The sequence below is a fragment of the Rhizobium sp. C1 genome, from assembly GCF_021026335.1.
GTDB lineage: Bacteria > Pseudomonadota > Alphaproteobacteria > Rhizobiales > Rhizobiaceae > Ensifer_A.
This window is the reverse complement of the sequence record NZ_JAJNCY010000007.1, coordinates 56,400-171,110: the sequence shown is the minus strand read 5'-3', so window position 1 is coordinate 171,110 and position 114,711 is coordinate 56,400. Positions and strand designations below refer to the sequence as shown.

101 protein-coding genes and 1 pseudogene (2 of these 102 running past the window's edge) are annotated in these 114,711 nt (G+C 61.6%); 58 read left to right on the top strand and 44 right to left on the bottom strand.

Annotated elements, in window-relative coordinates; genetic code table 11:
* The 3 genes in view from LQK83_RS16005 to LQK83_RS15995 are tightly spaced (each overlapping or abutting the next) and all read left to right on the top strand, a layout consistent with a single transcriptional unit that may run on beyond the window.
* On the top strand, positions 1-80 hold the final stretch of the coding sequence (locus LQK83_RS16005; protein WP_230830180.1) for an ABC transporter substrate-binding protein. It extends 1,114 nt beyond the left edge of the window; the window shows 80 of its 1,194 coding nt (coding positions 1,115-1,194); its start codon lies off the left edge, out of view; its stop codon occupies positions 78-80.
* On the top strand, positions 77-1,786 hold the full coding sequence (locus tag LQK83_RS16000) for an ABC transporter permease (RefSeq protein ID WP_230838392.1): 1,710 nt from the start codon (positions 77-79) through the stop codon (positions 1,784-1,786). The genes LQK83_RS16005 and LQK83_RS16000 overlap by 4 nt, the downstream gene beginning before the upstream one ends.
* The gene (locus LQK83_RS15995; protein ID WP_230830178.1) at positions 1,783-2,439 is read left to right on the top strand and encodes an ATP-binding cassette domain-containing protein; all 657 of its coding nucleotides are present in this window, start codon (positions 1,783-1,785) and stop codon (positions 2,437-2,439) included. The genes LQK83_RS16000 and LQK83_RS15995 overlap by 4 nt, the downstream gene beginning before the upstream one ends.
* A 434-nt stretch (positions 2,440-2,873) precedes the next feature.
* Here the strand turns inward: LQK83_RS15995 and LQK83_RS15990 are convergent.
* The 7 genes and pseudogenes from LQK83_RS15990 to LQK83_RS15960 form a co-directional block, all read right to left on the bottom strand.
* A pseudogene (locus LQK83_RS15990) lies at positions 2,874-3,031 on the bottom strand (transposase); the annotation flags it as partial.
* 73 nt (positions 3,032-3,104) lie between these two features.
* On the bottom strand, positions 3,105-3,245 hold the full coding sequence (locus tag LQK83_RS15985; RefSeq protein ID WP_230838391.1) for a hypothetical protein: 141 nt from the start codon (positions 3,243-3,245) through the stop codon (positions 3,105-3,107).
* A gap of 80 nt (positions 3,246-3,325) precedes the next feature.
* Positions 3,326-4,960: an FGGY-family carbohydrate kinase gene (locus tag LQK83_RS15980; RefSeq protein WP_230838390.1), complete on the bottom strand. Its 1,635-nt coding sequence runs from the start codon at positions 4,958-4,960 to the stop codon at positions 3,326-3,328.
* A gap of 36 nt (positions 4,961-4,996) precedes the next feature.
* A complete protein-coding gene (locus LQK83_RS15975) occupies positions 4,997-5,725 on the bottom strand; it encodes an SDR family oxidoreductase (protein ID WP_230838389.1) in 729 nt (242 codons plus the stop codon).
* A 22-nt stretch (positions 5,726-5,747) separates the two neighbouring features.
* Entirely contained in the window at positions 5,748-6,989 is a 1,242-nt protein-coding gene (locus tag LQK83_RS15970) for a sugar ABC transporter permease (RefSeq protein ID WP_442966778.1), read from the bottom strand.
* 8 nt (positions 6,990-6,997) lie between these two features.
* Positions 6,998-7,819 carry an ATP-binding cassette domain-containing protein gene (locus LQK83_RS15965; protein WP_230838387.1) on the bottom strand — a complete coding sequence of 274 codons (822 nt, stop codon included), beginning with the start codon at positions 7,817-7,819 and terminating at the stop codon, positions 6,998-7,000.
* 69 nt (positions 7,820-7,888) lie between these two features.
* On the bottom strand, positions 7,889-8,935 hold the full coding sequence (locus tag LQK83_RS15960; protein ID WP_442966777.1) for an ABC transporter substrate-binding protein: 1,047 nt from the start codon (positions 8,933-8,935) through the stop codon (positions 7,889-7,891).
* A gap of 255 nt (positions 8,936-9,190) precedes the next feature.
* Between LQK83_RS15960 and LQK83_RS15955 the strand changes: the two genes are divergently transcribed.
* Complete coding sequence (locus LQK83_RS15955) at positions 9,191-10,204, top strand: LacI family DNA-binding transcriptional regulator (protein ID WP_230838386.1); 1,014 nt, start codon at positions 9,191-9,193, stop codon at positions 10,202-10,204.
* Between the two features lie 511 nt (positions 10,205-10,715).
* Here LQK83_RS15955 and qhpR read toward each other — a convergent pair.
* Positions 10,716-11,789, bottom strand: coding sequence for an AraC-like transcriptional regulator QhpR (qhpR, locus tag LQK83_RS15950; RefSeq protein WP_230838385.1), 1,074 nt, complete (start codon positions 11,787-11,789; stop codon positions 10,716-10,718).
* Positions 11,790-11,995: 206 nt separating this feature from the next.
* Between qhpR and LQK83_RS15945 the strand changes: the two genes are divergently transcribed.
* The 4 genes from LQK83_RS15945 to LQK83_RS15930 all read left to right on the top strand — a co-directional run bounded on the left by LQK83_RS15945 (position 11,996) and on the right by LQK83_RS15930 (position 18,189).
* On the top strand, positions 11,996-13,390 hold the full coding sequence (locus LQK83_RS15945; protein WP_230838384.1) for an ethanolamine ammonia-lyase subunit EutB: 1,395 nt from the start codon (positions 11,996-11,998) through the stop codon (positions 13,388-13,390).
* On the top strand, positions 13,387-14,190 hold the full coding sequence (gene eutC, locus LQK83_RS15940; protein ID WP_230838383.1) for an ethanolamine ammonia-lyase subunit EutC: 804 nt from the start codon (positions 13,387-13,389) through the stop codon (positions 14,188-14,190). The genes LQK83_RS15945 and eutC overlap by 4 nt, the downstream gene beginning before the upstream one ends.
* Before the next feature lie 46 nt (positions 14,191-14,236).
* Positions 14,237-15,598 carry an ethanolamine permease gene (gene eat / locus LQK83_RS15935; RefSeq protein WP_230838382.1) on the top strand — a complete coding sequence of 454 codons (1,362 nt, stop codon included), beginning with the start codon at positions 14,237-14,239 and terminating at the stop codon, positions 15,596-15,598.
* 251 nt (positions 15,599-15,849) lie between these two features.
* A complete protein-coding gene (locus tag LQK83_RS15930; RefSeq protein WP_442966775.1) occupies positions 15,850-18,189 on the top strand; it encodes a methyl-accepting chemotaxis protein in 2,340 nt (779 codons plus the stop codon).
* Between the two features lie 110 nt (positions 18,190-18,299).
* Here LQK83_RS15930 and LQK83_RS15925 read toward each other — a convergent pair whose 3' ends face one another.
* From LQK83_RS15925 to LQK83_RS15905, 5 genes are all read right to left on the bottom strand, one after another.
* Complete coding sequence (locus LQK83_RS15925; protein WP_230838381.1) at positions 18,300-18,950, bottom strand: hypothetical protein; 651 nt, start codon at positions 18,948-18,950, stop codon at positions 18,300-18,302.
* Positions 18,951-18,954: 4 nt separating this feature from the next.
* Positions 18,955-20,418 carry an aspartate aminotransferase family protein gene (locus LQK83_RS15920; protein WP_230838380.1) on the bottom strand — a complete coding sequence of 488 codons (1,464 nt, stop codon included), beginning with the start codon at positions 20,416-20,418 and terminating at the stop codon, positions 18,955-18,957.
* Between the two features lie 3 nt (positions 20,419-20,421).
* On the bottom strand, positions 20,422-21,075 hold the full coding sequence (locus tag LQK83_RS15915) for a class II aldolase/adducin family protein (protein ID WP_230838379.1): 654 nt from the start codon (positions 21,073-21,075) through the stop codon (positions 20,422-20,424).
* 4 nt (positions 21,076-21,079) lie between these two features.
* Positions 21,080-22,666 carry a xylulokinase gene (locus tag LQK83_RS15910; protein ID WP_230838378.1) on the bottom strand — a complete coding sequence of 529 codons (1,587 nt, stop codon included), beginning with the start codon at positions 22,664-22,666 and terminating at the stop codon, positions 21,080-21,082.
* Positions 22,667-22,773: 107 nt separating this feature from the next.
* Positions 22,774-23,814 (bottom strand): AraC family transcriptional regulator, encoded by a 1,041-nt coding sequence (locus tag LQK83_RS15905; protein ID WP_230838377.1) that lies wholly within the window; start codon positions 23,812-23,814, stop codon positions 22,774-22,776.
* A gap of 221 nt (positions 23,815-24,035) precedes the next feature.
* On the opposite strand from LQK83_RS15905, the gene LQK83_RS15900 reads away from it, so the two are divergent.
* A complete protein-coding gene (locus tag LQK83_RS15900; protein WP_230838452.1) occupies positions 24,036-25,433 on the top strand; it encodes a coniferyl aldehyde dehydrogenase in 1,398 nt (465 codons plus the stop codon).
* 15 nt (positions 25,434-25,448) lie between these two features.
* Here the strand turns inward: LQK83_RS15900 and LQK83_RS15895 are convergent, their stop codons facing one another.
* From LQK83_RS15895 to LQK83_RS15885, 3 genes are all read right to left on the bottom strand, one after another.
* A complete protein-coding gene (locus tag LQK83_RS15895; RefSeq protein ID WP_230838376.1) occupies positions 25,449-26,108 on the bottom strand; it encodes a TetR/AcrR family transcriptional regulator in 660 nt (219 codons plus the stop codon).
* Positions 26,109-26,222: 114 nt separating this feature from the next.
* Positions 26,223-27,206 carry an alpha/beta hydrolase gene (locus LQK83_RS15890; RefSeq protein WP_230838375.1) on the bottom strand — a complete coding sequence of 328 codons (984 nt, stop codon included), beginning with the start codon at positions 27,204-27,206 and terminating at the stop codon, positions 26,223-26,225.
* Between the two features lie 85 nt (positions 27,207-27,291).
* Positions 27,292-28,311 carry an alpha/beta hydrolase gene (locus LQK83_RS15885; RefSeq protein WP_230838374.1) on the bottom strand — a complete coding sequence of 340 codons (1,020 nt, stop codon included), beginning with the start codon at positions 28,309-28,311 and terminating at the stop codon, positions 27,292-27,294.
* Between the two features lie 264 nt (positions 28,312-28,575).
* Here LQK83_RS15885 and LQK83_RS15880 point away from each other — a divergent pair, with 264 nt between their 5' ends.
* Both LQK83_RS15880 and LQK83_RS15875 read left to right on the top strand, forming a co-directional pair.
* A complete protein-coding gene (locus LQK83_RS15880; RefSeq protein WP_230838373.1) occupies positions 28,576-31,098 on the top strand; it encodes an alpha/beta hydrolase fold domain-containing protein in 2,523 nt (840 codons plus the stop codon).
* A gap of 91 nt (positions 31,099-31,189) precedes the next feature.
* Positions 31,190-32,818: a GMC family oxidoreductase gene (locus tag LQK83_RS15875; RefSeq protein ID WP_230838372.1), complete on the top strand. Its 1,629-nt coding sequence runs from the start codon at positions 31,190-31,192 to the stop codon at positions 32,816-32,818.
* Here the strand turns inward: LQK83_RS15875 and LQK83_RS15870 are convergent.
* Positions 32,807-33,019: a helix-turn-helix domain-containing protein gene (locus LQK83_RS15870; RefSeq protein WP_230838371.1), complete on the bottom strand. Its 213-nt coding sequence runs from the start codon at positions 33,017-33,019 to the stop codon at positions 32,807-32,809. The genes LQK83_RS15875 and LQK83_RS15870 overlap by 12 nt on opposite strands.
* Before the next feature lie 195 nt (positions 33,020-33,214).
* Here LQK83_RS15870 and LQK83_RS15865 point away from each other — a divergent pair, with 195 nt between their 5' ends.
* Complete coding sequence (locus LQK83_RS15865) at positions 33,215-35,560, top strand: heavy metal translocating P-type ATPase (RefSeq protein WP_230838370.1); 2,346 nt, start codon at positions 33,215-33,217, stop codon at positions 35,558-35,560.
* Between the two features lie 15 nt (positions 35,561-35,575).
* Here the strand turns inward: LQK83_RS15865 and LQK83_RS15860 are convergent, their stop codons facing one another.
* The 3 genes from LQK83_RS15860 to LQK83_RS15850 form a co-directional block, all read right to left on the bottom strand.
* On the bottom strand, positions 35,576-36,943 hold the full coding sequence (locus tag LQK83_RS15860; protein WP_230838369.1) for a sensor histidine kinase: 1,368 nt from the start codon (positions 36,941-36,943) through the stop codon (positions 35,576-35,578).
* Entirely contained in the window at positions 36,930-37,613 is a 684-nt protein-coding gene (locus tag LQK83_RS15855) for a winged helix-turn-helix domain-containing protein (RefSeq protein ID WP_230838368.1), read from the bottom strand. Before LQK83_RS15855 ends, LQK83_RS15860 begins: the two co-directional genes overlap by 14 nt.
* Before the next feature lie 215 nt (positions 37,614-37,828).
* Positions 37,829-38,164: a hypothetical protein gene (locus tag LQK83_RS15850; RefSeq protein WP_230838367.1), complete on the bottom strand. Its 336-nt coding sequence runs from the start codon at positions 38,162-38,164 to the stop codon at positions 37,829-37,831.
* Positions 38,165-38,602: 438 nt separating this feature from the next.
* Between LQK83_RS15850 and LQK83_RS15845 the strand changes: the two genes are divergently transcribed.
* Complete coding sequence (locus LQK83_RS15845; RefSeq protein ID WP_230838366.1) at positions 38,603-39,109, top strand: GNAT family N-acetyltransferase; 507 nt, start codon at positions 38,603-38,605, stop codon at positions 39,107-39,109.
* Here LQK83_RS15845 and LQK83_RS15840 read toward each other — a convergent pair whose 3' ends face one another.
* The gene (locus LQK83_RS15840) at positions 39,110-39,724 is read right to left on the bottom strand and encodes a hypothetical protein (RefSeq protein ID WP_230838365.1); all 615 of its coding nucleotides are present in this window, start codon (positions 39,722-39,724) and stop codon (positions 39,110-39,112) included.
* Positions 39,725-39,894: 170 nt separating this feature from the next.
* Between LQK83_RS15840 and ppa the strand changes: the two genes are divergently transcribed.
* Positions 39,895-40,428 (top strand): inorganic diphosphatase, encoded by a 534-nt coding sequence (gene ppa / locus LQK83_RS15835; RefSeq protein ID WP_230838364.1) that lies wholly within the window; start codon positions 39,895-39,897, stop codon positions 40,426-40,428.
* Positions 40,429-40,433: 5 nt separating this feature from the next.
* Here ppa and LQK83_RS15830 read toward each other — a convergent pair whose 3' ends face one another.
* Entirely contained in the window at positions 40,434-40,757 is a 324-nt protein-coding gene (locus LQK83_RS15830; protein WP_230838363.1) for a DUF167 domain-containing protein, read from the bottom strand.
* Complete coding sequence (locus tag LQK83_RS15825) at positions 40,757-41,053, bottom strand: YggT family protein (RefSeq protein WP_109856580.1); 297 nt, start codon at positions 41,051-41,053, stop codon at positions 40,757-40,759. The genes LQK83_RS15830 and LQK83_RS15825 overlap by 1 nt, the downstream gene beginning before the upstream one ends.
* Positions 41,054-41,177: 124 nt before the next feature.
* Between LQK83_RS15825 and LQK83_RS15820 the strand changes: the two genes are divergently transcribed.
* Positions 41,178-42,422: an MFS transporter gene (locus LQK83_RS15820; protein ID WP_230838362.1), complete on the top strand. Its 1,245-nt coding sequence runs from the start codon at positions 41,178-41,180 to the stop codon at positions 42,420-42,422.
* Positions 42,423-42,465: 43 nt separating this feature from the next.
* On the opposite strand, the gene LQK83_RS15815 is transcribed toward LQK83_RS15820, so the two are convergent.
* The 5 genes from LQK83_RS15815 to hemC form a co-directional block, all read right to left on the bottom strand.
* A complete protein-coding gene (locus LQK83_RS15815; RefSeq protein ID WP_230838361.1) occupies positions 42,466-42,942 on the bottom strand; it encodes a tellurite resistance TerB family protein in 477 nt (158 codons plus the stop codon).
* A 15-nt stretch (positions 42,943-42,957) separates the two neighbouring features.
* Positions 42,958-44,613 (bottom strand): heme biosynthesis protein HemY, encoded by a 1,656-nt coding sequence (locus LQK83_RS15810; protein WP_230838360.1) that lies wholly within the window; start codon positions 44,611-44,613, stop codon positions 42,958-42,960.
* Between the two features lie 9 nt (positions 44,614-44,622).
* The gene (locus LQK83_RS15805; protein WP_230838359.1) at positions 44,623-45,798 is read right to left on the bottom strand and encodes a COG4223 family protein; all 1,176 of its coding nucleotides are present in this window, start codon (positions 45,796-45,798) and stop codon (positions 44,623-44,625) included.
* A gap of 89 nt (positions 45,799-45,887) precedes the next feature.
* Positions 45,888-46,589, bottom strand: coding sequence for a uroporphyrinogen-III synthase (locus LQK83_RS15800; protein WP_230838358.1), 702 nt, complete (start codon positions 46,587-46,589; stop codon positions 45,888-45,890).
* A 1-nt stretch (position 46,590) separates the two neighbouring features.
* Entirely contained in the window at positions 46,591-47,520 is a 930-nt protein-coding gene (gene hemC / locus LQK83_RS15795) for a hydroxymethylbilane synthase (RefSeq protein ID WP_230838357.1), read from the bottom strand.
* Between the two features lie 174 nt (positions 47,521-47,694).
* On the opposite strand from hemC, the gene tsaD reads away from it, so the two are divergent.
* From tsaD to LQK83_RS15770, 5 genes are all read left to right on the top strand, one after another.
* Positions 47,695-48,789: a tRNA (adenosine(37)-N6)-threonylcarbamoyltransferase complex transferase subunit TsaD gene (gene tsaD / locus LQK83_RS15790; RefSeq protein WP_230838356.1), complete on the top strand. Its 1,095-nt coding sequence runs from the start codon at positions 47,695-47,697 to the stop codon at positions 48,787-48,789.
* The gene (locus tag LQK83_RS15785) at positions 48,786-49,769 is read left to right on the top strand and encodes an NAD(P)H-dependent glycerol-3-phosphate dehydrogenase (protein WP_230838355.1); all 984 of its coding nucleotides are present in this window, start codon (positions 48,786-48,788) and stop codon (positions 49,767-49,769) included. The genes tsaD and LQK83_RS15785 overlap by 4 nt, the downstream gene beginning before the upstream one ends.
* 12 nt (positions 49,770-49,781) lie before the next feature.
* Positions 49,782-50,075 (top strand): YciI-like protein, encoded by a 294-nt coding sequence (locus LQK83_RS15780; RefSeq protein ID WP_230838354.1) that lies wholly within the window; start codon positions 49,782-49,784, stop codon positions 50,073-50,075.
* Between the two features lie 5 nt (positions 50,076-50,080).
* A complete protein-coding gene (locus LQK83_RS15775; protein WP_230838353.1) occupies positions 50,081-50,509 on the top strand; it encodes an EVE domain-containing protein in 429 nt (142 codons plus the stop codon).
* Positions 50,510-50,613: 104 nt separating this feature from the next.
* The gene (locus LQK83_RS15770) at positions 50,614-51,261 is read left to right on the top strand and encodes a class I SAM-dependent methyltransferase (RefSeq protein WP_230838352.1); all 648 of its coding nucleotides are present in this window, start codon (positions 50,614-50,616) and stop codon (positions 51,259-51,261) included.
* Positions 51,262-51,273: 12 nt separating this feature from the next.
* On the opposite strand, the gene LQK83_RS15765 is transcribed toward LQK83_RS15770, so the two are convergent.
* A complete protein-coding gene (locus LQK83_RS15765; RefSeq protein WP_230838351.1) occupies positions 51,274-51,624 on the bottom strand; it encodes a hypothetical protein in 351 nt (116 codons plus the stop codon).
* 328 nt (positions 51,625-51,952) lie between these two features.
* Between LQK83_RS15765 and sdhC the strand changes: the two genes are divergently transcribed.
* From sdhC to LQK83_RS15675, 18 genes are all read left to right on the top strand, one after another.
* Positions 51,953-52,345, top strand: coding sequence for a succinate dehydrogenase, cytochrome b556 subunit (gene sdhC / locus LQK83_RS15760; RefSeq protein WP_230838350.1), 393 nt, complete (start codon positions 51,953-51,955; stop codon positions 52,343-52,345).
* A 12-nt stretch (positions 52,346-52,357) separates the two neighbouring features.
* Entirely contained in the window at positions 52,358-52,738 is a 381-nt protein-coding gene (sdhD, locus tag LQK83_RS15755) for a succinate dehydrogenase, hydrophobic membrane anchor protein (protein WP_230838349.1), read from the top strand.
* A 6-nt stretch (positions 52,739-52,744) separates the two neighbouring features.
* Positions 52,745-54,589 (top strand): succinate dehydrogenase flavoprotein subunit, encoded by a 1,845-nt coding sequence (sdhA, locus tag LQK83_RS15750; RefSeq protein ID WP_230838348.1) that lies wholly within the window; start codon positions 52,745-52,747, stop codon positions 54,587-54,589.
* Positions 54,590-54,601: 12 nt separating this feature from the next.
* Entirely contained in the window at positions 54,602-55,381 is a 780-nt protein-coding gene (locus tag LQK83_RS15745; RefSeq protein ID WP_230830731.1) for a succinate dehydrogenase iron-sulfur subunit, read from the top strand.
* Positions 55,382-55,533: 152 nt separating this feature from the next.
* Entirely contained in the window at positions 55,534-56,091 is a 558-nt protein-coding gene (locus LQK83_RS15740) for a protease inhibitor Inh/omp19 family protein (protein WP_230838347.1), read from the top strand.
* A 45-nt stretch (positions 56,092-56,136) separates the two neighbouring features.
* A complete protein-coding gene (gene zapE / locus LQK83_RS15735; RefSeq protein WP_230838346.1) occupies positions 56,137-57,294 on the top strand; it encodes a cell division protein ZapE in 1,158 nt (385 codons plus the stop codon).
* Positions 57,295-57,481: 187 nt separating this feature from the next.
* Positions 57,482-58,444 carry a malate dehydrogenase gene (gene mdh, locus LQK83_RS15730; RefSeq protein WP_230838345.1) on the top strand — a complete coding sequence of 321 codons (963 nt, stop codon included), beginning with the start codon at positions 57,482-57,484 and terminating at the stop codon, positions 58,442-58,444.
* A 33-nt stretch (positions 58,445-58,477) separates the two neighbouring features.
* Positions 58,478-59,671 (top strand): ADP-forming succinate--CoA ligase subunit beta, encoded by a 1,194-nt coding sequence (gene sucC / locus LQK83_RS15725; RefSeq protein WP_230838344.1) that lies wholly within the window; start codon positions 58,478-58,480, stop codon positions 59,669-59,671.
* 16 nt (positions 59,672-59,687) lie between these two features.
* Complete coding sequence (sucD, locus tag LQK83_RS15720) at positions 59,688-60,590, top strand: succinate--CoA ligase subunit alpha (protein WP_230838343.1); 903 nt, start codon at positions 59,688-59,690, stop codon at positions 60,588-60,590.
* Positions 60,591-60,743: 153 nt separating this feature from the next.
* On the top strand, positions 60,744-63,728 hold the full coding sequence (locus LQK83_RS15715; RefSeq protein ID WP_230838342.1) for a 2-oxoglutarate dehydrogenase E1 component: 2,985 nt from the start codon (positions 60,744-60,746) through the stop codon (positions 63,726-63,728).
* A 52-nt stretch (positions 63,729-63,780) separates the two neighbouring features.
* The gene (odhB, locus tag LQK83_RS15710; RefSeq protein ID WP_230838341.1) at positions 63,781-65,010 is read left to right on the top strand and encodes a 2-oxoglutarate dehydrogenase complex dihydrolipoyllysine-residue succinyltransferase; all 1,230 of its coding nucleotides are present in this window, start codon (positions 63,781-63,783) and stop codon (positions 65,008-65,010) included.
* Between the two features lie 63 nt (positions 65,011-65,073).
* On the top strand, positions 65,074-65,460 hold the full coding sequence (locus LQK83_RS15705) for an MAPEG family protein (RefSeq protein WP_230838340.1): 387 nt from the start codon (positions 65,074-65,076) through the stop codon (positions 65,458-65,460).
* Between the two features lie 12 nt (positions 65,461-65,472).
* Complete coding sequence (locus tag LQK83_RS15700) at positions 65,473-66,117, top strand: LysE family transporter (protein WP_230838339.1); 645 nt, start codon at positions 65,473-65,475, stop codon at positions 66,115-66,117.
* 4 nt (positions 66,118-66,121) lie between these two features.
* Entirely contained in the window at positions 66,122-66,622 is a 501-nt protein-coding gene (locus tag LQK83_RS15695) for a hypothetical protein (protein WP_230838338.1), read from the top strand.
* Positions 66,619-67,371: a glucose 1-dehydrogenase gene (locus tag LQK83_RS15690; RefSeq protein ID WP_230838337.1), complete on the top strand. Its 753-nt coding sequence runs from the start codon at positions 66,619-66,621 to the stop codon at positions 67,369-67,371. The genes LQK83_RS15695 and LQK83_RS15690 overlap by 4 nt, the downstream gene beginning before the upstream one ends.
* 28 nt (positions 67,372-67,399) lie before the next feature.
* Positions 67,400-68,806, top strand: a complete 1,407-nt coding sequence (gene lpdA, locus LQK83_RS15685) for a dihydrolipoyl dehydrogenase (protein ID WP_230838336.1) — start codon at positions 67,400-67,402, stop codon at positions 68,804-68,806.
* Positions 68,807-68,998: 192 nt separating this feature from the next.
* Positions 68,999-69,499: a cytochrome b gene (locus LQK83_RS15680; RefSeq protein WP_230838335.1), complete on the top strand. Its 501-nt coding sequence runs from the start codon at positions 68,999-69,001 to the stop codon at positions 69,497-69,499.
* Positions 69,496-69,978, top strand: coding sequence for a DUF2867 domain-containing protein (locus LQK83_RS15675; RefSeq protein ID WP_230838334.1), 483 nt, complete (start codon positions 69,496-69,498; stop codon positions 69,976-69,978). The genes LQK83_RS15680 and LQK83_RS15675 overlap by 4 nt, the downstream gene beginning before the upstream one ends.
* Here LQK83_RS15675 and LQK83_RS15670 read toward each other — a convergent pair.
* Positions 69,971-71,056 carry a TraB/GumN family protein gene (locus tag LQK83_RS15670; protein WP_230838333.1) on the bottom strand — a complete coding sequence of 362 codons (1,086 nt, stop codon included), beginning with the start codon at positions 71,054-71,056 and terminating at the stop codon, positions 69,971-69,973. The two genes, LQK83_RS15675 and LQK83_RS15670, sit on opposite strands and share 8 nt — an antisense overlap.
* An 85-nt stretch (positions 71,057-71,141) precedes the next feature.
* The gene (locus tag LQK83_RS15665) at positions 71,142-72,077 is read right to left on the bottom strand and encodes a tyrosine recombinase XerC (RefSeq protein ID WP_230838332.1); all 936 of its coding nucleotides are present in this window, start codon (positions 72,075-72,077) and stop codon (positions 71,142-71,144) included.
* A 99-nt stretch (positions 72,078-72,176) separates the two neighbouring features.
* Between LQK83_RS15665 and LQK83_RS15660 the strand changes: the two genes are divergently transcribed.
* Positions 72,177-73,322 carry an AAA family ATPase gene (locus LQK83_RS15660; protein ID WP_230838331.1) on the top strand — a complete coding sequence of 382 codons (1,146 nt, stop codon included), beginning with the start codon at positions 72,177-72,179 and terminating at the stop codon, positions 73,320-73,322.
* Here LQK83_RS15660 and LQK83_RS15655 read toward each other — a convergent pair whose 3' ends face one another.
* Positions 73,323-74,186, bottom strand: coding sequence for a DMT family transporter (locus LQK83_RS15655; protein ID WP_230838330.1), 864 nt, complete (start codon positions 74,184-74,186; stop codon positions 73,323-73,325).
* Positions 74,187-74,326: 140 nt separating this feature from the next.
* Between LQK83_RS15655 and LQK83_RS15650 the strand changes: the two genes are divergently transcribed.
* The 12 genes from LQK83_RS15650 to LQK83_RS15595 all read left to right on the top strand — a co-directional run bounded on the left by LQK83_RS15650 (position 74,327) and on the right by LQK83_RS15595 (position 92,297).
* Positions 74,327-76,564, top strand: coding sequence for a primosomal protein N' (locus tag LQK83_RS15650; protein ID WP_230838329.1), 2,238 nt, complete (start codon positions 74,327-74,329; stop codon positions 76,562-76,564).
* A gap of 126 nt (positions 76,565-76,690) precedes the next feature.
* On the top strand, positions 76,691-77,497 hold the full coding sequence (locus LQK83_RS15645; protein WP_230838328.1) for a hypothetical protein: 807 nt from the start codon (positions 76,691-76,693) through the stop codon (positions 77,495-77,497).
* Between the two features lie 234 nt (positions 77,498-77,731).
* Entirely contained in the window at positions 77,732-78,298 is a 567-nt protein-coding gene (locus tag LQK83_RS15640) for a F0F1 ATP synthase subunit delta (protein WP_230838451.1), read from the top strand.
* A complete protein-coding gene (gene atpA / locus LQK83_RS15635) occupies positions 78,298-79,827 on the top strand; it encodes a F0F1 ATP synthase subunit alpha (RefSeq protein WP_230838327.1) in 1,530 nt (509 codons plus the stop codon). Before LQK83_RS15640 ends, atpA begins: the two co-directional genes overlap by 1 nt.
* 32 nt (positions 79,828-79,859) lie before the next feature.
* On the top strand, positions 79,860-80,732 hold the full coding sequence (locus LQK83_RS15630; RefSeq protein ID WP_230838326.1) for a F0F1 ATP synthase subunit gamma: 873 nt from the start codon (positions 79,860-79,862) through the stop codon (positions 80,730-80,732).
* Positions 80,733-80,756: 24 nt separating this feature from the next.
* Positions 80,757-82,181 (top strand): F0F1 ATP synthase subunit beta, encoded by a 1,425-nt coding sequence (gene atpD / locus LQK83_RS15625; protein WP_230838325.1) that lies wholly within the window; start codon positions 80,757-80,759, stop codon positions 82,179-82,181.
* Between the two features lie 75 nt (positions 82,182-82,256).
* Positions 82,257-82,661: a F0F1 ATP synthase subunit epsilon gene (locus LQK83_RS15620; RefSeq protein ID WP_230838324.1), complete on the top strand. Its 405-nt coding sequence runs from the start codon at positions 82,257-82,259 to the stop codon at positions 82,659-82,661.
* A gap of 286 nt (positions 82,662-82,947) precedes the next feature.
* Complete coding sequence (locus tag LQK83_RS15615; protein WP_230838323.1) at positions 82,948-83,301, top strand: ArsR/SmtB family transcription factor; 354 nt, start codon at positions 82,948-82,950, stop codon at positions 83,299-83,301.
* A gap of 291 nt (positions 83,302-83,592) precedes the next feature.
* A complete protein-coding gene (locus tag LQK83_RS15610) occupies positions 83,593-85,494 on the top strand; it encodes an autotransporter assembly complex protein TamA (RefSeq protein ID WP_442966774.1) in 1,902 nt (633 codons plus the stop codon).
* A gap of 144 nt (positions 85,495-85,638) precedes the next feature.
* Positions 85,639-89,799 carry a translocation/assembly module TamB domain-containing protein gene (locus tag LQK83_RS15605; protein WP_230838321.1) on the top strand — a complete coding sequence of 1,387 codons (4,161 nt, stop codon included), beginning with the start codon at positions 85,639-85,641 and terminating at the stop codon, positions 89,797-89,799.
* A gap of 228 nt (positions 89,800-90,027) precedes the next feature.
* A complete protein-coding gene (locus LQK83_RS15600) occupies positions 90,028-91,710 on the top strand; it encodes a methyl-accepting chemotaxis protein (RefSeq protein ID WP_230838320.1) in 1,683 nt (560 codons plus the stop codon).
* A 107-nt stretch (positions 91,711-91,817) separates the two neighbouring features.
* A complete protein-coding gene (locus LQK83_RS15595; RefSeq protein WP_109856621.1) occupies positions 91,818-92,297 on the top strand; it encodes a chemotaxis protein CheW in 480 nt (159 codons plus the stop codon).
* A 64-nt stretch (positions 92,298-92,361) separates the two neighbouring features.
* Here the strand turns inward: LQK83_RS15595 and LQK83_RS15590 are convergent, their stop codons facing one another.
* Positions 92,362-93,411, bottom strand: coding sequence for a YeiH family protein (locus LQK83_RS15590; RefSeq protein ID WP_230838319.1), 1,050 nt, complete (start codon positions 93,409-93,411; stop codon positions 92,362-92,364).
* Between the two features lie 92 nt (positions 93,412-93,503).
* Between LQK83_RS15590 and LQK83_RS15585 the strand changes: the two genes are divergently transcribed.
* Positions 93,504-94,388, top strand: a complete 885-nt coding sequence (locus tag LQK83_RS15585) for a LysR family transcriptional regulator (protein ID WP_230838318.1) — start codon at positions 93,504-93,506, stop codon at positions 94,386-94,388.
* On the opposite strand, the gene LQK83_RS15580 is transcribed toward LQK83_RS15585, so the two are convergent.
* The 9 genes from LQK83_RS15580 to LQK83_RS15540 all read right to left on the bottom strand — a co-directional run bounded on the left by LQK83_RS15580 (position 94,379) and on the right by LQK83_RS15540 (position 105,658).
* Positions 94,379-94,606: a formate dehydrogenase subunit delta gene (locus tag LQK83_RS15580; protein ID WP_230838317.1), complete on the bottom strand. Its 228-nt coding sequence runs from the start codon at positions 94,604-94,606 to the stop codon at positions 94,379-94,381. The genes LQK83_RS15585 and LQK83_RS15580 overlap by 10 nt on opposite strands.
* Positions 94,596-95,423 carry a formate dehydrogenase accessory sulfurtransferase FdhD gene (fdhD, locus tag LQK83_RS15575; RefSeq protein WP_230838316.1) on the bottom strand — a complete coding sequence of 276 codons (828 nt, stop codon included), beginning with the start codon at positions 95,421-95,423 and terminating at the stop codon, positions 94,596-94,598. Before fdhD ends, LQK83_RS15580 begins: the two co-directional genes overlap by 11 nt.
* A gap of 202 nt (positions 95,424-95,625) precedes the next feature.
* On the bottom strand, positions 95,626-98,508 hold the full coding sequence (gene fdhF, locus LQK83_RS15570) for a formate dehydrogenase subunit alpha (protein ID WP_230838315.1): 2,883 nt from the start codon (positions 98,506-98,508) through the stop codon (positions 95,626-95,628).
* Positions 98,509-98,569: 61 nt separating this feature from the next.
* Positions 98,570-100,129: a formate dehydrogenase beta subunit gene (locus tag LQK83_RS15565; RefSeq protein WP_230838314.1), complete on the bottom strand. Its 1,560-nt coding sequence runs from the start codon at positions 100,127-100,129 to the stop codon at positions 98,570-98,572.
* A complete protein-coding gene (locus LQK83_RS15560; protein ID WP_230838313.1) occupies positions 100,126-100,605 on the bottom strand; it encodes a formate dehydrogenase subunit gamma in 480 nt (159 codons plus the stop codon). The genes LQK83_RS15565 and LQK83_RS15560 overlap by 4 nt, the downstream gene beginning before the upstream one ends.
* Before the next feature lie 109 nt (positions 100,606-100,714).
* Positions 100,715-101,617 (bottom strand): LysR family transcriptional regulator, encoded by a 903-nt coding sequence (locus LQK83_RS15555; RefSeq protein WP_230838312.1) that lies wholly within the window; start codon positions 101,615-101,617, stop codon positions 100,715-100,717.
* Between the two features lie 259 nt (positions 101,618-101,876).
* The gene (locus LQK83_RS15550) at positions 101,877-102,674 is read right to left on the bottom strand and encodes an FAD binding domain-containing protein (protein WP_230838311.1); all 798 of its coding nucleotides are present in this window, start codon (positions 102,672-102,674) and stop codon (positions 101,877-101,879) included.
* 13 nt (positions 102,675-102,687) lie between these two features.
* Positions 102,688-105,033 (bottom strand): xanthine dehydrogenase family protein molybdopterin-binding subunit, encoded by a 2,346-nt coding sequence (locus LQK83_RS15545; protein WP_230838310.1) that lies wholly within the window; start codon positions 105,031-105,033, stop codon positions 102,688-102,690.
* Positions 105,034-105,169: 136 nt separating this feature from the next.
* Positions 105,170-105,658 carry a (2Fe-2S)-binding protein gene (locus LQK83_RS15540; protein ID WP_230838309.1) on the bottom strand — a complete coding sequence of 163 codons (489 nt, stop codon included), beginning with the start codon at positions 105,656-105,658 and terminating at the stop codon, positions 105,170-105,172.
* A gap of 293 nt (positions 105,659-105,951) precedes the next feature.
* Between LQK83_RS15540 and LQK83_RS15535 the strand changes: the two genes are divergently transcribed.
* The 6 genes from LQK83_RS15535 (at position 105,952) to LQK83_RS15510 (ending at position 113,357) form a co-directional block, all read left to right on the top strand.
* The gene (locus LQK83_RS15535; protein WP_230838308.1) at positions 105,952-106,215 is read left to right on the top strand and encodes a glycine zipper domain-containing protein; all 264 of its coding nucleotides are present in this window, start codon (positions 105,952-105,954) and stop codon (positions 106,213-106,215) included.
* A 120-nt stretch (positions 106,216-106,335) separates the two neighbouring features.
* Positions 106,336-108,675: a heavy metal translocating P-type ATPase gene (locus LQK83_RS15530; protein WP_230838307.1), complete on the top strand. Its 2,340-nt coding sequence runs from the start codon at positions 106,336-106,338 to the stop codon at positions 108,673-108,675.
* Positions 108,676-108,913: 238 nt separating this feature from the next.
* Complete coding sequence (cueR, locus tag LQK83_RS15525) at positions 108,914-109,327, top strand: Cu(I)-responsive transcriptional regulator (RefSeq protein ID WP_230838306.1); 414 nt, start codon at positions 108,914-108,916, stop codon at positions 109,325-109,327.
* Between the two features lie 31 nt (positions 109,328-109,358).
* Positions 109,359-110,549 carry a 1-deoxy-D-xylulose-5-phosphate reductoisomerase gene (dxr, locus tag LQK83_RS15520; protein WP_230838450.1) on the top strand — a complete coding sequence of 397 codons (1,191 nt, stop codon included), beginning with the start codon at positions 109,359-109,361 and terminating at the stop codon, positions 110,547-110,549.
* A gap of 177 nt (positions 110,550-110,726) precedes the next feature.
* Positions 110,727-112,697, top strand: coding sequence for an ATP-dependent nuclease (locus LQK83_RS15515; RefSeq protein ID WP_230838305.1), 1,971 nt, complete (start codon positions 110,727-110,729; stop codon positions 112,695-112,697).
* 96 nt (positions 112,698-112,793) lie between these two features.
* On the top strand, positions 112,794-113,357 hold the full coding sequence (locus LQK83_RS15510) for a DedA family protein (protein WP_230838304.1): 564 nt from the start codon (positions 112,794-112,796) through the stop codon (positions 113,355-113,357).
* A gap of 47 nt (positions 113,358-113,404) precedes the next feature.
* Here LQK83_RS15510 and LQK83_RS15505 read toward each other — a convergent pair whose 3' ends face one another.
* Positions 113,405-114,523 (bottom strand): serine hydrolase domain-containing protein, encoded by a 1,119-nt coding sequence (locus LQK83_RS15505; RefSeq protein ID WP_230838303.1) that lies wholly within the window; start codon positions 114,521-114,523, stop codon positions 113,405-113,407.
* Positions 114,524-114,665: 142 nt separating this feature from the next.
* A protein-coding gene (hemA, locus tag LQK83_RS15500) for a 5-aminolevulinate synthase (protein ID WP_230838302.1) crosses the window boundary here: on the bottom strand, positions 114,666-114,711 show its 3' portion. Its footprint extends 1,169 nt past the window's final position; 46 of the gene's 1,215 nt are visible here — the last part of the coding sequence; its start codon lies off the right edge, out of view — the gene reads right to left on this strand; it ends in the stop codon at positions 114,666-114,668.

Below are 114,711 nucleotides of genomic sequence, written 5' to 3'. Positions count from 1 at the left end.
TCGGGAAGACCCTGCTGGAGCCACATCCGTCCTGGATGACAAGGCTGACGGAAGCGTGGGCCAAGCGCTATGTGAAATGAAGCGGAGGGGTACTCAAAAGCAGGCCATCGTCGTTGCGGCGCTGCTGTGCGGCGGCTTCCTGTTGCCGATCCTCGCCGGGCTCTGGCAGACAGTGCTGCCGGCGTTCGGATATCTTCCGGCGATCGGCGCGACGAATGTCAATCTCGATGCCTGGCGCAATCTCTTCTCGACGCCAGGCTTCGGGACGAGCGTCGGCGTGACCGTTTTCGTCGGCTTTTCGGCCACTTTTCTTGCGCTGGTCGCGGCCATTGCGTTTCATGCGCATCCGCGAGTGCGGAGTTGGACGCGTTTCGACAGTCTATTTGCGACGCCTTTGCTTGCAAGTCCGCATGCAGCCATCGCGATCGGCCTTGCTTTCCTGATTGCCCCTTCGGGCTGGCTGTTTCGCCTGGTCAGCCCTGAACTGAGTGGCCTCTCCGTCCCGCCCGATGTAACGATAGTCAACGATGCAGCGGGGCTGGCCCTCATTTTCGGCCTTGTGGTGAAGGAAACGCCCTTTCTCATTCTTGTGATCGGCGCGGCACTCAACCAGTTGCCGCACCAATTCTATCGCGCGAGCGCTCGCTCGCTCGGCTACGGTCCTGGAGCAGCCTGGGTCTTGGTGGTGTTCCCGCAGATCTACCCGCAGATTCGGCTCGCCGTTTATGCCGTTCTTGCCTTTTCGCTTTCGGTCGTCGATGTCTCCGTGATCCTTGGGCCGGGAACGCCGCCGACCATCGCGGTTCAGACGCTCCGGTGGTATTCTGCGGCAGACAGCGAAATGCTTCTGACCGCTTCAGCCTCTGCCGTCTTCCTGACGGCGCTGGTGATCGGAGCAATCCTTCTGTGGTGGCTGGCGGAACGTGTGATCGTCTTTTCTTCGACCTGGCTGCTCGCGTGCGGAGCCCGCCATCATTGGCTGAATTTCGTCGCCAAAGCACATTCGGCTTTCGGGTCGGTTATGCTGCTCACAGGCGGTTTGTCGTTGGTGGGCCTTCTCGTCTGGTCCATGACCTGGCGGTGGAATTTCCCCTTCGCTCTACCCGAAAGCTGGTCGCTCGCCATCTGGTCTCGATCCATGGGCGACTGGAGTTCGGCCTTCATGGCGACACTATGGATTGCCGTATCTTCAAGCCTTGCTTCCCTCGTCGCAGCGATTGCCGTTCTGGAAACGCTTGATCGTTCAGGTCGCAAAGGCATGCGTGCCCTGACAATTTTCATCTATCTACCGCTCATTCTGCCTCAGGCGGCTTTCATCTTCGGCCTGCATGTGGCGTTCCTGCAGTCCGATTTAGCGGGTACAATGCCGGCTGTCGCCTGGTCGCACATGCTCTTCGTCTTTCCCTATATCATGCTCGCGCTCACAGACCCCTGGCTGGCGCTCGATCCCAGATTCGCGAGGGCTGCGGCGTCGCTTGGCCATACACCGAAGCAGATATTGCTGCATGTGAAACTGCCTATCATGATGAGACCCGTGCTCACCGCCTTTGCCATAGGCTTCGCCGTCAGTGTCGCGCAATATTTGCCGACGCTGGTGATCGGCGAGGGACGGATTGATACTTTGACGACGGAAGCCGTTGCGTTGTCGAGCGGCGGAGACAGACGGGTCATCGGGGTGTTCGGCACGCTGCAGGCACTCTTACCGCTTGTCGTCTACATCATTGCCCGGACCGTGCCGGCGTTCGTCTTCGCAAAAAAGAAGGGCATGGCAGGAGCCCGCGCATGACCGCACTTGAACTCAAGGACGTCTCGATCTCGATTGCAGACACCGGCCGCAGGCTCGTCGCTGACTTGAACCTGAAAGTCGAAGCAGGCTCCGTCACCACGATCATGGGACCGAGTGGTTCTGGAAAATCATCCCTCCTTGCATTCATTGCCGGGCATCTCGAACCACCATTGCGTGGCTCCGGAACTGCGATATGCGGCGAGACCGAGATATCCGGCCTGCCGCCAGAACTGCGGAAAATCGGCATTCTCTTTCAGGACGATATGCTGTTTCCGCACTTGACCGTCGGCGGCAATCTCAACTTCGGCCTGAGCGCCACCGTCAGAGGAAGGCGCGAAAGAATGCAGAGAATAGAAGCCGCCCTCTCGAGGTCAGGACTGGACGGTTTCGCCGGCCGGGATCCTGCAAGTCTCTCCGGCGGTCAGCGCGCCCGTGTGGCACTGTTACGGACACTGCTTTCCGAACCCAGGGCTCTCCTCCTTGATGAGCCGTTCTCAAAACTCGATGCCACCATGCGCGACGACATTCGCGATTTCGTCTTCATGCAAGCGGCGGAGCAGCATATTCCTGTGCTCCTGGTGACGCATGACGAAGAGGACGCCAGGATCGCGATGGGTCCTGTTTTCGACATTTCGGAATATGCACGGCCGTAAAGGCCGACATCTGGCTCGCAGGTAATTCACGTTGGATGTTCTGCCAGAAGTCATGATGCGGCGAAGTTGCGCGTCCTCGAAGATTAGGAGCTCCCGCCCATCCACCTCTCTGGGCCGTCTTTCCGACGGACGACTGGCGAGCGCCAAGGCGCGAGCATCCACGCAGTTCGCGGAGCAGGTTCTTACGCGAAATGCCAAACTTGACCAATAGCAACAAATTGAACGTCAGCTTTCAGCGCAACTTCTCGCCGCCCCCTACGTCTGGAATGAGGGCGCATTCCCGCCGTTCAAATTCGTCGAGAATCGTCTCCACTTTGCTGGACGATGTGTTACGTCTCGAACTCCGTCTCGACATCACGAAGGCGCGCCAAATTGACAAGTCTCTGCGCGATCAGGCCCCCGCAACCAACCTCTCAACCACCAAAAAAAGCCCGCCATGGAGAAATCCAGCGGGCTTTTTGGCCGGTCCACAACCGCCAGAATGTGCCATTCAATACCCGCCGGTCATCAACCCGTGCTTGCCGCGAACCTTCGTGGGAAGAAGCGGCTCGATCACCGACCATTCGAAATCCGTCAAATCAAAGCGCGCCATCTCTGCCTCCAAATCAACAGAGGCAGTGAATCACAATCCATTCAAATCAAAAATTAGTTTATGGGTATGTGACCTAGACGAACGGTGCAGGATCATCATGTTTCGACGAAGCGGGCGAAACACGGAAATGCCGCGCCGCTTCCCGATTGCTGTTTCCTTCGTTCACAAACGCAACGACACGCTCACGCAACTCTATCGGATGCGGCTTGTCCATGGTGGTTCTCCTTGCATAGCCAAAGAGAAACACAAATCAGATCAAACAGGAACAACCAATCCGGTTAACCGCGACACGCTTTAGCAGTCACGCAACGTGCGTCCGTCGCCCTGAAGCTTTTTGTAGGCGGCGAAGCGGTTGTTGTGCAGCTCTCGTCTTGCGGGCTCGGGAACCACTGTTTGCTTTGCGGCGCTCATCCGCTGCATGGCATCCATGACCGACGACACCACGCCCGCCGCGACGGCTCCGAGCATTGCCGATCCCAGAATGACAGGCTCTTCGGCGACCGGTGTCACCACGGATATTCCGCAGGCATCGGCAAGCAGCTGACGCGTGAGCGGGTGCTGCCCGGCCCCGCCGCTGATCACGATCGTCTCGACAGGCGCGCCCGCATCCGCCTGCGCCTCAATGATCTGGCGCAGCCCGTAGCCGATCCCGCAGAGGCCTGCGACGTAAAGCGCGACAAGACTATCGAGATCGCGTTCCATGCCAAGCCCCGCGACAATGGCGCGGGCATGCGGATCTGCGAAGGGGGCGCGGTTGCCCAAGAATTCCGGGACGACATGAAGTCCGTGCGCAAGCGCCACAGCCTCCGAAGCAGAGCCGGCTTTTTCGATCGCCATTCCGGCCAGCATAACCGGGAGCGGCACGTTTCTCGATTTCGCCAATGCCTGCGCTTCCAAGGCGGCTGGATGGAAAAGGAGCAGCTGGTCGATGGCCGCACCCGCGGCACTCTGGCCACCCTCGTTGAGCCACATCCCCGGCACCATGGCTGAATAATAAGGCCCCCAGACGCCGGGTACAAAAACAGGTTCCCGGGTGGTGGTCATCGTGCAGGACGAAGTGCCGAACACATAGGCGAGGTTGCTCGTTGCACCCTTGCCCACACCAACTGTGCCGATGCCGCCTGCATGGGCGTCGATCATGCCGGCGGCAACCGGAACGCCTGCAGGCAAGCCGAATGCGGCGGCCGCATCCACCGTCAAGCCGCTTCCGCAGGGTGTGCCCGGTTCGACAATGCGCTGACCGATGCGCGCGAAATCTTCGTCGGCAAGCGCGCCGAGGCCGATCTTGCGGAAGTAGTCTGCGTCCCAGCGTTTTTGATGGGCCAGATAGGTCCATTTGCAGGTCAGTGTGCAGGTCGAGCGGGCAAGGTCGCCCGTCGCGCGCCAGCTCAAATAATCCGCAAGATCGAAGAACTGCCAGGCAGATGCAAAGGTCTCGGGGCGGTTTTCCTTCAGCCACAGCAGTTTCGGCGTTTCCATCTCGGGAGAGATGCGACCGCCGACATATTTAAGCACATCATGACCGAGCTCATTGATACGCTCTGCTTGCCCGATCGCGCGATGATCCATCCAGACGATAATGTTGCGGTCTTGGTCTTCTGAAGGGCCAACCGCAAGTGGCGTCCCCTCCTCGCCGACGACGACGAGCGAGCATGTGGCATCGAAGCCGATGCCAGCTGCCATGGACGCGGGGCGTCCGCTCTTGGCAACGGCCTCGCGCACCGTTTCACAAACCGCGGACCAGATGTCCCGGCTCGACTGCTCGACGATATGGCCGGTGTCCCTGAAGATGGCGATATCGCGCTTGGCGACGGACAGCATCTCGCCGGACAGATCGAAGATTCCGGCGCGAACGCTTCCCGTGCCGACATCGACTCCAATCAGAAAACGTGGATCGTTCGCGATTGCGGCGGGGGTCTGGGCATTCATGGGGCTATCCTGGTCTGTTTCTGCAGATCGACGCGGTCAGAGATCGACACTGTTGGGCAGGATCACGAGATCGCGGATCGTGACATTGCGCGGGCGCGACAGCATGAAAAGTACGGCCTCGGCCACTTCCTTCGGCTGCATCAGGCTGCCGTTCGCAAGCGCCTCATCCATCTTGGCCTTCGGCCAGTCATCCAGAAGTGCGGTCACCACGGGACCCGGCAGGACCGCCCCGACACGAACGCCATACTGGGCGACCTGGCGACGCGTTGAATGCACGAAAGCCTGAACGGCAAATTTGGAGGCCGTGTAGATCGGCTCCCACACGACCGGAACAACGCCGGCAATCGAGCTGGTGAAGAGGATGTCGCCAGACTTTTGCGCGATCAGATGCGGCAGAACCGCATGAACCGTGCGGAAGGCCGCATTGATGTTGAGGTTCAGCATCCGGTCCCAGGCGTCCGGATCGCCTTCCGCGACCGGGCCGCCGATATAGGCGCCGGCATTGGCATGGAAGATGTCGAGACGGCCGGCGGATTTCAGGATGCCGTCGAGCATGCCGGACACCTCGGCAGGCTTCAGAAGATCAACGACGACAGGATAAGCGCCTTCGCCGATCTCGTGGCAAAGCTGTTCCAGCTTATCCTTGGCGCGATCGACGAGAACGACCTTCGCGCCGGCGGCGTGCAATGTGCGGGCACATTCGAGGCCGATGCCGGAGGCGGCTCCGGTGATAGCGGCGACTTTTCCTTCCATGGAAACGGACATGTGTTTTCTCCGGATTTCGGTTTCAGGCGCGGCCGTTGCTAGCGCGCGATTGACGGGCAAGCGAGTCGACGATCACGGCAATGGCGAGAACCCCGCCGGTGATCATGTAGCGCAACGAAGACGAGAGGTTCAGCAGCGTCAGGCCATTGGAAATCGACTGGATGACAATGATGCCGAGCAGTGCCGAATAGGCGCTGCCGCGTCCGCCGAAGAGGCTCGTTCCGCCGATGACGGCGGCGGCAATCGCGTTGAGGTTCACGTCGCCTGTACCAGCCTGCTGGCTGGAAGAGGCAAGACGTGCGGCAGACAGGATGCCGCCGAGCGCTGCAAGGCCAGAGCAAAGCATAAAGCAGCTCGTGTAGATCGCCCGCACGTTGATGCCCGAGCGGCGCGCGGCTTCCTTGTTGCCGCCGACGGCGAAGACGGAGCGGCCCCATTTGGTGCGCGTCAGCGCATAGTTCAAGATGATGACGAGCGCGACGAGGAGGCCGAACATCCATGGAACGCCACGGCCCTTGTTGAGGTAGAAGGCGGCAAATTCCAGTGCCAGCGTCAGCACGGCGGCGCGCGTGATAAGCGTCGATAGCGGGCTCGACGAAAGATTGACGGCAAGACGGCGGCTGCGCATACGCAGGCCCATCACGATCATCACGAGCCCCGGCAGCAGGGCCAGACCATGCGACAGCCAGGCCGGCATGACGAGGATCTGGCCGAAGCGCACGAGCGGCGAAGCGTAAGGCAGGTTGATGCTGCCGGTCGGGCCTAGAATGTAGAGCTGGAGGCCGAGAAGGGCGAGAAGACCGGCGAGTGTCGCGATAAAGCTCGGCATACCAAGGCGATTGTAAAGCTGCGCGTAAACCGCGCCGATCATCGCCCCGAAGACGACGGCAATGGCAATCGCTCCATAGACAGGAAAACCCTGGTTGACCCAGAGCACACCGATCATGGCGGACGCCAGCCCGCTCATCGAGCCGACGGAGAGGTCGATTTCACCAAGCAGCAGAACGCAGACGATACCGAGCGAGATGATACCGACTGTGGCGCAGTCGAACAGCATGTTCACGAGGTTGTTGGGCGCGAGATAGACCGGGTTCAGGATACTGAAGACGGTCGAAATGATGATGAGGCCGAGCGCCACGGGCAGCATGCCGAGATCGCCCGAGCGGATGCGGTCGATGGAGGCTTTCGCTGCGCCCAGCAGCGTGTCGTTGTGGCGGACGCGCTCATCGCTGCGGTCGAGAGCGGCATTCTGTGCCTTGTTCATGTCTGCGCTCATGCGGACAACCCGCCTTTCTCATGACTTTCGGTCGCCTTGCGCTCCTGGCGGCGCGAGACGGCGTTTTCGGTCGCCCCTGTAATGGCGGCGACGAGTTCCTGGTTGGAGGCATCCGGCGTGAAGATGCCGTTGTTGCGGCCGAGGCGCAGCACGACGATCCGGTCGGCGACGGCGCGGACGTCTTCCATATTGTGGCTGATGATGATGACGCCGAGGCCGCGATCGCGCACGCGCTCGATGAGGTTCAGGACCTCGGCCGTCTGCGCGACGCCGAGTGCTGCCGTCGGCTCGTCCAGCATGATGATCTTGGGATTGAGCAGGAGCGAGCGGGCAATCGCGACCGTCTGGCGCTGGCCGCCGGAGAGAGAGGCGATCGGTTCGCGCACGGAGGGGATACGGGCGGCGAGCTCCTTCAGAAGCGTCCAGGCCCGGACTTCCATGCCGACCTCGTCGAGACCCCAGGGCGACATTTCATGGCCGAGGAAGAGATTGGCCACGACATCAAGATTTTCGCAGAGCGCGAGATCCTGGAAGACGGTAGCAATACCAAGCTCGAGTGCGGTGCCCGGGCTGTCGATGGCGACTTCGCGGCCGCAGAATTCGACCGTGCCGGAGGATGGCAGATGCACGCCGGCGAGAATCTTGACGAGCGTTGATTTGCCCGCACCGTTATCGCCGACAAGCGCTACGACCTCGCCGGCCTTGACCTCCATGTCGATGTCGGTCAGCGCCGAGACCGCGCCGAAATTCTTCGAAACTTTGGTCAGCTTGAGGATCGTCTCGCCCTTGGGGGGCAGACCGCTTCGTTCTTGCGTCATGAATAGTCCCTCGGAAAACGGGTGAAGTGGCCGGCCGGTAATACCGGCCGGCCACTTCCTTGGGAGGAATTACTTGATAATTCCGAGCTTCTTGCAATCGGCTGCATATTCGCCGGTGCAGACTTCTTCGGGCGTCTGGATCTTCTTGTCGAAGATTTCGGCCTTGATGTTTTCCTGCGTTACGACGGCGGGGATGAAGAGCTGCGATGGCGTGTTGTAAAGCGTCGTCTTGGCTTCCGGCTTTTCGCCCTTGATCAGCTGTACCGCGACCTTCGCAGCGGCGGCAGCGACGATTTCCGAAGGTTTGGAGATCGTGTTGTACTGGTCGCCCGAGATGATCAACTGCAGGGCGGCAATCGTCGCGTCATTGCCGGTGACCGGCGGAACCGGCTTCACGCCGGCTGCCTTGAAGGCCGCGATCGCACCGCCGCCGGTGCCGTCATTTGCAGCCACGACACCCTTGATCTGATTGCCGAAGCGGGTGATCTGGCCGGCCGCCCATTCCTGCGCCTTCGGCGGAGCCCATTCGGGCGTGTCGTACTCAGCCAGCGTCTTGTAGCCGGAATCCTTCAGGCCACGATGGATACCGTCACGGATGAGACCGGCGGCAGCATCGGTCGGCGAGCCGTTGATTTCGAGCAGGCCCGAACCTTCCGGAACGCCGGTCTTCTTCAGGTGGTCGACCAGCGACTTGGTGATGGCGTAGCCGATGCCTTCATTGTCGAAGGAGATGTAGAAATCGGCCGGCTGACTCGGGATTGGGCGGTCATAGGCAACGACCTTCACGCCCTGCGAATGAGCGATCTCGACGAGGCCGGCGGCAGCCGCGGAATCAACAGGGTCGAGCACGATGACCTTGGCGCCCTGGGTGATCACGGAGTTGAACTGCTGCTGCTGGAGCGAGGCGTCCGCATTGGCGTTCTGGTAGATGACGGTGCACTTGGCGCAGAGCTTGGCCATCTCGGCCTTGAAGCCGGGGAAGTCGTGCTGTTCGTAGCGGGTGGATGCCTGGTCGGGCATGAGGAAGGCAACGGTTGCCGCGTCGTCCGCGCGGGCAACACCGGCAAACGCGAGGCCAAACGCCACCGAAGCCATCATAAGATTACGATATTTCATGTTCTCCTCCTTCGAAGCCGGTAAGGGACCCGGCCGTGATAATTCCGTGGGCCGCCGAATATGTCCGAAGGGGATGAGCCGGCCGAAGGCAATGCTGCCTTCCTGCGCGCTTCAAATTCGAATGCTCCTCCCGCGTCGACCTTATTCAGTCGATCTGCTTCATCGATGTTGCGCAATTGCTCAATCGATGAAGCAAGAATTGCCAGTTTCGTGGATTGATGTCAAGTTGGACAAAACGAGGGAGGAAAAAATTTCGTGACTCGCATAAAGCCTACCAAACGAACCACGATCTACGATCTGGCGCATCTTGCCGGAACATCGGCGAGCGCCGTCAGCGCGGTTCTGAATGGAAACTGGAAGAAGCGGCGCATCAGCAGCCAGTTGGCCGAGAAGATCACCCGCATTGCCGAGGAACAGGGCTATGCGCTGAACATGCAGGCAAGCCTGCTCAGGCGCGAAAAATCCAAGATTATCGGCATGATCGTACCGAAATACGACAACCGCTATTTCGGCTCCATCGTGGAAATGTTCGAGGCGATGGCGCGCGAGCGCGGCCTCTTCCCCATTATCACCTGCACCCGCCGCGATCCCGATCTCGAGATTGAGGCCGCGCGCACGATGCTCTCCTACCAATGCGACTGGATGGTGGCGACCGGCGCCACCGACCCGGATCGGATCACCGAAATCTGCGCTGCCGCAGGTGTCGGCAGTCTCAATCTCGATCTGCCAGGCAGCCGCGCGCCCTCGGTCATCTCCGACAACTACGCGGGCGCCCGCGAACTGACCCTTCGCGTCCTGAAGAAATGCGAGACCCGGTTCGGCGGCAAGGAACCTCTGCTCTTTGTCGGGGGGCGCGGAACCGATCACAATACCAGCGAACGCCTTCGCGGCTTCCGCGATGCGCATGAAGCGTTTGGGGTACCGGTCGATGAACATCATCTGCTCGCCTGCGGCTATGCGCCGGACAAGGCGGCCGGCGCGCTACGCGACCTGCAGGCGCGGGGTGAAGATCTGCCCCACGGCCTCTTCGTCAACTCGACCATCTCTCTGGAAGGCGTGATGCGCTGGATGAGCGAGACGGGGCATTATGGCGACAGGCAACCGGTGATGGGCTGCTTCGACTGGGACCCGTTCGTCGCTCTTCTCGGTCACGACATCGAGATGGTGCGCCAGGATGTTCCGGCCATGTTGAAGGAAGTGTTCGATATCATCGACACTGGAACGGCAAAACTGCCACTGGTCGAGATACCGCCTATTTTCATCGGATAATCGACATTGGCTGGGATCCATAAAGCCAGGCGATCGACAACTCATCGCATGGCGATCGTTGAGACCCGCATGTCATTCAACCTCTGCCTCTTGGGACATTCCGAGGCTCTATTGCCGATATGTGCGCGCAGTTCTACGCTTCCCGCCAGACCGCCAGACCGCCTGCAGTTTGGCAGACTGGTCACTCAAAGCGTCGTCCAACTGACATAAACAGTGTCGGATTGACAAGTCTCTGCGCAATCAGGCGCTGGCAACCAAATTCTCAACAGTCAAATAAGTTCGAAACGTCAAAACTACCGGGCGTGCCTGCGTTTACAGACATCCTCCCGCCCAAGCGGAGTGACCCGAGAGCATGCACTTCCATTTCGGGCATTCGCTCCATGTCACGGTGCTCGAAATCCACATACAATTCCACGGCAGCCGGAATCGTGTTGATGGAACCGGGCGACACGGACAGAGAGGCGGTGGGGCGTCAGTCGTGCATCCCGGCGAGACCCGCGGCCCAAGAAAGCTAGAATTGCTTGTCGCCGGGGGTGATGGAGCTTTGTCCTCGAATGAGATCAAGTCTCTGTTTTCGGTACTGCGCGGGAGATATGTTGTGCCAGCGTTTGAAGGCGCGGGTGAATGCGCTGATCTCTGCGTAACCCAGTATCTCTGAGAGCTGCCCGATCTGCAGGTCCGGCCCGGACAGACAGTGTTCGGCGACCTCACGGCGCACATGATCGACCAGATCGGAGAAGCTGGTGTTTTCTTCTGCAAGCCTGCGGCGCAGAGTCCACGAGGGAAGGGACAGCTTCTGGCTGACCGATTGCAGGTCCAGGGGCCCGCTTCCCAGATTGTCGCGAATGGTCGCACGGATCCGGTCAATCATGGATTCTGTGGCACAATGCAGGCCCAGAGCGGTCAGGTTCGAACAGAGCAGGGCCAGAAGCCGCGCGTCGGCCGTCGGCATTTTCATCATGGCGCTTTCTGGCCGGAACAGAATGGCGTTTACCGGCTTGCCAAAAGACACGGGTGCACCGAAACAGGCCTCTATGTCGCGCCAGTTCTCGCTGCGCTCATGCTCGAAATACACGGCATCGGGTGCCCAGCTGTCTCCCGCGCAGGCGCGGAAAACGTTGCAGAACATGCCCATCGTCACGAGTGCATCCTGCGTGCGTCCCACGATCCGTTCGCTGGAGATCCGGTAGGTCAACTGCCAGAAAGGCTCCTTGTAGACGAGCGTGGTGACGGTCTGCTGTTGATGAAAACCGAAATAGCGGGCCAGATTGGCCGCCGCATCAAGCAGCGTTTCCGAAGACAGGGCTATGTAACCGATCAGGCCGAGCATGTCCGGCTTGAACTGCTGGCCATAGTCCAGACCGAGGTTCGGATCGTCCGCCCTTCGTGCAGCCTGCTCGAGGACGGCGCAATATTGATCGAGACCGATTGTCGCCGTCGGCGTGTCAAGCGTGCGCGGATCGAGCATCACCGAACCAAAAAGGCTGTCGGGACACAATCTCCGCGCTTCGAAAAATCCGGCGAGGCCGGTGCCTGCCGCCGCCAGCACCTGCGCGGCTCCGCGTATGGACGTATTGGCAGCCATTCCACAGCTCCGATCGATGTATCAGGAACGTAAACGATTACGCATGTCACTTCAACATAACAAATCTCAATTCCGACATCCCCACTGTCGCCAATGCGCTCCAGCGTCAAAACTTTGTGCCGATCCGCCAAGCGCCATGGGCGCTTGTCATACTATCCCTATGAGATGGTTCAGGCTTGATCCACTGATCGTGAGGAAAGGGCTCCATGGCTGTCTATGCAACCATCCTGGGAAACGAACACTACGCGTTTTCTGATTTGAAACATGTGCTGGCGGTCGCATCGCACCGCCGCTCCGGCGATGACCTTGCAGGGCTCTCTGCCCAGAGCGATGCCGAGAGGGTTGCTGCCCGCTATGTTCTGGCGGATCTGCCGCTCAAGCTCTTCCTCAACGAGGTTGTTGTTCCCTACGAAGAAGACGAGGTCACGCGCCTCATCATAGACTCGCATGACAAGATTGCGTTCGCACCCGTCGCCCATCTGACGGTGGGCGAGCTGCGCGACTGGCTGCTCGCCGCGGACGCGAAGGCGCTTTCCGCCGTGTCGCGGGGCCTTACACCGGAGATGGTCGCAGCGGTTTCGAAGCTCATGCGCAATCAGGATCTGATATCGGTCGCGCGCAAATGTCGGGTGACGACAGCCTTCCGCAACACGCTCGGTCTTCAGGGCCGGCTGGGTACGCGTCTGCAGCCCAACCATCCGACCGACGATGTCCGTGGCATCGCAGCCTCCGTTCTGGACGGGCTTCTCTTTGGTGTCGGCGATGCCGTCATCGGCATCAATCCGGCGACCGACAATATTCCGAACGCAATCGCGCTGATGGAGATGCTGGACGAGGTGCGCCAGCAATATGACATCCCGGCGCAGACCTGCGTGCTGACCCATGTCACCAATGCTATCGAGATCATGAATCGCGGCGCGCCGCTCGATCTGGTCTTCCAGTCGATTGCGGGCTCGCAGGCCGCCAACCGCTCCTTCGGTATCGATCTTGCGGTGCTGAGGGAATCCTACGAGGCCGGCCTTGCGCTGAAGCGTGGCACGGTTGGCAATAACTTCATGTATTTCGAAACGGGGCAGGGGGCAGCGCTCTCGGCCAACGCCCATCACGGTGTCGATCAGCAGACGATGGAAACGCGCGCCTATGCGGTCGCCCGCGCTTTTGATCCGCTGCTGGTCAACACTGTCGTCGGCTTTATCGGGCCGGAATATCTCTATGACGGCAAGCAGATCATTCGCGCCGGGCTCGAAGATCACTTCTGCGCCAAGTTGCTTGGCCTGCCGATGGGCTGTGACGTCTGTTACACCAACCATGCCGAGGCCGATCAGGACGACATGGACGACCTGATGACCCTGCTGACGGTGGCCGGCGCAACCTTCCTCATCGCCGTGCCCGGCTCCGACGACATCATGCTGAACTACCAGAGCCTGTCGTTCCACGACGTGCTGTATCTGCGCGAGACGCTGGGCGTGAAGGCCGCACCGGAATTCGAGACCTGGCTCGACCGCATGGGCATTGCTGGACCGGACGGCCGGATCCGCGAGCTGGAGCTGAACGATCCGCGCATGTCCCGCCTTCTCTCCAATGCGAGCCTCGTGGCATGAAAAAGGACCAGGGCAACATCATCACGTCGCATCTCGATCCGTGGTCGCGGCTCCGGTCGGCGACAACGGCGCGCATCGGCCTCGGCCGCAGCGGCAACGCCATTCCGCTCAAGGCGGTGCTGGAGTTTCAACACGCCCATGCCAGCGCCCGCGATGCCGTCCACAAGCCTCTGGATGTCGACGCATTGGCCTCCGAACTCGCACCGCTGGAACTCCTGCGGGTCAGAAGCGAGGCGCCCGATCGCCGTACCTATCTCACCCGCCCGGATCTCGGGCGGAAGCTGAGCGACGAAACCGCCGGCGAATTGGATAAGGCCGGGCGGCAATACGATATCGCCTTCGTGATCGGCGACGGCCTTTCGGCGACTGCGGTTCAGATGCATGCCTCGCCGCTGGTTCACGCCTGTCTGAAGCGTCTGTCCAGTTTCAAGGTCGCTCCAGTCGTGGTGGCGACACAGGCCCGCGTCGCGCTGGGAGACGATGTCGGCGAACGGCTCGATGCCCGCCTGGTGGCGATGCTGATTGGCGAGCGGCCTGGTCTCAGCGTTGCCGAGAGCCTCGGCGTATATCTCACCTTCGGCCCTCGCCGCGGCCGCCGCGACCACGAGCGCAACTGCATTTCCAACATCCATGGCAAGGGCGGACTGTCCTACGACCAAGCGGCGTCCAAGCTCGTCTGGCTGGCAAATGCCGCGCTTCGTCTGGGCCTGACCGGCGTCAACCTCAAGGACGACATGGGGTCGGGAGACGCAATCGACAACGACGCCACCTCGCAACTGGAGGTCGCTGCCGGGAGATAACTGTACTTCACGAAAAGCTCATCAAACAAAAGGGGAATAGCCTAAAATGAGCCAGACACACGACGTAACACTGAAGAAAACACTGAACACGTTTCACCTGTGGGGCATTGCCGTTGGCCTTGTCATCTCGGGTGAGTATTTCGGCTGGAGCTATGGCTGGGCAACCGCCGGCACGCTCGGCTTCCTGGTGACGACGACGGTCATCGCGGCGATGTATGTCGCCTTCATCTTTTCCTTCACGGAACTCACCACGGCAATTCCGCAGGCCGGCGGCCCGTTTGCCTATTCGCTGCGCGCCTTCGGCCCGACGGGTGGCGCGATCGCGGGCTTTGCCACGCTTTTCGAATTCGTCTTTGCCCCGCCTGCCATCGCGCTGGCCATCGGTGCCTATCTGAACGTCCAGTTCCCGAGTCTTGATCCCAAGATCGCAGCGCTCGGCGCCTATATTGTCTTCATCGCGCTGAACATCGTCGGTGTACAGATTGCAGCGACCTTTGAACTCTTCGTGACGATCCTTGCGGTCGGAGAATTGCTGGTCTTCATGGGCGTTGTTTCGCCGGCCTTCAGTGTCGCGAATTTCGCGGCGGGTGGCTGGAGCGGCCAGGATCATTTCAGCGTGGCGGCCATTGGCGGCATCTTCGCAGCCATTCCCTTCGCCATCTGGTTTTTCCTCGCGATCGAGGGCGTCGCCATGGCGGCCGAAGAAGCCAAGAACCCGAAGCGCACGATCCCGATCGCCTATATCACTGGCGTTCTCACGCTCGTCGCTCTCGCCTTTGGCGTCATGCTGTTTGCCGGCGGTTCGGGCGACTGGAAGGCCCTGTCGAACCTGAACGACCCGCTGCCGCAGGCCATGAAGCTCGTCGTCGGCACATCGAGCGGCTGGCTGCACATGCTTGTCTGGCTCGGTCTTTTCGGCCTTGTTGCGTCCTTCCACGGGATCATCATGGGCTATGCGCGCCAGATTTTCGCCATGTCCCGCGCCGGCTTCCTGCCGGAGTTCTTCAGCCGTCTGCATCCACGCTTCCGCACCCCGCATGTCGCCACGATTGCCGGCGGCGTCATCGGTGTCGCGGCGATTTTCAGCGACAATCTGGTGTCGATCGCCGGCCAGTCGCTGACCGCAAGCATCGTGACCATGTCGGTCTTCGGGGCGCTGACCATGTATATCATGAGCATGCTGAGTCTGTTCAAACTGCGCAGAGCCGAACCGGGCCTTGATCGGCCGTTTCGCGCACCGCTCTACCCGATAGCCCCCGCCTTTGCGCTGGGCATGGCGACGATCGCCTTCGCCGCGGTGATTTACTTCAACGTGCAGATCTTCGCGATCTATGCCGTGACGATGACGGGCTTCGTCTTGCTGACACGCTTCACGCGCCGCAAGATCGGGCCCGCAGTCCCGGCCTGACCCGCACAAGCCTGCCCGGTGGACCCTGGTTCCGGGCAGGTTCCCGCCCATCTGGCGGCCCCTCTTACGCGGCTACCTCCTAATCTTCGCGATATCGCTCGTATGCGGGATTCAAAAAATCTAATGCGTTATGAATTTCTCAACCAAGAAGTAGCAGACTCCCCAGCCAAAGCATTCAGACACGCGGGCCCGATTTCCCGGTGTTTATGGATAAAATACGCCGCTTGCCTTGGAGGCTAGGAGAGAAGCCAATGTTGATCCCGAAGACCGCGATTGGTCGGAACATGCTTGCCATTGTGGCGACCGGTGTTGCAACCACTGTAGCAACGGCCGGCATCCTGCTTTGGATGTCATATCACGCTGTCGAGGAAAGATCGGTTTCGGAAATGGTCGCGACAGCGCATTCCAGCGCCGGCAAGGTCGAGACGCATTTCGCCGGAATCAAGGAACTCGCCTGGAACATGCGCTCAGCGCTCCAGGCGATGAAATCGGCAGGCACACCGAATCGCGAGGGCATGACGGGCTATATGCAGCGTCTGCTTGCCGACAATCCTTCCGCATTCGGTCTTAGCACCGGCTGGGAGCCGAACGCCTTTGACGGCAAGGACGCGGATTTCGTCAACAAGCCCGGTCACGATGCGACCGGCCGATACATTCCCTATGTGGCCCGTGTCGACGGCAAGGTCGAACTTATGCCGCTTGTCGACTATGAAAAGCCCGGTGACGGCGACTATTATCTGGTGCCGAAAGCAACCGGCAAGGACATGCTGACCGAGCCCTATGACTACAAGGTCGGCGACAAGGTCGTAAACATGACGTCCTTCATGACGCCGGTGATGATCGACGGCAAGTTCGTCGGCGTCGTTGGTGTCGATAGTGCGCTGGATGCCCTCTCCACAGAGATGGCAAAGCTGAAGCCCCTCGGTGTGGGCTATGTCGCGCTGCTGAGCCATAATGGCAATGTTGTCAGCCATCCCGACAAAGCCGCGCTCGGCAAGCCGTTGAAGGATTCCGGGCTTGATGTGACGGCTTGGCAGACCATGATCAAGAACCCCGAAAAGCCGTTCGAGATCGCCGACAAGGATGGAACGCCCTATCTGTCTGTTGCCGTGCCGGTTCCGCTCGCCGCAGACGCGACGTGGTTTACCGTCGTCAGCGTTCCCAAAGCCGTCGTCTTTGCCAAGGTGACGTCGCTGGCCGTCACCTCCATCATCATCATCGCGATTGCCGCCGGCCTCATGGTTGCCATCGGCTTGTTTCTCGCCAACCGCATGCGCAAGCGCCTTGACACGGTCATCGTCGCCACCAGCGAGATCGCCCGCGGCAAGACTGATGTTGACCTGTCGCAGTCGGTCCACAAGGACGAAATCGGCGAGATGGCCCGTTCGCTCGCCGTGCTGCGCGATGCCACCATTGCCAAGACCCGTCTGGAGACCGAGGCGGAGCGCGACCGCGCGCTGACCGAAGCCGAACGCCGCGAACGTGCGGAAGAGGCCGCTGAGCGCGAGCGCCAGACACAGGCCGCCGTGGAGGCACTGGCTGAAGGCCTGAACAAGCTTGCCGAAGGCGACATGACGCATCGCATCGACACAGCCTTTGCCGGCTCGCTCGATCGGTTGCGCCATGACTTCAATATCTCGGTCGAGAAGCTGCAGGGCGCGCTGCGCTCCGTCGGCGAGAATGCCAATGCGATCCGCGCAGGTTCCTCCGAAATCCGCTCGGCCTCCGACGACCTCGCCAAGCGCACCGAACAGCAGGCTGCCTCGGTCGAGGAGACGGCTGCCGCTCTTGAGGAGATCTCCACGACTCTGCGCGACTCGACCAAGCGGGCCGAAGATGCCGGTGCCCTTGTCGAGCAAACGCGACGCGGCGCGGAAAAGTCTGGCGAAGTGGTACAGCGCGCGGTCGATGCCATGTCGGGCATCGAAGCCTCCTCGCGCGAGATCTCCAACATCATCGGCGTCATCGACGAGATTGCCTTCCAGACGAACCTGCTGGCGCTGAATGCCGGCGTCGAAGCCGCGCGTGCTGGCGAAGCCGGCAAGGGCTTTGCGGTCGTCGCCCAGGAAGTGCGCGAGCTGGCCCAGCGTTCGGCCAATGCCGCCAAGGAGATCAAGGCGCTGATCACCAAGTCGGGCAGCCAGGTGACGATTGGCGTGGAACTGGTCGGCGAGACCGGCAAGTCGCTGCTGGAAATCATCAATCAGGTTCAGGAAATCGACCAGAACGTGACCGCCATTGTGCGCTCCTCGCGCGAACAGTCGACGGGGCTGAAGGAAATCAGCGAAGCCGTCAACAATATCGACCAGGCGACGCAGCAGAATGCGGCGATGGTGGAGGAGCAGACGGCGGCCAGCCATTCGCTCGCCAATGAGGCCGACGAGTTGAACCGCCTGATCGCACAGTTCCGCATCGGTGGCACGGGCATGGCGGCGTCCGCCGCTTCGCGCCCCGTAGCCGCTTCAAGCACCGAGCATCGCCCGATCGCCTCTGCCGCCCGCGCACTCGGCAATCGCCTGGCCAGCGCATTCGGTAGCGGCAGGCAGGCCGCTGCCTCCAACGCGGCGGCAAAGGATTGGGAAGAGTTCTGAAATTCTTCCATTACACAAGAGAAGCAGAAGGGGCGATGCAACTCGCCCCTTTTTTCTTATAGAGGTCTCGTCTGATGGGGGGCGTCGAGGTTGGTTCCGGCGGCCTTTCTTTAATATCCTGCTTTCAGGATGGACCGTTCACCGCGCAGATGGCGGGCAGCGGCATCCTGCTGGTCCTTCTTGAGCCGACCGTTGGCGATATATTTGATCAGCCAGGGAATACGGCGGACCTTGAGGCCCGAGCTGGCGGCAAGCACGAAGCTTTGGGCGGATTTTTCCAGGATTTCGATGTTCAGCAGTAGGCGCTCAAGGCCCATGCCCAGGCAGATCGAGAGGTCGTCGAGGCAATAGCCATTCGCGCCGTTTTGCAGAGCCGGAAATGCGCCCAGCTCGTTCGAGCGACGGGCCACGCGGCGGCCCTCGACGCCGAGTTGACGGATCTGTTCGTCGAAGATCGGCGGCAGTGACAGGTCGAGGCGCGCGAGCCTGTTTGTCCAGGTGAACTGGCCTGCGGCGATCGCCCCGACATCGGGCCTTGCGCCGTAGATGACCTGATGAAAATTGGATACCGGACCAGTGAGGCTCAACCAGGTGAACTCCTCGGGTACGTCCTGCCCGGCCGTGATACGGGTCAGGATGATGGCGTTTTGTTCCGGGATACGCTGGGAGAGCGTATCACCGGGTTTCAAAAGACCCTTGCCCGCGAGCCTTGCTGCGGCAAGTCCAAGGGTGTCCTTGATGGCGGTGCGGTTGGCGTTCATCGCGTTACACCAGCTTGAAGACGTCTTCGAAGCGGTTCAACGCATCGTCAATAACGTCATCCGTGTCGGCCATGCTCGTATAGATGCGGCTGCCGGCAAGCGTCAGGATCCCGCGTGAGAGATAGGCCGCGCCCATTTCCTCCATCAGGTGCTTGCGGGCGTCAGCCTCGCGCATCAGCTTGATCGGGTTGCGCATGCTCATCAAGAGCACAGCGGAGGTCTGCAGATGAACGATGGAGCCCATGTTATAGACGACGTAAGGCAGACCGAGGCGGTTCATGATCTCCTTGAGGCCCGCTGCCAACCGATCGCCGGCGCGGCCGGCGAGAACCGGGGCGCCCGTGCGGGCCATTTCCTCAATAGCGTAATAGCCCGCCACGCAGGAGAGCGGATTGGCCGAGAGCGTGCCGCCAACAAAAGCGCGCTTGCCGCCCTTGCCGCCGATGCCGCCGGCGAGCGTCATCATGATCTCCTTGGGTCCCCCGATGCCGCCGGCCATCGGATAGCCGCCGGTGATCGCCTTGCCGAAGACGGTGAGGTCGGGCTTGACCTTGAAGTATCCCTGACCGCCGCCCATGCCGACGCGGAAGCCGGTGACGACTTCGTCGAAGATCAGCAGTGCACCGAATTCGTCGCAAAGCTTGCGAACCTCGCGGTTGTATTCCGGCGTCACCGGCCGTGTGCCGCTTTCGGGGCCCAGCGGCTCGACGATGATAGCGGCGGTCCCGCCGCGGATCTTGTTGAGCATCAGCTTGCGGCGAAGCGACCCGAGTTCGTTCGGGAAGACTTCCTGGGTGTAGGCCGTGGAGCCCTTCGGAATGCCGACAGCCTCGCGGCGGCCGGTGCCGGGAACGCGCATGCCGTAGACCATCTGGTCAGACCAGCCGTGGTAGTCGCCACCGACCTTGATCACCCATTTCTTGCCCGTATGGGCGCGGGCAAGGCGGATTGCACCCATGACCGCCTCAGTACCCGAACCCAGCATGCGGAACATTTCGATGCCGGGCATGTACTTGCGGATGATCTCGGCGAGCTTGATCTCGTATTCGTGCAGCAGGCCGGTCACCGGGCCGCAGTTTTCGACGATCTCGTGAACCTTCTGCCGAACCGGCTGATAGTTCGAACCCAGAATGGTCGGGCCGCCGGCCTGGAGAAAGTCGATATAGCGGTTGCCGTCCTCGTCCCACATGTAGGCGCCGTCCACCTTGGCCGCGGCGATGGCGAAGGGATAGTTGAAGGCGAGATTATGCTGGACGCCGCCGGGAATGACTTCCTTGGCGCGCTCGGCCAGAGCCTTGGAGGTCTTGCACTTCTGTTCGAAGTAATCGAGCACCTGCGGCATGTTCTGTCGTGCGATGCCGCGCACCGGTTGCTTGAGGAGCGCGTTGAGACGGTCCATCAGGTCCGGATAATCCGGCCAGGCGCTGATCGAATAGGCGTTGGTGGAGATGTCTGCGCTCATGTTCATGTCTCAAGCTCCCATCATTTCAATCTTGTTCAGGGTCTTCAGGAGGCTCGCCTGAAGCTGTTTGTCGAGGTTGGCGCGGCGCTCCAGGCGCGCGCGCAGGAAAGCGGCTGCCGCCGCATCGATCTTGCGAATGACGCCAAGCCCCGCCTGAAAATCCGGCGCCGAGCAGATCGCGCCATGGCTGGCCATCAGATAGGCGTTGATGTTGGAGCGCAGGGTCTTGCGGAAGACCTTTGCCAGCATGCCGGTGCCCGAGGGTCGATAGGGGATGACGGCGATATGGGGGCCGAGTCCGGTTCGATCCATGCCGTCAGGCCATGGCAGAACCTCGTGAGACAGCGCAACCGCGCTCGCCACCGGCTGGTGGGTGTGGATGCTGACGCCATGGTCAGGGTGTGCTTTCAGCATTGCGGCATGCAGCGCCTTTTCGACCGTCGGGGTTCGTTCGCCCTCCACGACTGTGAGCGTGTTGATATCGAGGACGACGACGTCCTCGGCCTGGATGAGGTAGTAATCGAGCGCGGACGGTGTCACGGCCATCAACTTTTCATTGAGGCGCAAACCGAGATTGCCGCCCGTGCCGGCGAAATAGCCGTGATCGGCCAGCACACGGCACATGTCGGCGACATCCTGTCTTTCTCTGGCGAAACTGATCATCACATCATCCTTTTGCGCCATTCAGGCGGCGGTAGAGCGGGGCAAGGCGCTTGTGCAGCTCCGTGAAAATCCCGAAACGCTCGTCATAGAGCTGACGATGGGCAGCCTGCGGTTCATAGACTCGCTCGATGACGACGGATTTCGTTGCGTCCTGCATGTCCATGATGTTCAACCCGTGAAGCGCGATGAAGGTCGCGCCGCGCGCGTTTGCCTTCATCGGGTCGCGTGGCTGGCGAATTTGGACATTGAGGACATCGGCGAAGATCTGGCACCAGGAATTGGACATGGCGCCGCCGCCGATGATGGTCAGTTCCTCGATCTTGCGGCCGAGGAACTTGTTGACCGGGCGCATCATCCAGCGGGTATTCAGCGCCACGCCCTCGAAAACGGCGCGCACCAGCGTCTCGCGATTGTGCTCGATGCTCATGTTGAAGATGCCGGCGCGGAGCGAGGCATCGTCCACCGGGCTGCGCTCGCCGAAGAGCCATGGCAGATAGACCATGCCTTGCGCACCGGCCGGCGTGCGGGCGGAAATCTCGTCGAGCACCGCATAGACATCCGGGGTCGGTTCGCCCTTGTAGAGGCCGTCATCGTGATAGACCATGCGGTCCTTGAGGAAGGCGATGTTGGCCGCGCCGCTCGATTGCATCGCCATCATCAGATATTTCGACGGGGCGGGGCAGGGCACGGCGGCGATCTGGTCGAAGACGCTCGTCTTCTTGAAGGGCACATGCGCCCCGACCCAGGAGGAGGAGCCCATGTAGAGATGGGCCTCATAATCTTCATAGGCTCCGGCGCCGATAGCTGCGGCCGAGTTATCGATCGCGCCAGCGACGACGGGGGTTTCAGGAGACAGGCCGAGCTGGTTGGCGACCTCGGGCAGCAACGTGCCGATGACATCGGTGCAGCGCACGAGATCAGGGAATTTCGACTTTTCGATGCCGCTTGCGGCGATCAGGCCGTCGTCATAGCGGATTGCGTTCACGTCGCGATTGTCCGTGACCCAGGAGGTCAGGATGGAATCCTGCGTCGCGCAGAAGCGGCCGGTGAGGCGCAGGTTGAAGAAATCGAGGACGTTCAGGAACTTGTAGGTCTTCTCATAGACGCCGGGCAGCTCGTCGCGGACAAAGAGCATGTGGCCGGCGGGGTCCTTCCCAGACAGGGCAGGCGCGCCGCCGCAGAGGCGAAGCCACTTCTGCAGCTTGACCGCGTTGTAGCCGGCGACCTTCAGCGCACCGCGCATCGATTTCTTCAGATGCTGCGCGCCGCGCATGTCGAGCCAGGTGATCCCGTTGGTGAGCGGCTGGCCGTTGCGGTCCACTGCGATCGTGCCTTCGCCCTGCGTAGAAGCGCAGATGCCTGCCACCTGCCCAGCAGGCACAGCGCGCTGCGAAAGGACATCCCGGCTTGCCTCCAGAAAGGCATTCCACCAGTCTTCCGGGCGCTGTTCCGCGCCGATGCCGTCGACCACCAGCAGTTCGACCGGGCGAAACGCCCAGGCGACAATCGCTCCGCGGCTTGACACCAGGCCCACCTTGCAGCCGCTGGTGCCCAGATCGATGGCCAGGATATATTGGTCGGACGTCTTCATCGCTCGTTCCCGGAAGGGCGGCGCTTGACGGCGCTCTTCACCCATTTGTCACAATGCTATCGTGAAACCGGGCGGCCCAAAAGCAGCTGATGTGTCCGATCAGGGGTCTATTTCGGCCAATCCGCAGCCACATCGGCGCGCATGGCGCTGGGCGTAGCGCCCGTCCAGCGGCGGAAGGCACGGCGAAAATTGTGCGGGTCCGTAAAGCCCACGGCATGGGCAATCTGTTCGACCGGCATGGCCGGATTGGCCAGAAGCTCCAGCGCGCGGCCCTTGCGCAGTCCGTCCAGCAGGGCCTGGAACGACATGCCGCTTTCGGCCAGCCGGCGGCGAAGTGACCTTTCGCTCATGCCCAGTTCCTTCGCCACATCGGCAATCGTATTCCGCCCGGCGAGATCTTGCCGGAGCGCGCGCTCCACCTGCTCGATGATCTCGACCGCCTCGCGGCTTTTGAGCCGGCTATAGGCGAGGAATTCGAGCAATTGCCGGTGGCTGAACGGATCGGCGCTGGCAATGGGCATCTGGTACCAGCGCGTTTCGCAGACGAAGGCATTTTGCAGTTGGCCGAAACGGATCGGGCAGCCGAAGATGCGACCGTATTCCTCCGCGTGAGGTGGCGGCGGATAGGCGAGATCGACGCGCAGCGGCCGGAAGCCCTCGCCCGCCAGTTCGCGGCCGATGCCCATAAAGCTGGCAAAGGCTTCCTCGACCAGAAAGGCATAGATGTCCGGGTCGGGAAACCGGCTCGCCGCCGTATAGCCGACGCCCTCGGCCAAGTCCTTGGTGTCGAACTCGAGCATGCTGCCCGTGTCCTTCTGGAGCGCGAGACCGATATTGACGGCCTCGCCCACAGTGGCTGCCGTCAGCATGGCATAACCAACGAGGCCTACGGAGGTTATCTTTTCCCGGATGCCGGTCTCCAGTCCGAGCGCGTGCCCTTGCGCCATCCGCAGCGCGCGCAGCACGATTTCGCGGCCCTGCCGGAAGGAGATGCGGCAGGCGGGATCGGCGAGATCCTCAAGGCTCACGCCCAACCCGACCGTCAGCCGCGACGTTGCGTAACCGAGATCGTTGAGCGTCGCGATGAGGCTGCGGATCAGGAAGGCCGGAATATTGGCCGTCACATAGCGCGTATCCACCGTTTTCATGTGACCCCTCCTCGCGAAATGTATCAAGCGCCTGCGGCTTATCGCATGTTCCGCTGGAACGGGTAAGGCGGGTGTTGCATCAATCTGGCCGAATATGATCCCTTGCTGTCCTCGTCCATCCCTTGTGGCTGCCGCCGATCCTTCTATCTTTGTCAGACTGCGAATTGCCGTCTTCGGTAGCTCGCGGTCTGGCGGACCAATCTCGGGAGCGGCGTGTGGATATGCAAACGGAACATCTGAACGTTGCTCTCGAGCGTCAACGCCTGGCGTTTCGTGCACAGCCCTATCCATCGCTTGCGATGCGACGCGACAGGCTCGACCGCTTGCGGCGGCTGGTCAAGGAACATGGCGAGGCCTTTTGCGACGCGGTGGCGACGGATTTCGGGACGCGCTCAAGCCATGAGACGACGCTTCTGGAAATCGCGCCGCTGCTTGCCGAGTTGCGCCATGCCCGCGCCCATGTCGGGCGCTGGATGCGGCCGCAGCGACGCGGTAGTTCGCTGGAATTCCTGCAGGTGTCGAACCGGGTCGAGTATCAGCCGCTTGGCGTCATCGGCATCATGGTGCCGTGGAACTATCCTCTGCTTCTGGCGCTCGGTCCGCTCGTCGATGTGCTGGCGGCCGGTAACCGGGCGATGATCAAGCCCTCCGAACTGGTGCCGAAAACCTCCGCGCTGCTCGCGAAAGTCATTCCGAACTATTTCAGCCCGGCGGAGGTGACGGTGGTCGAGGGCGGTGTCGAGGTCGCGCAGGCCTTTTCCGCGCTGCAGTTCGATCACCTCGTCTTCACCGGTTCGACGGCCATCGGCAAGCGCGTGATGGCGGCCGCGGCCGAACATCTCACTCCCTTGACGCTGGAGCTTGGCGGCAAGTCGCCAGCGGTGATTGCGCCCGACTATCCGGTCGGGCGCGCCGCCCGCGACATCGCCTTCGGCAAGATGATGAATGCCGGCCAGACCTGCATCGCGCCGGACTACGTGCTTGTGCCCCGAGAGATGATGCCGCAACTTGTCGCGGCGCTGGTAGAGCACATCGAGAGCTTCTATCCGAACGCAACGCCAGCCGGCCACTTTGCCAGCCTGATCGCTGAACGCTTTCGTGCGCGGCTCGGCGCTGGCATTGATGAAGTGCGGGCGCGGGGCGCGAAGGTGGTGACTTGCGACATCGACCTCTCCGGTGCCGGATCTCGTTTTGCGCCCACGCTGGTCATCGATCCGCCAGTCGATTGCCTGCTGATGGAGGAGGAAATCTTCGGGCCCATCCTGCCCATCGTCCCCTATGACAGCCTCGATGACGCCATCGCCTTCATCGGCAGAAAAGCGCGGCCGCTGGCGCTCTACATCTTCACGCATGACCGCAAGACGGAAAAGCGGCTGCTGCGACACACCATTTCCGGCAATGTGACGATCAATGGCACGTTGCTCCATATCGCCCAGACCGATCTCCCCTTCGGCGGCGTCGGGCCGTCGGGGCAGGGGGCCTATCACGGCTTCGATGGATTCGTGCGGTTTTCCCACGCCCGCGGCATTGCGAAGATCAGGCTCTTCAATCCCTCGGTTCTCGCCTCGCCACCCTTCGGCGCGATGGCGAAGTGGTTGGCGCGTTTCATGACACGGTAAGTCAGGCCGAATGCTTCATGTTTCGGGGAGAACAACCTTTTCGAGGATGCCACCGAACATCAGGCCGACCTGCCGAAACAGTGTCTCCTGCGGAATACGATCTTCCTCAATCGCCAGTTCGCCGACGATATAGGCGAATTCGACGACGATGCGGACACGGGTCCACAGAGTTTCTGGCGACACATCGGGTGCCAGCTGCCGGGCGGCCTCCATGATCTGGTCGGTATAGACCCGCTGCCACTTGAGCCTCACATGCGCGAGGTTGGGAAGCGCACGCAAGGCGCGGATTGTCCACATCCCGCTGGGCTCCTGCGCCGGAATGCGAACCGCCGCCTCGAACAGCTTTTCGAGCGCCTCGGCGGAAGGAAGGCGGCCGCCGTTTTCGGAGAACTCTGCAAACCAGGCCGAAAAGCTTTCATGTTGCTTGCGCACCAGCCGGTCGGCCAGCTCTTCGAGGACTTCATACTTGTTGTTGAAATAGTGATAGAAGGCCGGCGGCGTAAGTCCAGCGCGCGCGCAGATCTCATTCGACGTCAGCCGTTCGAAGCCGACATCCGCGAGCACGTCTGCCGCCGCCTGCAACAGTTTCTCAAAATTCGCCGTTGCCCGCGCATGAGTTGGCCGCCGCGCCTTCGCTGCACGCTGCCGCGTCTTCGGTTCAGTGTCCTTGGTCATCAACAGATTCCAGTAGCCGGCTAATCAACGGACAGATTGGAGGTCCATGCACTGTAGCCGGTGTGTTCTCCCCAGGTCGGAACACTCATCCCATAACGACTTGCGGTCATGCGGTCAAAGCCCCGGCTTTAGCCGCGCCCGTGTGATGTCCAGCATGAAGGCTGAAGCCTGATCCAGTGCCCGTTCCGCTTCCGGAATGGGGGCGGCCATCCAGACATGGAACATCTCAGGATATGTTTCCAGCCGTGCCTGGCTGGCTTTTGCAGCAAACCGCCGGGCGTCGGAATAGAGGACGTCGCGGGTGCCTCCAAAGACCAGCATGGGCGGCAGGCCCTGCGGATCGCCGAAGAGCGGGCTCAGATAGGGGGTGGCCCGGTCTGTGTCGCGCGCCCAGAGTTCACCGGCCCGCCTGAGCATCGGGATGTTCAGGAATGGGTCACGCTTTTCCAGTTCCGGCTGGTCGGAGCCGGATACCGTTATATCAAGCCAGGGCGAAAACAACACGAGGCCGGCTGGCAGCGACTTGCCTTCGTCGCGCCGTTTGAGGGCGAGCGCCAAAGTCAGTCCGCCGCCGGCGGAGTCCCCGGCAACAACGATATTGGACGCGCCGACCTTTTCCGCCAGTTCGTCGAAAGCTGTGTCTGCGGCTGCAAGTCCCTGCCGCCAGTCATGCTCAGGCGCCAATGGGTAAAGCGCAACCGTCGCGGTGCCGCCTGTGCGTCCAACGAGCCCGCCGATGATCGACCATTGTGGGGCAATGAGCTGCATCACATAGGCCCCGCCATGGAAATAGAGGATGTGTGGACCCTGTGTTCGACCGGTCGTTGCCGACAGTTCAAACCGGTGCCCGCTGCGACCTGCCGTGTCGCGGATATGCCATTTCTTTTGCAGGCCGCGGGGTGGGAGCGCCAGGCCGCGCCGCCGGTCCTTTTCGATTTCGGACAGCAAGACGGATGGATCGTTGCTCGCGCCATAGAGGATCGGCAGCAGCTTTATGACGGCCCAGGCCCGCATGCTGATCCCGCTGCGACGGCTTGCCCAGGCGATGCTCGCAAGGACGAACACTAGCAGGGCGACCGAAATGCTGAAAAAGATCATGTCTCGTGACTCTAGGATCATGGATGACGAAGATAGCGCCCGCCCGGGGCTTGTTCCCGGGCGGGCTCTTGTCGAGTGGCCGGGGTCACAGCCGCTCTCTGAGAAGTCGCATGGCTTCAGTGAAAGCGGCATTGGCCGCCGGCACGAAACCTGCCACGTTGATAAAGGGATGAACGAGACCCTCGAAAACTTTCACATGCGTCGGGATGCCGGCTGACTTCAGCTTCGCGCCATAGGCGAGGCCCTCGTCGCGCAGCGGATCGAAGCCAGCGATCAGCAGCACGGCCGGGCAGACGCCTTGCACATCGCCGAGAAGCGGTGAGGCCAGCGGGTCGAGGGCGTCTTCCGGTTTGCTGAGATAGAGGTCGGTGTACCATTCCATCTTTGCCTTTTCGAGGAAGAAACCTTCCGCGAAAAGCTGGTAGGAGCGCGACTGCTTGCTCATATCGAGCCACGGAACCCAGAGCATCTGGACCCGGGGCGGGAAAGGAGCATTGCTGCGTTGCTGGGCCACGACGGCCGCCGCGTTGCCCCCGGCACTGTCGCCTCCCACCGCGACCCGTCGACGGTCGAAGCCGAGCGTATCGGCTTCGACAACCACCGCATCGAAGGCCGCGAGGCAGTCCCTGATGCCGACCGGAAAGCGATGTTCCGGGGCAAGCCGGTAATCGACGGCGACGACAGCGCATTGGCCCTCATGCGCCAGTTGTCGGCAGACTTCGCGGTGAGACTCGAGTGAGCCTGCCACATGGCCTCCGCCGTGATAGAAGACGAGCACCGGCGCATTCGCGCGGGGCAGGGCAGCCGGGCGATGGATTTCGCAGCGGATCGGGCCGGCAGGCCCCTGAACCAGCCAGGGCTCGATCCTGACGCCAGGTGCGGGCGGATGGGTCAGCCAGTCGCCTTGCAGGTCGAAACCGGCACGGGTCTTTTCGACTGAATCGAGTGTGCCCGGCGGATCGGCGAAGTGCCGCACCATGAACTGCACCACGGGATCGAGGCGTTTGCCCTCGATTTCATGCGGCTTGCCGCTCAGAAGCTTCATGACCGGGACCGGCAGCCGGCATGTCGCGCGCGCAACCCATTTCAGGGGTGATGAACTCATGATCTTGGTTCCCTCTATTTTATCGAATGATTATATAGCTTTTACTATGGTTGTAAAGAATATGGCCCGCGACAAATTTCGTGGGAACAGAGAAGCCGTGATTGGTCCGTTCGCCGCGTCGGGCGCACGACAATGGTGGCCGTCGGACCGCCAGGATCACTTTGGCCCAGAAAATAAAATCATGACCTGCTGAAATCTTCCGCATCGGCAGGAAGTCCGACAGTCTCGACTGATGGGTCCGGCACCGCCGGAGTGGAGGAGACTATGGCGACGACTAACATTGGTCGCGAATCCGAGCTGCATTCGCGGCTGGGTGCGCGTGTGCATGCAGATATGCTTGAGGCGATCATCATTGGCGCCGGTTTTGGCGGACTCGGCATGGCGCACAGTCTGAAACGCCGTGGCATCAATCGTTTCGTAATTCTGGAAAAAGCCCGGACTGTTGGCGGCGTATGGCGCGACAATGTCTATCCTGGCGCGGCATGCGATGTCCCATCGCATCTCTATTCCTTCTCCTTCGCTCCCAATCCCAACTGGTCACGCACCTTTGCGGTGCAGTCGGAAATTCATGCCTATCTGGAGCAGTGCGCGGATGTGCTCGGCATCCGGGATCATGTTCGCTTTGGTATGGAGGTTCGCAGCGCCAGCTATGACGAGCGCGCGGATTGCTGGATGGTCAGGCTCGCCGATGGGCAGTCGCTGTCGGCGCGGTTGCTGATCAGCGCCGTGGGGCAATTGAGCCGCCCGGCCTTTCCGCGCATTCAGGGCAGCGAAAACGTGCAGATCCCCGTTTTCCATTCCGCCACTTGGGATCATTCGATCCCGCTGGAGGGCAAACGGGTCGGTGTGATCGGGACGGGTGCGTCGGCGATCCAGTTCGTGCCGGCGATTGCCGACACTGTCGGAGAGATGACGGTGTTCCAGCGTTCGGCGGCCTATATCCTGCCAAAGCCGGATCGCGCCTACTCGGCGCGCGAAAGGCAGCGCTTCGCCAAAAGCCCGTTCGCGATGAAACTGCATCGCCTGCAGATTTATCTCCGCTACGAGGCGCGGGCGCTCGCATTCACGCGGGTCAAGCAGTTAATGGAAGTCGCTGCCGGCTGGCCTTTCCGCAGGATGCTAAAGCGCACGGTCAAAGATCCGGCGCTTCGGGCAAAGCTGACGCCCGATTATCCGATCGGCTGCAAGCGTCTGCTCCTTTCCAACGATTATCTGCCGACAATGGCCAGGCCCAATGTCGCTCTGGTGACGGAAGGCATTCACCGCCTGACGCCGCGCGGCGTCGAGACCGCTGACGGAAAGCAACGTGAATTCGATGTCCTGATCTATGGCACGGGCTTTGCCGCGACCGAATTCCTGAGCCCGATGGAGATCACCGGGCGTGATGGTGTCGATCTCAACGATGCCTGGGGTGCGGGCGCGTCCGCCTATCTCGGGATGTCGGTGCCGGGCTTCCCGAATTTCTTCATGCTTTATGGTCCGAACACCAATCTCGGCCACAACTCCATCGTCTACATGCTGGAGTCTCAGATCGCGCACATCATGCGCTGCATCGACCGTATGACTGCGGCCGGAGCGAGCCGGATCGAGATCGGCAACGACGTATTCGAAAAGCAGGACGCGCGCATACAGATGCGGTTGGCGCAGACGGTCTGGAACGGCTGTAAGAGCTGGTATGTCAACGAACAGGGCCGCAACACGACCAACTGGCCGGGCTTTACCCTGTCGTATGGCTGGCTGACCCGCCGCCTCAGCCTCGACGCTTATCGCTTCAGCCGGTCGTCGGACAGCGTGGACGGCGCGCAAGTCATCCTGCCGCCGCAAGACCTTGCCGAGCGCATCAACGCGGTTGCTCTGCGCGGCTTTCTTCGCAGCGTCTTCCGGACATTGATCGGGCCGCCGTTTCCGGCCAGTTTCCAGCGCGTCGTCGTCTCCGTGCTGGCAACCTCCATGCCCGGGGTGGCTGGTGTTGCAGAGAGGCGCGCTGATATCGGCACGCTGCGGGTCGATGTTCTAACGCCGCGCGAGGCTGATGGCGCAACGGCGCAGGGCGCGATGCTTTACCTGCATGGCGGTGCTTTTTGCCTGGGCAATGCGAGATCGCATCGTTCGGTCACGACACGGCTCGCCGAGGCCGCCGGCATGGCCGTATGGGTGCCGGATTATCGACTGGCGCCTGAACATCCCTATCCGGCCGGGCTTGAAGACGCACTCTCCACCTGGCAGGCCATGCGCCGTGCCGGGCACCGCGCGGAGGATATCGTCATTGCCGGAGATTCTGCAGGCGGAAGCCTCGCGCTCGCGCTCGCCATCATGCTGCGCGACGAGGGCAAGGAACGCGCGGGCGGGCTTGTGCTTTTCTCGCCGGTTACCGATCCCGCGCTCGGTGGCGGTGCAGCCAAGGTGGACGATCCGATGATCCGGCGCGGCTGGCTCGCGCAGGCGCTCAAATGGTATCGACTGCCCGCCGAGGTTCTGGTGCAGAGGCCGCTTCAGGCCGCGCTGGACGGCTTGCCACCGATGCTGATCCAAGTCGGCGATCAGGAAATCCTGCTGAGCGATGCCACACGTCTCGCCGAACAAGCCCGTCGTCAGGGCGTCGATTGCCGGCTCGAAATCCATGCGCAACGCTGGCACGTCTTCCATCTTCAGGCCACCTACCTGTCTTCGGCGCGCCGTACGCTGGCTGCAGCCGGTGCGTTTGCCCGCTGCTGCGTGAAGACGGGATCGCGGCGGGCGACATTGTCCGGTTCGGAAGATCGGGCGCGCAAGAGCGTCGACGCCTGAAACAGGTCCGGCGTCGTAGAGAGTCGCCGAGGCATGAAGGAGCAGCACCGCAAGACAGTGCTCGCCTCAAATCAACGATAAAGGAGGGATCATGATTGAGTCAGCGGATTATATCGTCGTGGGGGCCGGACCGGGTGGTTGCGCGGTCGCTTCAAGGCTTGCCGAAGCGCGGGCTGATTGCACCATCGCCATTCTTGAGACCGGGCCTGCCAATGCCTCCCTCCTGTCCGATATCCCGCTGGGTATCGCCGCTCTGGTCGCCTTTCGCGGTCGGCACAATTATGCCTATCAGACCGTGCCGCAGCCGGGCCTGAATGGCCGGCGCGGTTTTCAGCCACGTGGACGCGGTGTTGGCGGGTCGAGCCTCATCAACGCGATGATCTACATTCGCGGCCAACGCGAGGACTATGACGGCTGGGCCGATGCGGGCTGCACCGGCTGGTCCTGGTCTGAGGTACTGCCCTATTTCAGGCGCGCCGAAGACAATGGGCGTGGCGCGGATGCGCTGCATGGCACCGGCGGCCCGCTTCGCGTCGAAGACCTGCGCGAAGACAATCCCGTCACGCAAGCCTTCGTGAAGGCGGCGCAACAATGCGGCTATGCCTACAATCCCGATTTCAACGGTCCCCTTCAGGAAGGGGTCGGCGAATATCAGGTCTTCCAGAAGGCAGGCCGTCGGTTCAGCGCGGCCCGCGCCTATCTCGAAGGCGCGCGCAAGCGGAGCAATATCGTCATCATCGCCGACGCTCAGTGCTCGGGCGTCGTGTTCGAAGGCAAGCGCGCGGTCGGTGTGCGCTACCGTCAGGGTGGCGCCGAGCGCAGTTTGACCGTGAGGCAGGAGGTCATTCTCGCGGGCGGCTCTTTCGGCACTCCTCAATTGCTGATGGCCTCTGGTGTCGGGCCGGCGCAACATCTGGCGAGCCTCGGCATTCCGGTCATCCACGACCTGCGCGAAGTCGGGGCCAATCTGCAGGATCACCTCGATTACACCATCAGCGCGCGGGCTAATGCAAAGGGCCTGTTTGGCGTGAGCCTTGGCGTGGTTGGCCAGGGCATCGGTGCATTCGGGCCCTGGAAGCGCGATGGGCGCGGAATGCTGACGACGAATGTGGCCGAGGCCGGCGGCTTCGTGAAAAGCAATCCGGCGTTCCACCGTCCCGATCTGCAACTGCATTTCTGCCTTGGCATCGTAGACGATCATAATCGCAAGCTGCATCTGGGCCGTGGTTATTCGCTCCACGTCTGTGCGCTTCGGCCTCATAGCCGCGGCGAGGTCAGGCTGGCGAGCGCGGATATGCGCGCAGCACCCCTGATTGATCCGAAATTCCTCAGTGACGAGCGCGATCTCGAGACATTGGTCGCCGGGGCGAAAATCTCTCAGCGCATTCTCGCGGCCCCCGCCATGGCCTCGATGCGGGCGAAGCTGGTTTACGGGACAGGCCGCGACGAAGATGCGCAACTGCGGGAACTCATCCGCGCGCATGCCGACACCATCTACCATCCGGTCGGCACCTGCCGCATGGGCGGTGATGCGGGTTCGGTCGTTGATCCGCAATTGCGTGTCCGCGGTTTTGCGGGGCTGCGGGTGGCCGACGCTTCGATCATGCCGAGCCTCGTCAGCGGAAACACGCAGGCGCCCACGGCGATGATCGGTGAGAAGGCGGCCGATCTGATCCTCGGCGTCAATGCGCGGGAGGAAAGCGAGCGGCTAATCACCTGAAACGGTCGCGCGTGCGCGGCTGCGATAGCGACTGGGCGAGATGCCGGTCCATCGCTTGAAGGACTGGGAGAAGCTGGAGAGGTCGCTGAAGCCGAGCTGTCCGGCGATCGTCAGGGCATCCTCCGCCGGGAGGGCTTCAGCCTGCGGCCCTCGGCCGAGCGCGCGGAGGGTCGTCCCCTCGGCCTGAAGCCGGCGTTTCACGGTCCACCCGCAAAGCTGGGCGTTCATCTACGACCTGCCCAATGCATGGGCACGCCGGGCCATCGTGGCCATCGGCGGTATGGATGCGGTTTTTGAAAAGGTCCGTATCCATCTCCGAACAATCTCCGAGCGAAGGCTTGACCCTCTAGTCGCTAGAGGGTGTAGCCGAAGAAAAAGAGATTCAAGGAGGCCATCATGGCGACGACATCCGGCAAAATGCGCTACAGCGTGGAGGGCATGGACTGCGCAAGCTGCGCATCCAAGATCGGTACGGCCGTGCGGAAGCTGCCCGGCGTCGTCGATGTTTCCGTTTCGGCAACGGCAGGTACGATGACCGTGAACTTCGCCGGCGAAGAAAATCTCCCTGCCGTGGAAAAGACGGTCCGCAAACTTGGCTACGGCCTGGCGGTGAAGGCGGGTGCGGATGCAGCCGAGCGCAAGGTGCAGGTCCCGCTCGCCCCCACCGATCACGGTCCCTCATGCAGCGATCACGATCATGCCGGGGATGAACATCATCACGGCTCCGACGGATGTTGCGGCTATGAGGCCCATGATCACGCAGCGCATCATGAAGGCGAACATGATCATGGGCATAGTGTTCACGATCATGGCGCGCCTGCCAGCGAACTTGGCCTTCATGGTCATGATCACGGTCCCACGAACGGGCCGTGGTGGAGGTCGCGAAAGGCTCTCCTGACGCTGGCGAGCGGCGTGGCGCTGGTCGTTGCCTATCTGGTCGGATATCTCGTGCCCTCTATTGCGGCCTACGCGTTTGTCGCGGCCATGCTGGTCGGGCTTGTCCCGATCGCTTTGCGTGCGTTCGCCGCAGCGCGCGCCGGGATACTTTTCACCATAGAAACACTGATGACGATCGCCGCGGTTGGAGCGGTGATCATCGACGCGAGCGAGGAAGCCGCTGCTGTGGTGTTCCTTTTCCTCGTTGGGGAATTGCTGGAAGGGATTGCCGCCGGACGCGCCCGCGCCAGTATCCAGTCCCTGACGAAACTTGTTCCCAAGACGGCCCTCCTCGAGGAGAGCGGCAAGACGCACGAGGTACAGGCCGATACGCTCGAGATCGGTTCGATCATCGTTGTCAGACCCGGCGATCGTATCGCGGCGGACGGTGTTATCGTCGAGGGGGTAAGCGCCATCAATGAAGCGCCGGTGACGGGGGAAAGCGTTCCCGTCCGCAAGGAGAAGGATGAGAGCGTTTTTGCCGGCACGATCAATGGCGAAGCCGTTCTGAAGATCCGCGTCACGGCAGCGGCGGCTGACAACACGATTGCACGGGTCGTGAAACTGGTCGAGGAGGCGCAAGAATCGAAGAGCCCGACCGAGAGGTTCATCGATCGCTTCTCGCGCTATTACACGCCGGGCGTTCTGGCTGCCGGTGCGCTGATCGCGGTGGTTCCGCCGCTCGGTTTCGGTGCGTCCTGGTCCGAGTGGGTCTACAAGGGGCTTGCCGTGCTGCTGATCGGTTGCCCCTGCGCGCTTGTCATCTCGACCCCGGCTGCGATTGCCGCTTCGCTCTCCGCAGGGGCAAGGCGTGGCCTGCTTCTGAAGGGCGGAGCCGTTCTGGAAGGCCTTGGCAAGCTGACAGTCGTAGCGCTCGACAAGACGGGCACACTCACAGAAGGTAAGCCGAAGGTGACGGACCTGATTGCTGTGGACGGATCGGAAAACGACGTTCTCGGGCTCGCCGCAGCGCTTGAGGCCGGGTCCAGCCATCCGCTTGCCGTAGCGATCCTGAACAAGGCGGCTGAGGTGGGTGTGGCCTTTCCTTCGGCCTTGAGCGCAAAGGCTCTCGGAGGGAAGGGCGTGACTGCCCGTATCGGCGAAGAGGATGTGTTCTTAGGCTCACCCCAGGCCGCCGAGGAAATGACGCCGCTCTCTGCGGAGCTGAAAGAGCGGATCCGGTCGCTGAACGACGATGGCAAGACGGTGTCTGTTCTGCTTGTCGGTTCGCGGATTGCCGGTGTGCTGGCCATGCGTGATGAACCCCGGGCCGATGCGCGGGATGGCCTTCGGAGCCTCATGGACCTGGGCATCCGAACGGTGATGTTGACCGGTGACAACAGCCGCACCGCCAAGGCCATTGGCGCCCAACTGGGCATGGATGACGTGCGCGCCGAACTTCTGCCTGAGGACAAGCAGAGGATCGTCGGCGAATTGAAGTCGAAGGGCCTTGTCGTGGGCAAGGTCGGAGATGGGATCAACGACGCGCCAGCGCTTGCTGCTGCCGACATTGGCATTGCGATGGGCGGCGGTACGGATGTCGCGCTGGAGACCGCCGATGCGGCGGTGCTTCATGGTCGGGTCAGCGACATTGCCCGGATGGTCAAGCTTTCCCGTATCACGATGGCGAACATCGCGCAGAACATCACCATCGCGCTCGGGCTGAAGGCGGTTTTTCTCGTGACGACGGTCATGGGGGTCACGGGCCTGTGGCCCGCCATCCTGGCGGATACGGGCGCGACGGTGCTGGTGACGATGAACGCGCTGCGGCTTCTTTCGCCCTCGCTCGAGGGCGACGAGAAGTAACAGGGCCGGACGCGTTCAGGTGGCGGTCTGGTCGGCCCAGGTGAGCACGAAGCGCGCGCCGGGTCGATTGTCTTCGATCTTGATGGTCAGACGGTGGAGGTCCGCGATGGCCTTGACCATGCTCAGCCCCAATCCATGGCCGGGCGAATTGCGGCTTTTGTCGAGGCGATAGAGCCGCCGGAAAACCTTTTCGCGTTCGCCTTCCTCGATGCCGTACCCGTTGTCGGCAACAATGGCGGCGAAAGCGCGGCCCTGCCGCTCCAGCGACAGGGTAATTCGTGTACCTTCCGGGCAGTGATTGATGGCGTTTTCGACAAGGTTGACCGTCATCTGTGTCAGCAACTCCTTGTCGCCCTCGATCGGAAATGCGCCGACCGGTGTCGCTATGAGATGGATCGTCTGCCCATTGTCCTCGGCAACGCCTGAAAAGATCTCCGCGACATTTTCGAATATCTGTTTCATGTCGAGCTGTGTGAAGCGCGATTTGCGGGTGCCGGCCTCAATCTGCGAAATACGCAGCAGCGCCTGGAACGTGCCATTGATCCGGTCGCTTTCGACAAGCGCTTCCTGGAGCTGATCGCCGACTGCCTGACCACTCTCCTGTCGGATCGCGGCTTCCTCGAGGATCAGCTTCAGCCGGTTCAGCGGCGTTTTCAGGTCATGGGCAATGTCGGCGCTGACCTGTTTCATGCCCGCCATCAGATCGGACAGACGGTCCAAGGCGGCATTGATCTGGCCGGAAATGAGGTCGATATCGTCGCCGCGGCCAGCCAGCTGTACCCGTTTGGAGAACTGCCCGTCCGAAATCTCATTCATCGTTTGCGCAATTGCAGCGATGCGATCCTGGGCGCGGCGGGCGAGAAATATACCCACGGCAATGGCCAGCAGCGACGTTGCAACCGTCATCCAGGCGAAGCTGGAGAAGATGATGTGAGCCAGTTCGTCGGTGGCGCCCAGGCTCTGTCCGACCAGAAGCCGGTTGCCGTCGATCGCGCCGGTAAAGATCCGGAAGCGGCCGCCGGTTGTAAGACCGAGTTCCGCACCGGTGGCCGTCTGGACCCCGTTCACATTCTTGAAAATCGTCACATTGCCGGCAAGGCGCTTGCCGTCCGGCGCTTCCAGATAGAAGACGCTCAGGTAGCCTTTCTCCAGCTTGCTGAAAGCCTCCATCACCTTCTGCAAATCGTCGATCCGTCCGGACGAGTAGGTGGACTGGATGACGGAGTAGGTCTCCGCGACAGATGCGTCGAGCGTGGCGTAAAGTTCGCGCCGCAGGAGTTCGTAGGTCAGGAAATAGACCAGAAGCGACGACGTCACGAAGAGCAGCGCATAAGCGACGGCCAGGCGGAAGGGCGTACTGCGCCAGAACTTAGCCGGGTGCATGGATGCTGTATCCGGTATTACGCACGGTGTGCAGAAGCTGGATGTCGAAGGGCTTGTCGATCTTGGTTCTCAGCCGGCTGATATGGGTTTCGACGACGCTGGTCTGCGGATCGAAATGGATATCCCAGACCTTTTCGAGCAGCATGGTGCGCGTCAGCACGCGGCCTTCGGCGCGCATCAGCGTTTCCAGAAGAAGGAATTCACGCGGCTGGAGTTCGATAGGCTGGCCGGCGCGGTGTGCCTTGCGGCGCACGAGGTCGAGCTCCAGATCAGCGACCTTGAGAACTGTCCGCTGTTCCTGCACGGGCGGACGGCGGGCAAGCGCGTTTAGCCGGGCGAGCAGTTCGGAAAAGGCGAAGGGCTTGACCAGATAGTCATCCGCACCGGCTTCCAACCCCTCCACACGGTCATCGACGCCGCCCATGGCAGTCAGGAAAAGCACCGGCGTCTTGACGAGCGCCGCGCGTGCTGCCCTGACCAGCGAAAGGCCGTCGAGACCGGGCAACATGCGATCGACAATCAGCACATCATAGTGATCCCGGTCCTGCGTCGCCTGAAAGAGTCCGTCCCTGCCGTCGCGGAACGCATCGCAGACATGACCGGCCTCCGTCAGCCCCTTGGCAACAAAGGCGGACATTTTCTCATCGTCCTCGATGACCAGTATGCGCATTTCGATCCGTTCCGGCATTATGCTTGCACAGGCACGATGCCATGTTTTTCTTGAGCGAAGCTTCCTACCTGCGGGCAGACGGCTCAACCGCCTTTGCCGGCGATGCTTGTCCGGATTTCTGCATCCGGCCTGTCATTCAACACTCGATTTTTCCAAGGCGTCAACCGCCCGGCTGTCAAAGCCGAGCGGTTTGCCGAGGTCAAGCGGGCGCCGGTTCAACGAAGAACGACGGTGAAGCTGCCGTCGTTTGCCTGCACGATGCCGGCGACGTTGTTGAGCTGAACATTCATGCTGCGCAGCTTGGAGGCGAGCGCCTTGTTCTTGCCGAGGATCGACTTCGCTTCCGCAGCGTAGATCTCGGGCTGGTTCAGCATGTACTTGTAGTCCTTGTTCATCCTGTTATGGCCGTCAATGAGGACAACCTCAACATCCGAGGTGCTGGCGACAGGGAATGAGGGAAAGTATTCGTTCATCGGGGCGGCCTGGGCGAAGCTGCCGCCGAGGCCGAACACGAGGGCCGAAGCGAGGATGATCTTGTGAGCGCGGGTCATGGGGGTCTCCTTTTTTATTGCGCCAGCGTCTGTGGGAGGAGCTCGTTTCGAGCTTTCTGGCTGACGGGAAGGAGATTGCGCCCCGCATTTCACGCTCGCCTTTCCGAAACCTTACAAATTTGTGAGGTTTCAGGCGGGGGGGTGGTCTTGCAGGACAGGGGCGGCCGCTGTCGTGCCGAATTGCGTTTCGGCAATGGTGCAGGCCTGAATGCCGCTGGCTGTCATCTTCGCGTGTTTTTTGCCGAGACTCTCCGGTCGCGCGCTTGCGGGGGTGGTTAAAATGTCGTTAACTCCCTGGCATACCTGATCCTGGGGGAGCAGCTTTCGCATCTTTTGTGGGTAAGGTGGGCGATGGCCATGAGGGCCATGGCGCTCGATGGTGGCGGGCCGCTAGTATGGCTTCTCACCTGTCAAGTTTTGCGTAGGACGAGTGGCGTTATGAAGACGTTGACGATCGATATCAGGCGGGCCGATCCCGAGGATGCGCCTGCAATTTCCAAGGCGCACCGGCTGTCCTGGCAGCATACCTATGCGGGTCTCATCCCTCACAGGCCGCTGATCAAGATGATCGAGCGCCGTGGCGAACGCTGGTGGCGGATCGCCTCGCGCGGGCCGGCCACGCTGCTGGTCGCTGATGTCGCCGGGGAGATCGCCGGTTATGCCACGGTCGGTCACAACCGCGCGCGCGGCCTTTCGCAGGAAGGTGAGATCTACGAGATCTACCTGAAGCCCGAATATCAGGGCATCGGGCTCGGTTCGCGGCTGTTTTCAGAGGGACGGGCGGTGCTGTCTTCGCTCGGCTATCGCGGGCTCGTCGCCTGGTGCCTGGAGGATTGCGATCTGACGATCCGTTTCCTGCGCAACCATGGCGGCCTGGACGCCGTCGAGGGTGCCGAAGATTTCGGCGGCGCCACACTCAAGAAGATCGGCTTTCTCTGGAACTGATCATTCGGCCTTCAGGCGATCCGGCAGGTGGCTGGTGGGCGTTCCGGCTTTCGGTCCCTTCGTTCCGGCCCAGGCGGCCTCCGTGCGGCCACACGCGAATTCCGCTGCATTTTCGTCCGCGATCCGACGGGCCATGTCGTTGGCGGATGGGTTGGCCAGGGCATCGACATAGCCGATGACACAGGATAGCCCGTCACCCGGCTGTGCGACGCGGGAGATGACAAGGACCTGCCCGGCATTTTTCGGCGAGGATACGCCCGTTTTCGGATCCGGATTGTCGGTGAACCAGCGCTGGATCGCCGCGATCGGCTTTCCGGAATTGTCCAGCCGCCATTCGATGGTCAGGTTCACGTTGTTGAACTGGGAGAAGGACTCGAAGCTGTCTTCGATCAGGTCTCTGGCCGCCGGCCCATAACGCAGGCTCTGGCGCAGGTCGCCTTCTTCGAAATAGACGGGATAGGATTTGTAGCCGGCACATTTCATGCGCCCGCCCATGTCGTCGCTTGAGAGTTTCTGGCAACGGTCCAGATCGAGTTTGGTATAGGTGCTCGAATTGGCCGCAGCCGGACCGGCCGCCAGAATGGCCAGCACGAAGAGCGCATGGTTCGCACGCATCTTGGTTTCCCCTTATAATCCCCAGCGACAGCTTATCGAAGACCGCGTCCCTTCGCCAGCCGGTCCTATTGCGCGCCCGCGTTAAACATAGCCCATCGGCCATGTTGCGTTGCAGCGCTTTTCGCTTTATCGACACTGCCGGAAATATCACCGCCAAAAGGGATGGATGAATGCGTATCGATGCAATTTCTATCGGCAAGAACCCGCCGGAAGATGTCAACGTGATCGTGGAAGTGCCGGTTGGCGGCCACCCGATCAAGTATGAAATGGACAAGGAAGCCGGCGCGCTGATCGTCGACCGCTTCCTCTATACGCCGATGACCTATCCGGGCAATTACGGTTTCGTTCCGCACACGCTGTCGGAAGACGGCGACCCGGTCGACGTTCTGATCTGCAACACCCGTCCGCTGGTTCCCGGCTGCGTGATCAATGTCCGCCCGATCGGCGTCATGGTCATGGAAGACGATGGCGGCAAGGACGAGAAGATCCTCGCCGTGCCGGTTCCGAAGCTGACGCAGCGTTATGACAAGGTCCACAACTACACGGACCTGCCGGAAATCACGCTGAAGCAGATCGAGCACTTCTTCGAGCACTACAAGGATCTCGAGCCCGGCAAGTGGGTCAAGATCGGTGGCTGGCAGGATGTCGACGTCGCCAAGCGTCTGATTGTTGAAGCGATCGAGCGTTACAAGGCCAGCAAGTAAGAGGCTTAAAGGCGCTCCATGAGCGCCTGAAGTCTGGACACAATCTCCTCCGTATCCCCATCGATGCGGAGGATTTTTTTGCGTGCAGTGTCCCCGGATATGACGGAAATCGATGATTTCGGCAGCTTGAGGGACTTTGCGACGAGCTCGATGAGGGCCTTGTTGGCCTTGCCCTTTTCCGGCACGGCTGTCACGCGGGCCTTCAGGAGCACCTCTCCGTCTGCTGCTGCTTCAGCCCCGTCCAAACCGTCGCGCCCGGCATTCGGCGTGAGTTTCACCGAAAGCCGGACGTGATCCGAATTGACCTGAAAGGGCAGAGCCTTCGCCATCAACGGCTGAGAAGGGCACTGGCGATCGTGGTGTTCAGCAATTGCTGCAGGAAGAAGAGGATGACCAGCACGACGAGCGGCGACAGGTCAAGCCCACCCATGTTCGGCAGGATCCGGCGAATCGGGCGGTAGATCGGTTCCGTCACCTGGTAGAGCGAGCGGCCGATCATGTTGATGGCTTCGTTGCGCGTGTTGATCACGTTGAACGCGTAAAGCCATGAAAAGATGGCCGACGCGATAACCAGGAACCAGATGATATTGATAATGAAATTCAGGGTCGCGATAACCGCAAGCATAATCCGCTCCAATCTTTCGATTGACAGTTATGTAGTCTTTGACGACTAAACGGGCAAGGGCGGGTCTTTTCTCCCCGTCAACATGCTTAATGGCGGGGCAGGGTACCCTGCGAGGTCATTCCCCATGCCAGACGCCGCTAGTTCCGTGAACCGATTTGCCGCCTTCCGGCATCGCGCCTATTCGCTGTTTTTCTTCTCGCGCTTTCTCACCGCCTTCGCCACGCAGATCGTCAGCGTTTCGGTTGGCTGGCAGATGTATGACGCAACGAAAAACCCGTTCTATCTTGGCCTGATCGGTCTCTTCCAATTCCTGCCGTCGCTGGCGCTGGTGCTGGTGACCGGTTCGATTGCCGACCGCTACAATCGCCGCGCGATTGTCTCCGCCTGCATGTTCGTTGCTTCGATCGCGACGGGGCTTTTGCTGGCGATGACCATGACCGGCACGTTTGCGCCCATGCCGGTTTTTGCCGTGATGCTGGTTTTCGGCTTCGAGCGGGCGTTCATGGCGCCTGCCGTGCAGTCGCTCGCGCCGAACCTCATTCCGACCGAAGATCTGTCCAATGCGGTGGCCTGGAACTCATCGTCCTGGCAGGCGGCGACCATCATCGGGCCGGTGGCCGGCGGCCTGCTTTACGGACTTGGCGCAGACATCGCCTATGGCGTCGCGCTTGCGCTGCTGCTTGTCAGTTCTGTTCTGGTCATCATGATCCCCAGGCCGGCGCAGCGCATGTCTCGCGAAAAGCCCACCTGGGCCTCGCTGCTGGCCGGCTTCAGCTTCATCCGGTCCGAAAGAATCGTGCTCGGCGCAATCTCGCTTGACCTCTTCGCGGTACTTCTGGGCGGGGCGACGGCGCTGATGCCGATTTTTGCGCGCGATGTCCTGACCGTCGGTCCCTGGGGGCTGGGTCTCCTTCGGTCTGCACCCGGCGTCGGGGCCATCATCACGGCTCTGCTTCTTGCGAGCTTTCCCATCAGGCACCGCGCCGGCATGCTGATGTTTATCGGCGTCGCCATCTTCGGCGCTGCCACAGTGGTCTTCGGCCTCTCGACATCCGTCTGGCTTTCCGTCGTCGCGCTTGCGGTCATGGGGGCCGCCGACATGATTTCTGTCTATGTGCGGGAGACATTGATTGCGCTGTGGACGCCCGACGAGGTGCGCGGGCGGGTGAGCGCAGTCAACATGGTGTTTGTGGGCGCTTCAAATGAGTTGGGGGAATTTCGCGCGGGCACGATGGCGTCGCTCATTGGCGCGGTGCCTGCCGTTGTCGTTGGCGGTTTCGGCACGCTGGCCGTTGCGGCGATCTGGGCGATGTCTTTTCCGAAATTGAGAGACATCGACAGCCTTGATGCCCCAGTCGAAGAGCACTAGCGTCGTCAGATTCAAGTCTGAACCATACAAACTCTAACGCGGTTCAGCTATCGAGCTTCAGCCTTTCGCGGGCGCGCTTTTCCGCGGCGATGCGCTGCTCGACGCGCTCGCGGCCGTCGACGCCCAGAAGATCGGCAATGCGCCAGATGACATGGTCCTCGACTTCCGTCTTTTCTCCATCCGCATAAACGATATCCCACAGAAGACCGACGAAGGCGTTTCGCCGGTCGATGGGGAGTTCCCGCTTCAGGACCGAAGTGAAGTGGAAGAAGTCGACTGCCTCCTTCTCGGCACGCTCACCAGCCTCCAGCAGGGCATTGAGGTGTGCATCATCAAGCCCGAAGCGGGTCTTGAAGACATCGGCCACCAGCGCGCGCTCCTCGGGCGTGACCTTGCCGTCGGCGGCCATGACCTGGTTGCAGATCGCCACGGCCGCGACGCGGGCCTCGGTGACGGCATCGTCGGTGCGATCCGTTGCGCCAACGATGTCATGAAGAAACGAGACGATTGTTTCGAACACCGAAAACCCCGCGGATCAGAAAAGCTTGAGACGTGTCTTGGTTTCGTCAGCGCTCGACGGCACCGACTTGACGCCCGGATCGTCCGGCGGGCGGCCGAAAAAGGGTTCGACAGCGGCCCAGGACTTTCTTTCGTCCTCGTCCGGAGCCGCTTCATGGGCTTGCCTTGCCGGTCGTGCAGGCGATCGGCCCGTTACCGGTTTGGCCGCGTCCTTCGCTACCGTTTCGCGGGGCGCAGGTGGCGCGCTCATGGCAGGCTGCGCGGCCGGCTCGGTGAACACATGAACGTTCTGGGCTCCGGCGGTCGGCTGTGGCTCATGCACCGGCGGCAACGAGAGGAAGGCATCTTCCACCGTCAGGGTTTCGTGTTCGATCGCCGCGCCAGCCTGATGCTCGAGCTTCTTCCATTCGAAGGCGTCTATCCGGCCGGTAACGGGCGACAGAGGCAGCCATGTGCGCGATACAATGCCATCCGCGATCCAGGCCGGGTCCTGGGGTGCACGGCGCGCCATCGCCATCCAGTGGCGGACACGGGCCTGATCGCCGGTCTGCTCTTCCTCGATGTCGGCGAGCAGAAGAAAGACGCCTTCGCGCATGTCTCTCTTGGCCGCAGCTTCCGCCTTTTCGCGGGCGATGCGGAAATCGCGCATATCGAGAGCGGCCGAAGCGACGGCGTAAAGCGCTTCATAGGCCTCCGGATGGGTGGCTTCGAGCTTGATGGCGCGGCGGAGGCGTTCGTCGGAGGTCAGTCCGCCCTGGGCATGAATGTAGCTGGCGGCGATGTCCGGGTGCGGCACCGTTTTCCAGATGCGCTCCAGAATGGCAGAACCCTTGCGCAGATTGCCGTCGCGGTAGAGCGCCCTGGCTGCAACCACAGCGGCCGGAACCAGCGACGGTTCGAGCCGGATCGCATGCTGCGCATCGTCGGCGGCCGATTTCGGGTTTGCGTCGAGGCTGGCTGCGGCTTTCGCGGTCAGAAGAACGGCCTTCTTGCGGTTCGCCTCGTCTTTTCCAAGGGCGCCCGAAAGGCGATACTGCTCCAGCAGCTTCAGTGCTTCCTCGAACAGGCCGAGACGGGTCTTCGTTTCGAGCGAGGCTTCGGCCGCCCAGGGCAGGTGCGGAGCCTTCTCGACGGCGCGCTCGGCATATTGGCTGGCTGCCTCGTCCGCGCCGAGGCGCTTGGCCTCCAGATAAAGGCCGCGCAGGCCGAGTTCCCGGGTTTCCGGATCTTCGGCCATCTGCTCGAATTTGCGACGCGCTTCGTCGTGGCGGCCTTCGATCAGGCTGGCCTGCGCTTCCAGAAGATGGATCAGGGGCTCCTGATCGGCGCTGAGCAGGCTCTTGGCGCGGGCATTCATCTTGCGCGCGGTTGCGGCGTCGCCGGCGCTGGCGGCGATCAGGCCGGTCGACAGCGCCTGATAGCCACGGTCACGCTTGCGGGCGCGGAAATAGCGGTTGATGGAGCGGGGAGAGGTCCAGATCGTGCGGATCAGCCACCAGATAAACATGATCACGGCAAACAGCGCGACGATCAGCGTCACGGCGACCATGACGCTCAATTCAATCTGCTGGTTCTGCCAAAGGATGGTGATGTCCCCGGGACGGTCGGCCAGCCAGGCAAAGCCCCAGGCGAGGGCGAGGACGAGAAGTACGAAACCGAGTAATTTGATCATCTTCGTCGCTTACCCCTGCTTGCCCGTCGTCTTCACGGCCTTTTCGAGTGCCTGGGCCACTAGCGCCTCGACCTTGACGCGCGCCTCAAGCGCCGAATGATAGTCCTGGCCCGCCGCCTTCATGTCATCGGGCAGCGTGTCCCATTCCTTCAGCGCACCGGCGAGATCGCCGCCCTGCAGCTTGTCGCCGATGCGGGCGACGATCGCGTCCGGACTGGAGCCCTCGACATTGCCGACAGGCCGCACCTTGATCACCGAGAAAGCGCTCTTGAACAGGCGGTCGCTGAGGCTCTGGCCGGCAACGGGCTTGTTCAGCACCGCCAGCATCTGGTCGGCAGCATCGGAATAGCGCTTGATCAGCTCTGAACGGGAGGGCACGCCCTTCGCGGCGAAGGCCTGGAGCGCGCTGACGGCTTCATCGTTCGGCGCAACACTTGCCAGCGTTTGCAGTTCCACCTGGAAAGGACCGCCGCGATCGATCGCAGCCTTCAGGCCGGCCGAGGCGATGGCGCGGGCGACATCGACGTCGTCGCGGGGAGCATTGACCTTGGCTTCCGTTTGCTGGACGCGATTGGCGACCGAGGCCATCTGCATTTCGATCTTGTCGACCTTGCCCGCGGTTTCATCAAGCTTGCCCTTGATGGCCAGAACATCCGTGAGGTCCGCCACGGGAAGCTTCGACATGGCCGTCTCGATATTCTTCAGCCGATCCTCGACAGGGGCGAGATTGGTCACCGGCGGGTTGGCTGCCTTCTTCTCGACCTCGGCAAGCTTTTGCTGAAGGCTGGCGATCTGGCCGGCATAATCCGGCATCTGGCCCTTCTGGGCCGGTCCGAGATTGGGGATGAGGCCGGCATACTGGGCGCTGCCGGCGCCCGCCAGCACGATCAGACCGCCGATGATGCCTGCGGCGAGCGCGCCGCTTGCGCCGCCGCCTGAGCGCTTTGCAGCCGGCGATGTGTTTTCAGGGGCGGCTCCCGGACCGGGCTCTACGACCGGTTCTGCAGCGGGTTCCGGGGCCGCGGCGGCGGGCTCCACAGGCGCCTCGGAAGCCGTTACGGCTTCGGCGGGCGCGTCCGTCTTTGCGGCGCCTTCGGCAGGCGTTTCGATGCGTTCTGCCTCAAGGTCGATTGTCTGCGGCTCGTCCGACTTGCGGGAGCGGCGCGGCGGGTTTCCGTTGGACATGGCGACCTCTTTGATTGTCTTCCTGGACCAAAACTAAACAGGCTTTCTCGTTCAGAAAACCCCTTCGCGGGTATTTGATGGCGAGTCTGTTACAAAAGTTCAAACAAGCTCGTTTCATCCGGCCGTACGGCGCATTTTGCGCGGTCTTGCAACGTGGACGGAACGACTTCGGCAATGGCGGCGCTCAGGCATAGAATCTGGATATCCTGCCTTTCCTTAAGGAATGATTCAGCGAGCTTGAAAAAGCGACGGGCCGTCTCTGCGGAGTAGAGAAGAACGGTGTCCGGCTTCTGCTGAAAGGCGGTCAGCAATATGTCCCCCGTCAGATCGAGCGGTCTCATTCTGTAGCAGACCAAGACCTTCATCGAGAAACGCGCGACCGCCAGCTCCTGTTCCAGTCGCGGCGAGCGGGGTTCGCCGGCGAGATATAAAAGCTTGGGCTTCGTCTCGCCAGCAAAACGTTCGCGCAGGATTTCTGCAAGCGCTGCGCCATCGCCATTGGCGGTTTCGACACGGGTGAAGCCCGCATCTTCGGCCGCCTTGGCCGTGGTCTTGCCGACCGCGAAGACGGGAATGTTTGAAAGCTGGCCGGCGCAGCCCAACGCGCGGATCGCTTCCGCGCTGGTGACGAGAATGGCTGCCTCATCTCGGCAGGCACGGGCGCGCGCCACAGCTTCGGCATCATGCTCAGCCTCAAACAGCGGCAGGTAGATAGCCTCGTGGCCCAGCACCTTCAGCCGCTCTCCCGTGCGCACGGCGCTCTGTTCCGGCCGAGTCACGAGGATGCGCATGTCAGCTCCAGTCGGAGAAGAAGCCGGGGCCGGCCTTGTCGCGGATCTCTTCGCCGGCGCGCCGGCCAATGGCGGCGGCCTCGCTTGCCTTGCCCTCGGCGCGGATTTCGTGGAAGCGCGAGCCATCGGGCGTCAGGATCATGCCGTGGAACGCGATATGATCGCCCTCGACTTTCGCAAGACCTGCAATCGGGGTGCGGCAGGAGCCGTCGAGCGTGGCCAGAAAGCCGCGTTCGCAGCCGACCGTGGTCCAGGTGGCTCCGTCGTTGATCGCCGCAATGAGATCATCGGTGCGCTTGTCGCCCAGGCGGCTTTCGATGCAGATCGCGCCTTGCGCCGGGGCGGGCGGGAATTGTTCGGGATCGAGCACTTCGGTTGCGACATCCGCCTTGCCGAGACGGTTCAGCCCCGCCATGGCCAGCAGCGTCGCGTCCGCTTCGCCATCGGCGAGCTTGCGCAGACGCGTATCGACCTGACCCCGGAAGATCGTGACGTTGAGATCGGGGCGAAGACGTTTGATCAGCGCCTGCCGGCGCAGCGATGCCGAGCCGACGAGCGAACCGGACGGCATGTCCATCAGTCTCGCCGCCGCTTTGCCGACGAAGGCGTCGCGGACATCCTCGCGCGGCAGAAAGGCCGAGATGTAAAGGCCCTGCGGCAAAAGCGTCGGCATGTCCTTGGAGGAATGCACGGCCAGATCGAGCCGACCGTCGGCAAGCTGTTCTTCCAGCTCGGCGGTAAACAGGCCCTTGCCGCCGATGGCGGCGAGCGCGCGGTCCTGGATCCGGTCGCCTTGCGTCGAGAGGATGACGATCTCGAACATCTCTTCCGGAAGGCCATGCGCCTCCATCAGCCGGCTGCGGGTTTCGTAGGCCTGCGCGAGCGCCAGTGGGCTGCCGCGCGTACCGATCCTGAAAGGTTTCGTTTGCATTCCGAATTGTCCGTTGTTACCGGGATGCTAGCTAGAGCGTTTCCGGCAAAAAAGAAATTGCCCGAAGCGCTCAATCTCTTTGTTTTCGCGCAATTCCGGACGAAAAACCGCTTCGCACTTTTTCTGGACTTGCTCTAAACAGGTTTGACGCTGCCCGCAATGAACGAAGTCAAATTGTCCCGACCGCTCACCATTCTCGGCCTCGAAACGAGCTGCGACGAAACCGCCGCTTCCGTGGTCGTGCGCCATCCGGACGGACGCGGCGAGATCGTGGCCGATGTCGTGCTGAGCCAGCTCGATGAGCATTCGGCCTATGGCGGCGTGGTGCCGGAAATCGCCGCGCGCGCCCATGTCGAGGCGCTCGACACGCTGATCGAGGAGGCATTGACCCGTTCCGGCAAGAGCCTGAAGGACATGGACGCGATTGCCGCGACCTCCGGGCCCGGCCTGATCGGCGGGCTGATTGTCGGGCTGATGACCGGCAAGGCGATTGCCTATGCGTCGGGCAAGCCGCTTTATGCGGTCAACCATCTGGAGGGCCATGCGCTCACCGCGCGGCTGACGGATGGGGTCGAATTTCCCTATCTCATGCTGCTGGTTTCCGGCGGGCATACGCAGCTTATTCTGGTGAAGGGCGTTGGCGATTATGAGCGCTGGGGCACGACCATCGACGATGCGCTGGGCGAGGCCTTCGACAAGACGGCGAAGCTGCTCGGACTGCCCTATCCGGGTGGTCCCGCTGTCGAAAAGGCGGCGAAGACCGGCGATCCGAAACGCTTTGCCTTTCCGCGGCCGCTGGTCGGCGAGGCGCGGCTCGATTTCTCGTTTTCCGGCTTGAAGACGGCCGTGCGCATGGCGGCGGAAGAGATCGCGCCGGTGAGCGAGCAGGACATTGCCGATATCTGCGCCTCTTTCCAGCATGCCGTTGCCCGGACGCTGAAGGAGCGCATCGGGCGCGGGCTGAAGCGGTTTCAGGAGGAGTTTCCGGGTGTGGCCGCGCCGGCTTTGGTGGTTGCTGGCGGCGTCGCGGCCAATACGGTGCTGCGCGAGATGCTGACGTCACTCTGCGCGGAAAACCGCTTCCGCTTCATCGCGCCGCCGCATCGGCTCTGCACCGACAATGCGGCGATGATTGCCTGGGTGGGGCTGGAGCGCATGGCGGCAGGTTTTGAAGCGGATAGTCTCGATGTCGCGCCGCGCTCGCGCTGGCCGCTGGATGACAAGGCCGCTGTGATGCTGGGTTCTGGCAAGCGGGGCGCCAAGGCATGAGCGCGCTCCAGAAGGTCGCGGTCGTCGGGGCAGGGGCGTTCGGCACGGCGCTCGCGACCGTGATTGCCGAAGCGGGGCGAGCGGATGTGACGCTGATAGCGCGCAACGAGGCCATGGCCGAGCGGCTGGCGGCGACGCTTCAGCATGAGACGGCGCTACCGGGCATTTCGCTTTCCCCGAAGATCGCCTTCACGGCTGATCCGGACGTTTTGAAAGTGGCCGATATCGTTCTCTTCGCCGTGCCCTCGCAGGCGAATCGCGAGGCCGCGCGGCATTATGGGCCGTCGCTCGCAGCGGATGCGATCGTCGTGACCTGCGCCAAGGGCATTGAACGCGAGACCGGGGAATTGCTGACGACGGTTCTGGAAGAGGAACTGCCGGAACACGCGGTTGCGGTTCTCTCCGGCCCCGGCTTTGCGGCAGATATTGCCTCCGGTCTGCCGACTGCTATGACCATTGCCGCTGCGGATATCGAGACGGCGACTCTGCTTGCGGAAACGCTGTCGGGCCGCACCTTCCGGCTTTACGCTTCCGACGATCGCATTGGCGTGCAGCTTGGCGGGGCGCTGAAGAACGTGCTCGCTATTGCCTGCGGTATTGTCGAGGGTTCGGCGCTGGGCGATTCGGCGCGGGCGGCCCTGATTTCGCGTGGGCTTGCAGAGATGTCGCGGCTGGTCGCAGCGCTTGGCGGTTCAGCGGAGACGGTGAGCGGGCTTTCAGGGCTTGGCGATCTGGTGCTCACCGCGACAAGTCATCAGTCCCGCAACCTGCGCTTCGGCATTGCGCTGGCGCGCGGCGAGGCGGCGCAGGGCGGACAATTGGTCGAGGGCGCGTTTGCGGCTTCCGTTGCGGCGCGGCTCGCGCAAGAGCATGGGATCGAGATGCCGATCACGCAGGCGGTTGCTGCCATTATCGATGGGAAACTGGATACGCGGACGGCCATGGAACAGCTCATGACCCGCCCGATCCGTAACGAATAGAGGAGAAGAACTATGCTTTTCGCGCTCTGGTGCACCGACAAGAAGGACAGCCTGCAACTGCGTCTCGACACGCGTCCGCCGCATGTCGAATGGCTGAATGGCCTTAACGCTGAGGGCAAGCTGAAGATGGCCGGCCCGACGCTGAACGCGGAAGGCAAGCCGATGGGCAGCCTCGTCGTGATCGTCGCCGATGATCAGGCCTCTGCCGAAGTGCTGGCGGCGCAGGACCCTTATGCCAAGGCCGGCCTCTTCGACAAGGTCGAGATCCGGCCCTTCAACTGGGTCTTCAACAATCCGGAGGCGTAAGGCCCATGGCGTTTTGGCTGTTCAAGTCCGAGCCCTTTAAGTTTTCCTGGGAAATGCTGAAGGCCAAGGGTGCTGAAGGCGCCGAATGGGATGGCGTGCGCAATTATCTCGCCCGCAACAACATGCGGGCGATGCAGATCGGCGACAAGGGCTTCTTCTATCACTCCAACGAAGGGCTTGAGGTCGTCGGCATCGCGGAGGTCTGCGCGCTGGCCCATCACGATTCCACGACCGACGATCCGCGCTGGGAATGCGTCGACATCCGCGCCGTTCTCGACATGCCGAAGCCGGTGAGTCTGAAAGACGTGAAGGCCAATCCGGCGCTTGAGAAGATGTCGCTTGTCACTTCCATGCGGCTGTCCGTGCAGCCGGTGATGGAAGACGAATGGCTGGAAGTCTGCCGCATGGGCGGGCTCGACAACCCGCCGCGTTGAAGAGCATTTCCGATGAAAACCGCATCATCTGAAATGCTCTCTCTGTTTGTTTTTTCGCAGTCCGAACGCAAAACCGCTGAAGCACTTTTGCTGGACGTGCTTGTGTGAAAACGGACCCTCGCCAGTTCATCCTCGAAAACACCGGCATCATGTCGCCGCCGCATGTGCCGGAGGTGCAGCTTCATCTCGCGGATGAGGCCCATGATCTCTGGCTGAAGACGGAAGAAGAGTTGGAGGAGATCGGCCTGCCACCGCCCTTCTGGGCCTTCGCCTGGGCGGGCGGGCAGGGGCTGGCGCGCTATGTTCTCGATCATCCGGAGTGCGTGTCCGGCAAGCGGGTCGTGGACTTTGCGTCAGGCTCGGGGCTGGTGGCGATTGCGGCGATGAAGGCGGGGGCGCTGTCGGTTCTGGCGGCGGATATCGATCCGTGGACGGGGACTGCGATTGCGCTCAATGCGGGGCTGAATGATATCGCAATCAACTACACGCGCGATGATCTGGTGGGAACGGACATCGAGGCTGATGTGCTGCTGGCGGGCGACGTCTTTTATGATCAGGGCTTTGCTGCGGCGCTTATCCCGTGGTTTGAGCAACGCGCGGCGCAAGGCATGATCGTTCTCGTCGGTGACCCGGGCAGAGCCTATCTCCCCAAGGACCGACTGGAAGAACTGGCTGTTTATCAGGTGCCCGTGACGCGGGCGCTCGAAGACAGCGAGGTCAAGAAGACGACGGTATGGCAGTTCAGGCGGTGAAGCTGTCGCTGTTCACTTCGGCCGAATTACACAGACGTCATGCTCCATCACGCAGACGCTGTTGTTGTCTTCGCTCTCCGTTACGTTCATGATCTTGGCGCGGGGCGCCTGCTCAAGCGCCGGAGCGCGGTTGATACCTGGTGCGATAGCTATATAGACGCCGTTACCGTGGATGCGGGTCGCGGTGATGCCGCCGGCGAAGGTGCCGATGCCGCGGATATGGACAGGCAAGCCGTTGACGCCGGCCGCACCTTCCTGCCACCCATTGCCGTGATGGCGGTGGAACTCGCCTGCTTGAGCACATGTCACGCTGGATGCAAGCAGCGCCAGCAGAGCAAACGAGATATTTTTTTGCGTCATCATGGCTGATCGACGTCCTCGGCGTTTGGATCCTATCGGTTAACGGTCTGTTAACGATTAAGCACGCTTTTGTCGATCAGGGAAAGCGCTTTGGAGTGATCCTCGTCGTTTCGGGCCTCGTAATTGAAATATATGGTTAATACAGTCGCTTGGCTGCTCTTTCCGTTAATCGATTAAAAGTACGACTTATCAATCCGCAGGGCTTGCCGGGGCGCAATCCGGGGATTAAAGGTCGCCTTATGACGCAATGCACAAGGAGGAGCGGACCGTCTGGGTTTCCGCGGCTTCCCGACTATCAACGCCAGTAATGGCAACGCCAAAGAGGACACCGATGGCGAACGTGACAAATAACCGGCCCCTGTCGCCGCACCTGCAGATCTACAAGCCGATCCCCACCATGGTCATGTCGATCCTGCACCGCATTACCGGCGGCGCTCTCTATTTCGGAACGATCCTTGTCGCCTGGTGGCTCATTGCTGCTGCTTCCGGTCCGGACTATTTCGAGTTCGTGAACGGCATCTTCGGGTCCTGGATCGGCCGTCTCATTCTTCTCGGTTACACCTGGGCGCTGGTTCATCACATGCTGGGCGGTCTTCGCCACTTCATGATGGACTTCGGCTACGGTCTCGAGAAGGAACTCTCGACGCGCCTCGCCAAATTGCAGGTTGTCGCTTCGGTCGTGCTCACGGTCCTGATCTGGATCGTCGCATTCGTGGTTCGCTGAGGAGATCGTCGGATGAACATGCGTACCCCTCTCAAGAAGGTCCGTGGCCTTGGCGCTGCCCGCGAAGGCACCGAGCATTTCTGGCGCCAGCGCGTCACGGCTGCCGCCAACGTTCCGCTCTTCCTCTTCTTTATCGGCTTCCTGCTCAAGTATAACGGAAAGCCCTATCCCGAAGTGGCTGCTGCACTCCACAATCCGATCGTGGCGACCATCATGGGTCTCATGGTCGTTTCCGGCATCGTCCACATGAAACTCGGCATGCAGATCATCATCGAGGACTATATCCACGTCGAGTGGAAGAAGGTCTCGCTTCTGATGCTGAACACGTTTTTCTCGTTCCTCCTCGGCGCGCTCTGTCTTTTCGCCGTGCTGAAGATCGGGTTTGCAGGGTAAGAAATCATGGCAACGAACGCATCTTCCGCCGTTAACGGCAAAGCCTATACCTATGTCGACCACTCGTTTGACGTGATCGTCGTCGGCGCCGGCGGCGCTGGCCTTCGCGCCACGCTCGGCATGGCCGAACAGGGCCTCAAGACGGCCTGCATCACCAAGGTCTTCCCGACCCGCTCGCACACGGTCGCGGCACAGGGCGGTATCGCCGCCTCGCTCACCAACATGACGCCCGACTGCTGGCAGTGGCACCTTTACGATACCGTGAAGGGTTCCGACTGGCTGGGCGACGTGGACGCCATGCAGTATCTCGCGATGGAAGCGCCGAAGGCGGTCTATGAGCTCGAGCACTATGGCGTTCCCTTCTCGCGCAACGAGGAAGGCAAGATCTATCAACGTCCGTTCGGCGGTCACATGCAGAACTATGGCGAAGGCCCGCCGGTACAGCGCACCTGTGCTGCCGCCGACCGTACCGGCCACGCCATCCTGCACACGCTTTATGGCCAGTCGCTCAAGAACAATGCGCAGTTTTTCATCGAATATTTCGCGCTCGACCTCATCATGGAAGACGACGGCCGCTGCACGGGCGTTGTTGCCTGGAACCTCGATGACGGAACCATCCATCGCTTCGCCGCCAAGATGGTGGTGCTGGCGACCGGCGGTTACGGCCGCGCCTATTTCTCGGCAACGTCTGCTCACACCTGCACAGGCGACGGCGGCGGCATGATTGCCCGTGCCGGCCTGCCTCTGCAGGACATGGAATTCGTTCAGTTCCATCCGACCGGCATCTACGGCGCCGGCTGTCTGATCACGGAAGGCGCGCGCGGTGAGGGCGGATATCTCGTCAACTCCGAGGGCGAGCGCTTCATGGAACGCTACGCACCGTCCGCCAAGGACCTTGCCTCGCGTGACGTCGTTTCGCGCTGCATGACGATGGAAATCCGTGAAGGCCGCGGCGTCGGCAAGAACAAGGACCACATCTATCTGCATCTCGACCATCTCGATCCGGCCGTTCTGCATGAGCGCCTGCCGGGCATTTCCGAGAGCGCCAAGATCTTCGCTGGCGTCGATGTGACGCGCGAGCCGATCCCGGTTTTGCCGACCGTTCACTACAACATGGGCGGCATTCCGACGAACTATTGGGGCGAAGTGCTCAACGCCGATGCTGCCAACCCGGAACGCATCGCGCCCGGCCTGATGGCCGTCGGCGAAGCCGGCTGCGCCTCGGTGCATGGTGCAAACCGCCTCGGCTCCAACTCGCTGATCGACCTTGTGGTCTTCGGCCGCGCGGCCGCCATCCGCGCCGGTCAGGTCATCAACAAGAGCGAGCCGGTGCCGGCGCTGAACAAGGCTGCCTGCGACAAGATCATGGAACGTTTCGACCGCATCCGCTTCGCCTCCGGCTCGACGCCAACGGCGGTTGCGCGCGACAAGATGCAGCGCGCCATGCAGGAAGACGCGGCCGTGTTCCGTACCCAGGAAGCACTCGAATCCGGTTGCCAGCGCATTTCGGCTATCTGGAAGGGCGAGCTTCAGGATATCAAGGTTACGGACCGCTCGCTGATCTGGAATTCTGATCTCATCGAAACGCTGGAACTGCATAACCTGATGGCGAACGCCATCACCACGGTTTATGGTGCGGAAGCGCGCAAGGAAAGCCGCGGTTCGCATGCTCGCGAAGACTACACGTCCGGCCCGTTTGCCGGCCGCGACGACGTCAACTGGCGCAAGCACACGCTGGCCTGGGTGAACGAAGCGGGCGACGTGAAGCTCGACTATCGCCCGGTTCACACCGACCTGATCGCCGATGGTATCGATCCGCACAAGATCGAGCCGAAGGCACGCGTGTATTGAGGAGAAAAGACCATGGTTGAACTCGCTCTCCCCAAGAATTCCGTCGTGCAGGAAGGCAAGACCTGGCCGAAGCCGGCGGGCGCGAAGAACCTGCGCGAGTATCGCATCTATCGCTGGTCGCCGGACGAGGGCAAGAACCCCTCGATCGACACCTATTACATCGACGCCGACGATTGCGGCCCGATGGTGCTCGACGGTCTGATCTACATCAAGAACAAGATCGACCCGACGCTGACCTTCCGGCGCTCCTGCCGCGAAGGCATCTGCGGTTCTTGCGCGATGAACATCGACGGCACGAACACGCTGGCTTGCACCAAGGGCATGGAAGACGTGGACGGCACGATCAAGATCTACCCGCTGCCGCATATGCCGGTGGTGAAGGACCTGATCCCGGACCTCAACAACTTTTACGCCCAGCATCGCTCCATTGAGCCCTGGCTGAAGACGGTTTCGCCGGAGCCGGCGAAGGAATGGCTGCAGAGCCATGACGACCGCCTGAAGCTCGACGGTCTCTACGAGTGCATTCTCTGCGCCTGCTGCTCGACATCCTGCCCGAGCTACTGGTGGAACGGCGACCGTTATCTCGGCCCGGCCGTTCTGCTGCAGGCCTATCGCTGGCTGATCGACAGCCGCGACGAGGCGACAGGCGAGCGTCTGGATAACCTGGAAGATCCCTTCCGGCTCTATCGCTGCCACACGATCATGAACTGCGCGCAGACCTGTCCGAAGGGCTTGAACCCGGCAAAGGCCATTGCCGAAATCAAGAAGATGATGGTCGAGCGCCGGACCTGATCGATATTTCTGCAATAGGCGGAGAAGGTTTTATCTCTTCTTCGCCTATTGTCATGATTTATTCTTGATTAACCATAATCTCTTACGGTAACGCGATTTCTATCACGCTCTCGGGTAAGTTGCCCGCTGGTGTCTGGCTTAAGGAGTTCGTCATGCGCGTCGTTCACGCCGTTACCGGTATTGCTCTTCTGGCGGCCCTTGCAGGGTGCGACCGTACGTCCGATGCCTACCAACAGCAGTCGCCGTCTGCGACGCTTGCTCCCGCTCCGCTCAATCCGCAGCCGATTGGCGGTGTTCAGTCGAGCGGTCTTTCGGACCCGACGGGTCAGCAGCCGATGGCACCGGGACAGTTTCCTGCACCGCCGCAGTCGCCCACCCAGACACAGGTCGCCTCCGCGGGTGCTGCCGGTACGCCGCCCGCCAACGCCATGGACATCAAGAAGGACCAGATGGTCGGTGGCTGGAAGGTCTCGGCCGCAGGCGCGAACTGCAACATGTTCCTGACGCTCACCAAGTTCGGCAATGCCTCGCGCGGCGGCACCAGCAAGTGCGTCGGCGAGTTGACCACGATGCGCGCCTGGGACGTCGCGGGCAAGCAGGTCACCCTGATGGATTCCACCGGCAATCAGATCGGCAAGCTTTTCAAGACCGGCGATAACCAGTATTCGGGTTCCACCAACAGCGGCACCCAGATCAGCATTACCCGCTAAGGCCTTTCAAGGAACGGAATTCTCCCAAGGCGGTTCAGGAACGGCATGGAACAGATTCCGGATTATGCACACAGCGTTGGCGAGCGCCTCAACCTCATGGTCGAGGCAGGGAAGCTGCAGGCCGACAATGCGCAGATGGCCGTTGCCGACGCGCTTGACGCAATCCTCATCGATCTGCGCACGGTCCATGTTTCGAATAAATCGAGTGCGCTTGGCTGGCTTTTCGCCAAGAAACGCAAGCCGGAAAACAAGGTCAAGGGCCTCTACGTCTATGGGCAGGTCGGGCGCGGCAAGACCATGCTCATGGACATGTTTTTTGAGCTGGCGCCCATCCAGAAAAAGCGCCGCGCGCATTTTCATGAGTTCATGGCCGATGTGCATGAACGCATTTTCAAGCATCGCCAGAAGCTGAAGAACGGCGAGACGAAGCAGGCTGATCCGGTTCCGCCGGTCGCGCAGGCGTTGCGCGACGAGGCGATGCTGCTTTGCTTCGACGAGTTCACCGTCACCGACATTGCCGATGCGATGATCCTGTCGCGGCTGTTTACCGAGCTTTTCAGTCTCGGCTGCGTGCTGGTCGCGACCTCGAATGTCGAGCCGGACAATCTCTATCCGGATGGTCTGAACCGTGGGCTCTTTGTGCCGTTCATCGGCATGCTGAAGGACAATGTTCGCGTCATGTCGCTCGACGCGCGCACGGACTATCGCCTGGAAAAAACACGCCGGCTGCCGGTTTTCTGCCAGCCGCTGAATGCGCAGGCCGATGCGGCCATCGAGGAGGCTTGGAGCGTCGTCACGGAAGGCAAGCCGGCCAAGGTCGAGGAAATTCCGATGAAGGGCCGCTCGATCCATGTGCCGGCGGCAGCTGCAGGCGCTGCGCGCTTCAGCTTCTCCGATCTCTGCGAGAAGCCGCTCGGTGCTTCCGATTTTCTGGCGATCGCCGAGCGATACGACACGGTCTTCGTTGAACACATTCCCTTCATGGGGCCGCAGAATCGTAACGAGACGAAGCGTTTCATCATTCTGATCGACGCGCTTTACGATCACGGCGTCCGGCTTTTCGCCTCCGCTGCGGCCGAGCCTGAAAAACTTCTGACAGAAAAGCGTGGTACGGAAGGCTTCGAGTTCGACCGGACTGCCTCCCGGCTTTTCGAGATGCAAAGCCAGGATTATCTCTCGCAAAGCTTGCGAAAAACCGGTTGAAATCGGCCTTATCGAGTTAAAAAATCTTACGTTTACGTAAGATTTTTTGTATCTAAACGATTGAAAAATCTATACACAAATTTTTCATTTGCCAATTTGTGCGGTTAGCGTTAATCGAGACACCCGAAAAGGTGGTCGTAACTCGCGCCTGCCTTGAAGGATTAGTTCTCTCGAAGGAAGCTTATTCATGGCACGCAAGAAGATTGCACTTATCGGTTCCGGCATGATCGGCGGTACGCTCGCGCACCTCGCCAGCCTCAAGGAACTCGGCGACATCGTTCTGTTCGACATCGCCGACGGCGTTCCGCAGGGCAAGGGTCTCGACATCGCCCAGTCCGGTCCGGTCGAAGGCTTCAACGCCTCGCTCACGGGCGCATCCGATTACGCTGCCATCGAAGGCGCAGACGTCTGCATCGTCACTGCCGGTGTCGCCCGCAAGCCGGGCATGAGCCGCGACGATCTTCTCGGCATCAACCTCAAGGTCATGGAGCAGGTCGGCGCCGGCATCAAGAAGTATGCCCCGAACGCGTTCGTCATCTGCATCACCAACCCGCTCGACGCCATGGTCTGGGCTCTGCAGAAGTTCTCGGGCCTGCCGAAGAACAAGGTTGTCGGCATGGCCGGCGTTCTCGACTCGTCGCGTTTCCGCACCTTTCTTGCGATGGAATTCAACGTTTCCGTCCAGGATGTCACCGCATTCGTTCTCGGTGGCCATGGCGACACGATGGTGCCGCTCGCCCGCTACTCCACGATCGCCGGCATCCCGCTGACCGACCTCGTCAAGATGGGTTGGGTCACCAAGGAGCGCCTGGAAGAGATCATCCAGCGCACCCGTGACGGCGGCGCAGAAATCGTCGGCCTGCTGAAGACCGGTTCGGCTTTCTACGCTCCGGCTGCCTCGGCCATCGAGATGGCTGAATCCTACCTGAAGGACAAGAAGCGCGTTCTGCCTTGCGCCGCCCACCTGTCGGGCCAGTATGGCGTCAAGGACATGTATGTCGGCGTGCCGGTTGTGATCGGTGAAGGCGGCGTTGAGCGCGTCATCGAAATCGAACTGAACGGCGAAGAAAAGGCTGCCTTCGACAAGTCCGTCGGCGCGGTTGCCGGTCTCTGCGAGGCCTGCATCAATATCGCTCCGGCCCTCAAGTAAGCCGCTCAGCTTTATCAATTACAGGATATTCCCATGAACATTCATGAATATCAGGCCAAGGCCCTTCTGAAGGGCTTTGGAGCACCGGTTGCCCAGGGCGTTCCGGTTCTGAAGATCGAAGAAGTCGAAGCGGCTGCCAAGTCGCTTCCCGGCCCGCTTTACGTGGTCAAGAGTCAGATTCATGCTGGTGGCCGCGGCAAGGGCAAGTTCAAGGAACTCGGCCCCGACGCCAAGGGCGGCGTTCGCCTTGCCAAGTCGATCGACGAAGTCGTCGCCTTTGCCAAGGAAATGCTCGGCAACACGCTGGTCACGGCCCAGACGGGTCCGGCCGGCAAGCAGGTCAACCGCCTCTACATCGAAGATGGTGCCGACATTGACCGCGAACTTTACTGCTCGCTGCTCGTCGACCGCTCGGTCGGCCGCGTTGCCTTCGTCGTTTCGACGGAAGGCGGCATGGACATCGAGGCTGTCGCGCACGACACGCCTGAGAAGATCCACACGATCGCCATCGACCCGGCAACGGGCGTGACGGCAGAGGACGTTGCCAAGATCTCCAAGGCTCTTGAGCTGACGGGTGCAGCGGCTGAAGATGCCAAGTCGCTCTTCCCGATCCTCTACAAGGCCTTTGCCGAGAAGGACATGGCCCTTCTCGAGATCAACCCGCTCATCGTCATGAAGAACGGTCACCTGCGCGTTCTCGACGCCAAGGTCTCCTTCGACGGGAATGCGCTGTTCCGCCACGACGACGTCAAGGCACTGCGCGACGAGACGGAAGAAGACGCCAAGGAAATCGAAGCCTCCAAGTGGGACCTCGCCTATGTAGCGCTCGATGGCAACATCGGCTGCATGGTCAACGGTGCAGGCCTTGCGATGGCAACGATGGACATCATCAAGCTGTACGGCAAGGAGCCGGCAAACTTCTGCGACGTCGGCGGTGGCGCTGGCAAGGAGAAGGTTGCTGCTGCCTTCAAGATCATCACGGCTGATCCGAAGGTCGAGGGCATCCTCGTCAACATCTTCGGCGGCATCATGAAGTGCGACGTCATCGCTGAAGGCGTTGTCGCTGCCGTTCAGGAAGTGGGTCTCAAGGTTCCGCTCGTTGTCCGTCTCGAAGGCACCAATGTCGAGCTCGGCAAGAAGATCCTCAACGAGTCGGGTCTGGCGATCACGGCTGCTGACGATCTGGATGACGCCGCCAAGAAGATCGTTGCGGCGATCAAGGGCTAATTGAGGACCTGAACCTATGTCTATCATTGTCAACAAAGACACCAAGGTCCTCGTTCAGGGCCTGACCGGCAAGACCGGTTCTTTCCACACCGAACAGGCGCTCGCCTATTACGGCACCAAGATGGTCGGTGGTATCCACCCCTCCAAGGGCGGCACCAACTGGACGGGTTCCAAGGGCGAGACGCTGCCGATCTTCGCCTCCGTTGCTGAGGCCAAGGAAAAGACCGGCGCTGACGCATCCGTGATCTACGTTCCGCCGGCAGGCGCTGCGGACGCGATCATCGAAGCCATCGAAGCCGAGATCCCGTTCATCACCTGCATCACCGAGGGCATCCCGGTCATGGACATGGTGCGCGTCAAGGCGAAGCTGGAAAAGTCCAAGTCGCGCCTTCTCGGCCCCAACTGCCCGGGCATCCTGACGCCGGAAGAATGCAAGATCGGCATCATGCCGGGCTCGATCTTCCGCAAGGGTTCGGTCGGCATTGTCTCGCGCTCCGGCACGCTTACATATGAAGCGGTGTTCCAGACGTCGAACGAAGGCCTCGGCCAGACGACGGCTGTCGGCATCGGTGGCGACCCGGTCAAGGGCACCGAGTTCATCGACGTGCTCGAGATGTTCCTCGCTGATGAAGCCACGACCTCGATCATCATGATCGGCGAAATCGGCGGTTCGGCAGAAGAAGATGCGGCGCAGTTCCTCATCGACGAAGCCAAGAAGGGCCGCAAGAAGCCGATGGCCGGCTTCATCGCGGGCCGTACGGCTCCGAAGGGCCGCACCATGGGTCATGCCGGCGCTGTCGTTTCCGGCGGCAAGGGCGACGCAGAGTCGAAGATCGCAGCGATGGAAGCCGCAGGCATCCGCGTTTCGCCTTCGCCGGCACGCCTCGGCAAGACGCTGGTCGAAGTTCTCAAGGGCTAATGCTCTTTGCGCCGCAAAAGCGGCGCATCACTGGTGAATATCCGTCCCCGGCCTGGCTTTTCCAGCGCCGGGGACGGGCGTCAGTCCGGACGGCCGAAAACGGACATTTGAATTCTATCAAGTCGGGAGGCGGGCTGAAGTCCGCATGACACCATGGCAAGGCAAGACGCCAACGAGCAGTTTCAGTTGACCTCGTTTCTCGACGGTCAGAATGCGGCGTATATCGAGCAGTTGTACGCGAAGTACGAAACGGATCCGGCCTCCGTTCCGGCCGAGTGGCGCGAGTTCTTCGCAGCCCTTGGCGAGAATGCCGCGGATGTGAAGAAGGCTGCCGAAGGCGCCTCCTGGAAGAAGAAGAACTGGCCGATCGCCGCCAATGGCGAGATCGTCAATGCACTCGACGGCGACTGGGCCATTGTCGAAAAGGCCGTCTCCAAGAAGATCGAGGCCAAGGCTGCTGCCGAAGGTAAGCCGGCTTCGACTGCCGATGTGCTGCAATCAACCCGCGACAGCGTGCGCGCCATCATGATGATCCGCGCCTATCGTATGCGCGGCCATCTGCATGCCAAGCTCGATCCGCTCGGCATTGCGGCGCCTGTGGACGACTTCAACGAACTTTCGCCGGAGAACTACGGCTTCACGGCCGCCGATTACGATCGCAAGATCTTCATCGACAACGTTCTCGGTCTGGAATACGCGACGATCCGCGAAATGCTGGACATTCTCCAGCGCACATATTGCTCGACGCTCGGCGTCGAGTTCATGCATATCTCCGATCCGGAAGCCAAGGCCTGGATCCAGGAACGCATCGAAGGCCCGGACAAGGGCGTCGACTTCACGCCGAACGGCAAGAAGGCGATCCTCTCCAAGCTGATCGAAGCCGAAGGCTATGAGCAGTTCCTCGACGTTCGCTTCAAGGGCACCAAGCGTTTCGGCCTTGATGGCGGCGAAAGCCTGATCCCGGCGCTCGAACAGATCATCAAGCGTGGCGGCAATCTCGGTCTCAAGGAAGTCGTGCTCGGAATGGCCCACCGTGGCCGCCTCAACGTTCTGACCAACGTCATGGGCAAGCCGCATCGTGCCGTGTTCCACGAGTTCAAGGGCGGCTCTTACGCACCTGACGATGTCGAAGGTTCGGGCGACGTGAAGTACCACCTCGGTGCGTCTTCCGACCGCGAGTTCGACAACAACAAGGTGCACCTGTCGCTGACGGCAAACCCGTCGCATCTGGAAATCGTCAACCCGGTCGTCATGGGCAAGGCGCGCGCCAAGCAGGACCAGATGGCGCAGATCTGGGACGGCGACATCATTCCGCTGTCGGAACGCGCCAAGGTTCTGCCGCTGCTGCTGCACGGCGATGCCGCCTTTGCGGGCCAGGGCGTGACAGCTGAAATTCTGGGTCTCTCCGGTCTGCGCGGCCACCGCGTTGCCGGCACGATGCACTTCATCATCAACAACCAGATCGGCTTCACCACGAACCCGGCCTATTCGCGCTCGTCGCCGTATCCGTCCGACGTCGCCAAGATGATCGAAGCGCCGATCTTCCACGTCAACGGCGACGATCCGGAAGCGGTTGTCTACGCTGCCAAGATCGCGACCGAATTCCGGATGAAGTTCCACAAGCCGGTCGTCATCGACATGTTCTGCTATCGCCGCTTCGGCCATAACGAAGGCGACGAGCCGAGCTTCACGCAGCCGAAGATGTACAAGGAAATCCGCGCCCACAAGACGGTCGTGCAGGTCTATGCCGATCGCCTGATCGCGGAAGGTCTCATCACCGAGGGCGAACTCGAGAAGATGAAGGCCGACTGGCGCGCCCATCTTGAGCAGGAATTCGAAGCCGGCCAGGCCTATAAGCCGAACAAGGCCGACTGGCTGGACGGCGTTTGGTCGGGCCTGCGTGCCGCCGACAATGCCGACGAGCAGCGTCGCGGCAAGACCGGCGTTCCGATGAAGCAGCTGAAGGAAATCGGCAAGAAGATTTCCGAAATCCCGGCGGGCTTCAACGCCCACAAGACCATCCAGCGTTTCATGGAAAACCGCTCGAAGATGATCGAGACGGGTGAGGGGATCGACTGGGCGATGGCGGAAGCGCTGGCCTTTGGCTCGCTCTGCCTCGACGGCCACAAGATTCGTTTGTCCGGTCAGGATTGCGAACGCGGCACTTTCTCGCAGCGTCATTCGGTTCTCTACGATCAGGAAACCGAAGAACGATACGTTCCGCTGGCCAACCTTTCGCCGACGCAGGCCCGCTACGAGGTCATCAACTCGATGCTCTCGGAAGAAGCCGTGCTCGGGTTCGAATACGGTTACTCGCTCGCGCGGCCGAATGCGCTGACGCTTTGGGAAGCGCAGTTCGGCGACTTCGCCAACGGTGCACAGGTCGTGTTCGACCAGTTCATCTCGTCCGGCGAACGCAAGTGGCTGCGCATGTCCGGTCTCGTCTGCCTTCTGCCGCATGGCTTCGAAGGACAGGGTCCGGAACATTCGTCCGCCCGTCTGGAGCGCTGGCTGCAGATGTGCGCCGAAGACAACATGCAGGTCGCGAACTGCACGACGCCGGCAAACTACTTCCACATCCTGCGCCGCCAGATGAAGCGTGACTTCCGCAAGCCGCTCATCCTGATGACGCCGAAGTCGCTGCTGCGCCACAAGCGTGCGGTTTCCCAGCTTTCGGAAATGGCGGGCGACAGCTCGTTCCACCGTCTGCTGTGGGACGATGCGGAAGTGGTCAAGGACGGCCCGATCAAGCTGCAGAAGGATGCCAAGATCCGCCGCGTGGTCATGTGCTCGGGCAAGGTCTATTACGATCTGCTCGAAGAGCGCGAAAAGCGCGGCATCGACGACATCTACCTGCTGCGTCTGGAACAGCTCTATCCGTTCCCGGCCAAGGCGCTGATCAACGAGCTCTCGCGCTTCCGCAACGCCGAAATGGTCTGGTGCCAGGAAGAGCCGAAGAACATGGGTTCGTGGTCGTTCATCGACCCCTATCTGGAATGGGTGCTCGCCCATATCGACGCCAAGTACCAGCGCGTGCGCTACACCGGCCGTCCGGCCGCTGCCTCGCCGGCAACGGGCCTGATGTCGAAGCACCTCGCACAGCTTGAAGCCTTCCTGGAAGACGCGTTGGGCGGTTGATCCGCCCAACTCTTCGCCCTCACTCGATTGAAGACAAACGGAACTGAAGACAATGGCCACTGAAATCCGCGTTCCCACTCTCGGCGAATCCGTTGCCGAAGCCACCGTCGGCACCTGGTTCAAGAAGGCAGGTGACACGGTCGCCGCCGACGAAATCCTCTGCGAGCTTGAAACCGACAAGGTGACGGTTGAAGTTCCGGCACCCGCTGCCGGCGTGCTCTCCGAAATCGTGGCCAAGGCCGGCGATACGGTCGAGCCGGGCGGCCTGCTCGGCCAGATCGCGGAAGGGGCTGCAGGTGCAGCCGCCGCCAAGCCCGCTGCTGCACCGGCTCCTGCTGCCGCACCGGCCCCGGCTGCTGCGCCCGCCGCAGCCCCTGCTGCCGCAACCTCCATGCCGGCCGCTCCGGCTGCCGCCAAGCTGATGGCCGAGAATAATGTGTCTGCCGATCAGGTCGACGGTTCGGGCAAGCGTGGCCAGGTCCTCAAGGGCGATGTTCTGACAGCGATTGCCAAGGGCGTTTCCGCTCCGGCGCCTGCTGCCGTCCCGGCTGCAGCGCGTCCGGCTTCCAGCGAAGCCGATGGTGTGCGCGAAGAGCGCGTGAAGATGACCCGCCTGCGCCAGACGATCGCGCGTCGCCTGAAGGACGCCCAGAACACGGCTGCCATGCTGACGACCTATAACGAGGTCGACATGAAGGCGGTCATGGACCTGCGCAACAAGTACAAGGACATCTTCGAGAAGAAGCATGGCGTGAAGCTCGGCTTCATGGGCTTCTTCACCAAGGCCGTCACCCACGCGCTGAAGGAAATCCCGGCCGTCAACGCCGAGATCGACGGCACGGACATCATCTACAAGAACTATTCCCATATCGGCGTCGCCGTCGGTACCGACAAGGGCCTCGTCGTTCCGATCGTGCGCGACGCCGACCAGATGTCGATTGCAGACATCGAAAAGGAAATCGGCCGCCTCGGCAAGGCTGCCCGCGATGGCCAGCTTTCCATGGCCGACATGCAGGGCGGTACGTTCACCATCTCCAACGGTGGCGTTTACGGTTCGCTTATGTCCTCGCCGATCCTCAATGCCCCGCAGTCGGGCATTCTCGGCATGCACAAGATCCAGGAGCGCCCGGTCGCCATTGGCGGTCAGGTCGTCATCCGTCCGATGATGTATCTGGCACTCTCCTACGATCACCGCATCGTCGACGGCAAGGAAGCCGTGACCTTCCTCGTTCGCGTCAAGGAAAGCCTTGAGGATCCGGAACGTCTGGTTCTCGATCTCTGATGATCGCATGGCCGCCGGCTTGCCCGGCGGCCAATTTGCCTTTCGGGTTTCGGAGAGCCTTGCATGAGCGTTGAATTGACCTGCCTTCTGTGGAGTGCTGCTCTCGGTTTCGTCTACGTCATGACGCAGGCCGCTTTTGCCAACACCGATAATGTCGGCGGCATCGAACCGAACCGCGACCGCGAGCCGCAATTTGGTTTGCGGGCACAGCGCGGAGGCCGGGCGCTCAGGAACTTCCTTGAAACCTATCCGCTTTTCATCGCGCTCGTCGTCGTCGCCGAAATCGCCAATCGCCATGGCGCGCTGACGCAGTACGGTGCCGTTCTCTATCTCGTCGGCCGTCTCGTCTATCTGCCGCTCTACATCGTCGGTGGTGGCATCGTCCGCTCCGCTGTCTGGAGCCTAGCTCTTCTCGGCCTCGTCCTTATGTTCATCGGCATCCTGATCTGAAGGACGTAAGCCATGACGCATCAATATCTCATTGAACTTGCCTCCCTGATGGCAATCTTTTCCTTTGCCATTGTGGTGCCGGGTGCGGATACCGCCATGGTGATGCGGCAGGCGATCGTGCATGGGCGCAAGGCCGCGATCCTCACGAGCTTCGGCATCGGCACGTCGCTGATGTTCCACGTCACCTACACGATCCTTGGCCTCGGCCTCGTCATCTCCAAGTCGATCATGCTGTTCAACGTGATCAAGTGGGCGGGCGTCGCCTATCTGATCTATATCGGCATCCAGTCGCTGCGCGCCGGTTCGGCCGATCTCGAGACGGGTGCGGTCTCGGCGGCTGAGAAGACTGCGACGCAGTCGGTCCTCAAGGGCTTTGGTCTCGGCTTCATGGCCAATGCGCTGAACCCCAAGCCAGTCTTCTTCTTCCTGTCGATCTTTTCGACCGTCGTCTCGCACGACACGCCGGCGGCGGTGAAGTTCGGCTATGGCCTGGTCATGGCAAGCTGCCTGATCGCCTGGTTCGTCGCCGTCTCCTTCTTCCTGACGACGCCGGCGATGCGCGCTGCTTTCGAGAAGGCGTCCAAGTGGATCAACCGTGCGAGCGGCGCGGTCTTCATCGCCTTCGGCCTCAAGCTTGCGACCGAGAAGGCGGGCTGATGTCATGCGGCGGGCCGGTCTTTCAGCATTGGCGGTCGTGACGGCGCTTATGCCCACGTTTGCCCATGCTGTCGCCTGCCCGCAGGAGAAGGCCGTCTATCGCGACCGCGACAATGCCTATGAGCTGGTTTTCTCGCCGGTCCAGATCGATGCCGAGTCGAATACGCATCGTTTCAAGCTCAGCGTGCTGGGCACCAAGGTCTCGCTCGACGGCTATGTCACGGGTTCAACGCCGGTGAACCGCTCGAACGGCATTCTCTTCTTCAATTGCCCGGATGGCGACGTGACGGGCAAGGATATTGCCGACTGCACGGTCTGGCAGGGAGTCTTATACGGCCAATCGGCCGGACGGATCGATCTCCTTCCCGCGCAGGGTAAGGATGCGGCCGATGCGATCCTTTTGCCCGATCTCGGCCCGTCCATTCAGCAATCGAAGGCCTATGCCGAATCCAAGGCCAAGGTTGCGCCGTGGGACGTGCTGGATTTCAAGGAGTGCGCGAAATGACTGAGCAGCCCGTTCTTCTCGTCACCGGCGGCAGCCGCGGCATCGGTGCGAGCGTGGCACTCAAGGCGGCCGAAAAGGGCTGGGCGGTCGTCGTAAACTATGCGCGCGACCGCGAGGCGGCTGAAGCCATTGCCAACATCATCAACGAGACCGGTGGTTCGGCTGTAGCGGTGCAGGGGGATGTGTCGCGCGAGGAAGATATCGCGGCGATCTTCTCCGTCATCGATACGGCCTTCGGGCGTCTGGACGGTCTCGTCAACAATGCGGGCGTCGTGGACGTCGTGGCGCGGATCGATGAAGTCAGCCGCGAGCGGCTGGAGCGCATGTTCGCCATCAACTGCATCGGCGCAATCCGCATTGCTTCCGAATCGGTCAGGCGCATGTCGACCCGCCATGGCGGCAAGGGCGGCGCGATCGTCAATATCTCCTCGATGGCGGCCGTGCTTGGGTCGCCCAATCAATATGTCGATTACGCCGCTTCGAAGGGCGCGATAGACACACTGACCGTCGGTCTGGCACGCGAAGTGGCGGACGAGGGCATTCGCGTCAACGCGGTGCGGCCCGGCATCATCGACACCGATATCCACGCCTCTGGCGGCACGCCGGATCGTGTGCGCGACATGGCAGGCACTCTGCCGATGAAGCGCGCAGGCGAACCCGACGAAGTGGCTGATGCCATTCTCTATCTCCTGTCTCCCGAAGCGTCCTACGTGACGGGGGCGATACTCAATGTCTCCGGCGGCAGGTAAAGCCCCGGACGGAAGGAAGGAAATCGAAATGTCCTATGATGTGATCGTGATCGGCACCGGCCCCGGTGGCTATGTCTGCGCCGTGAAGGCCGCCCAGCTCGGCCTCAAGACCGCCGTCATTGAAAAGCGCGCCACCTATGGCGGCACCTGCCTCAACATCGGCTGCATCCCGTCCAAGGCGCTGCTGCATGCTTCGGAAGTCTTTGCGCATACGGCGCATGGCATTGCCGAACTCGGCGTCGAGGTTTCCGCGCCCAAGCTGAACCTCGAAAAGATGATGGCCCACAAGGACGCCACCGTGAAGTCCAACGTGGACGGCGTGCAGTTCCTGTTCAAGAAGAACAAGATCGACACCTTCCATGGCACAGGCAAGGTCGTTGCTGCCGGCAAGGTTTCGGTCACGAACGACAAGGGCGAAGTCACTGAACTCGAAACCAAGAACATCGTGATTGCCACGGGTTCGGACGTTGCCGGCATTCCGGGCGTCAAGGTCGATATCGATGAGCAGGTCATCGTGTCCTCGACGGGCGGTATCGCTCTTTCCAAGGTCCCGGAAAAGATGGTTGTCGTCGGTGGCGGCGTCATCGGCCTGGAGCTGGGCTCGGTCTGGTCGCGTCTCGGCGCGAAGGTGACGGTCGTTGAATATCTCGACAATATCCTCGGCGGCATGGATGGCGAAGTGTCGAAGCAGTTCCAGCGCATGCTGGTCAAGCAGGGCATGGAATTCCATCTCGGCGCGAAGGTGACGGGCGTTGAGAAGGCCGGCAAGGGCGCAAAGGTGACGTTCGAGCCGGTCAAGGGCGGCGACAAAACCATTCTGGACGCCGATGTCGTGCTCGTGGCCACGGGCCGCAAGCCCTACACCGAGGGTCTGGGTCTGGCTGAAGCCGGCGTTGTCCTCGACAATCGTGGCCGCGTCGAAATCGATCATCACTATCGCACCAATGTCGCCGGCATCTATGCCATCGGCGACGTGGTCAAGGGCCCGATGCTCGCCCACAAGGCGGAAGACGAGGGTGTGGCGCTCGCCGAAATCCTGTCCGGTCAGGCCGGTCATGTAAACTATGATGTCATTCCGGGCGTCGTCTACACGCAGCCGGAAGTCGCCTCCGTCGGCAAGACGGAAGAGGAGCTGAAGGCCGCAGGTGTTGCCTACAAGGTCGGCAAGTTCCCCTTCACCGCCAATGGCCGCGCGCGCGCCATGCTTGCGACCGACGGTTTCGTCAAGGTTCTGGCGGACAAGGAAACGGACCGCGTTCTCGGCGTTCACATCATCGGCATGGGCGCCGGCGAGATGATCCACGAGGCCGCCGTCCTGATGGAATTCGGCGGTTCGTCGGAAGATCTCGGCCGCACCTGCCATGCGCATCCGACCATGTCGGAAGCCGTGAAGGAAGCTGCGCTCGCAACCTTCTTCAAGCCGATCCATATGTAAAATTCCGAGCAATTCCAGCGAAAGTGGACACCGGTTTCGCGTCCGGAATTGCGAATAAAGAGACCTGATTTGGCCTTCGTCAAATCGGGGTATGAAGTTTTTATAATCATTCTAGAAAGCGCCTTGCGACGAAGGGCGCTTTCTGTTTTTGTCTTTTAGCGGGTCTGAATTCAGTTGCGAAAAGGCAAGACAATGAAACCCTTGAACTATTCCATCCCGCAGCGCGCGCTGCATTGGGGCATGGCTCTGCTCATACTCTTCAACCTGCTCTTCACCGAAGGCATGGAAACCTGGAACCGGGCGGTGCGCAAAGGCGAAGCAATCACGCCGGAGATGATTTCCTCGGCCAATATCCACGCCTATGTCGGGATCGCGATCCTGATCCTGGTGGTCATCCGTCTCGGCCTTCGCTTCGTTCAGGGTGTGCCGGACCTGCCGTCCGAGGAGCCGCCGGTGCTCAAGCTGATCGCAACCGCAACACATGCGGTGCTCTATGTTCTGATGATCGCCCTGCCGCTGACGGGCATGGGGAAGTATTACTTCGGCCAGAAGCTCGCTGGCGACATCCATGCGGATGTTCTCAAGGTCATCCTCTGGGCCTTCATCGTCCTGCATGTCGCGGGCGCGCTGGTGCAGAAATTCTATTTCAAGACCGACGTTCTGGATCGCATGACGAAGGGCGTGAAGGCTTGAGCGGCAATGCCGCGACGCCTCTTGCAGAGAGCGATCTTCCCGGCGCTGACTGGGTAGATCGCCAAACGGTTTCATTGGCGCGGTGCGGGGTGACGGCTGCAGATGCGGCGCGCCTCGCGCTCGGCGAAGCGATGCCGGGCTGGGTGGCAGGATTGATGCGGCTGAGGAATTTCATTGTCGGCTTTGTCGGGCTGAAAGGTGCGGGGCCGGGCGCTGGGGTCGATGGCGGTCGAAGCATCGGCGGATTTCCGATAGTCAGCAAAACGCCGGAAAAGCTGGTCCTCGGCTTCAACGACTGGCATCTCGATTTCCGCATCGTCGTCGAGGCCCTACCGCAGGCGGCGGGAACGGGCATCACGTTGACGACCATGGTCAAGCGCAAGCATTGGTTCGGGCGGCTCTATATCTTCCTGATCACGCCGTTTCACGTGCTGATCGTGCGGCAGAGCCTCAAAGGGATTGCGGCGGCCTTCAGTTGACGGCAACCGTCACCGGGGTGACGGTGAAACCCTTCTGTTGCAGCAGGGCGACCAGCCCTTCATCGCCCGGCAGGTGCAGCGCGCCGACGGCCATGAACGCATTGCCCTTGTCGAGCGTGGCTTCGGCGCGGTCGGCCATGTGGTGGTTGCGCACCGTGATCATCTTCTTTTCAAACTCGGCCATGTCGGCACTGTCGGCGTCGAGCTTCCCGACATATTCGGCCAAGGGGCCGATCATTGCGGGCTTGCCGGAGGCATAAAGCTCGATCATCGTTTCCATCAGGTCCTTGGTGCGCTGCGGGTCCTTCAGGACGCCGATCAGCCCCGAGACGTGGGTCTTCATGGAGACGGAGGCCATCGCTTCGAGCTGCTCGGTCAGCGTTTCCAGCCCGACGACCTTCTTGCCGGCGGTAATCGCGTCCTTGGTGAGTTTCTCATCGAGGAAATCGGCGCCGGCGCCCTTGCGCGCGAGTTCGCAGGTCGGCAGCGCGACGAAGGTGGAGAGAACCCAGGGCTTCATCTTGATGACGGCGGCGAGCGGAATGCCGCGCTCGGCGAGCTGCTTTTCCAGCAGAGCCTTCTGGTCGGCGTTGAGAAAGTCGTTGATCGTCGTCGAGTCGGTGAACATGGACAGGTCAGGCCGCGCCAGCAGCTTCATGCTGGCGGCATTCTTGTCGGCGATCTCGTCGGATTCCACGATGACGGCCTGTGCGGTCTTGAAGTCCTGCGCCGCTTCGGCCGGCAGGTTGATGACGCGGGGGTCGGAGAGGTGGATGGTGCCGAGCAGCCAGGAGGGCGCAACGCCGGGTTTCTCGATCTTCCAGAAGATCGACTCGCCATTCTTCAGTTTGGCGGTATCGGTCTCAATCTCCGCGAAGCCCTTGGGGTCTTCCTTCTTGAGGTCTGCGAGGATGTTCTTGCCGCCGCAGCTCAGGTCTTCCGCAGCCTTGGCCGGTGAAATCCAGCCGAGAATGAAGATCAGTGACAAAGCCGCCAGCGTATGCAGGCCTGCGATCAGCCACAGCCCGGCATTGCCGAGCGAGAAGGTGCGGGCAGAGGAGGGGCGGCGGCTTTTCATACGGTCTGGTCCTGAAACGATGATCCTGGCACCTTAGCGGGGCGACCGCTCAGGAACCCTTAACGCGTTTGGTTAACGTGCACGCTCAAGCGCGCGGATGGGCGCGGTCGTAGATGTCGAGCAGCCGGTTCGTATCGACGGCGGTATAGACCTGCGTCGTCGAAAGGCTGGAATGCCCAAGCAATTCCTGGATCGAGCGGAGGTCGCCACCACCGGCCAGAAGATGCGTGGCGAAGGAGTGGCGCAGCGCATGCGGCGTTGCCGTTTCCGGCAGGCCAAGCGCGGAGCGCATCTTGACCATCTCTCGCTGAATGATGGCCTGTTGCAGCGGCCCACCCTTGGCGCCGCGAAAGATCGGCTCATCGGCCTTCAGATGATAGGGGCAAAGCTTGCGGTAGAGATCGACGGCCTCCATCGCCGCCGGCAGAAGCGGCACCATGCGAGCCTTGCCGCCCTTGCCGGTGATGCGCAGCGTTTTGGTGCCGGGGAGCAGATCGTTCGGCGTCAGCGACAGGCCTTCCGAGATGCGCAGACCTGAACCGTAAAGCAGCGTCAGCACGGCCGCATTGCGGGCGGCGATCCATGGCTCCTCGGCCAGCTGCGCATCCGCCTCGATGACGGTCAGCGCCTGGCTGGCGGCGAGCGGCTTCGGCAGGGATTTCGCCTGCTTGGGCGAGCGCACGGCGCGGGCGCCGGTGGCATTGGCGAGCCCCTGCTTTTCCAGATAGCGCAGGAAGGAGCGGATGCCGGCAAGGCCGCGCCCAAGGGTGCGGGCGCCGGCTCCATCGTTGCGGCGGCTCGCCAGAAAGCCGCGCAGATCTGCGGGGCGGAGACTGGCGACATCGGAAAGCTTGGCCGGCCCGCCGGCATGGCCGGTGAGGAAGGTGAGGAATTGGCGCGTATCGCGCTCATAGGCCTCGACGGTCTTGGGCGAAAGGCGCCGTTCGCCGGCAATCGAAGCGAGCCAATCCTGCCTCAGCCTCGTCAATTTGTCGTCGGAGATAATGAGAAGTTCGTTCATGGTGGTTCCATGGTTGCACCGCCAGTGTGATCGACGCAGCGTTAGCAAATTGTTAATGCGGTGAAGTTCTCCACCATCTTCGGGAACAAGAGAGGTTCCATGCTGCTGAAATCGATGAGCGCCGCGCAATACCGGTCGTTGCGCGCGATCCGCATGGAACTGGATGGCGTCAACGTCTTCATCGGCGCGAACGGGGTCGGCAAGACCAACCTCTATCGCGGCCTGCAACTCGTTCAGGCGGCCGTGCGCGGCACATTTGCGCGCGAAATTGCAGCCGAAGGCGGGATGATGCAGGCGCTTTGGGCCGGGCCGCGCCGGACGCAGGAGAAGGCGCGGATTGGCTTCTCTGTGGAGGTGATTGATCCAAAGACCGGGCTTGTCCTTGAATATCGGGTAGAGGCAGGGGTGAAGCCGCCGCTCCAGGCTGGCTTTGCCTTCGAGCCGCAGATCAAGGAAGAGGTGTTCAGCGTCGATACGGGGCGTGGACCCGTCGTCATGATGAAGCGGCAAGGACCGGGCATTACCCTTCGCAGCGACCGCGGGCGCATGGTTCCCTTTGATGAAACGGCGCTTCCATCGGAGACGGCAATATCCATGCTGGCGCATGAGGCCGCAGCACCGGAGATCGCGACATTCTGCCGTTTCGCCGAGCAATGGCGTTTCTTCCACGGCTTTCGGACCGACGCAGGGTCGCTGCTTCGCAGACCTTGCCTTGCGGTGACCGCGCCGCTACTTGACGAAGACGGCTCGAATCTGGCCGCCGTCTTTGCGACGATTTCGGTCAATCGCGGTGAAATGCCTGAGATTGACGATATCGTTGCGGACGCGCTCTCCGGCGCGCAGCTCGTCATTCCCGAGCCGGAGCAGGAGGCGTCCATCGGCCTCAGCCTGCCGGATTTTCCCAAGCGCGTGTTCAGTGCGCGGGAGTTTTCCGATGGTCAGCTGCGGTTCCTGGCGCTGACGGCCGCGCTCATGTCCTATCGCCTGCCGCCGCTGATTGCGCTCAACGAGCCGGAGGCGAGCCTGCATCCCGACATGCTGGAGCCATTGGCCGACATGATCGCGACGGCCGCGAAGCGCAGCCAGATATGGATCGTCACCCATTCGGAACGATTGGCCGAGGCGGTGTCTCAGCTTTGCGGCGTGCGCTTCCGCCATGTCGTGCGGCAGGATGGCAAGACCTGGATCGAGGGCATGCGGCTGACCGGCGAGATCGCAGGTTTGGGCGATGATGACGAGGATTGATCAGGCAGCCGCTGTGGCACTTTTCCGCGTGAAGATCAGCACCAGCCCGGCCGAGGCGACGAATGCGGCGCCGATCCAGACATTGGCCTCAGGCAACTGGCTGAACCAGACGTAGCCAATGGTGGCCGAGGTGATCAGCTCGACATAGGACAGTGGGGCTAGCGTCGTGGCATCGGCATGGCGGAAGGCATTGATGGTCAGTGTGTGGCAGAGGAGCGAGATTGCGCCCATGGCCAGCAAGAGCAGGATTTCCATGTCGGAAGGCGTCGTCCATGTCATGATCGCCTGCGGCAGCAGCAGCAACGTGCCGAACACGTTCTGGAACACTAGCGCCTGCAGGGGCGTGGTTTCGCCCGAGGCTAGCCGGGTGGAGACGAGGTAGAATCCGTAGCAGACGCCGGAGGCGAGCGCGAGTAGCACGCCGGGCGACATCGTGGCTCCCGGCCGCGCGATGATGATCGCGCCGGCAAATCCCAGCACCAGCGCGACGAGCTTGGCCCTTGTCATCTTCTCGCCCAGCATGAACACGGCCGCGACGCTACCAACGACGGGGCCGACGAAGAAGGCGCTGACGGCGGTGGCGAGATCAATCGTGACGATGGAAACATAGAACAGCGTCATCGCCACCACCATGAGGAGCGTGCGCATGATATGCGGTTTCAGCCGATGGCGCGGCGGCAGGGCACTACCCTTGTGCTTGAGGAGCGCGATGGGCAGGAGCAGGAAGGAGGCGGCGAAATAGCGACCGGAACTGACCAGCAGCGCCGAATGGTTTTCCGAGAGAACCTTGGCAATGCCGTCGGCGATGGGAATGATCGCCGAACTCATCGCCATGAACGCAATACCCTTGATCTGGCTCGACATGCTTCCCTCGCTTCCCGCCTTCGCCTATCCTGGTCGAGGCTGCGCGTCCATGGCTGCGCTCAAGAATCACGAAAGGCAGTCACTCTCCTCTTGTCTGTTTCTGGTTTTCTTTGGGCAGAGCTTGAGGCATGGTCCGCGCAATGAAAACGGATTCGCCCGCATTGTTCGACCTGGCTGAGACTGGGCCAGTGCCACCGGCGCGCCAGGCGGCGCGCGCGGTGCCGGTGCTCGTGCCGATGCCTGCGCCGGGGCCTTATTCCTATACGGTGCCGGAGAACGCGCATGTCGTGCCGGGCTCCATCGTCATCGTGCCGCTTGGGCCGCGCAAGGTGATCGGCGTCGTCTGGGACGAGCGGGGCGAGGGTGGCTCGGTTGATCCGAAGAAGCTCCGGCCCATCGAGCATGTTTTCGATTGCCCGCCGCTGGCCGAGGATATGCGGACATTCCTTGATTGGGTCGCGACCTATACGCTGACGCCGCCGGGCTATGTCGCCCGCATGGCGTTGCGCGCCCCCACGGCCTTCGATCCGGAGCCGATGGTCGAGGGATTGCGGCTGGTGAAGAGCGAACTGGAGCGGATGACGCCTGCGCGGGCTCGGGTGATTGAGCTCGCCTCCGATGGCTTTGCCTGGACCCGGATGGGGCTGGTCCATGCGGCAGGTGTTTCGGCGAGCGTCGTGGACGGGATGATTGCTCAAGGGGTTTTCGAGACCGTCTTCCTGCCGCCGCCGCCCGTCGTCGCGCCGCCCGATCCGGATTATGTCGCTGACCGGCTGGAGGGCGTGCAGAAGGATGCGGCGCGCGTTCTGGTGAAAAGCGTCGACAAGGGCAAGTTCTCCGTCTCGCTGATCGATGGCGTTACAGGCTCGGGCAAGACGGAGGTCTATTTCGAGGCGGTGGCCGAGGCGCTGAGGCGCGGCAAGCAGGTGCTGATCCTGCTGCCGGAAATCGCGCTGACGGCGAGCTTTCTGGAGCGTTTTCAGGATCGCTTCGGCTCCAAGCCCGCCGAGTGGCATTCGGAGCTTGCGCCCCGCACGCGGGAAAAGGTCTGGCGGCAGGTGGTCACCGGCGAGGTGCGGGTGGTGGCGGGGGCACGTTCGGCGCTCTTCCTGCCCTTTGCCGAGCTCGGGCTGATCATTGTCGATGAAGAACACGATCCCGGCTACAAGCAGGAAGATCGCGTCTTCTATAATGCCCGCGACATGGCCGTCGTTCGGGCTCGGATCGGGGATTTTCCCACTGTGCTCGTCTCGGCGACGCCGTCGGTGGAGAGCCAGGTCAATGCGATGCAGGGCCGCTATCAGGCGATCCACCTGCCCACGCGGTTCGGCGATGCGGCCATGCCGGATCTGCGGCTCGTGGACATGCGCCGCCATGCGCCAGCCAAGGGCGGGTTTCTCTCGCCGGTCATGCTGCGCGGCATCGACGCGACGCTGAAGAAGAGCGAGCAGTCATTGCTCTTCCTCAACCGACGCGGATATGCGCCGCTGACGCTCTGCCGGGTCTGCGGCCATCGCTTCCAGTGCCCGCAATGCTCGAGCTGGCTGGTGGAACATCGTTTCCGCGGCGTCATCCAGTGCCATCAATGCGGCTATCAGGAAAAAACGCCGGAGGCCTGCCCCGAATGCGGCACGCTTGATCATCTCGTTGCCTGCGGGCCGGGGGTGGAGCGCATTGCCGAAGAGGTGGTGAGCCATTTTCCGGATGCCCGGACCATCGTGCTTTCCTCGGACATGGCCGGCGGCGTGAAGCGGCTGAGGCTCGAGCTGGAGGCGATTGCCAAGGGCGAGGCGGATATCGTCATCGGCACGCAGCTGGTTGCGAAGGGGCATAATTTCCCGCTGATGACGCTGGTCGGCATTGTTGATGCCGATCTGGGTTTGGCCAATGGCGATCCGCGCGCGGCGGAGCGGACCTTCCAGTTGCTTCATCAGGTGACGGGCCGCGCGGGGCGCACGGGTCTCAAGAGCCACGGTCTCATCCAGACCTATCAGCCGGGGCATCCGGTCATGCAGGCTATCGTCTCGGGCGATGCGGAAGCCTTCTATGACCGCGAGATTGCCGAGCGCGAGCGGGCGAACCTGCCACCCTTTGGCAGGCTTGCCTCGATCATCATTTCGGCCGACGACCGTCATTCCGCGGAGGCGCATGGAAGGGCATTGCGCAACGCCGCACCGCATGCGGCCGGCATCACGGTTCTCGGGCCCGCGGAAGCGCCGCTGGCGCTGGTGCGCGGGCGCTATCGCTTCCGGTTGCTGGTGCATGGGCAGCGGGCCTCTGACATGCAGGGCTTCGTGAAGGCCACGCTCGCGGCGGGGCCGAAAGAACGTGGGTCGATCCATGTTCAGGTCGATATAGACCCGCAGAGTTTCCTTTGATGGCCGGTTCTTCCCGCATTGCGTCAATTTCCTGTGCGCAAACACGTACACGGTGATTTCGACCCTCAAGAGCTTATGCCATAAGGGCCGCTCGCATTTGGAGAATGCCTTCCGCGGACAGGCGGAATGATCGAGGGACCGACCATGGAACTGACAATCCCACCAATTCCGAGTACGCCGGGCGCGCAGGCGGCCATGCTGTCCGCTGTGCTGACCCTTCTGCTGGGGCTGGCGCTTATGGTGCTGGCGCGACAGATTGGCGCATGGTGGGGCTTTGCCGCACGCGAGGGCCGGGAAGGCGCCGTCGGAGAACTCCGTCCCATCGGTGCGTTTCTGGCGGGTCTCGGGCTTGCCGGGTTCCTCTTCGACCAGCCGGTGATCTATGTCATGATCGGTTCTGCCTGGGCGCTTGCCGCCTTCGGGCGGCTGCTGTCCATGATGTCAGCTTCCGACCGCTCCAACGGCCTTTTCAACTTTCTCTTTCTTTTGCTTCAGGCGGCGCTGGCTGCAGCCGGTCTCACCTGGCTTTTCGATGTCTGGAGCGGTGATATCGGCTTCCAGATGCCACAGGATACGGCGGGCTTCATCGTCTTCGTGGCGGCGGCCGTGACCGTGGCGATCGGATTTTTCTGCATGTTTGGCCCCGGCCTGATGATGCTGCTGGCCGGGCTTTCGATCGGCGAGGGGCGCAGCCGGGTGATTGCCTCTGTGCGTGCTCTCGGCGGCATGCTGATCGGGGCGGGCGGGGTCACGCTTCTGGCCGGCAATCCGATGTGTGAACTGGCGCTCGGCTCGGCGCTGGCGCTGTCGATCTTCGGACGTATACTTTCGCTGATTTTCGAAACCGGAAGATACGTTTTCCAGGTGATCGCGCTTCTCGTGACGATTGCGGGTGCAGCGATCTTTCTCGGTCACGTTTTCGGTTATTTCTGATCTTTCGGCGCTGCTTGAAGGAGTGGCGCAGAAATTTGCCGAATCATGTCTTTATCTGTCCTTTCCCTCCCAAAGGCGTGTTGCGAGTCCTGGCATCCTATGCTACAGCGACGGCGAAATTCAGGGGGAATTGGGTCTTTGACCCGCGAAATCTGAGTCAATTGGCAATAGTTTCACGGGGTTAGCCGGAGCGTGAGCTTGGGCGCGACCTCGGGGATCAATGAAGAGAAGTTTGTGCCCGTGGCAGACACATCCCAAACTGTTTCCGGTGTAGCGGAAAGATACGCCTCTTCGCTTTACGAGCTGGCCGCTGAGGCTGGTTCCGTCGATCAGATCGGCGCCGAGCTTGCCGGCTTCCAGACCTTGATCAACGAAAGCGCCGACATGAAGCGTTTCATCGAGAGCCCGGTGTTCTCGGCTGAAGACCAGCTGCGCGCGGTTGCTGCAGTTCTCGAAAAGGCCGGCATCTCGGGTCTTTCGGCGAACTTCATCAAGGTCGCCGCGGCGAACCGCCGGCTCTTCGCAATCCCCGGTATGATCAAGTCTTATTTCCAGATCGTCGCGCGCAATCGCGGTGAGATTTCTGCGGATGTCACGAGCGCACATGCGCTGACATCGGCGCAGGAAAATGAATTGAAGGCGACGCTGAAGGGCGTCACCGGCAAAGACGTGGCAATCAATGTCACCGTCGATCCTTCTATCCTTGGTGGGCTGATTGTTAAGGTCGGATCGCGTCAGATCGACACTTCCCTTCGCACCAAACTTTCTACTCTTAAGCTTGCACTGAAAGAGGTTGGCTGATGGACATCCGCGCCGCGGAAATTTCCGCAATTCTGAAAGATCAAATCAAAAATTTCGGCAAGGAAGCTGAAGTTTCCGAAGTTGGTCAGGTTCTCTCCGTCGGTGACGGTATCGCCCGCGTTTACGGCCTCGACAATGTTCAGGCCGGCGAAATGGTCGAGTTCCCGGGCGGCATCCGCGGCATGGCGCTCAACCTCGAAGCCGACAACGTCGGTGTGGTTATCTTCGGCGCCGACCGCGACATCAAGGAAGGCGACACCGTCAAGCGTACGGGCGCCATCGTGGACGTTCCGGTGGGTCCGGAACTGCTCGGCCGCGTCGTTGACGCGCTTGGCAACCCGATCGACGGCAAGGGCCCGATCAACGCAACGCGTCGTGCACGCGTTGACGTGAAGGCTCCGGGCATCATCCCGCGCAAGTCGGTTCATGAGCCGATGTCGACCGGCCTCAAGGCCATCGACGCCCTCATCCCGGTTGGCCGTGGCCAGCGCGAGCTCGTGATCGGCGACCGCCAGACCGGCAAGACCGCCATCATTCTCGACACGATCCTCAACCAGAAGGCCATTCATGACAATGGTCCGGACGGCGACAAGCTCTACTGCGTCTACGTCGCAGTCGGCCAGAAGCGTTCGACGGTTGCCCAGTTCGTGAAGGTTCTCGAAGAGCGCGGCGCCCTGCAGTACTCGATCGTTGTTGCTGCAACGGCTTCCGACCCGGCTCCGATGCAGTTCCTGGCTCCGTTCGCTGGTTGCGCCATGGGTGAATACTTCCGCGACAACGGTCAGCACGCCCTTATCGGCTATGACGACCTGTCGAAGCAGGCTGTGTCCTACCGCCAGATGTCGCTGCTGCTGCGCCGCCCGCCGGGCCGCGAAGCCTATCCGGGCGACGTCTTCTATCTCCACTCGCGTCTCCTCGAGCGCGCCGCAAAGCTCTCCGACGAGCGTGGCGCCGGTTCGCTGACGGCTCTGCCGGTCATCGAAACCCAGGGTAACGACGTTTCGGCCTTCATTCCGACCAACGTGATCTCGATCACCGACGGCCAGATCTTCCTTGAAACGGACCTGTTCTTCCAGGGTATCCGCCCGGCCGTGAACGTCGGTCTGTCGGTTTCCCGCGTGGGTTCGTCAGCTCAGATCAAGGCGATGAAGCAGGTTGCCGGCTCGATCAAGGGCGAACTCGCCCAGTATCGCGAAATGGCTGCCTTCGCACAGTTCGGCTCGGACCTTGACGCTGCCACGCAGCGCCTGCTGAACCGCGGTGCACGCCTGACCGAACTCCTGAAGCAGCCGCAGTTCTCGCCGCTGAAGACGGAAGAGCAGGTCGCCGTGATCTTCGCCGGTGTGAACGGTTACCTCGACAAGCTCGCTCTGACGCAGGTCGGCAAGTTCGAACAGGGCTTCCTGTCGTACCTCCGCTCTGAAGGCAAGGCGATCCTCGACGCGATCCGCACCGAAAAGGCGATCAGCGACGACACGAAGGCCAAGCTGAAGGGGGCGCTCGACTCCTTCTCCAAGTCTTTCGCCTGATCAGGGGTTCCAGTAGTTAGGACGGATAACGGATGCCTTCACTTAAGGATCTGAAAAACCGGATCGCCACCGTTAAGGCGACGCAGAAGATCACCAAGGCGATGAAAATGGTCGCCGCGGCGAAGCTTCGGCGTGCGCAGGAGGCAGCCGAAGCCGCTCGTCCGTATTCGCAGCGGATGAGCGCGGTGCTTGCAAACATCGCGCAGGCCGGCACGAATGACGCGCCGCGCCTGATGACCGGCACGGGTAGCGACCAGGTTCATCTCCTGGTCGTCTGCACGGCCGAACGCGGTCTTTGCGGCGGTTTTAACTCGCAGATCGCACGTCTTGCCCGCGACCATACGCGCAAGCTCCTGTCGGAAGGCAAGACGGTCAAGATCTACTGCGTCGGCAAGAAGGGTTATGACATCCTTCGCCGTGATTTCGCCTCGCTCATCATCGAGCGGACGGAACTGCGCGAGGTCAAGAAGATCGGCTTCGAAAACGCTGACCAGATCGGCAAGAAGGTGATTTCGCTCTTCAACAAGGGCGAGTTCGACGTCTGCACGCTGTTCTACTCCGAGTTCAAGTCGGTGATCAGCCAGGTTCCGACCGCGCAGCAGCTCATTCCGGCTGCTGTTCCGGCTGGCGAACCTGCCGGTGCGAGCGACGCATCCTACGAATACGAGCCGGATGCCGGCGCGATCCTGGCGGACCTCATTCCGCGCAACATTTCGGTCCAGATCTTCCGGGCGCTGCTCGAGAACGTCGCCGGCGAAATGGGCGCCAAGATGAGCGCGATGGACAACGCGACGCGCAACGCAGGTGACATGATCAACAAGCTGACGCTCAAGTACAACCGTCAGCGCCAGGCTCAGATCACCAAGGAACTGATTGAAATCATTTCGGGCGCGGAAGCGCTCTAAGGGTTAAGGAAAGAGGGTATCATTATGGCAGCTACCTCGGGCTCTACCGGCAAGGTGACGCAGGTCATCGGCGCTGTTGTCGACGTTTCGTTTGCAGGCGGCAACCTTCCGCCGATCCTGAACGCACTCGAAACCGAAAACAACGGCTCGCGCCTCGTTCTGGAAGTCGCTCAGCACCTCGGTGAAAACGAAGTTCGCACGATCGCCATGGACTCGACCGAAGGTCTCGTCCGCGGCCAGGCCGTTGTCGACACAGGTTCGCCGATCTCGGTTCCGGTTGGCGATCACACGCTCGGCCGCATCATGAACGTTATCGGTGAACCGGTTGACGAAGCTGGTCCGCTCGACCGCACGCATCTCCGCGCCATCCACCAGGAAGCTCCGGCCTATGTTGAACAGTCGACGGAAGCCCAGATCCTGGTCACGGGCATCAAGGTCGTCGACCTGCTCGCTCCCTACGCAAAGGGCGGCAAGATCGGCCTGTTCGGCGGTGCCGGCGTTGGCAAGACCGTTCTCATCATGGAACTGATCAACAACGTCGCCAAGGCGCACGGTGGTTACTCGGTGTTCGCAGGCGTGGGTGAACGTACCCGCGAAGGCAACGACCTTTACCACGAAATGATCGAATCCGGCGTGAACAAGCATGGCGGTGGCGAAGGCTCCAAGGCTGCCCTCGTTTACGGTCAGATGAACGAGCCGCCGGGCGCCCGCGCTCGCGTTGCTCTCACCGGTCTGACGATCGCTGAAGACTTCCGCGACAAGGGTCAGGACGTTCTGTTCTTCGTCGACAACATCTTCCGCTTCACGCAGGCAGGTTCGGAAGTGTCCGCTCTGCTCGGCCGTATTCCTTCGGCCGTGGGCTATCAGCCGACGCTCGCCACCGACATGGGCCAGATGCAGGAACGCATCACCACGACGACCAAGGGCTCGATCACCTCGGTTCAGGCCATCTACGTTCCCGCCGACGACTTGACCGACCCGGCACCGGCAACCTCGTTCGCCCACCTGGACGCAACGACGGTTCTGTCGCGTTCGATCGCTGAAAAGGGCATCTATCCGGCCGTTGACCCGCTCGACTCCACGTCGCGCATGCTCGACCCGATGGTTGTCGGCGAAGAGCACTACGACGTTGCCCGTAAGGTTCAGGGTACGCTGCAGCGCTACAAGTCGCTCCAGGACATCATCGCCATCCTCGGCATGGACGAACTGTCCGAAGAGGACAAGATGACGGTTGCCCGCGCCCGCAAGATCGAGCGTTTCCTGTCCCAGCCGTTCTTCGTGGCTGAAGTCTTCACCGGTTCTCCGGGCAAGCTGGTTGCTCTCGAAGACACGATCAAGGGCTTCAAGGGCCTTGTCAACGGCGAGTATGACCACCTTCCGGAAGCTGCCTTCTACATGGTCGGCTCCATCGAGGAAGCCATCGAGAAGGCCAAGAAGCTGGCCGCTTGATCCACCATTCGCAGCGGCGCGTGTCATTGAGACATGCGCCGTGCGTTTTCTTTCGTAATGGAAAAGTGAAAAGCCATGGCTGAAAGCTTCAATTTCGAACTCGTTTCGCCGGAGCGGCTTCTGGTTTCCGCCGATGTGACGGCGGTTGTCATTCCGGGCACCGATGGCGAGATGACCGTCATGGCGCAACACGCGCCGGTCATGACGACGGTGAAGGCCGGTGTGGTCAAGCTCTCCAAGGCTGACGGCGCCGAAGACAAGTTCGTCGTATTCGGCGGTTTCGCCGACATTCTGCCGACGGGCTGCACGCTGCTTGCAGAGTCTGCCGTTCACATGGATGAGCTCAATGCGGCGACGCTCGAGGCGCGCATCGAGGCTGCCCGCAACGATCTTGCCAATGCGGAGCATCATGAACATCGCAGCGCCATCGAAGATTTTATCTTCCAGCTGTCCGAACTTCGCGGCGCTGTCTCGGGCTGAGTTCGGCAACCAAAGCTCCCGTATTTTTGCGCCCCGCTCAAAGAGGAGCGGGGCGTTTCTTTTTTTGGAACCTTTTTCCATTCGGCGGGTTTGGCGGCCCGCATAGACAGGTCGACATGTGAAGATGTGCATATATGTGTGGTAACTAATTTTTAAATGGTTAACAAAAGACCTAACAGATTTCGGTCGCGTTGATTGATTAAAAATAAGTATGGCATATCATATATGATGGCCTTGAGATCGAAGTCCGGCGAACCCGGATCGTTGATTTGTGAAAGGGAAGGCAATGCCAGTTCTTCAGTTAAAACCGGGCACCTCGAGCGACGAATTGCTGACGTTCGCGGAAAAGGCTTCTCAGGCCAGTGACTTCCTGAAGGCGATCTCGCATGAGGCGCGCCTGATGATCCTCTGCATTCTGTCGGAGGGCGAGAAGTCCGTCACCGAAATCGAGACGATTCTCGGTCTGCAGCAGGCTGTGGTTTCCCAGCAGCTTGCCCGGCTTCGGCACGAGAATGTTGTCGAGACTCGCCGCGAGGGGCGTCAAATCTATTACAGCATCGCCAATCCCGATGTTTCGGGGATCATCGACGCGCTCTATTCGATGTTCTGCAAGCCGGGCCTGCCGGCAAGAGAAGCCTGAAGTCACGTTGCGCCCTAAAGTCTGCGGAAGGGAACGTTGCGGGTTTTGGGGCGTTCATCCGCATGTCTGAAATCGATGTAAAGGTTCTCCGTTGACCTGTGGCATGAAGGGCGCAGGAACAGCCTTCCGTATCAACAAGGGTTCTCAAAGAGCGTACGTTGTATATAGTTCTGGCATGTCGGTTATGGCTAACAGAAACGTAACGGACGGACTTTATAGTCGGGATGGCAGTTTGTCGTTCTGATCTGGGAACAGGGTCAGTCTTTTGTATCTTCACTCGCCGATGAAGCGATGGAGCCGGAAATGAGTTCAGCGTACCGGCAATGGGGAGCCTTCGCGGCTGCCACAGTTGCAGCTCTCGCCGTTGCGGTCCAGCCGCAGGGTGCGGGGGCTTTTGAGCTTTTCGGCATTCATCTGTTCGGCTCGGAAGAAAAGGATGCGCAGATCGCGGATCCCGTTCGCTATACGGCGACACTGACCGCCGACGATCCCAGTCTTGAGAAAGATCTGATTGCGCAGTCCGCGTTAATGCAGGACCAGTCGAAACCGGTCGACGGCGATTTCGGTGTCGTGGTGAAGGCGAAGGATGATCGCGATCGTCTGGTGGCGCTGCTTTACGAAAAGGCGCGTTACGGTGCCGTGGTCACCGTCAAGGTGAACGGCGTTCCGGTCGACAATCTTCCACCTCTGCCGAAATTTTCCCGCAGCACACCTGTTCCGGTGACGATTTCGGTAACGGTCGGCCCCGTGTTCTCGCTGGGCAAGGTTGTGCTCAAGGGCGATGCAGGCAAGCTCGATCCGGCCAGCTACGGGCTGGTGCCCGGTGGCGATGCCGGTTCGCAAGCCATTCTGAATGCCTCTGCCAAGATCCTCCGCGACCTGAAGGCAGAGGGCAGACCGCTGGCGCGGATCAGTGAGCGCACGGTGATTGCCGATCATGCGACGAACCGGGTCGATGTCACGCTTGCCGTGCAGTCGGGACCCATTGCGCCGGTCGGGGCGGTTTCCGTCAACGGGACGAAGGATGTGAATCCGGAATTCGTTTCGGAATGGTCCGACCTGCAGCCCGGCGAATCCTATTCCCCGGAAAAGCTGGAGCGGGCGGCCAAGCGGCTGCGGGAGCTCGGCACATTTTCTACCGTTGCCGTGAGCGAGGCGAAGGCGCTTGCCCCGAACGGCACGATCCCCATCAACATCGATGTCACGGAAGGCAAGCAGCGCTATTTCGGCGCGGGCATCCAATACTCGACGATCGACGGCGTCGGCGTGCAGGGCTATTGGGGGCATCGCAATCTTTTCGGCAATGCCGAATCGCTGAAGATTTCGGGCTCCGTCAACCGCCTTGGCCAGACACGCGATTTGAAGAAGCTGGATTATTCCGCCGCGATCGCCTTCGTGAAGCCGGGGGCCTTCGGGCCCGCCACGAGTTTCACGGCCAATTTCTCCGCCGGCCTCAGCCATGCTGCCGCCTATGAGGCGCGAATTCTGTCGGGCACCGTTGGCATCACATATGACCTGACGGACCATGATAAGCTCTCGGGGGGATTTGCGCTCGACTGGACGCGCGCCCAGGATGTCTATGGAAACAATCGCTACCTCACAGCCTCGGTTCCTCTGACCTGGGAGCGGGATATGACCGACGACAAGTTCGATCCGACCAAGGGCTATCGGGCATCGATGACGCTTCGTCCGAGCTTCGGCGTTTACAACAAGACAAGTTTCATCAGCGCGGAGGGCTCCGTTTCGGCCTATCAGCAGATCGGCGACAACGGGCCGGTGCTGGCCGGGAAGGTTGCCGTGGGCACGCTTGTCGGCGGGCGCAGCCTTGCCGATATTCCTGCCCCCCGCCGCTTCTATGCCGGCGGCGGCGGATCGGTCCGCGGCTATGCCTATCAGGCGATTTCGCCGCGCGATTCGGCCAATAATCTTCTGGGCGGTCGCTCCTATGTGACGGCTTCTGTGGAGGCGCGCTTCAAGGTCACCGACACAATCGGCGTGGTTCCGTTCCTGGATTTCGGCAGCGTGTCGTCCAGCAGCGCGCCTGGCTTCTCGGATATCCGGGCCGGCGCCGGCTTGGGCCTGCGTTACGCCACGCCTTTCGGCCCCATCCGCCTTGACGTCGCCGTGCCTCTGCGGCGCTATCCGGGTGGCAATACATTTGGCATCTATGCCGGAATCGGGCAGGCATTCTGATGCGGGAGAGGGTTCCTTTGCCCGATTGCTGCAGCAATTTCCGGGTACAGATTCAATAAGGGCAACTTTTACAGGCTTCATGCGTTACCGGTTCGGGCCGGGCGCAGGATTGCCGGATTCGCATTTGGCAGGAAGACGATCTGAATGGCGGGGACTGGAGGACGAGGAGCATCGGGCTGGCGACGTTTTGGCATCGCAGCAGCAGGATTTGCCGTTTTTCTGGTTGCCGTCGTCGGTTTCCTCGGTTTTACCCGTGCGGGAACTTCACTCATCCTCAGCCTGGCCGCGCCGGCGCTGAACAGCGCCGACAGCAAGATCACGATTGAGGGTGCGGGCCCGCTCCTGAGTGGTCATCTCAGGATAGACAAGGTGACGCTTGCCGATGCCAAGGGCGTCTATGCCGAGATTGATGCGCTGGCGGTCGACTGGTCGCCGCTCGACCTTCTCGCCTTCAAGGCGAAGATTGAGCTTCTGACGGCGCAGCGCGTTCGTATCGAGCGTCTTCCTGAACCCTCCTCGACCTCCTCCTCATCGGGCAGCAGCTCCTTCTCGCTGCCCGTCGAAGTCGATCTCCAGCAATTGACCCTGCCGCAGATTTCGCTCGGACCGGCCTTGTCCGGTAAGGAGGAAACGCTGTCGGCGGATGTGAGCGCGGCGCTGACGCGAAGCGGAATTGGCGGACAGGCGACGATCCGCGATCTCGGTAAGACAGCAGCGAGCGCCACCCTTTCCGTGCAATATGATGCCAATGCGCAGACGCTGGCGCTCGACGCCAAGGCAGAAGAGCCGAAGGGTGGCGTGATCGCCGGCCTTCTGCGTTTGCCGGATGAGCCGGCTCTCGGTTTTGCGATCAAGGGCAATGGCGCGTTTGCCAACTGGCAGGGCAAGGCGAGCGCCTCGGTCGAGGGTGTGCCCGTCGTCAATCTGGACGCCACAGTGCGCAAGCCGCAGAGCGGGCCGATCGATGTTGCGCTGACCGGCGGCGGCGCATTCGACGCCATCCTGCCCCCGGTTCTGGAGCCGCTCTTTAAGGGGCGTACGGATATCGACCTTGCTCTCGCTTACGATCCCAACGGCGTACTTTCCGTCAGCCGCGGCAAGATCGCAACCGGAACGCTGGCTGCCACGCTTTCCGGAACGCTCTCCGCCAAGGGGACGAACGATTTCCGCGCAGCGGTGACGCCGGTCGGCGACAGTGCCGTCTTCGCGCTGCCGATGGGCGAGGATACGCTGGGGCTCGATCTCAAGTCGCTCCATCTGTCAGTCAGCGGTTCGCCCGAAAAGGCGGCGATCGACGCCGCGCTCGACCTGAAGAAGCTGACGACCAACGCGCTTAACCTCACCGATGTCGTCTTTACGGCCAGCTCCTCCGCCTTCAACCTGCAGGGACAAAGCGGCGTACTCGACACGCGGCTGACGGTCGGCGGCCGCGATTTCAAGTCCGACGCGCTGAACCGGCTGGTGCAGGCGCCGCTGACACTCACCGCGCCGGTCAAGATTTCTGCGGACACCATTCAGGCGACCTATCAGCTTGAGGGGGCGAGCCTGGGCGGCAAGGGCGATGCCGCCTATGGGCGGACCTCCGGCGTCACGGACGCCAACCTGCAGCTGCTTGCAGCGCCCTCCGCCCTGCCGGAAGCGCTTGCGCAGAAACTGAAAAAAACCGTCGGCCTCAGCGGTCAGGTGCGCATTGCGCAGGGGGCGATCGAAGCGAAAGACCTGGTGCTGACATCCGAGCTTCTGGAGGCAAAGGGTGGTGTCAGCCTGAAGAACGGGGCAATTGATGCCGCTTTTGACGGCACGCTTGTCGATCTTGCCAAACTTTCTGACAGCGCAACGGGAAGCGGGACATTCAGCCTCTCCGCTGGCGGAACGCTGGATGCGCCATCGGCCAAGGTCTCGCTTTCCGTGCCCAAGGCGGTTCTTTCGGGCAAGCAGCTTGATCGCTTTTCCGCGGATGTGGCCGCGCAGCTGGACCAGGGTGCCCTTGTGGGCAATGTCACGGCGACCGGCACCATTGCCGGCCAGTCGATCGACGTGAATGCCTACATGAAGCAGGACAAGGGCCGAACCGCCATTCCGGACCTGCAGGTGAAAATCGGGCCGAACATCGTGTCCGGCGCGCTGACCCTGGATGCGGCCTTCCTCCCGACCGGCAAGCTCGGTTTCGACATGCCCGACCTGTCCCTCATCGGCGCCATGGCAGGCCAGCCCCTCAATGGCGGGTTGAAGGGCAGCCTTTCCCTGTCTTCGCCGCAGGGCCAGCTGGCCGCCCGGCTTGATCTTGAAGGCAAGACGCTGGGTTACGACACTGTTTCGCTCGCCGGTCTCCGGGCCGGCGTGGATTATCAGTCCGCTGCACTTTCCGGCACGCTCCGCGCCGATGCGGTGCGCAGCGGAACGAATATGGTTGAGAGTCCGGTGCTGACATTCTCGCGTCAGGGCGAGAAGACGGATTTCACGCTGGATGGCCGCTATCAGGGCGCCCCGCTCGGGGTGAATGGCTATGCGGCCCCCGTGGCAGGTAACACCATCGTTCATCTCGGCGGCTTCAATGCCACGGCAGAAAAGATTGCGGTGAAGCTTGCCGCACCCACCGATATCGCCCTCGTCGAGGGCGGTGCGCGGCTCAACCAGCTAAAGCTGGCGCTAGGCAGCGGTTCCGTGACTGTCAGCGGACGAGCGGGCAATACGCTCGATCTGAAGGCGACGATTGCCAACCTCCCCGCAGCACTTGCCAACACGTTTTCTCCGGGGCTTGGCGCCGATGGGGCGATCTCTGGAACCGCAACCGTGTCCGGCAAAGCAACCGATCCCTCTGCACAGTTTGCGCTCAACTGGCCGTCGGCTTCGCTTGCCGCCACGCGCGGTGCCGGTTTGCCCGGTCTGTCGCTGCAGGCGAAAGGCAACTATGCCGGCGGGTCGCTGACGCTGGACGCCTCGGGTTCCGGCGGTGGGCTCAATGCCAGGGCAAGCGGCCGCGTTCAGCTTCAGGGTGGGCAGGGCATCGACATGCGCGTACAGGGATCTGCGCCGCTGACTCTCGGACAGCCGTTTGTCGAGGATCAGGGCATCGCCCTTTCCGGATCGGCGAATTTCGACATTTCGGCAAGCGGCGCACTGACCTCGCCGCGCCTGGGCGGGACGATCCGCCTTGTTTCCGCCGGAGCCGCTTTGCCGCGCCAGAACCTCAACCTGACCGGGCTTGACGGCACGATCACGCTTGACGGAAGCGTGGCGCGCATCGCCGGCCTGACCGGCAAGATCTCCAATGGCGGAACGGTTTCCGTGGCCGGAACGGTTGGCATCGCGTCGGGATCGGGCCTGCCGGCCGATCTGACGATCAAGCTGACAAATGCCGTGTATGCCGATGGAGATCTGGTGAATGCCAAACTGACCGGCGATCTCACCCTCAAGGGTCCACTGGCCGGTGGTGCCGAGCTTGGCGGCACGATCCGTGTTGCCCAGGCTGCGATCACCATTCCGGAGAAAATTCCGGCGTCGCTGGCAGCCTTGAATGTGAAGCATGAAAACGCCTCGCGCCGAGTCCTGCTTCAGGCGGAGGAAATCAAGGCCGATACGCCGACGCAGGCCAGTGGTTCGTCAGCGCTTCGCCTTGCTCTCGACATCCAGGCGCCGAACCAGATCTTCGTGCGCGGTCGCGGCGTCGATGCGGAGCTGGGCGGGTCGCTGGGGGTGACGGGGACCTCGGCGGCACCTGTCGTCTCGGGCGCCTTCAAGATGATCCGCGGACGGCTCGAAATCCTCGGCAAGCGCCTCGATTTCGCCTCCGGCACCATCGGATTCGGCGGCGGGCTCGTGCCAACGCTTGACCTGAATGCTACATCCAGCGCATCGGCGGCGACCATCACCGTAACAGTGAGCGGCCCCGCTAACGATCCGGAGATTTCCTTCTCCTCATCGCCCGCCCTGCCGCAGGACGAGGTGCTGGCGCAGCTCATTTTCAACAGGTCGCTTTCGAGCCTCACGCCGTTCCAGATTGCCCAGCTTGCGGATGCGGCCCTGCAGCTGGCTGGCGGGCGCAGCACATCGATCTTCGAAAAGCTGCGCAAGGGCGCCGGCATCGACGATCTTGATGTCTCCACCGACAGCGCCGGGCAGGCGCAGGTCACGGCCGGCAAATATATCAACAGCCGTACTTATCTGCAGCTTCAGCAGGGTTCAGGCTCAGGCTCCAGTAAGGCAATTATCAATCTCGATGTTGGCAAAGGCGTGAAACTGCGCGGCGAAGCCGATAGTGGGGGTGGAAGTGCTGCAGGCATATTCTACGAAAAGGAGTATTAGAATAAGAAAATATTCGAAACGTGCTCAACCTTTAGATGATTTTTTATTAATATTCTTATTGGTATTATTTAACGTCTGCCCACTTTACATCGCTTTCTTTTTCGAAAGAGGGTGATGTGCATTCTTTGTTAAGGGGGCACAACTATAAACAAGCCACGCTTGGGAACCAGTGCTTCTTTTGAAGCCGTGTCCCGTGCCTGATCTTCATCAGCAATAAAGAGGCTTGATATGTTGAACTGGCTTGATGCCGGCGACGCCAAGGCAATTCTGGCATCCATTCGAAAAGCCCATGCCGTTATCGAGTTCAACCCCGACGGAATTATTCTCGATGCCAATGAGAATTTCTGTCAGGCGCTGGGCTATTCGCTGGAAGAGATTTCCGGTCAGCATCACCGGTTGTTCGTCGAACCTCTCTATGCGCAATCGGACGCGTATCGGGACTTCTGGGCGGACCTTCAGCGCGGCGAATTCAAGCGCGCCGAGTTCAAGCGTTTTGGCAAGAGCGGACGCGAGGTCTGGATCGAGGCGACTTACAGCCCGGTGATGAAGCGCGGCAAGGTGGTGAAGGTTGTCAAGGTTGCGACCGACATCACCGCTGGAAAGCTGAAGTCGCTTCAGGACGCCGGCAAGATCGAGGCGATTTCCCGGACGCAGGCCGTGATCGAATTTACGCCGGATGGCGAGATCATCACCGCCAACGACAATTTTCTGGCGGCGCTCGGCTATTCCTTGCCCGAGATCGTCGGCCGTCATCACCGGATGTTTTGCGCACCCGATGAAGTGCAGGGGGAAAGCTATGCTGCCTTCTGGGCAAGCCTCGCGGCTGGAACGTTTCAATCTGGCGAGTTCCGGCGCGTGGGCAAGGGCGGTCGCGATGTGTGGATCCAAGCTTCCTACAACCCCATTTTCGACACCGCCGGCAAGGTGCTGCGCGTCGTCAAGTTTGCAGTCGATGTGACGGCACGGGTGCATGCTGTGCAGGCTATCGGAGGCGCTCTGACAAGGCTGGCCGAAGGCGATCTGGAGCAGACGGTTGACCGCAGATTTCCGGCGGATCTGCAGCCGCTGAAGCTCGATTTCAATTCCTCCATCGCCAGTCTGCGCGCCGCCATGAACGGGATCGGTTTGAATGCAGGGGCGATCCTGGCGAGCACGGCAGAGATGCGCGCCGCCTCCGCAGAGCTTTCCACGCGCACCGAACGTCAGGCGTCTTCGGTGGTAGAAACGGTTCAGGCGCTCGGTGCGATTTCGAAGCAGATCGTGGAAGCGGCGGCGCTTGCCGAGGAGGCAGGCAATCTGATCAGTCGCACCGGCGAAAGTGCAGAGAAATCCGGCGAGGTCGTCCGCGAAGCCATCGAAGCGATGGGCGAAATCGAGGGCTCCTCGCGGGAGATCAGCAATATTATCGGTGTGATCGACGAGATCGCGTTCCAGACCAATCTTCTGGCGCTGAATGCCGGTGTGGAAGCCGCACGCGCGGGCGATGCGGGCAAGGGTTTCGCGGTCGTGGCGCAGGAGGTGCGCGAACTTGCACAGCGCTCCGCCCGCGCCGCTAAGGAAATCAAGACGCTGATCAGCAATTCCGGCGAGCAGATCAAAAACGGGGTTTCGCTCGTCGGAAGGACGGGCGAGGCTCTTCAGGAGATCGTAATTCAAGTCGAGAGTGTTAACAGGAACGTAACTGCTATCGTGCATTCTTCCCGTGAACAGTCCGCCGGGTTGAAGGAAATCGACAACGCCGTCAACACGATGGACCAGGGGACACAGCAGAATGCCGCCATGGTGGAGCAGACGAATGCTGCAATCACCGGGCTTGCGAGCGAAGTCGAGGCGTTGAGCACACTGCTTGGGCGCTTCAAAACAGGTCGAGGGGAGTTTCGCGACAACCCCGCTCGCAGTTTCGCGGCGTAAAGGCTCAGCCGTCCCCGGCGAAGTAGGTGACGAGAAATTGACGCGGCCTCTGGCCGTCGGGAACAACGCGCTCGCGGGGTCGAGCGATAGCTGGGAAGAGTTCTGAAATGGCGAGCGTAATCAATACCACCAACTATGCGGGCGAAACCCTCGAGATCATTGCTTTCCGTCTTCACGATCAGGAATTCTGTGTGAAGACGACGACGATCCGCGAAATCCGCGGCTGGGCGCCGTCCACGCCGATCCCGCATTCGCCGCCGGAAGTCATCGGCGTTATGAACCTGCGCGGTTCGGTCATCCCGATCATCGACCTGGCCTACAAGCTTGGCATGGAAAGCACCCAGGCCAACGAACGTTCGGCGATCGTGGTGGCGGAAGTGCACAACATGGTCATCGGCATGCTCGTAGACCGCGTTTCCGACATCCTGACGGTTGCCGGCAGCCAGATCCAGCCGGTTCCGGAGGTCACCGCCTCCTTCGACCGCAGCTATTCGGAAGGCATCATCGCCAACGAGAACGGCATGATCTGCTTCCTGAACCTCTCCAAGATGTTCCGCGAAAAGGACATGGACGACGTCGCCGCCTGACCGGCAGACTTCGAGTTTTTGAAAAAAAAGGCCGCTCCGGATTGCCGGGGCGGCATTTTTGTTTTCAGCGAATGCCGAGAAGATGGAGAAGCGCGAGGCTGATGCCGACGAGCAGGCCGAGCGAGAGCGTGCCGGCTGCCAGTACACGGCCGCCTGAGGACAGGATCGTGCGCATGTCCACCGAGAGGCCAAGCGCGGCCATGGACACGATGGTGAGCGCCGTTGCGATCGCTTCGATCGGGTTCACTGCCTGATTCGGGATCATGCCGAGAGACCGCAGCGCCATCAGAGCTACGAAGCCAACGATGAACCATGGCGTGATCTTCGACCATTCGATGCGCCGGGTCGAACCCGCTTGTTCCCCGTTTCGATCACCGACAAGGCCGATGCAGAAGATGACGGGCGCAAGCATCATGACGCGGATGAGCTTGACGAGTGTCCCCGTCTGCATGCTCAGCAACCCGACAGGGGCTGTGGCGGCCAGGACTTGCGGCACGGCATAGACCGTCATGCCCGAAAGAATGCCATAGCTTTCCGCGCTCATGCCTGTGGCATGCTGGCCAAGCGGCAGGAGGAGAACGACGAGGATGCCGAGTGCTGCGGTGAAGGCGATCGAGGCGGCGACGTCTTCGGCGCGCGCCTTGATGACGGGTGCGACGGCGACGATGGCCGAGTTGCCGCAGATCGAATTGCCGCAGGCGACCAGAAGCGCAAGCCGGTGCTCCAGCTTCAGCATGCGGCCGATCGTGTAGCTTGACAGGACCGCAATGAAGACGGAGGCGGCAACACCGGCGATCAGTGCGGGGCCCGCGCCGGCAATGGCCGAGACGCTGATCGACGCGCCCAGGAGCACGATGGCGACTTCCAGCAAAAGTTTGGCTGAAACCTTTACGCCGGCCTCGAAGCGCGGGTGAAGGCCGAGAAAAGTCCGGATGGACGCGCCAATCAGGATCGCCATGACGAGGCTCTCGAACCAAGCGCGGCTAAAAAGTGCCTTTTCCGTCTGTTCTGCCAGAAAGCCCAGGAGGGCGACGGCGCTGCAGAGCGCGACGCCCGGAATCGCGGCTTTCCATGATTCGATGGCTGTCTGGTTATCTGTATGAGCGACTTGCATGTTTCATCATCCTTGATGAGATGAAAGTGCCATGGACATTCGTACAGGAAAATCGAATAATATGGCATATTCTATTCGAAAGAATCGAACGAATGACATTCGAACAGCTCTCCATCTTCGTCGCCGTGGCCGAGCGGCAGCATCTGACCAAGGCGGCTGAGGCCCTGCGGCTGACGCCGTCGGCTGTCAGCGCGGCAATCAAGGTGCTGGAAGGCTTCTACAATGTGCAGCTTTTCCATCGCGTCGGGCGCGGGATCGAGCTGACGGAGGCAGGGCGGGTCTTCCTGGATGAAGCCAAGGCGGTGCTGTCGCGGGCGCAGTCTGCAGCACTTGTCCTATCCGAACTCGGCGCGATGCGGCGCGGCCGGCTGACCATCCATGCCAGCCAGACGGTCGCGACCTACTGGTTGCCGCAACGTTTGATGCAGTTTCATGCCGCCTATCCGGGCATCGCGCTCGATCTATCTGTGAGCAATACGCAGGGCGTGACCCGGGCGGTGATCGAAGGCACGGCGGATCTCGGCTTTGTTGAGGGGCGTTTCGACGAGCCGGCGCTCGCCGCCCGGGTCGTCGGCGAGGACGAGCTGGTCGTTGTCGTCGCGCCAGGCCATCCTCTGGCGAAGGCGGAGGGCGCCAGCGCCGATACGCTGGTGGCCGAAACGGTCTGGGTCATTCGCGAGGAGGGGTCCGGCACGCGCTCGGAATTTGAGGCGATGCTGCGCGCCATGGGGTTCGATCCGAACCGTCGGAAGATCGCGCTCACCCTGCCGTCCAACGAGGCGATGCTGTCGGCGGTGCGTACATCGCTCGCGGCGTGTGCCGTGTCGCGCCGGGCGGTCGAGCCGCTTCTGGCACAGGGCGATCTGGTCGCCGTCAACTTCCCGAGGCCGGAGCGGCAGTTCCGCATGGTCCGCCACAAGGAGCGGCATTTCGGCGAGGCGGCCAAGGCGCTGGAGGCGATCTGCCTTCAGGCGTGATCGACGGTTTCGGGCCTGTTCACGAGTGCCGCGGCTTCCTTCACCAGCGGGTCGAAGGGCGCGCCGCCTTCCAGATGCTCGAAGAACTGCTTCCGCATGCGCGGTTCCCAGAATTTGTTGATATGGTTTGCCACGCCCGCTGCCCGCTCGGCCTGCGGCTGCGAGTGGAAGAAGGTGGCGATCTGGTTCGCCATGCGAACGATCTTGTCATGCGACATCGGCATCTCTCTCCGGTGCGGTCTGTGCGGCAACTCTGGCCGTATGCGTGAAAATCTCGAAGTCTTTATCGCGCGCCAGCGCCACGAGCGTAATTCCTGCCGCGTCCGCCATGCGGATCGCAAGGGCGGTGGGGGCGGAAATGGCAATCAGGATGCCAGCACCGGCCATGGCCGTCTTCTGGACCATTTCGACAGAGACGCGGCTGGTCAAGACGATTGCGCCGCTGGCACCGTCAATGCCGGCCCGCGCCATCGCGCCGCAGAGCTTGTCCAGCGCATTGTGTCGTCCGACATCCTCGCGGACAAGAGCCAAGCCGCCGCCGGGGCGATAGAAACCGGCGGCATGGACAGCGCGGGTAGCAGCGAAGAGCGGTTGGTGGGCGGCAAGTGAGGCCGTGGCTTCGGCAATCTCATGCGGTGAGAGCGTGAGCGCGGCCTCGACTTTTCGCGCGGGTAGCAGCGCCTGCTCGATGGATTCGATGCCGCAGAGGCCACAGCCGACCGGACCGGCCATGGCGCGGCGGCGCGCGGTCAGCGCGGCCTGATGGTCGCCGGCAAGCTCGATCTGGAGATCGATGCCGCCGCCGGTTTCTTCCGCTCTGACGGAGAGGATGTCTTCGGGCTGCGTAACGATGCCTTCGTTCAGCGTGAAGCCGTAGGCGAAGTCTTCCAGGTCCGCCGGGCTTGCCATCATCACAGCCTGGGTAGAGCCACGATAGGTGAAGGCAACGGGGACTTCCTCGGCGATCTCGCGGGTGGAGGGGGCGAGGCGGCCGGACGCGAAAGCGAGGCGGGGGAGGGGGCGGGAGGGGTTCATGTTGAGCCTCCCGCCCGGAGTGAAGTCCCCCTCTGGCTGCCGCCATCTCCCCCACAAGGGGGGAGACGGATGGGGGCGCCGCCGAGGCTTGTCCTCACCGTGGCACAAAGGTTTTGTTTTCTCGATATCACGGCACGACGGTCACTCTCCCTCCCCCTTGTGGGGAGGGTTGGGGAGGGGTCTTTATGAACCCCACCGATCATCACTCCGCAGCTTCCATCTTGCCGGCGATGCGGCGGGAGCGGCGGGACAATTCGCTGTAATCCTCCTGCCATTCCGATGGGCCGTTGGAGGGCGAGACCTGAACGGCGGTCACCTTGTATTCCGGGCAGTTGGTGGCCCAGTCCGAGAAGTCGGTGGTGATGACGTTGGCCTGCGTGTCCGGGTGGTGGAAGGTCGTGTAGACGACGCCCGGGGCGACGCGGTCGGTGATGAGGGCGCGCAGCGACGTGTCGCCGGCGCGAGAGGTGAGGCGCACCCAGTCGCCCTCGCGGATGCCGCGATTTTCGGCGTCGTGCGGGTGGATTTCCAGCCGGTCCTCGGCATGCCAGGCGGTGTTTTCCGTGCGGCGCGTCTGCGCGCCGACATTGTACTGGCTGAGGATGCGCCCCGTCGTCAGCAGGAGCGGGAAGCGCGGGCCGGTCTTTTCGTCCGTCGCGACGTACTCCGTGCGGATGAACTTGCCCCTGCCGCGCACAAAGCCGTCGACATGCATGATCGGCGAGCCTTCGGGGAACTTCTCGTTGCAGGGCCACTGCACCGAGCCTTTCTCGTCGAGCATTTCATAGGTCACATTCGCGAAGCTCGGCGTGGTCGCCGCAATCTCGGCCATGATCTCGGACGGGTGGCTGTAGTTCCAGTTCAACCCCATCGCCTTTGCAAGTTCCTGCGTCACTTCCCAATCGCCATAGCCGTTCTTCGGGCTGATGACCTTGCGGACGCGGTTGATGCGGCGCTCGGCATTGGTGAAGGTGCCGTCCTTCTCGAGGAAGGTCGAGCCCGGCAGGAAGACATGGGCGTAGTTGGCGGTTTCGTTGAGGAAGAGGTCCTGCACGACGACGCATTCCATCGCGGCGAGACCGGCCGAAACATGATGCGTGTCCGGGTCGGACTGAAGAATGTCCTCGCCTTGAATGTAGATGCCCTTGAACGTGCCTTCGACGGCGGCGTCCAGCATGTTGGGGATGCGAAGGCCCGGCTCGTTGTTGAGCTTCACGCCCCAGAGCTTTTCGAAAACGTCGCGCGTGGCATCGTCGGAGATGTGGCGATAGCCCGGCAGTTCATGCGGGAAGGAGCCCATGTCGCAGGAGCCCTGCACATTGTTCTGCCCGCGCAGCGGGTTTACGCCCACGCCCTTGCGGCCGATATTGCCGGTCGCCATCGCCAGGTTGGCGATGGCCATGACGGTTGTCGATCCCTGGCTGTGCTCGGTGACGCCGAGGCCGTAATAGATCGCGCCATTACCGCCGGTGGCGTAGAGGCGCGCAGCCCCACGGATCAGATCGGCGGGCACGCCGGAGAGCTTTTCGATCTCTTCCGGGCTGTGACGCTTTTCGGCGACGAATTCAGCCCAGTCCTGGAATTCCGACCAGTCGCAGCGCTCGCGGATAAAGGCTTCGTTATAGAGGCCTTCGGTGACGATCACATGGGCGAGCGCGGTGACGATGGCGACGTTCGTGCCGGGGCGGAGCGGCAGATGATAATCCGCCTTCACATGCGGGCCGTCGACCAGATCGATGCGGCGCGGGTCGATGACGATGAGCTTGGCGCCCTGACGCAGCCTCTTCTTCAAACGAGAGCCGAAGACCGGGTGGCCGTCCGTCGGGTTCGCGCCGATGACGATCACGACGTCGGTGTGCTCGACGCTGTCGAAATCCTGTGTGCCGGCCGAGGTGCCGAAGGTCTGGCCGAGGCCGTAGCCGGTCGGCGAATGGCAGACGCGGGCGCAGGTGTCGACATTGTTGTTGCCGAAGCCGGCGCGGATGAGTTTCTGGACCAGATAGGTCTCTTCATTCGTGCAGCGCGAGGAGGTGATGCCGCCAACGGAATCGCGGCCATACTGCTTTTGAATCCGGCTAAATTCGCGCGCCGTGTAGGTCAGCGCCTCTTCCCAGGAGACTTCGCGCCAAGGCTGGTCGATGCTCTCGCGGATCATCGGGTTGAGGATGCGGTCGCGATGCGTGGCATAGCCCCAGGCGAAGCGGCCCTTGACGCAGGAATGGCCGCGATTGGCCTTGCCATCCTTCCACGGCACCATGCGCACCAGCTCCTCGCCGCGCATCTCGGCCTTGAACGAGCAGCCGACGCCGCAATAGGCGCAGGTGGTGACCGCCGAATGCTCCGGCTGGCCGATCTCGATCACCGACTTTTCCGTCAGCGTCGCGGTCGGGCAGGCCTGCACGCAGGCGCCGCAGGAGACGCATTCGGAGGACAGGAAATCCTCATGCATGCCCGGCGACACGCGGCTGTCGAAGCCGCGGCCCTCGATTGTCAGCGCAAACGTACCCTGCACCTCTTCGCAGGCGCGGACGCAGCGTGAGCAGACGATGCATTTCGCCGGATCATAGGTGAAATAGGGGTTCGACTCGTCTTTCGGCATCCAGCGGGCGTTCGTCTCGCCGACGCCGTCGCGCGCCTTCACATGGTTGTCGCCCTCATAGCCATAGCGAACATCGCGCAGGCCGACGGCCCCGGCCATGTCCTGCAGCTCGCAGTCGCCATTGGCGGCGCAGGTGAGGCAGTCGAGCGGGTGGTCGGAAATGTAGAGTTCCATCACGCCCTTGCGGATCGCCTTCAGGCGTTCTGTCTGAGTGTGGACGACGAGACCCTGGGCAACCGGCGTCGTGCAGGAGGCCGGTGTGCCGTTGCGGCCTTCGATCTCGACGAGACAGAGGCGGCAGGAGCCGAAGGCATCGACCATGTCGGTGGCGCAGAGCTTCGGCACCTGAATGCCGGCTTCCATCGAGGCGCGCATCAGCGACGTGCCTTCCGGCACGGTGATCTCGCGACCATCGATGGTCAGCGTCACGGTCTTTTCGGATTTCGAGGCTGGTGTGCCGTAGTCGATTTCATGGATGAGGGACATCAGACTGTCTCCTATGCGGAATGGGGGAGGAGGCGGGCGGAGGCGGGGTCGACAGGTCGTATCATTCCGCCGCCTCCAGTTTCGCACCACCCACAAAATCCTCCGGAAAATGCGTGATCGCGCTCATCACCGGATAGGGCGTGAAGCCGCCGAGTGCACAAAGCGAGCCGAATTTCATCGTGTTGCAGAGGTCGGTGACGAGGTCGAGGCTCTTCTTCGGCTCGATGCCGGCGGAGATCCTGTCGATGACCTCCACGCCACGGGTCGAGCCGATGCGGCAGGGGGTGCATTTGCCGCAGCTTTCCACCGCGCAGAATTCGAAGGCGAAGCGGGCCATCTTGAGCATGTCGGCGCTGTCGTCGAAGACGGTGATGCCGGCATGGCCGATCAGGCCATTCTTTGCCGCAAAGGCTTCATAGTCGAACGGCGTATCGAAGAGCGCTGGCGGGAAATAGGCCCCGAGCGGTCCGCCGACTTGAACGGCCTTGATGGGGCGACCCGTGGCGGTGCCGCCGGCGATGCCCTCGACGATCTCGCCGAGCGTGAGACCGAAGGCGGTCTCGTAAAGACCTGCATGCCGGGCGTTGCCGGCGATCTGGATCGGGATCGTGCCGCGCGAGCGGCCCATACCGAAGTCGCGATAATATTCCGCGCCCTCGTCGAGGATGATCGGCACGGAGGCGAGCGAGATGACGTTGTTGACCACGGTCGGCTTGCCGAGCAGGCCTTCAAGCGCGGGTAGCGGTGGCTTGGAGCGGACGACGCCGCGCTTGCCTTCCAGCGCGTTCAGAAGCGAGGTCTCCTCGCCGCAGACATAGGCGCCGGCGCCGACGCGCATCTCCATGTCGAAGGCGTGGTGGGAGCCGAGAACGGAGGGGCCGAGAATGCCGGCGCCGCGGGCGATCTCGATCGCCTTGTTGAAGACCTCGATCGCCAGCGGATATTCAGAGCGGGTGAAGATGTAGCCCTTCGTTGCGCCGGTCGCGAGGCCGGCAATCGCCATGCCCTCGATGAGCACGAAGGGGTCGCCTTCCATGATCATGCGGTCGGCGAAGGTTGCGCTGTCGCCCTCGTCGGCATTGCAGACGATATATTTCTGGCTCGCCTTGGCGTGGAGCACGGTGTTCCACTTGATACCTGTCGGGAAGCCCGCACCGCCGCGGCCGCGCAGGCCGCTGTCGGTCACTTCCTTGACGATGTCGGCGGCGTGCATGGCAAGTGCGGAACGCAGGCCCTTCAGCCCGCCATGGGCTTCATAGTCTGTGAGCGAGAGCGGGTCGATGACGCCGCAACGCGCGAAGGTGAGACGCGTCTGGTTTTTCAGGAACGGAATGTCTTCGGTCGGACCGAGATAAAGCGGGTGGCCCGCCTTACCTTCGAGGAGGCCAGCTTCGATCAGCGGCTCGACATCGGTGGCCTTCACCGGACCATAGGCGATACGGCCTTCCGGCGTTTCGACCTCGACCAGAGGTTCCAGCCAGTGCATGCCGCGCGAGCCGTTGCGGACGATAACAGCGTCGTGGCCCTCGGAGGCGATGGCGTATTGCAGGGCTTCGGCGACATGGTTTGCGCCGAGGGCGACAGCGGCTGAATCGCGGGGAACGTAGATGCGGATGCTCATTGGCCGGCCTCCGCAAGGGCTGCCTTCACGGCGGCGAGATCGGCGCGTCCTATGAGTTCATCGTCCAGCATGGCAGCAGGCGCACAGGAACAGAGACCGAGACAGTAGACGGGTTCGAGCGTCACCCGGCCATCCGGGGTTGTTTCGTGCCAGTCGATGCCTAGGGCCGCGCGGACGGACTCGGTGAAGGCCTCGCCGCCCATGGACTGACAGGCCTCGGCGCGACAGAGCTTCAGCACATGGCGGCCGGCGGGTTCGGCGCGGAAGTCATGATAGAAGGTCATCACGCCATGAACTTCGGCACGCGAAAGGTTCAGTTCCTTGCCGATCAGCGGCAGGACAGATTGCGGGACGTGGCCGAATTCTTCCTGAAGCGCATGAAGGATCGGCAGGAGAGGCCCTTCCTGGTCCTTCAGCGATCTGACGATCTCCAGCGCGCGCAACTCGACGCCGCCAAGCGGATTATGAATGTTCAATGTGGAGACCTCCCCGTCCATTCTGCATGCCGCATTCTATGAGGCGACCATGGCTATCGAATGGTGGGCGGTCAATATTCCTGTTTCGTCAATTGATAGAAAATATCTATCAAGAAATCGCCAATTGCTGCTTATCGGCTATCGTCTTCGCGGCGCCGAGGAGCGCGCGCACGAGCGGTGTTGCCGGGTCGCGCGGGGCGGTGACAACGCCGACGAGATGACCCGACTCTGGCCGGTCCAGTTCAATCGCACGGACCTTGTTCTGGTAGCCAAACGCCTCGATCATGCCGGCGGGCAGGATCGTCGCCCATTCGCCGGAGAGGACATGGGAGAACAAGACGACGATCGAATTCGATTCCATCCGGGCGCTGGGCTGTGTACCGACCTCTTCGAAATGGCGATCGATGATGCGCCGGTTCTGCATGTCCGTCGTCAGCAGGCAGAGATCCGCGGCAGCGGCCTCCGCCCAGGTGACCCGCGCACGGCTGGCAAGCGGGTGCTCGCGCGCGACCAACATGTAATAGCGCTCGCGATAAAGCGGCACGGTCTGCACGCGTCCGACCGGCTCACCCTCCAGGTAGGTGAGGCCGGCGTCGACTTCGAAGTTTTCGATCAGTTCGAGGATCTGGTCCGACGTCGCGGAGCGGATCGAGAAGGTCACGTCTGGATGGCGCTTCTTGAAGACCTCGGTGATCTTCGGCGTGAAGGCGAGTGCAGTCGGGATGACCGCAAGACGCAGATGACCGGAGAGACCCGAGCGCACTTCGCGCATCTCGTCGCGCAAAGCGCGGGTATCTGCGACGATCTTGCGGGCCCAGATCAAGACCCGCTCGCCTTCCGGCGTCAGGCCCTGAAATCGCGATCCGCGCTGGACGAGCAACACGCCAAGCTGATCTTCAAGCTGCCGTATTCCGGCGGACAGCGTGGGCTGGGTCACGCCGGATTCCTCTGCAGCGCGCCCGAAATGCCGGGTTCTTGCCAGAGCAATAAAGAATTCAAGCTTTGAGATCATGCGCTGCCGTTCCGGTATCGTTTAGCCGTCCAGCCGTGCAATTCCATGGTCCCAACGCCGATCTTGACAATTTTGCTAAGATTGTAGATTTGTTGTCTCTTATAACGGAATTCTGCATAGGCTTTCCCTATTAAAAACGTAAAGAACTCAATTCTGGATTTCGGCTATTCTGAAAATTCTTTTCTGGCTCAAGAAAAATCCGCGGTCACTCGAGTGGCCGCGGATTTCAATATTGTGAGTTGCTGGACGTTTTCTGATGTCAGCCAGCTGACGCGACGGCCCGCTTCGCCATGACTTTCACCAGGTTGGCGCGATAGTCCGAATTGGCGTGGATGTCAGCCATCATCATACCGGCATCGACGGAAACGGCGGCGAGTGCGTCGGGTGCCCAGGCAGCCTTGAGGGCTGCTTCCATGCCCTGATGGCGGAAGACGCCGTTGGAGCCGGCCCCGGTGACGGCAACGCGGACATCCGCGCCCTTCTTGGCCACGAAGACACCGGCCATGGCGTAACGCGAAGCCGGGTTCGGGAACTTCTGGTATGCCGCCTTGTCCGGAGCTTCAAACGAGAAGGAGACGATGATCTCGCCATCCTCGAGAGCCGTTTCGAACATGCCGACGAAGAAGTCGTCCGCAGCGATCTCGCGCTTGTTCGTCTTCACCGTCATGTTCAGCGCCAGAACGGCGGACGGGTAGTCCGCTGCCGGGTCGTCATTGGCGACGGAGCCGCCGATTGTGCCCATGTGGCGCACATGAGGATCGCCGATATGGCTCGCGAGACTGCAGAGCGCCGGGCAGACGGCCTTGAGCGCATCCGAGCTAGCGACGTCATAATGCGACGTGCCGGCGCCGATGGTGACATCGCGGCCATTGACCGTGATACCCTTCATGGCGCCGATATGGCGCAGGTCGATGAGATCCGACGGAGCAGCGAGGCGCTGCTTCATCGTGGCGATCAGCGTCATGCCGCCGGCGAGGTATTTGCCCTCGCCAGCTTCGCCCATCAGGCGGGCGGCGTCTTCCACGGAAGAGGCGCGGTGGTAATTCGTCTCATACATGGTTGCTTCTCCCTCAGTGGCCGTGCATCGCCGCCCAGACCTTGGCGGGCGTGGCAGGCATGGTCAGGTTGTTGTTGCCGATGGCGTCGGTGATGGCATTGATCACCGCCGGCGGCGAGCCGATGGCGCCGGCCTCGCCGCAGCCCTTGAGGCCGAGCGGGTTGCTGGTGCAGGGGGTCGTCTGGTGTGAAACCTTGTAGGACGGCAGGTCGTCGGCGCGCGGCATGGCATAGTCCATGTAGCTCGCCGTCAGCAATTGTCCGGTCGAGGCATCATATTGCACGCCTTCCAGCAGCGCCTGGCCGATGCCTTGTGCGATGCCGCCATGCACCTGGCCTTCGACGATCATCGGGTTGATGATGTTGCCGAAATCGTCGGCCGCGACAAACTGGATGATCTGGGTCTTGCCGGTCTCCGGATCGACCTCGACTTCGCAGATGTAGCAGCCGGCCGGAAAGGTGAAGTTGGCCGGATCGTAGAACGCGCCTTCCTTCAGGCCCGGCTCCATGCCGGCGGGCAGGTTATGCGCGGTGTAGGCGGCGAGCGCCATCTGGAACCACGGCACGGTCTTGTCAGTGCCGGCGACCTTCAGCTCGCCGTTCTCGATGACGATATCGCTTTCGGAGGCTTCCATGAGGTGGGCGGCGATCTTCTTCGCCTTGGCCTCGACCTTGTCGAGCGCCTTGGCAATGGCCGACATGCCGACCGCGCCGGAGCGCGAACCGTAAGTGCCCATGCCCATCTGCACCTTGTCGGTGTCGCCATGGACAATGGAGATGCTGTCGAGCGGCAGACCGAGGCGGGTGGCGACGAGCTGTGCGAAGGTGGTCTCATGGCCCTGGCCGTGGCTGTGCGAGCCGGTAAGCACTTCGATCGTGCCGACCGCGTTGACGCGCACTTCCGCCGACTCCCAGAGGCCGACGCCGGCGCCGAGCGAGCCGACCGCAGCAGACGGCGCGATGCCGCAGGCTTCGATATAGCAGCTCATGCCGATGCCGCGCTTCTTGCCGCGCCGTTCGGCTTCCGCCTTGCGGGCGGGGAAACCGGCCCAGTCGGCTTCTGCCATCGCGGCATCCAGCGAGGCCTGGAAGTCGCCGGTGTCGTAATTCATGATGACCGGCGTCTGGTGCGGGAACTGGCGGATGAAGTTGATCGAGCGCAGTTCAGCCGGGGAAATCCCCAGTTCGCGCGCCGCCGTTTCCATCGTGCGTTCCAGCAGATAGGTGGCTTCCGGACGACCGGCGCCGCGATAGGCATCGACCGGTGCGGTGTTGGTGTAGACCGCATGCACGTTCGCATAGATGGCCGGCAGATTGTACTGGCCGGAGAGCAGCGTCGCATAGAGATAGGTGGGCACAGCAGCCGAGAAGAGCGACATGTAGGCGCCGAAATTGGCGGTGGTGTCGACCTTCAGCGCGGTGACGCGATGGTTGGCGTCAAAGGCCATCTTCACCTTGGAGACATGGTCGCGGCCATGGGCGTCGGTGAGGAAGGCTTCGGTGCGATCTGAGGTCCACTTGACCGGTACGCCAGTCTTTTTCGAGGCCCAGAGACAGGTGATCTCTTCCGGATAGATATAGATCTTCGAGCCGAAACCGCCGCCGACATCGGGGGCGATGACGCGCAGCTTGTTTTCCGGCGCGACATTATAGAAGGCGCTCATCACGAGGCGGGCCGCATGCGGGTTCTGGCTCGTGGTGTAGCAGGTGTAGTGATCCTCGGCGGTGTCGTAGATGCCAAGCGCCGCGCGCGGCTCCATCGGGTTCGGCGACAGGCGGTTGTTGTGGATCTCGATTTCCGTGATGTGGGCAGCGGAGGAGAGGGCTGCGTCCACCGCACTTTCGTCGCCGATATGCCAGTCATAGATCTGGTTGCCGGGGGCGTTGGCGTGGATCTGCGGGGCGCCGGGCTTCAGCGCGTCGAGGGCTTCGGTGACGGCGGGAAGCACCTCGTAGTCCACGACCACTGCTTCGGCGGCGTCACGCGCCTCGCCTATGCTGTCGGCCACAACGACGGCGACGGCGTCACCGACATAGCGCACGGTTTCATAGGCCAGCGGGCGCCAGTCGCCCATGTTCATCGGCGAGCCATCCTTGGAATGGATCATCCAGCCGCAGATGAGGCTGCCGATGCCGTCTTCCTTCATCGCGCGGCCTTCAAGCACGTCGATGACGCCCGGCATGTCCTTGGCGGCCGAAACGTCGATGCTCTTGATCTTCGCATGTGCATGGGGGCTGCGGACAAAGACCGCATATTTCATCCCCGGCACCTTCATGTCATCCACATACCGGCCCTTGCCGGTCAGGAAGCGCTTGTCTTCCTTGCGCGCCACGCGTGCGCCAATACCTTCAACACCCATTTCTGATCCTCCCAGACGAGCGAATAGTGAAAAGTGATTTCAGCAGACGGTCAGGCGGTATCGGCCACGGAACTTCGCAGTTCGCTGAAAGCGATCCTGTCGAAGTGCAACGGGCCGAACCGTTATCCGCCCGGCCTTATTCGGCAGCCTGCTTCGCGCCGCCCATTTCATCGGCAGCGGACAGGATGGACTTCACGATGTTGTGGTAGCCGGTGCAACGACAGATATTGCCTTCCAGTTCCTGGCGCACCGTTTGCTCGTCGAGCTGACCACCATGGCGGCGGATCATGTCGACGGCGGTCATCACCATGCCGGGTGTGCAGAAACCGCACTGAAGGCCATGGTTTTCCTTGAAGGCGGCCTGCACCGGATGCAGCGTGTCGCCCGATGAAATGCCTTCGATTGTCGTGATTTCCGAACCCGAGGCCTGAACGGCCAGGATCGTACAACTCTTGACCGAGCGGCCGTCCATATGGATCACGCAGGCGCCGCATTGTGTCGTATCGCAACCGACATGCGTTCCCGTGAGGCCCAGATTTTCGCGGATGAAGTTCACGAGCAGGGTGCGATCTTCGCATTCTCCGCTCACTTTTCGACCATTCACGGTCATCGTTACTTTCGTCATGCATTCCTCCCTAGATTAGCAGACGCAGTGGGGACGAGTATTTGCTGATTTCGCCCGGCAATCAACCGAAACATCCGAATGTGTAAAAGATTTGAAACATTTTGACCGCTCAAACGTTATCCGCCCGCGAATGGCTGATCGGCCGCGAGAGGTGGTACGGGTGCGTTTCCACAATTTGAGCCAGATTGGTATTTAGTTCAAACATTTGGCTCTCGCGGAGACCGCGTGATCCATGCTAGTTAGTACGGATGGGGGGGTATATCTGGCTCCGCCCGTTACACAGGGAGACAATCATGAAGAAAGCTATTGCATTGATTCTGGTGGCGCTCGCCGTCACGAGCTGCTCGCAGACCGAAAAGGGCGCGGCCATCGGCGCGGCCGGCGGCGCGATCCTCGGCGGTGCGATCACCGGCGACGTTCGTGGCGCTGCAGTTGGTGCGGCCATCGGTGGTGTGACGGGTGCCGTTGTCGGCCACGTCTCCGAACAGCCGGGCCAGTGCTACTATCGCGACCGCTACGGCCGCCGTTACGTCGACAGCTGCCCGCGCGGCTACTAATTCGGCCTGATCGTTTTGATCTGTCGCACCGGCGCGTTTCGACGCGTCGGTGTTTTTTTGTCTTGACCTTCCAGTCACTGGAAGGATTAGCCTTGCTGAAGATAATCTGGAGGGCTCAAGATGAGCACGAATTCGCAAACGGCACCCGCCGACGGCGGCGCGCCGGTTCCCACCGCGATCGATCCCGTCTGCGGGATGACGGTGAAGCTGAATGCCGGCAAGCCGAAGCTCGTCTACAAGGGCACGGAATATCACTTCTGCAATCCGAAATGCCTGACGCGCTTTGACGCCGATCCCTACTTCTATCTCTCCGGCAATTCCAAGCGGCGGAAGAAGGCGGCGCCCAAGGCGGCGCGCTACACCTGCCCGATGGACCCGGAGATCGTGCAGGACGGACCCGGCACCTGCCCGATCTGCGGCATGGCGCTGGAGCCGATGGACGGGCAGGCCGATGGGCCGAACCCGGAGCTTGTCGATTTCACGCGCCGCTTCTGGGTGAGCGTTGCTGCGGCCGTGCCGCTGCTCATCCTCTCCATGGGGCCGATGCTGAGCCTGCCGATCCGGGACTGGATCGGCGAGCGGATTGCGGTCTTTCTCGAGATGATCCTTGCCGCACCTGTCGTTCTCTGGGCGGCGCAGCCGTTCTTTCATCGCGGCTGGGTGTCGGTGAAGACCTGGCATCTCAACATGTGGACGCTGATCATGCTCGGCGTCTCGGCGGCCTTCGGCTATAGCGTGGTGGCGGCATTCTTACCCGGCATATTCCCACACGATATCGCAGGCCATGGTGGCGGTGTGCCGGTCTATTTCGAGGCGTCCGTCGTCATCATTGCGCTGGTCTTTCTTGGCCAGATCCTGGAGCTCAGGGCCCGTGAGAAAACGGGCGATGCCCTGAAGGCGCTGGTGAACCTCGCGCCGAAAAAGGCGCTGCGGCTCAATGCTGATGGCTCGGAATATGAGGTGCCGCTGGAGAACATCCTGGTCGGCGATCGTATCCGCGTCCGTCCCGGCGAAAGCGTGGCGGTTGACGGGCAGGTGACGGAAGGCCGCTCGTCGGTGGACGAGAGCATGATTACCGGCGAATCGATCCCGGTCGAAAAGAATCCAGGCGACACCGTCACCGGCGGGACGATCAACGGCAATGGCGGGCTCGTCATCGAGGCCACCAAGGTCGGTGACGACACGATGCTGGCGCAGATCGTCAAGCTGGTGACATCAGCTCAGAGATCGCGCGCGCCGATCCAGAGCCTTGCCGATCGCGTCGCCAGCTGGTTCGTGCCGGCGGTGGTGGGCGTTGCCGTCGTCTCGTTCGTCGCATGGCTGATCTTCGCGCCGGAACAGTCCTTCATCTATGCGATCGTCGCGGCCGTCTCCGTGCTGATGATTGCCTGTCCCTGTGCGCTGGGGCTTGCCACACCCGTTTCGGTGATCGCGGCGACCGGGCGCGGGGCGCAGGCCGGCGTGCTGATCCGCAATGCGGCCGCTCTTGAAAGGTTGGCGGCGGCGGATGTGCTGGTCATCGACAAGACCGGGACGATCACGGAAGGCAAGCCGGTTCTCTCCGGGTTGGCGGCCTTCGAAGGCTTTTCGGAGGATGAGGTTCTGGCGCTCGCCGCCTCGCTCGAAAAGGGCTCGGGCCATCCGCTTGCCGCCGCGATCCTGAAGGGGGCGGGGGAAAGGGGCGCGCCCCTTCACGAGGTGGATAATTTCGATTCCGTCACCGGCAAAGGGGTTCAGGGCGTGATCGATGGCCGTCGCGTGGCGCTCGGCAATTCCGCCATGATGTGCCACATCGATCTCGGCATTTCGGATATCAAGGCGGATGCGGACCGTTTGGCTGCCGAGGGTGCCACGGTCATGTATCTTGCCGTCAACGGCAAGCCCGCCGGTCTGATCGCCGCAGCCGACCCGGTAAAGGCTACGGCCAGCGAGGCTGTTGCGGCGCTGAAGGAGGCGGGCCTCAGCGTCATCATGGCCACCGGCGACCAGGAGGCCGCGGCCCGCGCCGTTGCCGGACGCGTCGGGATCGATGAGTTCCGCGCGGGGCTTCTGCCGGAGGGCAAGAAGGCGCTGGTGGACGGGTTGCAGGCCGAGGGCCGTTCGGTTGCCATGGCGGGCGATGGCGTCAACGATGCGCCGGCGCTGGCGGCTGCCGACACCGGCATCGCCATGGGCACAGGCGCAGATGTGGCGATCGAAAGCGCAGGCATCACGCTGGTGAAGGGCGATCTGCAAGGTGTGGTGAAGGCAAGGCAACTCGCCACGGCCACGATCCGCAACATCAAGCAGAACCTGTTCTTCGCCTTTATATATAACGTGGTTGGCGTGCCGATTGCCGCGGGCGTGCTTTATCCGATCACCGGGTCCATGCTCTCGCCCATGCTGGCGGCGGCGGCGATGAGCCTGTCTTCCGTCTCGGTGATCTCGAATGCGCTGCGGCTGCGGCAGTTGAAGCTTTAGGATCGCATGGCTGCCGTTTGCGACATCTGCGCTTTTGGGGCTTGGCGGCCCCCTCATCTGCCTGCCGGCATCTTCTCCCCGAGGGGAGAAGAGGAAGAGCCGCAGCGTCTTGGACATCCTCGCCCCATCGGGAAGAGGTCCGCCGAGCGAAGCGGAGGCGGGGTGAGGGGGAGCCGCATATGCGGAAAGAAGATGTCATACGCTGTGCGATGGAAACACGAAAACAGGATGCTGACCCATGAACATCGGTGAAGCCTCGGAGCGCTCCGGCCTGCCGGCGAAGACGATCCGCTATTATGAGGATATTGCGCTCGTCGCGCCCGACCGGTCCGACAATGGCTATCGCAACTACTCCTCAAACGACGTGCATCGGCTGCGCTTTCTGCATCGCGCCCGCAATCTCGGCTTTTCCATCGATGAATGCCGGCTGCTGCTGTCGCTCTATTCGGACCGAAATCGCGCGAGTAGCGATGTCAAGGCGGTTGCCGAGCAGAAGCTCTCCGAGATCGACGCCAAGATTGCCGAGCTGCAGTCGCTCAAGTCCGCCCTCCAGCCTCTAGTGGATTGCTGCCATGGCGACGACCGGCCGGATTGCCCCATTCTCGACGATCTTGCAGGCCATGGCCTTCGAAGGGGAAAAGGGCAGGCGTGACGCCGCCGCAAGGCGGTGCTATAGCCGGCTCATGAAAGAGGGCGGGCATGGCATGCGCAAGATAACGGTTCTGGGGTCGACGGGCTCTATCGGTGTTTCGACGCTGGATGTGATCGGGCAATTGGGCGGACGCGAGGCATTTGAGGTGCTGGCGCTGACCGGCAATAGCAATATCCCGCTGCTCGCCGAACAGGCGATGGCTTCAGGCGCCAAGCTCGCCGTCACCGCCAGCGAAGAGCTCTATTCCGAACTGAAGGATGCGCTTTCCGGCACCGGCATCCAGGTCGCCGCCGGCAAGTCGGGCCTCATTGAGGCCGCCGAGATGGAAGCGAGCCTTGTCATGGCGGCCATCGTCGGCACGGCGGGCCTTGCGCCGACGCTTTCCGCCGCAAGGCGCGGTGCCGATATCGCGCTTGCCAACAAGGAATGTCTCGTTTCCGCCGGGGCACTCTTCGTCGAGGGGGTCGAGAAGGGCGGCGGCAAGCTGCTGCCGGTCGACAGCGAACACAATGCCATCTTCCAGGTGCTGGAGGAAAACCAGCGCCACGCGCTGGAGCGCATCGTGCTCACAGCATCGGGCGGGCCGTTCCGCACATGGACGCGCGAGCAGATGGCGGGCGTCACTGCCGCGGTCGCGCGCGTGCATCCCAACTGGTCGATGGGCCTGAAGATTTCCGTCGGCAGCGCCTCGATGTTCAACAAGGCGCTGGAGATGATCGAGGCGAAGCATCTCTTCCGCGTTGCGCCCGAACAGATTGAAGTCATCGTCCACCCGCAAAGCGTCATCCATTCCATGGTCGGCTACACGGATGGCTCCGTGCTCGCCCAGCTAGGCTGCCCCGACATGCGCACGGCCATCGGCTATGCGCTCGCACACCCCGCGCGCCCGAAGCTCAATGTCGAACGCCTCGACTTCGCCAAGCTCGCCCGCCTCGATTTCGAAGCCCCCGACGAGACCCGTTTCCCGGCACTCCGCCTCGCGCGCCTCGCCATGACCCGCGGCGGCCAGCAAAGCGCCATCATGAACGCAGCGGAAGAAACCGCCTTCGAGGCGTTTGTGGAGGAGAAGATCGGGTTTCTGGAAATGGCCGATGTGGCCGAGGCGGTCATGGAGGAGATGACCGGCTGGGGGGCGGCCGCGACGGTCGAGGATGTGTTTGCGTGTGATGCGGAGGCGAGGGCAAGGGCCGGAGAGTGGGTGCGGGGGAAGCGGGCGGCTTGATGGGGGGGGGCAACGCGCCCTCGCTGCTGTGGACGACCTTAAGTTAGAACTTGAAAGCAAGTGGTCGTTGTTTTGCTTGGGCAGTAAGTCGGTCATTGCAAGCATTGCGTTCATTTTCGCTTGCCGTCATAGTTGAGCCCACAGGAGTCACGGCTCCTCAACAATGGGTGGCTAAAGATGAAGCTGAAGCAGTACCGGGTTCGTGAGTTCCGCAGCATTTGGGACAGCGGAACGATAGAGGTTGATCACCAAAGCACCTGCTTCGTGGGCAAGAACGAGGCAGGAAAGACTACTCTTCTGACGGCCCTTTATCGCACTAATCCAATTCGACCAAATGACGCTGTTTTTGATGAAACGTACGACTACCCGAAGCGCGAGGTCGAAGATTACCTGCACGCGGTCGAAAGTGGCGAGCGCCAGAAGGCTGTAGTAGTCAGTTGCACTTACGAACTCGAGCAGGATGACTTCGACGCGATTTCGGAGGTCTTCGGGCCAAAGGCGTTTACCGGCCCGACATTCACCCGTGAGTGTTACTACGGCAAGAACAGCAGCATGGGTTATTTGAATTGCGATGAGGATGCGGCAAGGAAGCACCTCGCTGACAACTCAGCGCTGACTGATGACTTAAAGACCAAGCTACTTGGAGCACCAAGCTGGGAGGCATTTGCGGCGACGCTTGATGGCACAGAAACCACTGACGCTGTCACGGCGCTTAGAGCTCTTGTCGCTAAGGTAATCAAGAGCGGCAACTTGCGCTCTTACATCTATCATAATTTAATCTGGCCCCGTGTACCCAAGTTTCTTTACTTCGACGAATATTACCAGATGGAAGGGCAGGCCAACCTCAACGCCCTCATCACACGGGAGGACAGTAACCAACTTTTGGATTCAGACTACCCGCTTATCGGTCTCATCAATCTTGCGCGCCTCGACCACCGCAAGCTTGTGGCCACCAACAATACCGTGGAACTAAAGAATAAGCTGCAAGGTGCCGGGAACCATCTCACTCAGCGTATCGTCAAGTACTGGTCTCAGAACAAACACATCCAAATGCGCTTCGACGTGCGTGACGCCAAGGCCGGAGACCCTGACGGGATGCAACACGGTGTCAACGTGTGGGGCGAAGTGTATGACTCCGTGCATTGGGCCACGACGCCGCTAAGCAATCGGTCAAGGGGTTTTGTCTGGTTCTTCTCGTTCTTGGCTTGGTATGAGGATGTGAAACGACAGAAGCAGAACGTCATACTGCTCTTGGATGAGCCTGGTCTGTCGTTGCATGGTCGCGCGCAGGCCGACTTGTTGCGCTACTTCGATGCGGAGCTATCGGCCCACCAACTGCTGTACACCACGCACTCGCCGTTTATGATCGACCCAACTAAGTTCGAGCGTGTACGGATTGTACAGGATTTAGGCATCGACGCCCCCGAGGTGCTGCCCAAGGAGGAGGATGGAACAAAGGTCCTAGCCAACGTGTTCGATGCCACCGACGACAGTTTGTTCCCCTTGCAGGGTGCGCTCGGCTACGAAATCCAGCAAACCCTATTCATTGGACCAAACTCGCTCATAGTCGAGGGGGTCGCCGACATGCTCTACCTGCGGGCGGTAGCAGCCCAATTGGCGCGCGAGGGCCGCGAGGGCTTGTCTGAGGATTGGGTGATCACGCCCGTCGGTGGTAGCAAGAAGGTGCCAGTATTCGTGGCGCTTCTTGGCTCGCAGAAGGGAATGAATGTGGCTACTCTGCTGGATATTCAAAACAGCGACAAGCAGTTCATCGAAGACCTATACAAGAAGAACCTTCTCACCAAGAAGCAGGTGTCCACTTACGCAGACTTCACCGGAACTGCCGAAGCCGATGTGGAGGACATGTTCGACCGGTCGTTCTACCTGGAGCTCGTCAACAGCGAGTACGGGAAGCAGCTTGCATCGAAGATCACCCTTTCGAAGCTCAACCAACATGTGCCGCGGACGCTGCGGGCGATTGAAGCATGGCTAGCAGACAACCCGATGAAGTCTGGTTCGTTCGGCCATTACAGGCCCGCGCGCTACTTCAGTGAGCATGTGAGCACACTTTGGCCGAAGGTGTCGGACGAGACCAAAGATCGGTTCGAGGCGGCGTTCAAGCAACTGAATGGGCTATTGCGAAAGTAGCAGCTACTAACTGGATTTTGAGGCGCGATAGAGGCGATTTTTCCGTGCGTTAAACTGCTGTCGCTAACAGCTCTCCCTCCTACGAAAGCCCCCACCTTGCTCGAAACCCTCATCGCCAAATATGGCCTTCTCGCCATCCTGATCGGGTCCGGGATCGAGGGGGAGACGGTGGTGTTTTTGGGGGGTGTTTCGGCGCATCGGCATCTTCTGCCTTTCTGGGGTGTCGCCGCAGCGGCGGCGATCGGGTCGTTCGTGGCGGACCAGATCTTCTTTTTCCTAGGGCGCCGGGCGAGTTCGCTGGGGTTTGTGCAGAGGCTCACGTCCCATGCCGTTGCGGCGCGGGGCAAGGCGCTGCTGGAGCGCTATCCGACCGGGTTCATCCTGGCCTTTCGCTTCATCTACGGCATGCGCACCGTCAGCCCGATCATCATCGGTCTGTCTTCCGTGTCCGCCCGCAGGTTCGTGCTGCTCAATGCCGTCGCGGCTGCTGTGTGGGGCTTTGTCATTTCCGCCGCCGGCTATCTGTTCAGCAATGCGATCGAAGCCGTGCTCGGGCGGCTGCACCTGCATGTCCACCTGATCATCGGTCTGGTATTCGCGGTCGCCTTTGGTGGGCTCCTGCTGATCTGGAGCCGCAGGGGGCTTGGCAGAGCCCCCTGACGATCTTCGGGTGACGTCGCACGGATGGGAGCGCGTCTGGCGTTGCCTCAGACGCCATACACCGCAAGGCGCAGATTGTCCGGAAACGCGCCCATGCAGCCCTCCAGCGCCGTGTTGCTCAGCGATACCATCGTGATCCCCGCCGCGCGGTCCACCAGCCAGGTGTTGCCGTAAACGCCGCCCCATTGCACCGCGCCCTTGGCCATGGTGTTGAGCGCCATGCTCGGGTCTTCGCAGACGGCGCCGAAGAAGCCGAAGCGCATGCCGGGTTCGCAGGTGATGGTGCCGACCTGGTTTGCGAAGCCGGCTTCTGAGAGGTTGCGGCTGAGGATCCTGCCGCCGCCGTTGGCCAGCGTGTCGAGGAGCGTCATGACCTCGCCCGCCGTGCCGGCCATGCCGGCGCCGCCGGACTGGAAGGCTTTTGGGTTGAAGATACGGTCCGGCGAGAAGCCGGCGGTCCAGCCGGATTCGCGCGGAGGATAATAGGGGCTCGGCATGCGGATCGCGCCTTTCGCGCCATCGGCATAGGCGGCGGCTAGGCGCTCGCGATCGGTAACGTGGAAGCGGCTGTCCTTCAGGCCGAGCGGGCCGGTAATGTAGTGGTTCACCACCTCTTCCAGCGTGCCGCCATGGACGCGGGCAATCAGCGCGCCGAGAATGTCGAGGCCAACGGAATAGGCCCAGGCGGTGCCGGGCTCGAAGGCGAGCGGGATATTGTTCAGCGGGCGGAAATTCGTCTCGGCGTCGCGGTCGGTGTCGAGAATGCCCACCGTCACGCGGTTTTCCGGGTCGCGCTCTTCCAGCGTCGGGTCATAGGTGAGGCCCGATGTATGCGTCAGCAGGTGGTGGATGGTGATCGGCGCAGGCTCGCCGTTCGGCCCCTTGGGATGGAACCAGGGCAGGTGGTCGACTGCGAGGTCGTCCAGGCCGAGCTTGCCCTTGTCGATCATCGCGAGCGTCGCGGCGGCCACGAAGGGCTTGGTGACGGAGGCGAAACGGAAGATGGTGTCCTCGCGCGTCCGTTTCTCCGCCTCGCGATCGGCATAGCCCGCGGCGCGGCTATAGATTTCCTTGCCGTTCTTCCGGACCTTGACGACGCAGCCGACGATGGTCTTGCGGGCGACGGCGGTGTCGATGACGCGGTCGAGGCGGTCCTGCATGGACATGGGTGATTCCTGATCTTTCTTTTCTGGACGCATTTCCGGACGGAAAACCGGTTTCCACTTTTCCTGGAAATGCTCATAACGGAAACGGAGCATGTCGCCATGCTCCGTTCAATTCAGAAATATTGATGTGTGGTTCAGCCGCTTACGCGACAGCCCGCGCCAGTGCGCAGCGTGACCAGAGGCTATGC

What these genes read in the sequence shown, in the direction of transcription:
- LQK83_RS16000 (WP_230838392.1), top strand. Translation starts at nt 77, where the DNA reads ATGAAGCGGAGGGGTACTCAAAAGCAGGCCATCGTCGTTGCGGCGCTG.
- LQK83_RS15995 (WP_230830178.1), top strand. Translation starts at nt 1,783, where the DNA reads ATGACCGCACTTGAACTCAAGGACGTCTCGATCTCGATTGCAGACACC.
- LQK83_RS15985 (WP_230838391.1), bottom strand. Translation starts at nt 3,245, where the DNA reads ATGGACAAGCCGCATCCGATAGAGTTGCGTGAGCGTGTCGTTGCGTTT.
- LQK83_RS15980 (WP_230838390.1), bottom strand. Translation starts at nt 4,960, where the DNA reads ATGAATGCCCAGACCCCCGCCGCAATCGCGAACGATCCACGTTTTCTG.
- LQK83_RS15975 (WP_230838389.1), bottom strand. Translation starts at nt 5,725, where the DNA reads ATGTCCGTTTCCATGGAAGGAAAAGTCGCCGCTATCACCGGAGCCGCC.
- LQK83_RS15970 (WP_442966778.1), bottom strand. Translation starts at nt 6,989, where the DNA reads ATGAACAAGGCACAGAATGCCGCTCTCGACCGCAGCGATGAGCGCGTC.
- LQK83_RS15965 (WP_230838387.1), bottom strand. Translation starts at nt 7,819, where the DNA reads ATGACGCAAGAACGAAGCGGTCTGCCCCCCAAGGGCGAGACGATCCTC.
- LQK83_RS15960 (WP_442966777.1), bottom strand. Translation starts at nt 8,935, where the DNA reads ATGAAATATCGTAATCTTATGATGGCTTCGGTGGCGTTTGGCCTCGCG.
- qhpR (WP_230838385.1), bottom strand. Translation starts at nt 11,789, where the DNA reads ATGGCTGCCAATACGTCCATACGCGGAGCCGCGCAGGTGCTGGCGGCG.
- LQK83_RS15945 (WP_230838384.1), top strand. Translation starts at nt 11,996, where the DNA reads ATGGCTGTCTATGCAACCATCCTGGGAAACGAACACTACGCGTTTTCT.
- eutC (WP_230838383.1), top strand. Translation starts at nt 13,387, where the DNA reads ATGAAAAAGGACCAGGGCAACATCATCACGTCGCATCTCGATCCGTGG.
- eat (WP_230838382.1), top strand. Translation starts at nt 14,237, where the DNA reads ATGAGCCAGACACACGACGTAACACTGAAGAAAACACTGAACACGTTT.
- LQK83_RS15930 (WP_442966775.1), top strand. Translation starts at nt 15,850, where the DNA reads ATGTTGATCCCGAAGACCGCGATTGGTCGGAACATGCTTGCCATTGTG.
- LQK83_RS15925 (WP_230838381.1), bottom strand. Translation starts at nt 18,950, where the DNA reads ATGAACGCCAACCGCACCGCCATCAAGGACACCCTTGGACTTGCCGCA.
- LQK83_RS15920 (WP_230838380.1), bottom strand. Translation starts at nt 20,418, where the DNA reads ATGAACATGAGCGCAGACATCTCCACCAACGCCTATTCGATCAGCGCC.
- LQK83_RS15915 (WP_230838379.1), bottom strand. Translation starts at nt 21,075, where the DNA reads ATGATCAGTTTCGCCAGAGAAAGACAGGATGTCGCCGACATGTGCCGT.
- LQK83_RS15910 (WP_230838378.1), bottom strand. Translation starts at nt 22,666, where the DNA reads ATGAAGACGTCCGACCAATATATCCTGGCCATCGATCTGGGCACCAGC.
- LQK83_RS15905 (WP_230838377.1), bottom strand. Translation starts at nt 23,814, where the DNA reads ATGAAAACGGTGGATACGCGCTATGTGACGGCCAATATTCCGGCCTTC.
- LQK83_RS15900 (WP_230838452.1), top strand. Translation starts at nt 24,036, where the DNA reads ATGCAAACGGAACATCTGAACGTTGCTCTCGAGCGTCAACGCCTGGCG.
- LQK83_RS15895 (WP_230838376.1), bottom strand. Translation starts at nt 26,108, where the DNA reads ATGACCAAGGACACTGAACCGAAGACGCGGCAGCGTGCAGCGAAGGCG.
- LQK83_RS15890 (WP_230838375.1), bottom strand. Translation starts at nt 27,206, where the DNA reads ATGATCTTTTTCAGCATTTCGGTCGCCCTGCTAGTGTTCGTCCTTGCG.
- LQK83_RS15885 (WP_230838374.1), bottom strand. Translation starts at nt 28,311, where the DNA reads ATGAGTTCATCACCCCTGAAATGGGTTGCGCGCGCGACATGCCGGCTG.
- LQK83_RS15880 (WP_230838373.1), top strand. Translation starts at nt 28,576, where the DNA reads ATGGCGACGACTAACATTGGTCGCGAATCCGAGCTGCATTCGCGGCTG.
- LQK83_RS15875 (WP_230838372.1), top strand. Translation starts at nt 31,190, where the DNA reads ATGATTGAGTCAGCGGATTATATCGTCGTGGGGGCCGGACCGGGTGGT.
- LQK83_RS15865 (WP_230838370.1), top strand. Translation starts at nt 33,215, where the DNA reads ATGGCGACGACATCCGGCAAAATGCGCTACAGCGTGGAGGGCATGGAC.
- LQK83_RS15860 (WP_230838369.1), bottom strand. Translation starts at nt 36,943, where the DNA reads ATGCACCCGGCTAAGTTCTGGCGCAGTACGCCCTTCCGCCTGGCCGTC.
- LQK83_RS15855 (WP_230838368.1), bottom strand. Translation starts at nt 37,613, where the DNA reads ATGCGCATACTGGTCATCGAGGACGATGAGAAAATGTCCGCCTTTGTT.
- LQK83_RS15850 (WP_230838367.1), bottom strand. Translation starts at nt 38,164, where the DNA reads ATGACCCGCGCTCACAAGATCATCCTCGCTTCGGCCCTCGTGTTCGGC.
- LQK83_RS15845 (WP_230838366.1), top strand. Translation starts at nt 38,603, where the DNA reads ATGAAGACGTTGACGATCGATATCAGGCGGGCCGATCCCGAGGATGCG.
- LQK83_RS15840 (WP_230838365.1), bottom strand. Translation starts at nt 39,724, where the DNA reads ATGCGTGCGAACCATGCGCTCTTCGTGCTGGCCATTCTGGCGGCCGGT.
- ppa (WP_230838364.1), top strand. Translation starts at nt 39,895, where the DNA reads ATGCGTATCGATGCAATTTCTATCGGCAAGAACCCGCCGGAAGATGTC.
- LQK83_RS15830 (WP_230838363.1), bottom strand. Translation starts at nt 40,757, where the DNA reads ATGGCGAAGGCTCTGCCCTTTCAGGTCAATTCGGATCACGTCCGGCTT.
- LQK83_RS15825 (WP_109856580.1), bottom strand. Translation starts at nt 41,053, where the DNA reads ATGCTTGCGGTTATCGCGACCCTGAATTTCATTATCAATATCATCTGG.
- LQK83_RS15820 (WP_230838362.1), top strand. Translation starts at nt 41,178, where the DNA reads ATGCCAGACGCCGCTAGTTCCGTGAACCGATTTGCCGCCTTCCGGCAT.
- LQK83_RS15810 (WP_230838360.1), bottom strand. Translation starts at nt 44,613, where the DNA reads ATGATCAAATTACTCGGTTTCGTACTTCTCGTCCTCGCCCTCGCCTGG.
- LQK83_RS15805 (WP_230838359.1), bottom strand. Translation starts at nt 45,798, where the DNA reads ATGTCCAACGGAAACCCGCCGCGCCGCTCCCGCAAGTCGGACGAGCCG.
- LQK83_RS15800 (WP_230838358.1), bottom strand. Translation starts at nt 46,589, where the DNA reads ATGCGCATCCTCGTGACTCGGCCGGAACAGAGCGCCGTGCGCACGGGA.
- hemC (WP_230838357.1), bottom strand. Translation starts at nt 47,520, where the DNA reads ATGCAAACGAAACCTTTCAGGATCGGTACGCGCGGCAGCCCACTGGCG.
- LQK83_RS15785 (WP_230838355.1), top strand. Translation starts at nt 48,786, where the DNA reads ATGAGCGCGCTCCAGAAGGTCGCGGTCGTCGGGGCAGGGGCGTTCGGC.
- LQK83_RS15780 (WP_230838354.1), top strand. Translation starts at nt 49,782, where the DNA reads ATGCTTTTCGCGCTCTGGTGCACCGACAAGAAGGACAGCCTGCAACTG.
- LQK83_RS15775 (WP_230838353.1), top strand. Translation starts at nt 50,081, where the DNA reads ATGGCGTTTTGGCTGTTCAAGTCCGAGCCCTTTAAGTTTTCCTGGGAA.
- LQK83_RS15765 (WP_230838351.1), bottom strand. Translation starts at nt 51,624, where the DNA reads ATGATGACGCAAAAAAATATCTCGTTTGCTCTGCTGGCGCTGCTTGCA.
- sdhC (WP_230838350.1), top strand. Translation starts at nt 51,953, where the DNA reads ATGGCGAACGTGACAAATAACCGGCCCCTGTCGCCGCACCTGCAGATC.
- sdhD (WP_230838349.1), top strand. Translation starts at nt 52,358, where the DNA reads ATGAACATGCGTACCCCTCTCAAGAAGGTCCGTGGCCTTGGCGCTGCC.
- sdhA (WP_230838348.1), top strand. Translation starts at nt 52,745, where the DNA reads ATGGCAACGAACGCATCTTCCGCCGTTAACGGCAAAGCCTATACCTAT.
- LQK83_RS15745 (WP_230830731.1), top strand. Translation starts at nt 54,602, where the DNA reads ATGGTTGAACTCGCTCTCCCCAAGAATTCCGTCGTGCAGGAAGGCAAG.
- LQK83_RS15740 (WP_230838347.1), top strand. Translation starts at nt 55,534, where the DNA reads ATGCGCGTCGTTCACGCCGTTACCGGTATTGCTCTTCTGGCGGCCCTT.
- zapE (WP_230838346.1), top strand. Translation starts at nt 56,137, where the DNA reads ATGGAACAGATTCCGGATTATGCACACAGCGTTGGCGAGCGCCTCAAC.
- mdh (WP_230838345.1), top strand. Translation starts at nt 57,482, where the DNA reads ATGGCACGCAAGAAGATTGCACTTATCGGTTCCGGCATGATCGGCGGT.
- sucC (WP_230838344.1), top strand. Translation starts at nt 58,478, where the DNA reads ATGAACATTCATGAATATCAGGCCAAGGCCCTTCTGAAGGGCTTTGGA.
- sucD (WP_230838343.1), top strand. Translation starts at nt 59,688, where the DNA reads ATGTCTATCATTGTCAACAAAGACACCAAGGTCCTCGTTCAGGGCCTG.
- LQK83_RS15715 (WP_230838342.1), top strand. Translation starts at nt 60,744, where the DNA reads ATGGCAAGGCAAGACGCCAACGAGCAGTTTCAGTTGACCTCGTTTCTC.
- odhB (WP_230838341.1), top strand. Translation starts at nt 63,781, where the DNA reads ATGGCCACTGAAATCCGCGTTCCCACTCTCGGCGAATCCGTTGCCGAA.
- LQK83_RS15705 (WP_230838340.1), top strand. Translation starts at nt 65,074, where the DNA reads ATGAGCGTTGAATTGACCTGCCTTCTGTGGAGTGCTGCTCTCGGTTTC.
- LQK83_RS15700 (WP_230838339.1), top strand. Translation starts at nt 65,473, where the DNA reads ATGACGCATCAATATCTCATTGAACTTGCCTCCCTGATGGCAATCTTT.
- LQK83_RS15695 (WP_230838338.1), top strand. Translation starts at nt 66,122, where the DNA reads ATGCGGCGGGCCGGTCTTTCAGCATTGGCGGTCGTGACGGCGCTTATG.
- LQK83_RS15690 (WP_230838337.1), top strand. Translation starts at nt 66,619, where the DNA reads ATGACTGAGCAGCCCGTTCTTCTCGTCACCGGCGGCAGCCGCGGCATC.
- lpdA (WP_230838336.1), top strand. Translation starts at nt 67,400, where the DNA reads ATGTCCTATGATGTGATCGTGATCGGCACCGGCCCCGGTGGCTATGTC.
- LQK83_RS15680 (WP_230838335.1), top strand. Translation starts at nt 68,999, where the DNA reads ATGAAACCCTTGAACTATTCCATCCCGCAGCGCGCGCTGCATTGGGGC.
- LQK83_RS15670 (WP_230838333.1), bottom strand. Translation starts at nt 71,056, where the DNA reads ATGAAAAGCCGCCGCCCCTCCTCTGCCCGCACCTTCTCGCTCGGCAAT.
- LQK83_RS15665 (WP_230838332.1), bottom strand. Translation starts at nt 72,077, where the DNA reads ATGAACGAACTTCTCATTATCTCCGACGACAAATTGACGAGGCTGAGG.
- LQK83_RS15660 (WP_230838331.1), top strand. Translation starts at nt 72,177, where the DNA reads ATGCTGCTGAAATCGATGAGCGCCGCGCAATACCGGTCGTTGCGCGCG.
- LQK83_RS15655 (WP_230838330.1), bottom strand. Translation starts at nt 74,186, where the DNA reads ATGTCGAGCCAGATCAAGGGTATTGCGTTCATGGCGATGAGTTCGGCG.
- LQK83_RS15650 (WP_230838329.1), top strand. Translation starts at nt 74,327, where the DNA reads ATGAAAACGGATTCGCCCGCATTGTTCGACCTGGCTGAGACTGGGCCA.
- LQK83_RS15645 (WP_230838328.1), top strand. Translation starts at nt 76,691, where the DNA reads ATGATCGAGGGACCGACCATGGAACTGACAATCCCACCAATTCCGAGT.
- atpA (WP_230838327.1), top strand. Translation starts at nt 78,298, where the DNA reads ATGGACATCCGCGCCGCGGAAATTTCCGCAATTCTGAAAGATCAAATC.
- LQK83_RS15630 (WP_230838326.1), top strand. Translation starts at nt 79,860, where the DNA reads ATGCCTTCACTTAAGGATCTGAAAAACCGGATCGCCACCGTTAAGGCG.
- atpD (WP_230838325.1), top strand. Translation starts at nt 80,757, where the DNA reads ATGGCAGCTACCTCGGGCTCTACCGGCAAGGTGACGCAGGTCATCGGC.
- LQK83_RS15620 (WP_230838324.1), top strand. Translation starts at nt 82,257, where the DNA reads ATGGCTGAAAGCTTCAATTTCGAACTCGTTTCGCCGGAGCGGCTTCTG.
- LQK83_RS15615 (WP_230838323.1), top strand. Translation starts at nt 82,948, where the DNA reads ATGCCAGTTCTTCAGTTAAAACCGGGCACCTCGAGCGACGAATTGCTG.
- LQK83_RS15610 (WP_442966774.1), top strand. Translation starts at nt 83,593, where the DNA reads ATGGAGCCGGAAATGAGTTCAGCGTACCGGCAATGGGGAGCCTTCGCG.
- LQK83_RS15605 (WP_230838321.1), top strand. Translation starts at nt 85,639, where the DNA reads ATGGCGGGGACTGGAGGACGAGGAGCATCGGGCTGGCGACGTTTTGGC.
- LQK83_RS15600 (WP_230838320.1), top strand. Translation starts at nt 90,028, where the DNA reads ATGTTGAACTGGCTTGATGCCGGCGACGCCAAGGCAATTCTGGCATCC.
- LQK83_RS15595 (WP_109856621.1), top strand. Translation starts at nt 91,818, where the DNA reads ATGGCGAGCGTAATCAATACCACCAACTATGCGGGCGAAACCCTCGAG.
- LQK83_RS15590 (WP_230838319.1), bottom strand. Translation starts at nt 93,411, where the DNA reads ATGCAAGTCGCTCATACAGATAACCAGACAGCCATCGAATCATGGAAA.
- LQK83_RS15585 (WP_230838318.1), top strand. Translation starts at nt 93,504, where the DNA reads ATGACATTCGAACAGCTCTCCATCTTCGTCGCCGTGGCCGAGCGGCAG.
- LQK83_RS15580 (WP_230838317.1), bottom strand. Translation starts at nt 94,606, where the DNA reads ATGTCGCATGACAAGATCGTTCGCATGGCGAACCAGATCGCCACCTTC.
- fdhD (WP_230838316.1), bottom strand. Translation starts at nt 95,423, where the DNA reads ATGAACCCCTCCCGCCCCCTCCCCCGCCTCGCTTTCGCGTCCGGCCGC.
- fdhF (WP_230838315.1), bottom strand. Translation starts at nt 98,508, where the DNA reads ATGTCCCTCATCCATGAAATCGACTACGGCACACCAGCCTCGAAATCC.
- LQK83_RS15565 (WP_230838314.1), bottom strand. Translation starts at nt 100,129, where the DNA reads ATGAGCATCCGCATCTACGTTCCCCGCGATTCAGCCGCTGTCGCCCTC.
- LQK83_RS15555 (WP_230838312.1), bottom strand. Translation starts at nt 101,617, where the DNA reads ATGATCTCAAAGCTTGAATTCTTTATTGCTCTGGCAAGAACCCGGCAT.
- LQK83_RS15550 (WP_230838311.1), bottom strand. Translation starts at nt 102,674, where the DNA reads ATGTATGAGACGAATTACCACCGCGCCTCTTCCGTGGAAGACGCCGCC.
- LQK83_RS15545 (WP_230838310.1), bottom strand. Translation starts at nt 105,033, where the DNA reads ATGGGTGTTGAAGGTATTGGCGCACGCGTGGCGCGCAAGGAAGACAAG.
- LQK83_RS15540 (WP_230838309.1), bottom strand. Translation starts at nt 105,658, where the DNA reads ATGACGAAAGTAACGATGACCGTGAATGGTCGAAAAGTGAGCGGAGAA.
- LQK83_RS15535 (WP_230838308.1), top strand. Translation starts at nt 105,952, where the DNA reads ATGAAGAAAGCTATTGCATTGATTCTGGTGGCGCTCGCCGTCACGAGC.
- LQK83_RS15530 (WP_230838307.1), top strand. Translation starts at nt 106,336, where the DNA reads ATGAGCACGAATTCGCAAACGGCACCCGCCGACGGCGGCGCGCCGGTT.
- cueR (WP_230838306.1), top strand. Translation starts at nt 108,914, where the DNA reads ATGAACATCGGTGAAGCCTCGGAGCGCTCCGGCCTGCCGGCGAAGACG.
- dxr (WP_230838450.1), top strand. Translation starts at nt 109,359, where the DNA reads ATGAAAGAGGGCGGGCATGGCATGCGCAAGATAACGGTTCTGGGGTCG.
- LQK83_RS15515 (WP_230838305.1), top strand. Translation starts at nt 110,727, where the DNA reads ATGAAGCTGAAGCAGTACCGGGTTCGTGAGTTCCGCAGCATTTGGGAC.
- LQK83_RS15505 (WP_230838303.1), bottom strand. Translation starts at nt 114,523, where the DNA reads ATGTCCATGCAGGACCGCCTCGACCGCGTCATCGACACCGCCGTCGCC.